Origin of the sequence: Citrobacter sp. CtB7.12, assembly GCF_001297795.1 — a bacterium.
In the GTDB taxonomy this organism is placed as follows: domain Bacteria; phylum Pseudomonadota; class Gammaproteobacteria; order Enterobacterales; family Enterobacteriaceae; genus Citrobacter_A; species Citrobacter_A amalonaticus.
Map to the genome: position 1 here is coordinate 57672 of NZ_LIFT01000011.1, position 98028 is coordinate 155699.

General features: G+C 53.5%; 95 protein-coding genes, 2 tRNA genes and 1 other RNA gene (1 of these 98 cut by a window edge). 48 read left to right on the top strand and 50 right to left on the bottom strand.

Features of this window, described 5'->3' with window-relative positions; genetic code table 11:
- Positions 1–139 carry the final stretch of an N-acetylneuraminate anomerase gene (gene nanQ, locus AOY24_RS14770; protein WP_054176889.1) on the top strand. It extends 329 nt beyond the left edge of the window, so the window shows 139 of its 468 coding nt (coding positions 330–468); the start codon falls outside the window, past its left edge; it ends in the stop codon at positions 137–139.
- 56 nt (positions 140–195) lie between these two features.
- On the opposite strand, the gene AOY24_RS14775 is transcribed toward nanQ, so the two are convergent.
- The 3 genes from AOY24_RS14775 to gltB form a co-directional block, all read right to left on the bottom strand.
- Positions 196–1293: a YhcG family protein gene (locus AOY24_RS14775; protein ID WP_104010272.1), complete on the bottom strand. Its 1098-nt coding sequence runs from the start codon at positions 1291–1293 to the stop codon at positions 196–198.
- 213 nt (positions 1294–1506) lie between these two features.
- The gene (gltD, locus tag AOY24_RS14780) at positions 1507–2925 is read right to left on the bottom strand and encodes a glutamate synthase subunit GltD (protein WP_042998313.1); all 1419 of its coding nucleotides are present in this window, start codon (positions 2923–2925) and stop codon (positions 1507–1509) included.
- A 12-nt stretch (positions 2926–2937) separates the two neighbouring features.
- On the bottom strand, positions 2938–7398 hold the full coding sequence (gltB, locus tag AOY24_RS14785) for a glutamate synthase large subunit (protein ID WP_061069287.1): 4461 nt from the start codon (positions 7396–7398) through the stop codon (positions 2938–2940).
- A gap of 686 nt (positions 7399–8084) precedes the next feature.
- Here gltB and AOY24_RS14790 point away from each other — a divergent pair.
- The 4 genes from AOY24_RS14790 (at position 8085) to mtgA (ending at position 13042) form a co-directional block, all read left to right on the top strand.
- Positions 8085–9014 carry a TIGR01212 family radical SAM protein gene (locus tag AOY24_RS14790; protein ID WP_044263697.1) on the top strand — a complete coding sequence of 310 codons (930 nt, stop codon included), beginning with the start codon at positions 8085–8087 and terminating at the stop codon, positions 9012–9014.
- A 93-nt stretch (positions 9015–9107) separates the two neighbouring features.
- Positions 9108–11444 (top strand): aerobic respiration two-component sensor histidine kinase ArcB, encoded by a 2337-nt coding sequence (gene arcB, locus AOY24_RS14795; RefSeq protein WP_042998311.1) that lies wholly within the window; start codon positions 9108–9110, stop codon positions 11442–11444.
- 228 nt (positions 11445–11672) lie between these two features.
- Positions 11673–12326, top strand: coding sequence for an isoprenoid biosynthesis glyoxalase ElbB (gene elbB / locus AOY24_RS14800; protein WP_042998310.1), 654 nt, complete (start codon positions 11673–11675; stop codon positions 12324–12326).
- Positions 12323–13042, top strand: a complete 720-nt coding sequence (mtgA, locus tag AOY24_RS14805) for a monofunctional biosynthetic peptidoglycan transglycosylase (RefSeq protein ID WP_054176893.1) — start codon at positions 12323–12325, stop codon at positions 13040–13042. Before elbB ends, mtgA begins: the two co-directional genes overlap by 4 nt.
- Before the next feature lie 7 nt (positions 13043–13049).
- On the opposite strand, the gene yrbL is transcribed toward mtgA, so the two are convergent.
- From yrbL to AOY24_RS14865, 12 genes are all read right to left on the bottom strand, one after another.
- A complete protein-coding gene (gene yrbL, locus AOY24_RS14810) occupies positions 13050–13682 on the bottom strand; it encodes a PhoP regulatory network protein YrbL (RefSeq protein ID WP_042998308.1) in 633 nt (210 codons plus the stop codon).
- A gap of 199 nt (positions 13683–13881) precedes the next feature.
- Entirely contained in the window at positions 13882–14154 is a 273-nt protein-coding gene (npr, locus tag AOY24_RS14815) for a PTS phosphocarrier protein NPr (protein ID WP_042998307.1), read from the bottom strand.
- Positions 14151–15005 carry an RNase adapter RapZ gene (gene rapZ / locus AOY24_RS14820; RefSeq protein ID WP_012908509.1) on the bottom strand — a complete coding sequence of 285 codons (855 nt, stop codon included), beginning with the start codon at positions 15003–15005 and terminating at the stop codon, positions 14151–14153. The genes npr and rapZ overlap by 4 nt, the downstream gene beginning before the upstream one ends.
- A 33-nt stretch (positions 15006–15038) precedes the next feature.
- A complete protein-coding gene (gene ptsN, locus AOY24_RS14825) occupies positions 15039–15530 on the bottom strand; it encodes a PTS IIA-like nitrogen regulatory protein PtsN (protein ID WP_042325036.1) in 492 nt (163 codons plus the stop codon).
- Between the two features lie 115 nt (positions 15531–15645).
- Positions 15646–15933 (bottom strand): ribosome hibernation promoting factor, encoded by a 288-nt coding sequence (hpf, locus tag AOY24_RS14830; protein ID WP_003025078.1) that lies wholly within the window; start codon positions 15931–15933, stop codon positions 15646–15648.
- A 22-nt stretch (positions 15934–15955) separates the two neighbouring features.
- Entirely contained in the window at positions 15956–17389 is a 1434-nt protein-coding gene (gene rpoN / locus AOY24_RS14835; RefSeq protein WP_054176894.1) for an RNA polymerase factor sigma-54, read from the bottom strand.
- 47 nt (positions 17390–17436) lie between these two features.
- Positions 17437–18162 carry an LPS export ABC transporter ATP-binding protein gene (gene lptB / locus AOY24_RS14840; protein ID WP_044263650.1) on the bottom strand — a complete coding sequence of 242 codons (726 nt, stop codon included), beginning with the start codon at positions 18160–18162 and terminating at the stop codon, positions 17437–17439.
- Between the two features lie 6 nt (positions 18163–18168).
- The gene (lptA, locus tag AOY24_RS14845) at positions 18169–18723 is read right to left on the bottom strand and encodes a lipopolysaccharide ABC transporter substrate-binding protein LptA (RefSeq protein ID WP_042325045.1); all 555 of its coding nucleotides are present in this window, start codon (positions 18721–18723) and stop codon (positions 18169–18171) included.
- Positions 18692–19267, bottom strand: a complete 576-nt coding sequence (gene lptC / locus AOY24_RS14850) for an LPS export ABC transporter periplasmic protein LptC (RefSeq protein WP_044255950.1) — start codon at positions 19265–19267, stop codon at positions 18692–18694. Before lptC ends, lptA begins: the two co-directional genes overlap by 32 nt.
- Complete coding sequence (gene kdsC / locus AOY24_RS14855; RefSeq protein ID WP_042998303.1) at positions 19264–19830, bottom strand: 3-deoxy-manno-octulosonate-8-phosphatase KdsC; 567 nt, start codon at positions 19828–19830, stop codon at positions 19264–19266. The genes lptC and kdsC overlap by 4 nt, the downstream gene beginning before the upstream one ends.
- Before the next feature lie 20 nt (positions 19831–19850).
- Complete coding sequence (gene kdsD / locus AOY24_RS14860; RefSeq protein WP_042998302.1) at positions 19851–20837, bottom strand: arabinose-5-phosphate isomerase KdsD; 987 nt, start codon at positions 20835–20837, stop codon at positions 19851–19853.
- Between the two features lie 14 nt (positions 20838–20851).
- Positions 20852–21829, bottom strand: a complete 978-nt coding sequence (locus AOY24_RS14865; protein ID WP_042998301.1) for a calcium/sodium antiporter — start codon at positions 21827–21829, stop codon at positions 20852–20854.
- A 208-nt stretch (positions 21830–22037) separates the two neighbouring features.
- On the opposite strand from AOY24_RS14865, the gene mlaF reads away from it, so the two are divergent.
- The 7 genes from mlaF (at position 22038) to murA (ending at position 26842) form a co-directional block, all read left to right on the top strand.
- Entirely contained in the window at positions 22038–22850 is an 813-nt protein-coding gene (gene mlaF, locus AOY24_RS14870) for a phospholipid ABC transporter ATP-binding protein MlaF (protein ID WP_042998300.1), read from the top strand.
- Positions 22851–22857: 7 nt separating this feature from the next.
- Entirely contained in the window at positions 22858–23640 is a 783-nt protein-coding gene (gene mlaE / locus AOY24_RS14875; protein WP_044255944.1) for a lipid asymmetry maintenance ABC transporter permease subunit MlaE, read from the top strand.
- Positions 23641–23644: 4 nt separating this feature from the next.
- Positions 23645–24202: an outer membrane lipid asymmetry maintenance protein MlaD gene (gene mlaD / locus AOY24_RS14880; RefSeq protein ID WP_043001758.1), complete on the top strand. Its 558-nt coding sequence runs from the start codon at positions 23645–23647 to the stop codon at positions 24200–24202.
- 18 nt (positions 24203–24220) lie between these two features.
- Positions 24221–24856: a phospholipid-binding protein MlaC gene (gene mlaC / locus AOY24_RS14885; RefSeq protein ID WP_042998298.1), complete on the top strand. Its 636-nt coding sequence runs from the start codon at positions 24221–24223 to the stop codon at positions 24854–24856.
- Positions 24856–25152, top strand: a complete 297-nt coding sequence (mlaB, locus tag AOY24_RS14890) for a lipid asymmetry maintenance protein MlaB (RefSeq protein WP_042998297.1) — start codon at positions 24856–24858, stop codon at positions 25150–25152. Before mlaC ends, mlaB begins: the two co-directional genes overlap by 1 nt.
- A gap of 123 nt (positions 25153–25275) precedes the next feature.
- Positions 25276–25530, top strand: coding sequence for a BolA family iron metabolism protein IbaG (ibaG, locus tag AOY24_RS14895; RefSeq protein WP_042325065.1), 255 nt, complete (start codon positions 25276–25278; stop codon positions 25528–25530).
- Between the two features lie 52 nt (positions 25531–25582).
- Positions 25583–26842 carry a UDP-N-acetylglucosamine 1-carboxyvinyltransferase gene (gene murA, locus AOY24_RS14900; RefSeq protein WP_044329009.1) on the top strand — a complete coding sequence of 420 codons (1260 nt, stop codon included), beginning with the start codon at positions 25583–25585 and terminating at the stop codon, positions 26840–26842.
- A 55-nt stretch (positions 26843–26897) separates the two neighbouring features.
- Here the strand turns inward: murA and sfsB are convergent, their stop codons facing one another.
- Together sfsB and ispB are read right to left on the bottom strand one after the other, a co-directional pair.
- On the bottom strand, positions 26898–27185 hold the full coding sequence (gene sfsB, locus AOY24_RS14905) for a DNA-binding transcriptional regulator SfsB (protein WP_042998295.1): 288 nt from the start codon (positions 27183–27185) through the stop codon (positions 26898–26900).
- A gap of 227 nt (positions 27186–27412) precedes the next feature.
- On the bottom strand, positions 27413–28384 hold the full coding sequence (ispB, locus tag AOY24_RS14910) for an octaprenyl diphosphate synthase (RefSeq protein ID WP_046401906.1): 972 nt from the start codon (positions 28382–28384) through the stop codon (positions 27413–27415).
- Positions 28385–28642: 258 nt separating this feature from the next.
- On the opposite strand from ispB, the gene rplU reads away from it, so the two are divergent.
- The 4 genes from rplU to cgtA all read left to right on the top strand — a co-directional run bounded on the left by rplU (position 28643) and on the right by cgtA (position 31513).
- Entirely contained in the window at positions 28643–28954 is a 312-nt protein-coding gene (gene rplU, locus AOY24_RS14915; protein ID WP_003025032.1) for a 50S ribosomal protein L21, read from the top strand.
- A 19-nt stretch (positions 28955–28973) separates the two neighbouring features.
- Entirely contained in the window at positions 28974–29231 is a 258-nt protein-coding gene (gene rpmA, locus AOY24_RS14920) for a 50S ribosomal protein L27 (protein WP_003861831.1), read from the top strand.
- A gap of 128 nt (positions 29232–29359) precedes the next feature.
- The gene (locus AOY24_RS14925) at positions 29360–30325 is read left to right on the top strand and encodes a DMT family transporter (RefSeq protein ID WP_042998293.1); all 966 of its coding nucleotides are present in this window, start codon (positions 29360–29362) and stop codon (positions 30323–30325) included.
- A 15-nt stretch (positions 30326–30340) separates the two neighbouring features.
- Complete coding sequence (gene cgtA, locus AOY24_RS14930) at positions 30341–31513, top strand: Obg family GTPase CgtA (RefSeq protein ID WP_042325080.1); 1173 nt, start codon at positions 30341–30343, stop codon at positions 31511–31513.
- A gap of 48 nt (positions 31514–31561) precedes the next feature.
- Here the strand turns inward: cgtA and dacB are convergent, their stop codons facing one another.
- The gene (gene dacB, locus AOY24_RS14935) at positions 31562–32995 is read right to left on the bottom strand and encodes a serine-type D-Ala-D-Ala carboxypeptidase (RefSeq protein WP_044263639.1); all 1434 of its coding nucleotides are present in this window, start codon (positions 32993–32995) and stop codon (positions 31562–31564) included.
- A gap of 246 nt (positions 32996–33241) precedes the next feature.
- Between dacB and greA the strand changes: the two genes are divergently transcribed.
- Complete coding sequence (gene greA, locus AOY24_RS14940) at positions 33242–33718, top strand: transcription elongation factor GreA (RefSeq protein WP_042998290.1); 477 nt, start codon at positions 33242–33244, stop codon at positions 33716–33718.
- Between the two features lie 145 nt (positions 33719–33863).
- On the opposite strand, the gene yhbY is transcribed toward greA, so the two are convergent.
- Positions 33864–34157, bottom strand: a complete 294-nt coding sequence (gene yhbY / locus AOY24_RS14945) for a ribosome assembly RNA-binding protein YhbY (RefSeq protein ID WP_041686369.1) — start codon at positions 34155–34157, stop codon at positions 33864–33866.
- 126 nt (positions 34158–34283) lie between these two features.
- Here yhbY and rlmE point away from each other — a divergent pair, with 126 nt between their 5' ends.
- The 6 genes from rlmE (at position 34284) to AOY24_RS14975 (ending at position 39868) form a co-directional block, all read left to right on the top strand.
- Entirely contained in the window at positions 34284–34913 is a 630-nt protein-coding gene (gene rlmE, locus AOY24_RS14950; RefSeq protein WP_042291855.1) for a 23S rRNA (uridine(2552)-2'-O)-methyltransferase RlmE, read from the top strand.
- Positions 34914–35012: 99 nt separating this feature from the next.
- Positions 35013–36944, top strand: a complete 1932-nt coding sequence (ftsH, locus tag AOY24_RS14955) for an ATP-dependent zinc metalloprotease FtsH (protein ID WP_044255934.1) — start codon at positions 35013–35015, stop codon at positions 36942–36944.
- A gap of 88 nt (positions 36945–37032) precedes the next feature.
- Positions 37033–37881 (top strand): dihydropteroate synthase, encoded by an 849-nt coding sequence (gene folP / locus AOY24_RS14960; protein WP_042998288.1) that lies wholly within the window; start codon positions 37033–37035, stop codon positions 37879–37881.
- Positions 37874–39211: a phosphoglucosamine mutase gene (gene glmM / locus AOY24_RS14965; RefSeq protein WP_042998287.1), complete on the top strand. Its 1338-nt coding sequence runs from the start codon at positions 37874–37876 to the stop codon at positions 39209–39211. The genes folP and glmM overlap by 8 nt, the downstream gene beginning before the upstream one ends.
- Positions 39212–39439: 228 nt before the next feature.
- Positions 39440–39772, top strand: coding sequence for a preprotein translocase subunit SecG (gene secG, locus AOY24_RS14970; RefSeq protein WP_042998286.1), 333 nt, complete (start codon positions 39440–39442; stop codon positions 39770–39772).
- Positions 39773–39781: 9 nt separating this feature from the next.
- Positions 39782–39868, top strand: a tRNA-Leu gene (locus AOY24_RS14975).
- Between the two features lie 310 nt (positions 39869–40178).
- Here AOY24_RS14975 and AOY24_RS14980 read toward each other — a convergent pair.
- Complete coding sequence (locus AOY24_RS14980) at positions 40179–43346, bottom strand: autotransporter outer membrane beta-barrel domain-containing protein (RefSeq protein WP_161804589.1); 3168 nt, start codon at positions 43344–43346, stop codon at positions 40179–40181.
- A gap of 385 nt (positions 43347–43731) precedes the next feature.
- On the bottom strand, positions 43732–45075 hold the full coding sequence (gene argG, locus AOY24_RS14985; RefSeq protein ID WP_044255923.1) for an argininosuccinate synthase: 1344 nt from the start codon (positions 45073–45075) through the stop codon (positions 43732–43734).
- A gap of 298 nt (positions 45076–45373) precedes the next feature.
- Between argG and AOY24_RS14990 the strand changes: the two genes are divergently transcribed.
- From AOY24_RS14990 to mtr, 12 genes are all read left to right on the top strand, one after another.
- Positions 45374–45450, top strand: a tRNA-Met gene (locus AOY24_RS14990).
- A 207-nt stretch (positions 45451–45657) separates the two neighbouring features.
- Positions 45658–46110, top strand: a complete 453-nt coding sequence (gene rimP, locus AOY24_RS14995) for a ribosome maturation factor RimP (RefSeq protein WP_043001756.1) — start codon at positions 45658–45660, stop codon at positions 46108–46110.
- 27 nt (positions 46111–46137) lie between these two features.
- On the top strand, positions 46138–47625 hold the full coding sequence (gene nusA, locus AOY24_RS15000) for a transcription termination factor NusA (protein ID WP_054176896.1): 1488 nt from the start codon (positions 46138–46140) through the stop codon (positions 47623–47625).
- 24 nt (positions 47626–47649) lie between these two features.
- Positions 47650–50340, top strand: a complete 2691-nt coding sequence (gene infB / locus AOY24_RS15005) for a translation initiation factor IF-2 (RefSeq protein WP_042998284.1) — start codon at positions 47650–47652, stop codon at positions 50338–50340.
- Between the two features lie 210 nt (positions 50341–50550).
- Positions 50551–50952: a 30S ribosome-binding factor RbfA gene (gene rbfA, locus AOY24_RS15010; RefSeq protein WP_042998283.1), complete on the top strand. Its 402-nt coding sequence runs from the start codon at positions 50551–50553 to the stop codon at positions 50950–50952.
- Positions 50952–51896 (top strand): tRNA pseudouridine(55) synthase TruB, encoded by a 945-nt coding sequence (gene truB / locus AOY24_RS15015; RefSeq protein ID WP_054176897.1) that lies wholly within the window; start codon positions 50952–50954, stop codon positions 51894–51896. The genes rbfA and truB overlap by 1 nt, the downstream gene beginning before the upstream one ends.
- Before the next feature lie 149 nt (positions 51897–52045).
- Positions 52046–52315: a 30S ribosomal protein S15 gene (gene rpsO, locus AOY24_RS15020; protein ID WP_000059465.1), complete on the top strand. Its 270-nt coding sequence runs from the start codon at positions 52046–52048 to the stop codon at positions 52313–52315.
- A 245-nt stretch (positions 52316–52560) separates the two neighbouring features.
- A complete protein-coding gene (pnp, locus tag AOY24_RS15025) occupies positions 52561–54696 on the top strand; it encodes a polyribonucleotide nucleotidyltransferase (RefSeq protein ID WP_042998281.1) in 2136 nt (711 codons plus the stop codon).
- A gap of 109 nt (positions 54697–54805) precedes the next feature.
- Complete coding sequence (gene nlpI / locus AOY24_RS15030) at positions 54806–55690, top strand: lipoprotein NlpI (RefSeq protein ID WP_042998280.1); 885 nt, start codon at positions 54806–54808, stop codon at positions 55688–55690.
- A 105-nt stretch (positions 55691–55795) separates the two neighbouring features.
- Positions 55796–55876: a protein YrbN gene (yrbN, locus tag AOY24_RS24980; protein WP_010723222.1), complete on the top strand. Its 81-nt coding sequence runs from the start codon at positions 55796–55798 to the stop codon at positions 55874–55876.
- Positions 55869–57749 carry an ATP-dependent RNA helicase DeaD gene (gene deaD / locus AOY24_RS15035; protein WP_054176898.1) on the top strand — a complete coding sequence of 627 codons (1881 nt, stop codon included), beginning with the start codon at positions 55869–55871 and terminating at the stop codon, positions 57747–57749. The genes yrbN and deaD overlap by 8 nt, the downstream gene beginning before the upstream one ends.
- 143 nt (positions 57750–57892) lie before the next feature.
- A complete protein-coding gene (gene mtr, locus AOY24_RS15040) occupies positions 57893–59137 on the top strand; it encodes a tryptophan permease (protein ID WP_042998278.1) in 1245 nt (414 codons plus the stop codon).
- Positions 59138–59222: 85 nt separating this feature from the next.
- On the opposite strand, the gene AOY24_RS15045 is transcribed toward mtr, so the two are convergent.
- The 3 genes from AOY24_RS15045 to AOY24_RS15055 form a co-directional block, all read right to left on the bottom strand.
- A complete protein-coding gene (locus AOY24_RS15045; protein WP_042998277.1) occupies positions 59223–60230 on the bottom strand; it encodes an LLM class flavin-dependent oxidoreductase in 1008 nt (335 codons plus the stop codon).
- Between the two features lie 80 nt (positions 60231–60310).
- Complete coding sequence (locus tag AOY24_RS15050; RefSeq protein ID WP_054176899.1) at positions 60311–61207, bottom strand: U32 family peptidase; 897 nt, start codon at positions 61205–61207, stop codon at positions 60311–60313.
- Complete coding sequence (locus tag AOY24_RS15055) at positions 61198–62193, bottom strand: peptidase U32 family protein (RefSeq protein WP_054176900.1); 996 nt, start codon at positions 62191–62193, stop codon at positions 61198–61200. Before AOY24_RS15055 ends, AOY24_RS15050 begins: the two co-directional genes overlap by 10 nt.
- A gap of 220 nt (positions 62194–62413) precedes the next feature.
- Between AOY24_RS15055 and AOY24_RS15060 the strand changes: the two genes are divergently transcribed.
- Together AOY24_RS15060 and AOY24_RS15065 are read left to right on the top strand one after the other, a co-directional pair.
- The gene (locus tag AOY24_RS15060) at positions 62414–62938 is read left to right on the top strand and encodes an SCP2 domain-containing protein (RefSeq protein ID WP_042998274.1); all 525 of its coding nucleotides are present in this window, start codon (positions 62414–62416) and stop codon (positions 62936–62938) included.
- Positions 62932–63435 (top strand): GNAT family N-acetyltransferase, encoded by a 504-nt coding sequence (locus AOY24_RS15065; protein ID WP_042998273.1) that lies wholly within the window; start codon positions 62932–62934, stop codon positions 63433–63435. Before AOY24_RS15060 ends, AOY24_RS15065 begins: the two co-directional genes overlap by 7 nt.
- On the opposite strand, the gene AOY24_RS15070 is transcribed toward AOY24_RS15065, so the two are convergent.
- Positions 63422–63724, bottom strand: coding sequence for a GIY-YIG nuclease family protein (locus AOY24_RS15070; protein ID WP_044263627.1), 303 nt, complete (start codon positions 63722–63724; stop codon positions 63422–63424). The genes AOY24_RS15065 and AOY24_RS15070 overlap by 14 nt on opposite strands.
- A 52-nt stretch (positions 63725–63776) precedes the next feature.
- Here AOY24_RS15070 and AOY24_RS15075 point away from each other — a divergent pair, with 52 nt between their 5' ends.
- Positions 63777–64220, top strand: a complete 444-nt coding sequence (locus AOY24_RS15075) for a YhbP family protein (RefSeq protein ID WP_054176901.1) — start codon at positions 63777–63779, stop codon at positions 64218–64220.
- Here the strand turns inward: AOY24_RS15075 and yhbO are convergent.
- Positions 64200–64718: a protein/nucleic acid deglycase gene (yhbO, locus tag AOY24_RS15080; protein ID WP_042325142.1), complete on the bottom strand. Its 519-nt coding sequence runs from the start codon at positions 64716–64718 to the stop codon at positions 64200–64202. The genes AOY24_RS15075 and yhbO overlap by 21 nt on opposite strands.
- A 128-nt stretch (positions 64719–64846) precedes the next feature.
- On the opposite strand from yhbO, the gene AOY24_RS15085 reads away from it, so the two are divergent.
- Positions 64847–65488, top strand: a complete 642-nt coding sequence (locus AOY24_RS15085) for an NAD(P)H-binding protein (RefSeq protein WP_044255906.1) — start codon at positions 64847–64849, stop codon at positions 65486–65488.
- Positions 65489–65557: 69 nt separating this feature from the next.
- Positions 65558–66595 carry a permease gene (locus AOY24_RS15090; protein WP_044263622.1) on the top strand — a complete coding sequence of 346 codons (1038 nt, stop codon included), beginning with the start codon at positions 65558–65560 and terminating at the stop codon, positions 66593–66595.
- A gap of 96 nt (positions 66596–66691) precedes the next feature.
- Here the strand turns inward: AOY24_RS15090 and dolP are convergent, their stop codons facing one another.
- The 4 genes from dolP to AOY24_RS15110 all read right to left on the bottom strand — a co-directional run bounded on the left by dolP (position 66692) and on the right by AOY24_RS15110 (position 70440).
- A complete protein-coding gene (dolP, locus tag AOY24_RS15095; protein ID WP_042998268.1) occupies positions 66692–67267 on the bottom strand; it encodes a division/outer membrane stress-associated lipid-binding lipoprotein in 576 nt (191 codons plus the stop codon).
- A 9-nt stretch (positions 67268–67276) separates the two neighbouring features.
- Positions 67277–67867, bottom strand: coding sequence for a DnaA initiator-associating protein DiaA (gene diaA, locus AOY24_RS15100; protein ID WP_023246631.1), 591 nt, complete (start codon positions 67865–67867; stop codon positions 67277–67279).
- A gap of 165 nt (positions 67868–68032) precedes the next feature.
- The gene (locus AOY24_RS15105; protein ID WP_044263617.1) at positions 68033–68428 is read right to left on the bottom strand and encodes a YraN family protein; all 396 of its coding nucleotides are present in this window, start codon (positions 68426–68428) and stop codon (positions 68033–68035) included.
- The gene (locus AOY24_RS15110; protein WP_054176902.1) at positions 68386–70440 is read right to left on the bottom strand and encodes a penicillin-binding protein activator; all 2055 of its coding nucleotides are present in this window, start codon (positions 70438–70440) and stop codon (positions 68386–68388) included. The genes AOY24_RS15105 and AOY24_RS15110 overlap by 43 nt, the downstream gene beginning before the upstream one ends.
- 64 nt (positions 70441–70504) lie before the next feature.
- Between AOY24_RS15110 and rsmI the strand changes: the two genes are divergently transcribed.
- Positions 70505–71368, top strand: a complete 864-nt coding sequence (rsmI, locus tag AOY24_RS15115) for a 16S rRNA (cytidine(1402)-2'-O)-methyltransferase (RefSeq protein WP_044263613.1) — start codon at positions 70505–70507, stop codon at positions 71366–71368.
- Positions 71369–71417: 49 nt separating this feature from the next.
- Here rsmI and AOY24_RS15120 read toward each other — a convergent pair whose 3' ends face one another.
- The 12 genes from AOY24_RS15120 to kbaZ form a co-directional block, all read right to left on the bottom strand.
- On the bottom strand, positions 71418–72137 hold the full coding sequence (locus AOY24_RS15120) for a galactosamine-6-phosphate isomerase (RefSeq protein ID WP_054176903.1): 720 nt from the start codon (positions 72135–72137) through the stop codon (positions 71418–71420).
- Between the two features lie 53 nt (positions 72138–72190).
- On the bottom strand, positions 72191–72982 hold the full coding sequence (agaD, locus tag AOY24_RS15125; RefSeq protein ID WP_042998263.1) for a PTS galactosamine transporter subunit IID: 792 nt from the start codon (positions 72980–72982) through the stop codon (positions 72191–72193).
- The gene (agaC, locus tag AOY24_RS15130; protein ID WP_054176904.1) at positions 72972–73778 is read right to left on the bottom strand and encodes a PTS galactosamine transporter subunit IIC; all 807 of its coding nucleotides are present in this window, start codon (positions 73776–73778) and stop codon (positions 72972–72974) included. The genes agaD and agaC overlap by 11 nt, the downstream gene beginning before the upstream one ends.
- A gap of 54 nt (positions 73779–73832) precedes the next feature.
- The gene (gene agaB, locus AOY24_RS15135; protein ID WP_042998261.1) at positions 73833–74309 is read right to left on the bottom strand and encodes a PTS galactosamine transporter subunit IIB; all 477 of its coding nucleotides are present in this window, start codon (positions 74307–74309) and stop codon (positions 73833–73835) included.
- Positions 74310–74497: 188 nt separating this feature from the next.
- A complete protein-coding gene (kbaY, locus tag AOY24_RS15140; protein WP_044267500.1) occupies positions 74498–75373 on the bottom strand; it encodes a tagatose-bisphosphate aldolase subunit KbaY in 876 nt (291 codons plus the stop codon).
- Positions 75374–75385: 12 nt separating this feature from the next.
- Positions 75386–76540, bottom strand: a complete 1155-nt coding sequence (locus AOY24_RS15145) for an AgaS family sugar isomerase (protein WP_054176905.1) — start codon at positions 76538–76540, stop codon at positions 75386–75388.
- 295 nt (positions 76541–76835) lie between these two features.
- Positions 76836–77969 (bottom strand): N-acetylglucosamine-6-phosphate deacetylase, encoded by a 1134-nt coding sequence (gene nagA, locus AOY24_RS15150; RefSeq protein WP_054176906.1) that lies wholly within the window; start codon positions 77967–77969, stop codon positions 76836–76838.
- Positions 77966–78400, bottom strand: a complete 435-nt coding sequence (gene agaF / locus AOY24_RS15155; RefSeq protein ID WP_042325173.1) for a PTS galactosamine/N-acetylgalactosamine transporter subunit IIA — start codon at positions 78398–78400, stop codon at positions 77966–77968. Before agaF ends, nagA begins: the two co-directional genes overlap by 4 nt.
- 16 nt (positions 78401–78416) lie before the next feature.
- Positions 78417–79295: a PTS N-acetylgalactosamine transporter subunit IID gene (agaE, locus tag AOY24_RS15160; protein ID WP_042998257.1), complete on the bottom strand. Its 879-nt coding sequence runs from the start codon at positions 79293–79295 to the stop codon at positions 78417–78419.
- Positions 79285–80064 carry a PTS N-acetylgalactosamine transporter subunit IIC gene (gene agaW / locus AOY24_RS15165; RefSeq protein WP_042998256.1) on the bottom strand — a complete coding sequence of 260 codons (780 nt, stop codon included), beginning with the start codon at positions 80062–80064 and terminating at the stop codon, positions 79285–79287. The genes agaE and agaW overlap by 11 nt, the downstream gene beginning before the upstream one ends.
- Before the next feature lie 10 nt (positions 80065–80074).
- Positions 80075–80548: a PTS N-acetylgalactosamine transporter subunit IIB gene (gene agaV, locus AOY24_RS15170; protein ID WP_042998255.1), complete on the bottom strand. Its 474-nt coding sequence runs from the start codon at positions 80546–80548 to the stop codon at positions 80075–80077.
- Positions 80549–80567: 19 nt separating this feature from the next.
- A complete protein-coding gene (gene kbaZ / locus AOY24_RS15175) occupies positions 80568–81893 on the bottom strand; it encodes a tagatose-bisphosphate aldolase subunit KbaZ (RefSeq protein ID WP_200906164.1) in 1326 nt (441 codons plus the stop codon).
- 221 nt (positions 81894–82114) lie between these two features.
- Here kbaZ and AOY24_RS15180 point away from each other — a divergent pair, with 221 nt between their 5' ends.
- Both AOY24_RS15180 and agaR read left to right on the top strand, forming a co-directional pair.
- Positions 82115–82930: a DeoR family transcriptional regulator gene (locus tag AOY24_RS15180; protein ID WP_042998254.1), complete on the top strand. Its 816-nt coding sequence runs from the start codon at positions 82115–82117 to the stop codon at positions 82928–82930.
- A gap of 311 nt (positions 82931–83241) precedes the next feature.
- Positions 83242–84012, top strand: coding sequence for a transcriptional repressor AgaR (agaR, locus tag AOY24_RS15185; RefSeq protein ID WP_042998253.1), 771 nt, complete (start codon positions 83242–83244; stop codon positions 84010–84012).
- Between the two features lie 39 nt (positions 84013–84051).
- On the opposite strand, the gene AOY24_RS15190 is transcribed toward agaR, so the two are convergent.
- From AOY24_RS15190 to garD, 7 genes are all read right to left on the bottom strand, one after another.
- Positions 84052–84972: an ROK family protein gene (locus AOY24_RS15190; protein WP_054176907.1), complete on the bottom strand. Its 921-nt coding sequence runs from the start codon at positions 84970–84972 to the stop codon at positions 84052–84054.
- 18 nt (positions 84973–84990) lie between these two features.
- Positions 84991–86247 (bottom strand): Gfo/Idh/MocA family protein, encoded by a 1257-nt coding sequence (locus tag AOY24_RS15195; RefSeq protein WP_054176908.1) that lies wholly within the window; start codon positions 86245–86247, stop codon positions 84991–84993.
- A 104-nt stretch (positions 86248–86351) separates the two neighbouring features.
- Positions 86352–87464 carry an ABC transporter ATP-binding protein gene (locus tag AOY24_RS15200; protein WP_054176909.1) on the bottom strand — a complete coding sequence of 371 codons (1113 nt, stop codon included), beginning with the start codon at positions 87462–87464 and terminating at the stop codon, positions 86352–86354.
- 11 nt (positions 87465–87475) lie between these two features.
- Positions 87476–88300, bottom strand: a complete 825-nt coding sequence (locus AOY24_RS15205) for a carbohydrate ABC transporter permease (protein ID WP_080343276.1) — start codon at positions 88298–88300, stop codon at positions 87476–87478.
- Positions 88301–88310: 10 nt separating this feature from the next.
- Positions 88311–89255 carry a carbohydrate ABC transporter permease gene (locus AOY24_RS15210; protein WP_044255861.1) on the bottom strand — a complete coding sequence of 315 codons (945 nt, stop codon included), beginning with the start codon at positions 89253–89255 and terminating at the stop codon, positions 88311–88313.
- Between the two features lie 80 nt (positions 89256–89335).
- Entirely contained in the window at positions 89336–90595 is a 1260-nt protein-coding gene (locus tag AOY24_RS15215; RefSeq protein ID WP_054176910.1) for a sugar ABC transporter substrate-binding protein, read from the bottom strand.
- 356 nt (positions 90596–90951) lie between these two features.
- A complete protein-coding gene (gene garD, locus AOY24_RS15220) occupies positions 90952–92523 on the bottom strand; it encodes a galactarate dehydratase (RefSeq protein WP_054176911.1) in 1572 nt (523 codons plus the stop codon).
- Positions 92524–92904: 381 nt separating this feature from the next.
- On the opposite strand from garD, the gene garP reads away from it, so the two are divergent.
- The 5 genes from garP (at position 92905) to rnpB (ending at position 97610) form a co-directional block, all read left to right on the top strand.
- Positions 92905–94239, top strand: a complete 1335-nt coding sequence (gene garP, locus AOY24_RS15225; RefSeq protein WP_044267514.1) for a galactarate/glucarate/glycerate transporter GarP — start codon at positions 92905–92907, stop codon at positions 94237–94239.
- A gap of 28 nt (positions 94240–94267) precedes the next feature.
- Positions 94268–95038: a 2-dehydro-3-deoxyglucarate aldolase gene (garL, locus tag AOY24_RS15230; RefSeq protein ID WP_042998245.1), complete on the top strand. Its 771-nt coding sequence runs from the start codon at positions 94268–94270 to the stop codon at positions 95036–95038.
- Positions 95039–95067: 29 nt separating this feature from the next.
- Positions 95068–95958: a 2-hydroxy-3-oxopropionate reductase gene (gene garR / locus AOY24_RS15235; RefSeq protein ID WP_054176912.1), complete on the top strand. Its 891-nt coding sequence runs from the start codon at positions 95068–95070 to the stop codon at positions 95956–95958.
- Positions 95959–96055: 97 nt separating this feature from the next.
- Positions 96056–97201, top strand: a complete 1146-nt coding sequence (gene garK, locus AOY24_RS15240) for a glycerate 2-kinase (protein ID WP_042998244.1) — start codon at positions 96056–96058, stop codon at positions 97199–97201.
- A 32-nt stretch (positions 97202–97233) separates the two neighbouring features.
- Positions 97234–97610, top strand: an RNA gene (gene rnpB / locus AOY24_RS15245) — RNase P RNA component class A.
- A gap of 220 nt (positions 97611–97830) precedes the next feature.
- Here rnpB and AOY24_RS25400 read toward each other — a convergent pair.
- On the bottom strand, positions 97831–98028 hold a 198-nt coding region (locus tag AOY24_RS25400; RefSeq protein ID WP_235507531.1), incomplete at its 5' end, for a hypothetical protein.

Genomic DNA, 98028 nt, shown 5'->3' on the forward strand with positions numbered 1-98028 from the left:
TCAGACCATTACCCTACAGCCAGGCATGTTCGCGGTATTTATGCCCGGAGAGCCGCACAAACCGGGGTGCAGCGTGGGAGAACCGAAAGAGATTAAGAAAGTTGTCGTCAAGGTTCGCGCCAGCCTGTTAGGCGCATGAAAATGCCGGATGGTTTTTACCATCCGGTCTTACGCTTTACACATCCATCCCGTTCATTATTTTGTCAATGATGTTTCTGAGGATACCGCTTGCTGCGCTGTCAGTGCCAATTGCGAACGAATGAGTTCATCTGCCAGTAATTTTTCGTCAGGCAATTGCACTTTATATTCACTTGCCATCACGGTATTCGGTAAACCGTTCAGCGCGTAGTGCGCTTCTCCAGCCCCTTTTCCCGCACACAGGATTAACCCTACTGGCGGATTTTCCCCCGGCATTGTCCAGTGCTCTTTGGCGTAGTTAAGGTACATGTTCATTTGTCGTGCATCGGCATAGCTGAATTTGCCCATTTTCAGGTCAACAACTAACAGACAACGCAAGCGGCGATGGAAGAAAAGCAGGTCGACGCGAAACCAGCTATCGTCAATGCGTAACCGGCGCTGTCGGCTGACAAACGCAAAATCGTCCCCGAGTTCAAGCATAAACTCCATCAGATGGTTAATCAGTGCTTCTTCCAGATCGGATTCAGAATACTCATCTTTCAGATCGAGGAATTCGAGAATAAAGGGATCGCGTATTGCGTGTTCTGGTAAGACTTCGGGCACGGTGGGCGCAGCCTGTTGCAGCAACGCGGGTTTATCATGAGACAGCAGCGTACGTTCGTAAAACTGAGACGCGATTTGCCGATCGAGTTGTCGTACTGACCAACCGTTGCGTAATGTTTCTTTCTCGTAAAAGGTGCGGGCATCGGGGTTTTTAACTGACAGGAGACGGACATAGGCTGACCAGGGCAGCGGGAATATCCTGGCGAGTTGTTTGAGATTTAAAGATTCGCCAGACAGTGTCTGGTGAATTTCAATATGCTGAAAATAAAGGTAAAAAGCTCTAATTTGCCGCAGGTTGCCGGTTGAGAAACCACGCTTATAGCGCCGGGTTAAATCTATGGACAGTTGCTCAATCAGTTGAGCACCATAAGCTGCCCGCGTTTCACCGCCCTGCTCAAACTGGACAATACGTCGACCTATTTCCCAGTACGTCGCCGTCATGATCGCGTTGATATTGCGGACGGTCTCTGTCCTGGCAGTATCCAGCAGATGGATTATGCCGTTGTGGATTTGCTGATAATCGCCGGCGGGCTGTGCCGATGTTGTTGCCATCATATTATCCCTGACATGATAGTTACGGATTGAAAATATCTCGCTATCAGTACATTTAAAGGGATATACGGTCAATTCTACTCAGCCCATTACATTCATTTACGGCGAAATTTGCGAGCCGCTTTCGAAGAATGAAGGTGGGATATAGCGAAAAGAAAGGGTGACTCCCCATCCCTGAGCGAGAACTCAGAGCAGGGGAGTCAGAAAGGTTTACTACACTTCCAGCCAGTTCATGATCCCGTCAGCCGCTTTGCGGCCTTCGGCAATGGCGGTCACCACCAGATCCGAACCACGCACAATGTCACCGCCGGCGAAGATTTTCGGATTGCTGGTCTGGAAGGCGTTATCGCTGCCTTCCGGCGCGATAATACGGCCCTGAGAATCCAGTTCGACGCTGTGTTTTGCCAGCCACTCCATGTTATGGGGGCGGAAGCCAAACGCCATCACAACGGCATCCGCCGGAACCACATGTTCGGAACCGGGGACGATTTCCGCACGACGGCGGCCTTTCGCATCCGGCGCACCCATTTCGGTACGTGCCATTTTCACGCCGCTGACTTTACCATTCGCATTGATTTCAATACCCAGCGGCTGCACGTTGAACTGGAACTCCACACCTTCTTCACGCGCGTTTTTCACTTCGCGTCGGGAACCCGGCATGTTTTCTTCGTCACGGCGATAGGCACAGGTGACATGCGTTGCGCCCTGACGAACGGAGGTCCGCACACAGTCCATGGCGGTATCGCCACCGCCCAGCACCACCACGCGTTTACCTTCCATATTGACGTACGGTTCGTCGGTGGTTTCACCAAAGCCCATGATCTGCTTCGTATTGGCGATCAGGAACGGCAGGGCATCGAATACGCCATCGGCGTCTTCGTTTTCCAGCCCGCCACGCATGGACTGATAGGTGCCGACGCCGAGGAATACCGCATCGTACTCTTGCAGCAGGTCGTCGAGCTGTACGTCACGTCCCACTTCCACATTCAGTTTGAACTCGATTCCCATGCCAGTGAAAATTTCACGGCGGCGAGTCATCACCTCTTTTTCCAGCTTGAAGGCCGGAATGCCAAAGGTCAGCAGGCCGCCAATCTCTGGATGACGGTCAAACACCACGGCCTTCACGCCATTGCGGGTCAACACGTCGGCACAAGCCAGCCCGGCTGGACCGGCACCGATGATCGCAACCCGCTTGTCAGTCTGGCGAACGCCGGTCATATCCGGACGCCAGCCCATTTCGAACGCTTTATCATTGATATAACGCTCGATGTTGCCGATGGTGACGGCACCGAACTCGTCGTTCAGGGTACAAGAACCTTCACACAAACGGTCCTGCGGGCACACGCGACCGCACACTTCCGGCAGCGTGTTGGTCTGGTGAGACAGTTCCGCAGCTTCAAAAATGCGTCCTTCATTGGCGAGCTTCAGCCAGTTCGGAATGTAGTTATGAACCGGGCATTTCCACTCACAGTACGGGTTACCGCAGGAAAGACAACGATCCGCCTGTGCTTTTGCCTGACCTTCTGAAAACGGTTCGTAGATTTCGATAAACTCGATTTTGCGGATCTTCAGCGGCTTCTTCGGCGGATCAACGCGCTGCAGGTCGATAAATTGGTATACGTTCTGACTCATTGCTGCTACCCCTTACTGCGCCTGCACACGCAGCTCTGCTGCGCTACGACTACGGTGACCCAACAGTGCTTTCACATCACTGGACTTCGGTTTAACCAGCGCGAATTTGTTAGCGAAGGCTGACCAGTTAGCCAGAATCTCTTCCCCGCGCTGAGAACCGGTATGCTGCACGTGTTCGGTGATCAGGCCACGCAGATGCTCTTCGTGGATAGCCAGTTCGTCAACGCCCAGCACTTCGACCAGTTCCGGGTTTACACGTTTACGGAACTCACCATCTTCATCCAGCACGTAGGCAAACCCGCCCGTCATACCCGCGCCGAAGTTCACTCCGGTTTTGCCGAGGATACAGACGATTCCGCCGGTCATGTATTCGCACCCGTTGTCGCCAATCCCTTCCACCACGGTGATCGCACCGGAGTTACGCACCCCGAAACGCTCACCCGCACGCCCTGCGGCATACAGACGACCCCCGGTCGCGCCATACAGGCAGGTGTTGCCAATGATGCTCGCTTCATGACTGCGGAAAGCGGAACCGACCGGAGGACGCACCGCCAGCAGACCACCCGCCATGCCTTTGCCGACATAGTCGTTAGCATCGCCGGTCAGGTACAGCTCCACGCCGCCCGCGTTCCAGACACCGAAGCTCTGGCCTGCGGTACCGCTGAAGTGCGCTTTAATTGGGTCAGAGGCCAGCCCCTGATCGCCATGGGTCTGAGCAATATATCCCGAGAGCGACGCGCCAACAGAACGATCGGTGTTACGAATATCGAACCAGAAGGTTTTGCTCTGGCGCTCATCAACATACGGTTTCGCCTGTTGCAGCAACTGTGCGTTCAGTACACCGTTATCAAACGGTGGGTTGTTCTCGGTGCAGTACAACGCTTTGCCGGGATGCGGCTCCGCGGTTTCCAGCAGCCGGGACAGCGCCAGTTTCTGCTGTTTGGCGGTAAACCCGTCCAGTTCTTTCAGCAGGTCGGTACGGCCAATCAGATCCACCAGACGCGTCACGCCAAGCTGCGCCATCAGTTCGCGCGTTTCGCGAGCGATAAACTCAAAGTAGTTGGTTACTTTGAACGGCAGACCGTGATAATGGTTCTTGCGCAGTTTGTCGTCCTGGGTTGCCACACCGGTTGCACAGTTGTTGAGATGGCAAATACGCAGGTATTTACAGCCCAGCGCCACCATCGGGCCGGTACCGAAGCCGAAGCTTTCTGCTCCGAGGATCGCCGCTTTGATGATATCCACGCCGGTTTTAAGACCGCCATCGACCTGCAAACGGATCTTATGACGCAGGCCGTTGGCGACCAGCGCCTGCTGGGTTTCCACCAGGCCCAGTTCCCACGGACAGCCTGCGTATTTTACTGAAGAGAGCGGGCTCGCGCCGGTGCCGCCGTCATAACCGGCGATGGTGATCAGGTCAGCGTAGGCTTTCGCCACGCCGGTCGCGATGGTACCGACGCCCGGTTCGGACACCAGCTTCACGGAGATCATCGCCTTCGGGTTCACCTGCTTCAGATCGAAAATCAGCTGCGCTAAATCCTCGATAGAGTAGATATCGTGGTGCGGCGGCGGGGAGATCAGCGTCACGCCCGGTACCGAGTAGCGCAGTTTGGCGATGTACGGGGTCACTTTATCACCCGGTAGCTGACCACCTTCTCCCGGTTTCGCACCCTGGGCGACTTTAATCTGAATCACGTCGGCGTTAACCAGGTACGCCGGGGTGACACCGAAGCGACCAGAGGCCACCTGCTTAATGCGTGACACTTTATTGGTGCCGTAGCGCGCCGGGTCTTCGCCGCCTTCGCCGGAGTTGGAATTACCGCCGATGCTGTTCATCGCTTCGGCCAGTGCTTCATGTGCCTCCGGGCTTAGTGCGCCGATCGACATTGCCGCGGTATCAAAACGTTTGAATAGTTCGCTCGCCGGTTCGACTTCCTCGATGCTGACCGCGTTGTCGCCAGGATTAATTGCCAGCAGATCGCGCAGTGTCGTCGCGGGACGCTCGTTGACCAGTTTTGCGTATTCCTGATAGTCGCTGTATTCCCCGCTCTGAACCGCCTGTTGCAGGGTTCGTACCACGTCCGGGTTGTAGGCGTGGTATTCGCCGCCATGCACATACTTCAGCAGGCCGCCCTGTGAAATAGGTTTACGTGCCAGCCAGGCGCGTTTGGACAGGTTCAGCAGATCCTGCTGGAAGTCTGCAAAGCCCGCGCCGCCGATGCGACTGACCACGCCCTGGAAGCAGAGATTCACGACATCATCATGCAGGCCCACCGCTTCAAACAGTTTGGAGCAGCGGTAGGAGGCGATGGTTGAGATGCCCATTTTGGACATTATTTTGTACAGCCCTTTGTTGATGCCGTTACGGTAGTTCAGCATCACGGTACGGTAGTTTTTGGCGATCGCCTGAGTGTCGATCAGACGGCCCAGCGTCTCATACGCGAGGTATGGGTAAATGGCCGTCGCGCCAAAGCCCAGCAGCACGGCGAAGTGATGCGGATCGCGAGCGCTTGCGGTTTCGACAATGATGTTGGCGTCGCAGCGCAGGTTCTGCTCAACCAGGCGCGTTTGTACTGCGCCGACGGCCATCGGCGCCGGTACCGGCAGGCGATTTTTGCCGATATTACGGTCTGTCAGTACCAACAGAACGGTGCCGCTGCGGACCATTTGCTCGGCGGTATCGCACAGCGCTTTGACTGTCTCTTCCAGCGTGGTTTGCGTCGCATCGAAGGTGATATCGAGCCGGTCGGCGCGATAATGTTCTTCTTTCATCGTAGTGAGCTGCTGGAAATCAGAGTACAGCAGAATTGGTGATTTAAAGCTCAGACGGTGCGCCTGGCCTTCCGCTTCGCAGAAGACGTTCATCTCGCGACCGATGCTGGTCGCCAGCGACATGACATGCGCTTCACGCAGCGGATCGATAGGTGGGTTCGTCACCTGGGCAAACTGCTGGCGGAAGTAGTCGTAAATGATGCGCGGCTGGCTGGAAAGCACGGCAAACGGGGTATCGTCACCCATTGAACCGACCGCTTCCTGACCGTTTTCGCCGAGCACGCGGAGAACGGAATCCAATTCTTCGGCGCTGTAATTAAACTGTTTCTGGTAGCTGGCGAGCGTATCGTCGTCCAGTTCACGCTGGCCCACCTGATCGTCTGCCAGATCTTCAAACGGCACCAGGCGGCGGACGTTTTTCTCCATCCACTCTTTATACGGATGGCGGCTTTTCAGGTCGTCGTCCGTTTCGGCGGAGTGCAGAATGCAACCGCTGCGGGTGTCGATAACCATCAGTTCGCCGGGGCCGACACGGCCCTTTTCGACCACTTCGTCAGGCTGGTAGTCCCAGATCCCGACTTCAGATGCGCAGGTGATCAGCTTGTCTTTGGTGATGACATAGCGCGCCGGACGCAGACCGTTACGGTCGAGGTTACAGGCGGCGAAACGCCCGTCGGACATGACGATACCGGCCGGGCCGTCCCACGGCTCCATATGCATGGAGTTAAAGTCAAAGAAGGCGCGCAGATCCGGATCCATATCCGGGTTGTTCTGCCAGGCTGGCGGCACCAGCAGACGCATGGCGCGGATGATGTCCATCCCGCCCGCCAGCAGCAGTTCCAGCATATTATCCATGGAACTGGAGTCGGAGCCGGTTTCGTTAACGAACGGCGCGGCGTCGTGCAGATCCGGTATCAGCGGGGTCTGGAATTTATAGGTACGGGCGCGAGCCCACTGGCGGTTACCGGTAATGGTGTTGATTTCGCCGTTGTGCGCCAGGTAGCGGAACGGCTGCGCCAGCGGCCAGCGCGGCACGGTGTTGGTGGAAAAACGCTGGTGGAACAGGCAAATGGCCGATTCCAGACGCAAGTCCGCGAGGTCCAGGTAGAAGCGCGGCAGATCCGCCGGCATACACAGACCTTTATAGATGTTGACCAGGTTTGACAGGCTACAGACGTAGAAGTCTTTGTCTTCCTGTAGTCGTTTTTCAATACGGCGACGGGCGATGAACAGACGACGTTCCATATCGCGCGGACGCCATCCCGCAGGGGCATTCACAAAAATTTGTTCAATACGCGGTAGGGAGGAGAGGGCGATTTCACCCAGTACACCTTCGTTGGTCGGCACATCACGCCAGCCAACAATCGACAGAGTTTCCTGCTGAAGCTCTTCTTCGACAATATGGCGAGAGGCGGCGGCCAGTTCAGGGTCTTTGTTCAGGAAGATCATGCCAACCGCGTAGTTTTTGGCTAAACGCCAGCCGTGCTCTTGCGCAACGATGCGGAAAAAGCGGTCAGGTTTTTGCAGCAGCAGACCACAACCATCGCCGGTTTTACCATCAGCGAGGATTGCGCCACGGTGCTGCATTCGGGCCAGTGCGTGTATGGCGGTACGCACTACCTTGTGGCTAGGTTCGCCTTCTATGTGGGCGATCAGGCCGAAACCACAGTTATCCTTCTCAAGGGATTTATCGTACAACATATCAGTGAACCTCCCCAGGCTCTGCGAGACCCCCTTCCGATACCGTTTGCGCACGGGCACACCAAGAGCATGGCGACGGGGTTTGCGTGTCATACGCGTACCTCGCATTCGCCCTCTTTATCCATTTCGCTTAGGTCAAACAAGTTTGAGGACTTGCTGTCAGAGGGAATCTCAATTACTGCATAAATATGATGAGCACACCGCTCATCCAGAAAGCTTCCAGCGGATTTCCACGTTATCGGGAATCCACACACAGGTCAAATGGCAATCTTATTTCTCTAATAATGTGCTATAGAGCATTTATCTTCATGAAAACATTGAAAATAATATCATTTTGACATTGAATTAACGTACTGGAAACGAGGCGAGGAGTGTGATCTGTCTCACTGTCATAACCGCTTGTTAGCTCATGTCTCCGCTTTATTCGTCGTCAGATGTAGTGTTTTATGCTGGTTTGTTGCGATATGGCATTTCATGATACTGTTTTTGCGCAATCGACGTCAGAAGATAAAAAAAATGACCGGAGATAAGGAAAAGTAATTGGCTGGGTTGTGAATGAAATATCGTTTATTTTGACTGGATATGCAATTGATAAAAGCCTGCCGGGGCGATTGATCCAGGTCATCGCCGACAAGGGCTAAAAATGGCAGGCTTTGGCCTCTTTTCAAGGCGCGGTCTATCAGATTATGCAGTTACAGAAATTAGTCAATATGTTTGGTGGGGATCTTTCTCGGCGTTATGGGCAAAAGGTTCATAAACTGACGCTCCACGGCGGATTTAGCTGTCCAAATCGCGATGGCACCATCGGACGCGGCGGCTGCACTTTCTGTAATGTTGCCTCTTTTGCGGATGAAGCGCAGCAGCATCATTCGATCGCCGAACAACTCGCGCACCAGGCGCATCTGGTTAATCGTGCGAAACGCTATCTGGCCTATTTCCAGGCCTATACCAGTACCTTTGCTGAAGTGCAGGTGTTGCGCTCGATGTATCAGCAGGCGGTCAGTCAGGCCAGTATTGTCGGGCTGTGCGTGGGAACGCGTCCCGACTGCGTACCGGAGGCGGTTCTCGATCTGCTCTGTGAGTATAAAGACCAGGGCTATGAAGTGTGGCTGGAGCTGGGGCTGCAGACCGCACATGACAAAACGCTGTACCGTATTAATCGTGGTCACGATTTTGCCTGTTATCAGCGCACGACCCGCCTTGCCCGTGAGCGCGGCCTGAAAGTTTGTTCGCACCTTATTGTCGGCCTGCCGGGAGAACGGCAAGCGGAATGCCTGCAAACGCTTGAGCGAGTAGTGGAGACGGGAGTGGATGGCATCAAACTGCATCCGCTGCACATCGTGAAGGGCAGCATTATGGCCAGAGCGTGGGAAGCAGGGCGTCTGAACGGGATTGAACTGGATGACTACACGCGAACCGCAGGCGAGATGATCCGTCATACCCCGCCGGAGGTGATTTATCATCGTATTTCCGCCAGCGCGCGCCGTCCCACGCTGCTGGCACCGTTGTGGTGCGAAAACCGCTGGACCGGGATGGTCGAGCTGGATCGTTATCTGAATACGCATGGCGTGCAGGGTTCAGCGATCGGACGGGCATGGGTTCCGCCTGACGCCTGAACTATGACGGGCATTCGCATTTCTTGCACATTCTTCAACGTCTTGCCCAGAATTGAGTATTATTGTGCCAGGTTGTCGTAAAGGAAATCCCTGATGAAGCAAATTCGTATGCTGGCGCAGTACTATGTGGACCTGATGATGAAATTGGGTCTGGTGCGCTTTTCGCTGTTGTTGGCGTTAGCGCTCGTTGTGCTGGCAATTGTGGTGCAGATGGCGGTCACCATGGTACTACATGGTCGGGTCGAACAGATCGATGTCATCCGCTCCATTTTCTTTGGTTTGTTAATCACCCCCTGGGCGGTCTATTTTTTGTCGGTGGTGGTGGAGCAACTGGAGGAATCCCGTCAGCGGTTATCCCGACTGGTGCAAAAGCTGGAAGAGATGCGTGAGCGCGACCTCAAGCTCAACGTCCAACTGAAAGATAATATTTCGCAGCTGAATCAGGAGATTGCTGACCGCGAAAAGGCAGAGGCGGAACGCCAGTCCACGTTTGAGCAGCTCAAAGTTGAGATCAAAGAGCGCGAAGAGGCGCAGATCCAACTTGAACAGCAATCCTCTTTTTTACGTTCTTTTCTGGATGCCTCGCCGGATTTGGTTTTTTATCGCAACGAAGATAAAGAGTTTTCCGGCTGTAACCGGGCGATGGAGTTGCTCACCGGCAAAAGCGAAAAACAACTGGTTCATTTAAAGCCTGCTGATGTGTACTCGCCGGAAGCCGCCGAAAAAGTCATTGAGACCGACGAAAAAGTTTTCCGCCATAATGTGTCGCTGACCTATGAGCAATGGCTTGATTATCCCGACGGGCGCAAAGCCTGTTTTGAAATCCGCAAAGTGCCTTATTACGATCGCGTTGGTAAACGTCATGGCCTGATGGGTTTTGGTCGCGATATTACCGAGCGCAAGCGCTATCAGGATGCGCTTGAGCGCGCCAGCCGCGATAAAACCACCTTTATTTCCACCATTAGCCACGAGCTGCGCACACCGCTGAACGGAATTGTCGGTCTGAGTCGTATTCTGCTGGACACTGAGCTGACGGCCGAACAGGAAAAATACCTGAAAACGATCCATGTCTCCGCCGTGACGTTGGGGAACATCTTCAACGATATCATTGATATGGATAAGATGGAGCGGCGTAAGGTTCAACTGGATAACCAGCCAGTGGATTTCACCAGCTTCATGGCCGATCTGGAGAACCTCTCCGGCCTGCAGGCGCAGCAGAAAGGGCTGCGTTTTGTGCTCGACCCGACCTTGCCGCTGCCGCATAAAGTGGTGACTGACGGCACGCGTCTGCGGCAGATCCTGTGGAACCTGATCAGCAACGCGGTGAAATTTACCCAGCAGGGCCAGGTGACCGTGCGCGTACGTTACGATGCCGGCAGTACTCTGCACTTTGAAGTGGAAGATTCCGGCATCGGCATTCCGCAGGATGAGCAGGACAAAATCTTCGCCATGTATTATCAGGTGAAAGACAGTCACGGCGGAAAACCAGCGACCGGTACAGGCATCGGTCTGGCGGTCTCGCGTCGTCTGGCGAAAAACATGGGTGGAGATATCACCGTGGCAAGTCAGCCAGGTAAAGGCTCAATCTTTACTCTGACCGTCCATGCGCCAGCGGTGGCAGAAGAAGTTGAAGATGCGTTTGAGGATGACGATTTGCCGCTGCCGGCGTTAAATGTCCTGCTGGTAGAAGATATCGAACTGAACGTCATTGTGGCGCGCTCGGTGCTGGAAAAACTCGGCAATAGCGTGGATGTCGCGATGACCGGGAAAGCGGCGCTGGAGATGTTCACGCCGGGCGAATACGACCTGGTGTTGCTGGATATTCAGTTGCCGGATATGACGGGCCTCGATATTTCACGCGAACTGACCCAGCGTTATGCGCGTGAAGATCTGCCGCCGCTGGTGGCGCTGACGGCAAACGTCCTGAAAGATAAAAAAGAGTATCTGGATGCCGGTATGGATGACGTGCTGAGCAAGCCGCTGTCGGTACCGGCGTTAACCGCCATGATTAAGAAGTACTGGGATACCCAAGATGAGGAGGAGTGCACGGTGAAATCTGAAGAGAGCAGTAAATCGCAAGCGCTATTAGATATTCCGATGCTGGAACAGTACATAGAGCTGGTGGGGCCGAAACTAATTACCGATGGCCTGGCGGTGTTCGAGAAGATGATGCCAGGTTATTTAAGCGTTCTGGAATCCAATCTGACCGCGCGTGACAAAAAAGGCGTGGTTGAAGAAGGGCATAAAATTAAAGGGGCGGCGGGTTCTGTTGGCCTTCGTCATCTGCAACAGCTGGGGCAGCAGATCCAGTCACCCGATCTTCCGGCATGGGAAGATAACGTGGGGGAATGGATTGAAGAGATGAAACAGGAGTGGCAACACGACGTTGCGGTATTAAAGGCCTGGGTGGCGAACGCTGGAAAAAAATGACCCCGGCTTGACCGGGGTGCGCGAATACTGCGCCAACACCAGGGAAATCATGGCTGCGCCGTAAGTTATAATTGTGATTTAAAAGGCGCAGCGCGTAAATTCGGGCCGCACGCAGTTAAGATAGCAAATCTTAAATGCTTTGTTACATGAATCAGTTAAATGTGTGAAGCGTAGCATTTTAATCACAATTATTAATGTGCTGCAGATAGTGGTGAAAAGGACATTTGAATGAAAAAAATTGGCGTAGTTCTCAGTGGATGCGGTGTGTATGACGGTGCTGAAATTCATGAAACCGTACTGACGTTGCTGTCCATTGCCCGCAGCGGCGCGCAGGCCGTCTGCTTTGCGCCCGACAAAGCGCAGGCCGATGTGATTAATCATCTGACGGGCGAACCGATGGCGGAAACCCGTAATGTACTGATTGAAGCGGCCCGTATTACACGCGGCAACATTCGTCCGCTTTCTCAGGCAGTCTCAGCCGATCTGGATGCGCTGATTGTTCCTGGTGGTTTTGGCGCGGCCAAAAATTTGAGCAACTTTGCCAGTCAGGGCAGTGAATGCCGGGTTGATCCGGATTTAGCCGGGCTCGCTCTGGCGATGCATCAGTCGGGCAAGCCGCTGGGTTTTATGTGCATCGCCCCGGCGATGCTGCCGAAAATCTTCGACTTTCCGCTACGTCTGACAATCGGGACCGATATTGATACAGCGGAAGTGCTGGAAGAGATGGGGGCGGAGCATGTGCCGTGCCCGGTCGATGATATCGTCGTTGATGAAGATAATAAAATCGTCACCACACCGGCCTACATGTTGGCGCAGGACATCGCTCAGGCGGCAATGGGGATCGAAAAACTGGTATCACGCGTGCTGGTCCTGGCGGAATGAAAAAAGGAGTTTTCGCCTTTCTGAGGCGAGTGATATTGCGCGTCGTGATTATCCTCGCCGTTTTCTGGGGCGGTGGCATTGCGCTGTTTAGCGTGGTGCCTGTGCCTTTTTCAGCGGTAATGGTTGAGCGGCAGATCGGTGCCTGGCTACAGGGTGACTTTGGCTATATTGCTCATTCCGACTGGGTGAGCATGGATGAAATCTCTCCGTGGATGGGACTCGCGGTGATTGCCGCAGAAGACCAGACCTTCCCGGACCACTGGGGTTTTGACGTTGCTGCCATCGAAAAAGCGCTGTCACATAACGAACGTAATGAAAACCGCATTCGCGGCGCGTCAACATTGTCACAGCAAACGGTTAAAAATCTCTTTCTCTGGGATGGGCGTAGCTGGTTGCGGAAAGGGCTGGAAGCCGGACTTACCGTCGGTGTAGAGACGGTCTGGAGCAAGAAGCGGATCCTGACGGTTTACCTGAATATCGCGGAATTTGGTGATGGCGTATTTGGCGTCGAAGCCGCCGCACAGCGCTATTTTGGCAAACCGGCCAGCCGATTGACTCAGTCAGAAGCGGCGCTGCTTGCCGCTGTATTACCCAATCCTCTGCGCTTTAAGGTCGCAGCACCTTCAGGCTATGTGCGTAGCCGTCAGGCGTGGATACTGCGTCAAATGCGTCAGTTGGGTGGGGAGTCGTTTATGACCCGCCACCACCTGCATTAAATCTGCATTACGCCTCGCGCGAAGAGAGTGACAATCCGCTGCGTTCTTTCGGGTGGACGTCTTTTTCCAGCGCGACGGCCAGTACCGGTTGGGCGATAAAACGCTGCCACAGTCTTTCCTGCTTACGATGGCAGAACCATTTTGACCAGGTCGCCAGCGGGATCAACGTCCCTTCGCCAATATTATCGCAAACCACCGGCACCACTTCCGATTCGCTGATACGGTGACAAAGAATGTTCTGTGGTTTCAGCGTCATGGTGACGATATGGTTGTCACGCAGGTAGCGTTTTAGCGTCTTCAGCAGCTGACGCAGCACGGCAAAGTCGTCTTCGTAACGACATTGTTTGGCAAATTCGGTGAGAGTGATGGACGGCTTGCCGTCGTAATCGGCAATCACATCGTAAACGTAACCCGTTCCGCAGTCGGTCTCGACCGTGCCGTAATAGCGAGGGATACCGCTCCAGTCTTTCAGGTAGCGAGAGAGGTGAGCATAGTACTTCAGTTCACGCTGTGTCTCTTTGTCGCCGCCGTGTCCACTGTTGTAAACGATCTTAATACAACGTTGGGCATCATCCGGATGCGCATAACACTTACGATGTCGTCCGGTGCCCAGGGGAGTCTCTGCTGATAAACGAATCATGAGTGATATCCTGGAAATATTTACTGACAATAATCCAGTATGAACACTCAGGTTAAATGAAACCTAAACGACTTGTCTTAAGGTTTTCTTAAGGTAATTCTTAAGTTAAAAAGCGCACGAATTGTACAGTTTAGGGGGCAAAAACGAAAAAAAACGCCTGGTGGCGTTTTCTGTGAAGGTATCCGCGGAACGAGAAAACTCAGTCTTCGTCGAATCCCGAATTGAAAAGAGCGATGACGGCCGCCAGCGCTTCAACCTCTTGCGGACCGGAGGCTTCAACTTCAATCTGTCGGCCTTTGGCGGAGTCCAGCATCAGTAATGCGATGACGCTGTTGGCTTCCGCTTCGGTGCCTTCATCATTTCGTAGCAGGACTTCCGCGTCAAATCCCTGCATTAATTCAAAGAGCTTCATTGCTGGCCGGGCATGCATGCCCAGCTTGTTCGTGATTTCAACAGTTTGCTTCACGGTCATGTTTTGCGTTTTTCCAGCGTACGATGGCGTGACTGTACGTTTTTACCGCGTGAGCGGAAGTAGTCTGCCAGCTGTTCTGCAATATACACCGAACGGTGTTTCCCGCCGGTACAACCGATAGCAACGGTCAGATAGCTACGGTTGTTGGTCTCCAGCATGGGTAACCATAGCTCAAGATAGCTGCGAGTCTGGTAGATAAAATTGTGTACTTCTGTGTGTCTGTCGAGGAAGGCGGCGACGGGCTTGTCGAGACCGGTCATTGGACGCAGTTTCGGATCCCAGTGCGGGTTTGGCAGAAAGCGGACGTCGAAAACGTAATCGGCATCGATGGGGATCCCGTGCTTAAAGCCGAAGGACTCAAACACCATCGTCAGTTCACGCTCACGTTTACCCAACAGGCGGGTCCGCAGCATTTCAGCCAGTTCATGCACCGACATTTCTGAGGTGTCGACGATCAGGTCGGCGCGAGAACGCAGCGGTTCCAGCAGGTCACTTTCCTGATCAATGGCGCTTTCCAGCGACAGGTTCTTGCTGGAGAGAGGGTGCAAACGACGCGTATCGCTGTAGCGACGAATCAACGTGTTGCGATCGGCATCGAGGAACAGCAACTGCGGCGAGAACGCCTCGGGCAGGTTGTTCATCGCCTGCTCAAAAATTTCCGGCGACTCTGGCATATTGCGTACGTCAATGCTGACGGCAGCCGAAATCTGGCGTTCGGCAAGCGTGCGAGCCAGATCGGGTAACAATACGACGGGAAGGTTATCCACGCAGTAAAAGCCCATATCTTCCAGCGCGCGCAGGGCGACAGATTTACCTGACCCTGAACGACCGCTGACGATCATCAGTACCATGTACTGTTTCTCCTCACCAGGGAAAAAGGGGAGTTACGCTTCATCCTGACCGCCTTCGGTGTCAGTGATGATTTGATACAACTCTTCATCGCTCTGTGCGGCGCGCAGTCGACGGCAGATGGTTTTATCCGCCAGACGCTTAGCCACCAGCGATAGTGTATGCAGGTGCGTTTTGGTTTGATCCGCAGGAACCAGCAGAGCAAAAAGCAGATCAACAGGTTGATTATCAATCGCATCGAAGGCGATGGGCGTTTCCAGTTGCACAAACACGCCGACGGCGCGCAGGGTATCTTCTTCCAGCTTACCGTGCGGGATGGCGATCCCATTGCCGATGCCGGTACTGCCCATTTTTTCGCGCGTCAGGATCGCTTCAAAAACGACCTGCGGCGGTAGACTGAGCTGTTTTGCAGCCAGTTCACTGATGATTTCCAGCGCGCGTTTTTTGCTCTGGCAGTGAACGGCACTGCGCGTACATTCCTGGTTAAGTACACTACTCAGTTGTAGAGTCGTATCGTTATTTATCATAATTTCACCTAAGAATCCGTCCCACAACAGCGGAACGGATTCGGAGCGCTAACTGTACAAATGGCCTGTTGTTCTGCACAACAGGCCGTCCTGCACCCGCTAACTGCCCGGACAATTAGTGTTGTTTCAATTTATCTTTATGTTTGGTGAGCTGTCTTGCCAGCTTGTCAATCAGGCCATCAATGGCCGCATACATATCCTGACCTTCCGCGCTGGCGTGAATTTCGCCACCGTTTACATGCAGTGTTGCATCCGAGATGTGGGTAACCTTTTCCACTTTCAACACAATATAGACCTGATTGATCCTGTCAAAATACTGTTCGAGTTTGGCGAACTTGGTATTCACAAAGTCTCGCAGGGCTTCTGTGATCTCGACGTTGTTTCCAGTGATGTTGAGCTGCATAGTGTCTTCCTTATCGGTTGGGTCAAACCAGTTGTTTGCGCTGGTTTGACGGCGGAATGGATAAAGACTCTCGGTACTTCGCAACGGTGCGGCGCGCCACCATGATGCCTTGTTCCGACAGCATCGATGTTAGCTTGCTGTCGCTCAAAGGCTTCGCGGGGTTTTCCGCCGCAATCAACTTCTTCACCAGTGCGCGGATCGCCGTGGAGGACGCTTCGCCACCCCCCTCGGTATTCACATGGCTGGAGAAAAAATACTTCAGTTCAAAAATGCCGCGTGGACTGTGCAGATACTTCTGCGTCGTCACACGAGAAATGGTCGATTCGTGCATCTCGACGGCCTGGGCGATGTCAGCCAGCACCATCGGTTTCATAAATTCTTCGCCTTGCTCAAAGAAGGCTTGCTGCTGCTCAACGATGCAACGGCTGACGCGCAGCAGGGTATCATTGCGGCTTTCCAGACTCTTAATCAACCACTTCGCATCCTGCAAATTACTGCGGATGTACTGGCTGTCGGCGTCATTACGCCCACCGTTGCACATGGCGGCGTAGTGCTGATTGATCTGCAAGCGGGGAATGCTGTCAACGTTGAGCTCAACCGTCCAGTGACCGTTATGCTTGCGTACCAGCACATCCGGGATCACGTATTCCGGTTCGCCGGTCTGGATCGACTGCCCGGGCCGGGGATCGAGTGACTGAATCAGATTGACCGCCTCTTTGAGCACCTCTTCTTTGAGACGAGTGACGCGCATCAGAGTGCGGAAGTCGTGGTTCGCCAGCAGATCGAGATGATCGCTGATGATCAACCGGGCTTCTTCAAGGAAGGGGGTCGATTTGTCGAATTGCGAGAGCTGGATCAGTAAGCAATCGCGCAGATCTTTTGCCGCCACGCCTACGGGATCAAACCGCTGAATACGTTTGAGTACGGCTTCGACTTCATCAAGGCCGACCTCTTCATTGCCCATGCTTTCGAGGATGTCGTCCAGCGAAACGGTGAGATAACCGGTATCGTCAACGGCATCTACAATCGACGTGGCGATTGCGCGGTCGGTATCGGAGAACGGGGTGAGTTCCACCTGCCACATCAGGTAATCCTGTAGGGTCTGCGTGGTTTCACCCTGGTAAACGGGGAGCTCATCGTCAATGTAGTCGCCGCTGGTGCCCGACGGCGTTCCGGCGGTGTAGATTTCATCCCAGCTGGCGTCAAGCGGCAACTCTTCCGGCATCTCTTTTTGTTCGAGCGCGTCGGCGGTATCCAGCGTTTCGCTGTCCTGAGTTTCGCGGGTATCAACTTCGTCGTGAAGATCGGTTTGTTCCAGCAACGGATTGCTTTCCAGCGCTTGCTGGAGTTCCTGCTGCAGTTCCAGCGTGGACAACTGCAACAGACGAATCGCCTGTTGTAGCTGCGGCGTCATCGCCAGTTGTTGGCTCAGCCTGAGTTGCAAACCTTGCTTCATGTTCAGAGTCGTTTTCTCCCGCTATGACGTCGCAAACTTCTACCCTATCAGAGTCTGAAGTCTTCCCCAAGGTATACGCGCTTCACGTGTTCGTCCTGCAGGATTTCTGTCGGCGTGCCGTGCGCGATCAGGTGTCCCTGGCTCACGATATAGGCGCGTTCACACACGGCCAGCGTTTCGCGGACGTTATGGTCGGTAATCAACACGCCGAGACCGCTGTCACGCAGATGCTCAATAATGCGTTTGATATCGATAACGGAGATGGGGTCAACGCCGGCAAAGGGTTCATCCAGCAGGATAAATTTCGGGTTGGCGGCGAGGGCGCGGGCGATTTCCACACGGCGACGTTCCCCGCCGGAGAGTGACTGACCCATGTTGTCGCGCAGATGCTCAATGTGGAACTCTTCCATCAGCTCGTTAGCGCGGTCTTCACGCTGTTCGCTGGTGAGATCGTCACGAATTTGTAGTACGGCCATCAGGTTATCGTACACGCTCAGGCGGCGAAAAATCGACGCTTCCTGCGGCAGATAGCCAATTCCGCGGCGCGCGCGGGCGTGCAACGGCAGCAGACTGATGTCTTCATCATCAATAATGATGTTACCGGCATCGCGCGGCACAATGCCGACGACCATGTAGAAGGTGGTGGTTTTACCCGCACCGTTCGGCCCAAGCAGACCGACAATCTCGCCCGAGTTGACGGTCAGGCTGACATCTTCCACGACGCGGCGGCCCTTGTAGGCCTTCGCCAGATTCTTTGCAGTTAATGTTGCCATAACGAATTAGTTACTCTTTTTCTGAGCCGGAGCCTGGTTTTTGTTTTTGTCCTGCAACTGCGACGGAACCAGAACGGTGGTCACACGCTTGCCTTTCTCACTGAAGGCCTGCATTTTCTGCTCTTTCACCAGATAGGTAATTTTGTCCCCGGTGATGTTGCTGTCGAGCTGTTCCAGATACGCATTGCCGGTGAGCACGACAAAATCTTTCGCCAGTTCATAATGCATTTTCGACGCATGGCCTTTTACCGGCTTACCGTTGTCCTGCATTTGATAGAACGTGGCCGGGTTGCCGAAGCCATCAATGACCTCTTTACCCTCTTCACCGCCAGGGCGGGTAACGACCACTTTATCGGCGTTAATTTTGATAGTGCCCTGGGTCACAATGACATTACCGGTGAAGGTCACGACGTTGCCCTGCATATCCAGAGACTGCTGGTCCGATTCGATGTGGATCGGCTGTTCGGTATCGCCCGTGACGGCGAACGCCGGAATGCTGGCGGCCAGAAGTGAGCTGGCAAGCACAAGATTAAGGCTGAGTTTGTTTGTTTTGAATTTCATAGGAGGTTCTAACCTTTTCAATCAGCTCGGCGTTCTTGTTGCGTAAGTTGCCGCGCATTTTCAGTCCGCTGGAGTTAAATGTTGTTCCGTATAACGTGACGAGGTCTTCAGAGGTAACATCCTGCGTCACCAGATTGATCTGCGCGTTATCGGTGGTAATTCTGCGAAGTTGAGCGTCAGGCACCAGCGCGTTGACTTCAACGTGACCATAAAGATACAGCATTCGATCCTCGGTTAGCTTGGCTTTATCAGCCTTGATTGACCACGTCGGGATCTTGTCCTTATCAAACGTCGTTAATACGGGTTGTGTGAACCACGAAACGGCCTGATCGGAATAATACTCAACATGTTGGGCGATCAAACGATAGCTCAGCGCACCTTCCGGACTGTAGACAACGGTATCCGTATGCTCGCTCTTATAGGTCGGATCGCTCGTATTCACCACCACCTGCGCCGTGTCGTCTTTATCGGCCAGGTTAATCCCAATCAGCACCAGCACGGCCAATGACAGTAGAATGATAACCCAACGTCTGGCTTTACTCATATCGATTGCCCTTTGGCCTCATCAAGCTTACCCTGCGCCAGTAATAATAAATCACAGACTTCTCGTACCGCGCCGCGTCCGCCCGCGATTTTCGTGACATAATCCGCGCGCGGAAGCAGTAACGGATGCGCATCCGCAACGGCAATGCTCAGGCCAATTTTTTCCATCACCGGCCAGTCAATCAGATCGTCACCGACGTAGGCCACATTTTCCGGCGCAATCGCCAGTTTTGCCAACAGATCGTGAAAGGCGACCAGCTTGTCCGACTGCCCCTGATACAGGTGCGTGATCCCCAGTGTGGCACACCGATCTTCTACTAGTTTAGCCTTTCGTCCGGTAATGATGGCGACGTCGATATCAGACGTCAGCGCACAACGGATCCCGTAACCGTCACGGACGTTGAAAGCCTTCAGCTCTTCACCGTTGTTGCCCATATAAATCAGGCCATCCGACAGCACGCCATCGACATCAAGAATCAGCAGACGGATATTCTCTGCTTTGGCGATGACGTCTGCGCTGACGGGTCCATAACAGGTCGCAAGCGACGCACCTGCTTTGCTCATTTCTTTTTATCCTTGAATTTCTACACAACGCCTGCACGCAGGAGATCATGCATATGTAACACACCGAGTAACTGGTCGCCATCGGCAACCATTACGGAGGTGATATGACGAGACTGCATTAAGTTCAGGGCATCGACCGCCAGTATTCCTGGACGCACGCGAATGCCCCCTGGCGTCATCACGTCGGCGATACCGAGCTGGCGCACATCAACGCCCATATCAAAGACGCGACGTAAATCACCGTCGGTGAAGATACCGTCGATCTTCATCGCATCATCGCAAATCACGGTCATCCCGAGGTTCTTGCGGGTTATCTCCAGCAGCGCATCGCGCAGGCTGGCTTCTTTGGTGACATGCGGGATTTCATCACCCGTATGCATAATATCGTTCACGCGCAACAGCAGTTTACGCCCTAGCGCACCGCCCGGATGCGACAGAGCAAAATCCTCAGCGGTAAAGCCGCGCGCCTTTAATAACGCCACCGCCAGCGCATCGCCCATCACTAATGTAGCGGTGGTGCTGCTTGTCGGGGCCAGTCCAAGCGGACAGGCTTCTTGCGGTACTTTAACACACAGATGGACATCCGCAGCACGCGCCATGCTGCTTTCTGGTCGCCCGGTGATGCAGATAAGCTGAACCTGCAGTCGCTTAAGAACTGGAATCAGGGCCGCGATCTCGCTGGATTCCCCGGAGTTGGAGATGGCAATCACTACATCCTGCGAGGTCACCATTCCCAGATCGCCGTGGGCGGCTTCGCCCGGATGAACGAAGAAGGAAGAGGTGCCGGTGCTGGCAAAGGTCGCGGCCATTTTGCGGCCAATATGCCCCGATTTCCCCATGCCCATCACCACCACTTTGCCGGTGCAGTTGAACATTTTCTCACAGGCGAGAGTGAAATCCTGGTTGATGTACTGATCGAGCTCCGCCAGGCCTTCACGTTCAATCGCCAGAACTTCTTTGCCGGCTTGCTGAAAGTCAAAACCCGGTTGTAACGCTAAGTGCGACATATGTCTGTTTCCAGTTATCCAACGAGAAGTGGCGATAGCCAATACAGCATCGCCAGCCATACGATAAAACCGCCGGTCAGCAGCACGCCCGCGCCGCGACCGGACTGGCGGGGACGCCGCCAGCAAAGTAATGCAAAGATGATGCTCACCAGCAGCATCACGCTGTAGTCACGGCTGAACGCCAGCGGATTGACGTCACCCGGCGTAATCAGAGCGGGAAGGCCGAGAACAATGGTGAGGTTAAAAATGTTCGCGCCGATGATATTGCCCACCGCGATATCGTTCTCACCTTTGCGCACGCCAGCGATAGCGGTTGCCAGTTCAGGCAGGCTGGTGCCAATTGCGATCACCGTCAGGCCAATCGTCAGTTCGCTCATCGCGAAGAAATTGGCAATCACAGTGGCGTTATCCACCACCATTCGGGTCGCCATCGGCATGATAATCAGCGCAATGCCCAGCCATAAAAACGCCACCGGTAATCCGCCTTCACGCGGCAACTCGGCAACCTGTTCGCGGGTGAGGCTGTCATTGCCCTGACGCTCAGCGAGACGGGCGATTTTAACAATGAACAGCAGCCATAACACGGCTAACAGTAAAAGAAAGATACCATCGCTGCGGCTGAGTTGTCCGTCATACAGTACGGATCCGGCCACTACGCTAACCAGCAACATTAGCGGTAATTCGCGACGCAGAACATCGGAATGCACGGTAAAAGGGTGGATCAGCGCGGCAAGCCCGAGGATCAACAAAATGTTAGTAATGTTAGAGCCGAGCGCGGTGCCGACGGCTAAATCTAACTGCCCGTGCAGAGAGGCGGCGACAGAAACAATAATTTCAGGCAGAGATGTGCCTATACTGACTACCGTCATACCGATAATCAGCGGCGGAATCCCAAAGGTTCGACATAAGATTGACGCGGCAAAAACCAGGCGGTCGGCGCCGTAGACGACCAATAATAAACCAATAATTAACAGCGCCGTTGCTAAAAGCATCTAAAGTCCTTTCTTCAGGTATACTCGCCGGTCCACCGGGATCGTCTGGAAACCGTAACGAAGTCTTAATTTTGACTTTATGCAGCTAAAAAGTAAAACAAATGCCAGCTTTAGCTAACCAGCACGGGTAATATTCTGTAAATATGTTGGGTTCATGGCTGAATTCCACGCCATGCTGAGATCAACAAGCAACACGAAGGATGAATCAATGGGGCAGTCTGTGGCGAATTTAGTCGATATGCGCGATGTCAGCTTTACGCGCGGCGACCGCTGCATTTTCGATAACATCTCTCTGACCGTACCGCGTGGCAAGGTAACCGCGATCATGGGGCCATCGGGCATCGGTAAAACGACGCTCTTGCGTCTGATCGGCGGACAAATTGTGCCAGACAAGGGGGAGATCTTGTTTGATGGCGAGAACATTCCTGAGATGTCTCGCTCGCGCCTCTACACGGTACGCAAACGGATGAGTATGCTGTTTCAGTCCGGGGCGCTGTTCACCGACATGAACGTGTTTGATAACGTGGCCTATCCGCTACGCGAACATACCACGCTTCCCCCGCCGTTACTGAAGAGCACGGTGATGATGAAACTGGAAGCTGTCGGTCTGCGCGGCGCGGCAAAACTGATGCCCTCTGAACTGTCCGGTGGGATGGCGCGCCGGGCGGCGTTAGCACGCGCCATTGCGCTGGAGCCGGATCTCATCATGTTTGACGAACCGTTTGTCGGACAGGATCCGATCACCATGGGCGTGCTGGTCAAACTGATTTCTGAATTAAACAATGCGCTGGGCGTGACCTGCGTCGTGGTCTCTCACGATGTGCCGGAAGTCCTGAGCATTGCCGATCACGCCTATATTATGGCGGACAAAAAGATTGTGGCCCACGGCAGCGCGCAGGCGTTGCAAGAGAATGACGACCCGCGTGTGCGTCAGTTCCTGGATGGCATTGCAGACGGGCCGGTCCCGTTCCGCTATCCTGCGGGCGATTATCACTCTGATTTACTCGGAACAGGGAGTTAAGCCACTCATGCTGTTAAATGCACTGGCGACGCTGGGACACAAGGGGATTAAAACTCTCAGAACGTTCGGGCGCGCCGGGTTAATGTTGTTCAATGCGCTGGTCGGCAAACCGGAATTTCGTAAGCACGCGCCGTTGCTGGTGCGCCAGCTTTATAATGTGGGCGTCCTGTCGATGCTGATCATTATTGTTTCTGGCGTGTTTATCGGCATGGTGCTGGGGCTGCAGGGCTATCTGGTACTTACCACCTATAGCGCGGAAACCAGTCTGGGGATGTTAGTGGCACTGTCGCTGCTGCGTGAACTCGGTCCGGTTGTCGCCGCGTTGTTATTTGCGGGGCGTGCGGGCTCTGCACTCACCGCTGAAATTGGCCTGATGCGCGCGACCGAGCAGCTTTCCAGTATGGAAATGATGGCTGTCGATCCCCTGCGCCGGGTGATCTCTCCGCGATTCTGGGCGGGCGTGATTTCGCTGCCGATGTTGACGATTTTGTTTGTGGCCGTCGGGATCTGGGGCGGTTCTCTGGTCGGCGTAAGCTGGAAGGGGATTGATGCTGGCTTCTTCTGGTCCGCGATGCAGAATGCCGTCGACTGGCGTCTGGATCTGGTCAACTGTTTGATTAAAAGCGTGGTGTTCGCCATTACGGTAACCTGGATTGCATTATTCAATGGGTATGATGCGATTCCGACCTCGGCGGGAATCAGCCGGGCAACCACACGCACCGTTGTGCACTCGTCGCTGGCCGTTCTGGGTCTGGACTTTGTACTGACCGCATTGATGTTTGGGAATTGAGTTCATGCAAACGAAAAAAAATGAAATTTGGGTGGGGATCTTCTTATTAGCCGCATTGCTGGCCGCACTGTTTATCTGCCTGAAGGCGGCTAATGTGACCTCTATGCGCACAGAACCGACCTACACGATTTACGCGACATTCGATAATATCGGCGGCCTGAAAGTGCGCTCGCCGGTGCGTATCGGTGGTGTGGTGGTGGGGCGCGTGGCGGATATCTCTCTGGATCCGAAGACCTATTTACCGCGCGTGACGCTGGACATCGAAGAGCGCTATAACCACATCCCTGATACCAGTTCGCTGAGCATCCGGACGTCCGGTCTGCTGGGGGAACAGTATCTGGCGCTGAACGTCGGTTTTGAAGATCCTGAGCTGGGAACGTCTATCCTCAAAGATGGCGGCACAATCCAGGACACCAAATCCGCGATGGTGCTGGAAGATATGATTGGTCAGTTCCTTTACAACAGCAACAGTAAAGGCGATGACAATAAGAATTCTGGCGATGCGTCGGCGCCGACCGAAGGCCATAATGAAGCCACTGGGCCTGCGGGCACAACGAATTAATCTCAGGAGAATCGAATTATGCTTAAGCGTTTAATGATGGTGGCTTTGCTGGTGATTGCACCGCTGAGCACCGCCATTGCAGCCGATCAGACCAACCCTTACAAGTTGATGAATGAAGCGGCGCAGAAAACCTTCGACCGCCTGAAAAACGAACAGCCGAAAATCCGTTCTAATCCGGACTATCTGCGTGACGTGGTTGACCAGGAACTGCTGCCGTATGTGCAGGTGAAATATGCTGGCGCGCTGGTGTTGGGGCGTTACTACAAAGAAGCCACTCCGGCTCAGCGTGAAGCCTACTTCGCCGCGTTTCGTGAATACCTGAAACAGGCCTACGGCCAGGCGCTGGCGATGTATCACGGTCAGACGTATCAGATTGCTCCGGAACAACCGTTGGGTGATGCGAGCATCGTTCCGATCCGTGTAACCATCCTCGATCCCAACGGCCGTCCTCCGGTGCGTCTGGACTTCCAGTGGCGTAAAAACACTCAGACGGGTCACTGGCAGGCCTATGACATGATCGCCGAAGGCGTCAGCATGATCACTACCAAACAGAACGAGTGGAGCGATCTGCTGCGTACTAAAGGGATCGATGGACTGACGGCGCAACTGAAATCTATCGCGCAGCAAAAAATCACGCTGGAAGAGAAGAAGTAATGACTCAGTCACTCAACTGGACGCGTGACGGTGACAAGCTGGCGCTGGTGGGAGAACTGGACCAGGATGTGCTTAATCCTTTGTGGGATGCGCGCATTGAAGCAATGACCGGTGTCACCTGCATCGACCTCAGTCAGGTTTCCCGAGTGGATACGGGGGGACTGGCGCTGCTGGTCCATCTCATCAGTCTGGCGAAACAGCAGGGCAACAACGTGTCGTTGTCGGGGGTGAATGACAAAGTCTTTACCCTGGCGGAACTCTATAATCTGCCTGCTGACGTGCTTCCGCGTCAGTAATATCAGTACGTTATTATCTACAGCCTCGCTGGATTGACCCGCGAGGCTTTTTGCTTATTTATGACAGCGCAACTTTGCTCTAAGATGTTGGGCTGTATTCACAATCTGACGAATGAAGAGCCCATGGAAAATAATGAAATTCAGAGCGTGCTGATGAACGCACTCTCCCTCCAGGAAGTCCACGTCTCTGGCGATGGCAGTCACTTTCAGGTTATTGCCGTGGGTGAGATGTTTGACGGCATGAGCCGGGTGAAGAAGCAGCAGTCGGTCTATGCGCCGCTGATGGAGTACATTGCGGACAATCGCATTCATGCCCTGTCGATCAAAGCGTATACCCCCGCAGAATGGGCGCGCGATCGCAAACTAAACGGTTTTTGAGTTACGGGTGTCACACCGGTAACGACGATGAATTTTAACTGAGAACAACATCATGGATAAATTTCGTGTACAAGGGCCAACCCGGCTCGAGGGCGAAGTCACAATTTCTGGCGCGAAAAACGCCGCTCTGCCGATCCTTTTCGCGGCGTTGCTGGCGGAAGAGCCGGTAGAGATCCAGAACGTCCCGAAACTGAAGGACGTTGATACCTCGATGAAACTGCTGAGTCAGCTTGGCGCCAAAGTGGAACGCAATGGCTCCGTGCACATCGATGCCCGCGACGTTAATGTTTTCTGCGCACCGTATGACCTGGTAAAAACCATGCGCGCATCAATTTGGGCGCTGGGACCGTTGGTGGCCCGTTTTGGTCAGGGCCAGGTTTCTTTGCCTGGCGGTTGCACGATCGGCGCACGTCCGGTTGACTTGCATATCACCGGTCTGGAGCAACTGGGTGCCACGATCACGCTGGAAGAAGGCTATGTGAAAGCCTCCGTGGATGGTCGTCTGAAAGGCGCGCATATCGTCATGGATAAAGTCAGCGTTGGCGCAACGGTCACCATCATGTGTGCTGCCACGCTGGCGGAAGGCACCACCATCATTGAAAACGCCGCACGTGAACCAGAAATTGTCGACACGGCCAACTTCCTGATTGCGCTGGGAGCGAAAATTTCCGGCCAGGGTACCGATCGTATCACCATCGAAGGCGTAGAACGTCTGGGCGGTGGTGTCTATCGCGTATTGCCGGACCGTATCGAAACCGGGACTTTCCTGGTCGCAGCGGCAATTTCTCGCGGCAAAATCCTCTGTCGTAACGCGCAGCCGGATACGCTGGACGCGGTACTGGCGAAACTGCGCGATGCCGGCGCGGATATCGAAGTGGGTGAAGACTGGATTAGCCTCGACATGCACGGTAAACGTCCGAAAGCTGTCAACGTGCGCACCGCACCGCACCCGGCATTCCCGACGGACATGCAGGCCCAGTTCACGCTGCTGAACCTGGTAGCGGAAGGGACCGGATTCATTACGGAAACCGTGTTTGAAAACCGCTTTATGCACGTGCCTGAGCTGAGCCGTATGGGCGCTCATGCCGAAATCGAAAGCAATACCGTGATTTGTCACGGTGTGGATAAGCTCTCCGGTGCGCAGGTGATGGCGACGGATCTGCGTGCGTCGGCTAGTCTGGTGCTGGCGGGATGTATTGCAGAAGGGACGACGGTCGTGGATCGTATTTATCATATCGATCGCGGATACGAGCGTATCGAAGATAAACTGCGCGCCCTGGGTGCCAATATCGAGCGCGTGAAAGCCGAATAAGCGTCAATGAAATCAGTAGCCCCATTGCCAATGGCTGGGGCTACTGCTTTGTGCCTTACTCTACATCCTGCTTGTCACGACGTGACGCCCGCATCATGCGCGTTCTGTCGATAAACGCATGAGTTTTTGCGTCATGGTATCGTGAAGGCCAGATCACCCAGGGATCCGTTCCGAGCGCTTTCGCAATGATCAGCTCGCCTTTCGGCCATGGTCGGGTTAAGGCGTTTGCCAGCGTGGAGGAACTTAATCCGTTTCTGCGTGACTCGGCAGCCATTGATGTCCCTCTTTTACGTAATCCAGCAATGATATCTGCCGGATGCCAGTCAATGAGTTTGCTCTCCATTTATCCCCTCGTTTATGGTCATTCATCGTTGATTTGCACCATCAATTTGCAGAAGACACTATACTCCCAGAGAATTGTTGTTCTAATATGTTCAAGTAAAGAGTTTGAATATTCAGAATTTATTAAGAGTTATTGCTTTGCTTGCAGCGGAATAGAGAGGTTTGGTGGGTTTTATTAGATCTTTTATGAATCATCCCGCGCAGAGTGGCGGGATGATTCCATCGTTATTAGCGATCGCGCTGGACGGCGATATGCGCCAGGCCGATCAACGCTTCGCGCCATTGGGAATCCGGCAGCACCTGCAGCGCGGCGATGGCTTTGTCAGCCTCTTCTTCCGCACGCTGACGTGTCCATTCCAGTGAGCCGCAGGCGTTCATCGCTTCCAGCACGGGCTCCAGGAGGTGTCGGCCATTGCCTTGCTCGATCGCATGGCGAATCATTTGTGCCTGCTCTGGCGTGCCGTTACGCATCGCATGTAGCAGCGGTAACGTCGGTTTGCCTTCGTTCAGGTCATCACCGACATTTTTACCGAGCTGTTCGCCGTCGGCGTTATAGTCCAGCAGATCGTCAATCAACTGGAATGCAGTGCCCAGATAGCGACCATAGTCCTGCAGTCCTTTTTCCTCGGCTTCACTACAGCCCGCGAGGAGACCGGAACACTGCGCTGCCGCTTCAAACAGACGCGCTGTTTTACTGTAGATCACCCGCATATAGCTGTCTTCCGTAATATCCGGGTCGTTAACGTTCATTAACTGCAGGACTTCACCTTCAGCAATGACGTTTACGGCTTCAGACATCACCCCCAGCACTTTCAGGGAGCCGAGGCTGGTCATCATCTGGAAAGCTCGGGTATAGATAAAATCGCCAACCAGCACGCTGGCGGCATTACCAAACGCAGCGTTCGCCGTGGCTTTACCCCGGCGCATATCGGATTCATCCACTACATCGTCATGAAGCAGGGTGGCGGTGTGGATAAATTCGATCAATGCCGCAATCGTGACATGGGCATTTCCCTGATAGCCAACGGCGCGCGCCGCGAGGACGGCAATCATCGGGCGAATGCGTTTACCGCCACCGCTCACAATGTAATAGCCTAACTGATTGATCAGTTGGACGTCGGAATTAAGCTGTTCAAGGATTGTCGCATTGACACCCGCCATATCTTGCGCGGTTAACTCGTTGATTTTTTCTAAATTCATCGCAAAAGCCGGGCTTTTCGCCCCGTTTACCTCATCATGCGGCAAGGTAACTTAGGGTTTAGGGTTAGAAATATATGCTGATTGTACTGAAAAAACGCCGCAGATAAACGTTACCGTACACGTTGTGTTTTTTTTCTTCATGTATTGACTGTAGCACTTGTCAAAGGCTCACGTTTTGCGTAATATTCGCGCCCTATTGTGAATATTTATAGCGCACTCTGAATCATTGAAAAGGTGTGCGCGGAAGCGGAGTTTTTTATGTACGCGGTTTTCCAAAGTGGTGGTAAACAACACCGAGTAAGCGAAGGTCAGACCGTTCGCCTGGAAAAGCTGGACATCGCAACTGGCGAATCTGTTGAATTCGCTGAAGTTCTGATGATCGCAAACGGTGAAGAAGTCAAAATCGGCGTTCCTTTCGTTGATGGCGGCGTTATCAAAGCTGAAGTTGTTGCTCACGGTCGTGGCGAGAAAGTTAAAATCGTTAAGTTTCGTCGTCGTAAACACTATCGTAAGCAGCAGGGCCATCGTCAGTGGTTCACTGATGTGAAAATTACTGGCATCAGCGCCTAAGACCTGAGGAGAGATTTAAATGGCACATAAAAAGGCTGGCGGCTCAACTCGTAACGGTCGCGATTCAGAAGCTAAACGCCTGGGCGTTAAGCGTTTCGGTGGCGAATCCGTTCTGGCGGGTAGCATCATCGTTCGTCAACGTGGTACCAAGTTCCACGCTGGCACTAACGTAGGTTGCGGTCGTGACCACACTCTGTTTGCTAAAGCAGACGGTAAAGTGAAATTTGAAGTTAAAGGCCCGAACAACCGTAAATACATCAGCATCGTTGCTGAGTAAGTTTTTCGTGGTCCGGTAACGGATAAAAGCCCCGCACCCTGTTGCGGGGCTTTTTACATTCGACGACCGGTAAATATGCTCGTGAAACCGCTTTGCACCGGATAACGAGCCCTTGCAGGGAAACGGGCATGAAGCAGCAGGCTGGCATTGGTATTCTTTTGGCGCTCACAACGGCGGTATGTTGGGGGGCTTTGCCAATTGCTATGAAGCAGGTGCTGGAGGTGATGGAGCCTCCTACCATCGTTTTTTACCGTTTTTTAATCGCCAGTATTGGCCTCGGGGCGATTCTGGCCGCGAAGCGTAAGCTTCCGCCGCTGCGAATTTTTCGCAAAGCGCGCTGGCTGGTTCTGCTGGCAATTGCTACCGGTGGGCTCTTTGGCAACTTCATCCTGTTCAGCTCTTCCCTGCAGTATTTAAGCCCAACGGCTTCGCAGGTGATCGGCCAACTGTCGCCAGTGGGCATGATGGTCGCGAGCGTATTTATCCTTAAAGAGAAAATGCGCGGTACGCAGATTGTCGGCGCGATAATGCTGTTGTGCGGACTGGTGATGTTCTTCAACACCAGTCTGATCGAAATTTTTACCAGGCTGACCGATTACACCTGGGGCGTCATTTTTGGCGTCGGTGCGGCTACGGTCTGGGTAAGTTATGGTGTTGCGCAAAAGGTGTTATTGCGGCGTCTGGCATCACCGCAGATTCTGTTTTTACTGTACACTTTATGTACGATAGCGCTATTGCCGCTGGCGAAGCCCGGTGTGATAGCCCAGCTCAGTGACTGGCAGCTTGCCTGTTTAATTTTCTGTGGGCTGAATACACTGGTAGGATATGGCGCCCTGGCGGAAGCGATGGCGCGTTGGCAGGCAGCGCAGGTGAGCGCATTAATCACGCTCACCCCGCTGTTTACGCTGTTATTTTCAGATCTTTTATCTATGGCCTGGCCCGATTTCTTCGCCAGACCGATGTTAAACCTTCTCGGTTATCTCGGTGCGTTTGTCGTGGTTGCGGGCGCGATGTACTCCGCCATTGGTCATCGTATTTGGGGCGGATTACGTAAGCATGAATCGGTGGTATCGCAGCCCCGCTCAGGCGAATGATTTACGGAGAGTAAAATGAAGTTTGTTGATGAAGCAACGATTCTGGTCGTTGCAGGCGATGGCGGCAATGGTTGCGTAAGCTTCCGCCGTGAGAAATACATCCCGAAAGGCGGCCCGGACGGTGGCGATGGCGGTGATGGTGGCGACGTCTGGATGGAAGCCGACGAAAACCTGAACACCCTGATCGATTACCGTTTTGAGAAATCTTTCCGCGCAGAACGAGGCCAGAATGGCGCCAGCCGTGACTGTACCGGTAAACGCGGGAAAGATGTCACGATTAAAGTGCCGGTAGGTACGCGTGTGATCGATCAGGGCACGGGCGAAACCATGGGCGACATGACTAAGCACGGTCAGCGTCTGATGGTCGCAAAAGGCGGCTGGCACGGTCTGGGTAACACCCGTTTCAAATCTTCCGTCAACCGTACGCCACGTCAGAAAACGATGGGGACGCCGGGTGACAAGCGTGATCTGCTGCTGGAGCTGATGCTGCTGGCGGATGTGGGCATGCTGGGGATGCCAAATGCCGGTAAATCGACCTTTATCCGTGCGGTCTCTGCGGCGAAGCCTAAAGTGGCGGATTATCCGTTTACCACGCTGGTGCCGAGCCTCGGTGTTGTCCGTATGGATAACGAGAAGAGCTTCGTGGTGGCGGACATTCCGGGGCTGATTGAAGGCGCTGCGGAAGGTGCCGGTCTGGGTATCCGCTTCCTGAAACACCTTGAGCGTTGCCGCGTACTGCTGCATCTCATTGACATCGATCCTATCGACGGTTCCGATCCGGTTGAGAATGCGCGCATCATCATCGGCGAGCTGGAAAAATACAGTCAGGATCTGGCAGCAAAACCGCGCTGGTTAGTGTTCAACAAGATCGATTTGCTGGACAAAGCCGAAGCGGAAGAGAAAGCCAAAGCTATCGCGCAGGCGCTGGGCTGGGAAGATAAATACTATCTGATCTCTGCCGCCAGCCAACTGGGCGTGAAAGATCTCTGCTGGGATGTGATGACCTTTATCATTGAGAACCCGATTACTCAGGCGGAAGAAGCGAAGCAGCCAGAGAAAGTCGAGTTCATGTGGGATGATTATCATCGCCAGCAAATCGCTGAAGTGGAAGAAGAAGCGGAAGACGACTGGGATGACGACTGGGACGAAGACGACGAAGAAGGCGTCGAGTTCATCTATAAGCGTTAATCTCAGGAAAACCCCGGACATGTTGCCGGGGTTTTTGTTTTTGCGGACTCAGTTATTCTGATAGATATCTTTGTACAATCGGCTTTCAAAGCGAACCAGAGGAATGCGGCGGTTACGTTGATCGGCAGGTTCTACCGCATAACCCGACAGATATTGTACAAACGCCATCCGTTGCCCGCTGGCGGTGGTAATAAAGCCCGCCAGGTTGTACACCCCTTGCAATGATCCCGTTTTCGCTGAGACCTTACCATCGACGCCCGCCTGATGCAGACCCGCACGGTACTGCAGAGAGCCGTCATAGCCCGCCAGCGGCAGCATTGAGATGAAATTCAGCTCGTTGTCATGCTGCGCGATGTATTGCAGAACCTGCATCATGGTGGCAGGGGCGATCAGGTTATGGCGCGACAGGCCGGAGCCATCGGCAATAATCGTGTTGCCAATATCGACTCCGGCTTGTTGACGCAGGATCTGCCGCACAGCATCGGAGCCCGCACGCCACGTTCCCGGTACATTAAACCGTGCGTGACCAATCATTCGGAAGACGGTGTCGGCAATCATGTTGTCCGACTTTTTCAGCATAATCTTAAGCAGATCGTGCAGCGGCGCAGACTGCTTACTGGCCACAATGGTGCCTGGCTCATTGACCTGTGTCTGGCGTAATAAGGTTCCGCTGTAGGTGATACCGGCCTGTTTGAGTTCATCTTTCAGGATCGCCCCGGCATAGCTGGCGCCGTCCTGAATGGCAAATGCCAGCGGCAGAGGGTCGGCACGCTGCGGCAGACACCCGGTCAATGTGAAGCGGTTTAAATCGCCCGGAACCACGTCCAGTTCACAATATTGCGCCTCCGCAGAGCCGCGTGGGAGTGTGCGAACCTGGCTGAACATGGTGACCGGGTAGTAAGATGCTACGCGAATATAGGCCAAATCGTTCGCTTTTTGCGCGCTGTAGAGCGAAATCGAGAAGCAGTTTCGATCGACAATGGCGGCCGCAGGCGGCGCGCTGAAGCACTGGGTCATGTCGTTCCAGGGCCATCCCGGTGCTTTATCGTGACTGGCAAAAACAGAGGTATCAATCAGGACGTTTCCGGTGATTTGCGTGACGCCTGCTTTTTTCAGGTTCGCCACCATATTCCGAATATCCTGCCTTTTTAGCGTCGGATCGGCACCAAATCGCGCCACTAAATCACCTTTGAGAACGCCCGCATCAACGCTGCCTTTGGTCTCCAGCGTGGTCGTAAAGCGGAAGTCAGGGCCAAGCTGAATTAAGGCCGCCAGCGCGGTAATCACTTTCTGCGTACTGGCAGGAAGTGCCATTTGCTGACTATGATAATCAATTGCGGGAGTCGGGGCGCCGACCTTCTGGACCATGAGGGCAAGGTTGGCTCCGGCAGGGAGCTGGTTGATGTACTCGTCAACGTTCGCGGCCTGGACGCTGAACGCTACACTGGTGGTCAATCCGATGATAAATCTGGAAAATCGCATAATCTCGCGCTAACAACCTGGAAACAAGCCGACATACTACGGCGCAATGCCCTGGAAAGTAAACGATGACCCATAGGGAACTCCAGGGTAAAATGAGTATCAAATTAAGAATTGTAGCTGACCTGGACCTTGCGTCCGGGTCGGTATTTTTTTGCTTCTGGTCCGGGTATGACGCCATACCGGGGCAGGCTTAACAGCCGGGGCACAGCAATCGCCCCCTACAGGAATGTTCAAGAGGTATAACAAATGCAAGCGATTCCGATGACCTTACGTGGTGCAGAAAAATTACGCGAAGAGCTGGATTTTCTGAAATCTGTGCGCCGCCCTGAAATTATCGCCTCTATTGCCGAAGCGCGTGAGCATGGCGATCTGAAAGAGAATGCGGAATATCATGCGGCGCGTGAACAGCAGGGGTTCTGTGAAGGTCGTATCAAAGACATCGAAGCGAAGTTGTCGAATGCTCAGGTCATCGATGTCACCAAAATGCCGAATAACGGTCGCGTTGTCTTTGGCGCGACGGTCACCGTTCTGAACCTTGATAATGACGAAGAGCAGACCTGGCGTATCGTGGGCGATGACGAAGCGGACTTCAAACAGAACCTGATTTCCGTCAATTCGCCGATTGCACGCGGCCTGATTGGCAAAGAACAGGATGACGTCGTGGTGATCAAAACGCCAGGCGGCGAAGTCGAATATGAAATCACTAAGGTAGAATACCTGTAAGTGCTCAAGATGTTGATGTATTGTAAAGAAAGGAAAAAGGCCGCATAGCGGCCTTTTATCAACGAAGAGAGCGTGGCATTTTGCTCTCCTGCTTGCGGGAAATCCCTCGTTTTACACAGGTTTTGTGTTCGACTTTAGGATATTCTTAGCGTGGCAGCGAGATTTTGCGTTCTTTACTCGGGCGATAAAGCACCAGCATTTTACCGATGACCTGTACATTACAGGCGCCGGTTTCGCGCACGATAGCGTCCACGATCAAGGTTTTTGTTTCGCGATCTTCAGACGCGACTTTCACCTTGATGAGTTCATGGTGCTCTAACGCTTGTTCAATCTCGGCCAGTACCCCTTCGGTCAAACCATTATTGCCAAGCATAACGACCGGCTTGAGCGGATGCGCCAGACCTTTCAGGTGCTGTTTTTGTTTAGTACTCAGATTCATCGTATATTTTTGCTTACGTTGGGATTGAAAACGGGTCATTCTACCGCCATCTCCCATATATCGCCAAATAGTGCGTGGAAATTTACGCCGTATGGCAACGATGTTCTGCCCCGATGGGAAAGTTAAATGACAGGTAAGAAGCGTTCTGCCAGCTCGAGTCGCTGGCTTCAGGAACACTTTAGCGATAAATATGTTCAAGAGGCACAGAAAAAGGGGTTGCGTTCCCGTGCCTGGTTTAAACTTGATGAAATACAGCAAAGTGACAAACTTTTTAAGCCGGGGATGACGGTAGTCGATCTCGGTGCTGCGCCAGGAGGCTGGTCACAGTATGTGGTCTCGCAGATTGGCGGCAAAGGCCGTATCATCGCTTGTGATCTTTTACCTATGGATCCTATCGTTGGTGTGGACTTTCTTCAGGGCGATTTTCGTGATGAACTTGTCATGAAAGCGCTGCTGGAACGCGTGGGTGACAGTAAAGTCCAGGTTGTCATGTCAGATATGGCACCAAACATGAGCGGAACACCAGCGGTGGATATCCCCCGTGCCATGTATCTGGTGGAACTGGCGTTAGAAATGTGTCGTGATGTGCTAGCGCCGGGTGGCAGTTTTGTAGTGAAGGTGTTCCAGGGCGAAGGTTTCGATGAGTACCTAAGGGAAATTCGCTCCCTGTTTACGAAGGTGAAAGTTCGTAAACCGGACTCTTCTCGCGCACGTTCGCGTGAAGTGTATATTGTAGCGACCGGGCGTAAACCATAACTGGTCGATTTCAGACGAAAGTTTGAAAGACGCTGGATATAGAGTATCCTGACGCTGTTTTTAACACAGTTGTAATAAGAGGTTAATCCCTTGAGTGACATGGCGAAAAACCTAATACTCTGGCTGGTCATTGCCGTTGTGCTGATGTCAGTATTCCAGAGCTTTGGGCCCAGCGAGTCTAATGGCCGTAAGGTGGATTACTCTACCTTCCTGCAAGAGGTCAACAATGACCAGGTTCGTGAAGCACGTATCAACGGACGTGAGATCAACGTTACCAAGAAAGATAGTAACCGTTACACGACCTACATTCCGGTAAGCGATCCGAAGCTGCTTGATAACCTGCTGACTAAGAACGTCAAGGTTGTGGGTGAACCACCAGAAGAACCGAGCCTGTTGGCTTCCATCTTCATTTCCTGGTTCCCAATGCTGCTGTTGATCGGCGTCTGGATCTTCTTTATGCGTCAGATGCAGGGCGGCGGTGGCAAAGGTGCCATGTCGTTCGGTAAGAGCAAAGCGCGCATGCTGACGGAAGATCAGATCAAAACCACGTTTGCCGACGTCGCAGGTTGTGACGAAGCGAAAGAAGAGGTAGCGGAACTGGTTGAATACCTGCGCGAGCCGAGCCGCTTCCAGAAACTGGGCGGTAAAATCCCGAAAGGCGTCCTGATGGTCGGTCCTCCGGGTACCGGTAAAACCTTGCTGGCGAAAGCCATTGCAGGTGAAGCGAAGGTTCCATTCTTTACGATTTCAGGTTCTGACTTCGTGGAAATGTTCGTCGGTGTTGGTGCATCTCGTGTGCGTGACATGTTCGAACAGGCCAAGAAAGCAGCACCGTGCATTATCTTCATCGATGAAATCGATGCCGTAGGTCGCCAGCGTGGCGCAGGTCTGGGTGGCGGTCACGATGAACGTGAACAGACTCTGAACCAGATGCTGGTTGAGATGGATGGTTTCGAAGGTAACGAAGGCATCATCGTTATTGCAGCCACTAACCGGCCGGACGTTCTTGACCCAGCACTGCTGCGTCCTGGCCGTTTCGACCGTCAGGTTGTGGTCGGCTTGCCGGATGTGCGTGGTCGTGAACAAATCCTGAAAGTACATATGCGTCGCGTACCGCTGGCGCCGGATATCGACGCGGCAATCATTGCCCGTGGTACGCCGGGCTTCTCCGGTGCGGACCTGGCGAACCTGGTGAACGAAGCGGCACTGTTTGCTGCTCGTGGCAACAAGCGCGTCGTGTCGATGGTTGAGTTCGAGAAAGCGAAAGACAAAATCATGATGGGTGCGGAACGTCGCTCCATGGTGATGACGGAAGCGCAGAAAGAATCAACCGCGTACCACGAAGCAGGCCATGCGATTATTGGTCGCCTGGTACCGGAACACGATCCGGTGCATAAAGTGACGATTATCCCGCGCGGTCGTGCGCTGGGTGTGACCTTCTTCCTGCCTGAAGGCGACGCGATCAGCGCCAGCCGCCAGAAGCTGGAAAGTCAGATTTCCACGCTGTACGGCGGTCGTCTGGCAGAAGAGATCATCTACGGTGTTGAACATGTTTCTACCGGTGCGTCGAACGACATTAAAGTGGCCACTAACCTGGCGCGTAACATGGTGACCCAGTGGGGCTTCTCCGACAAACTCGGTCCGCTGCTGTATGCGGAAGAAGAGGGCGAAGTATTCCTCGGTCGTAGCGTTGCAAAAGCGAAACATATGTCCGATGAAACCGCGCGTATCATCGACCAGGAAGTGAAAGCACTGATTGAGCGTAACTACAATCGTGCGCGCCAGCTCCTGAATGACAACATGGACATCCTGCACGCCATGAAAGATGCGCTCATGAAATATGAGACCATCGATGCGCCGCAGATTGATGACCTGATGGCTCGCCGCGATGTTCGCCCGCCAGCTGGCTGGGAAGAACCGGGCTCTAACAATTCTGACAACAATGGCACGCCTCGTGCGCCGCGCCCGGTTGATGAACCGCGCACGCCGAACCCAGGTAATACCATGTCAGAGCAGTTAGGCGACAAATAAGTTACCGTTGTTGATGACTGCGTTTAATTGAAAACCCTGGGGCTTGCTCCGGGGTTTTTTCTTATCAATTTATACCAGGGATAACACCATGAAACTCTATGCCCAGGGCACTTCACTGGATCTCAGCCATCCTCATGTGATGGGGATCCTTAACGTCACGCCAGACTCTTTCTCGGATGGTGGAACGCACAACACGCTGATTGAGGCAGTGAAACATGCCAATCTGATGATTAATGCCGGGGCGACTATCATTGATGTCGGCGGTGAGTCTACGCGCCCCGGTGCGGCGGATGTGAGTGTGGAAGAGGAACTGGCGCGTGTTATCCCGGTGGTTGAGGCGATTGCCCAACGTTTTGAAGTCTGGATTTCTGTTGATACCTCAAAGCCTGAAGTGATCCGCGAATCGGCAAGAGTCGGTGCTCACATCATTAACGATATTCGCTCGCTCTCTGAACCCGGCGCGCTGGAGGCGGCGGCAGAAACCGGTTTACCGGTTTGTCTGATGCATATGCAGGGACAGCCGAAGACCATGCAGGAAGCGCCCAAATATGAGGACGTGTTTGCGGAGGTAAATCGCTACTTTATTGAGCAAATAGCACGTTGTGAAAGGGCAGGCATCGCAAAAGAGAAATTGTTGCTCGACCCGGGATTCGGTTTCGGTAAAAATCTCTCCCATAACTATACATTACTGGCGCGACTGGCTGAATTTCACCATTTTAACCTGCCGCTGCTGGTGGGAATGTCACGTAAATCGATGGTGGGCCAACTGCTCAATGTGGGCCCATCAGAGCGTCTGAGCGGTAGCCTTGCCTGTGCGGTCATTGCTGCTATGCAGGGGGCGCAGATCATTCGTGTCCATGACGTCAAAGAAACCGTAGAAGCGATGCGTGTGGTGGAAGCCACATTGTCCGCAAAGGAAAACAAACGCTATGAGTAACCGTAAATATTTTGGCACTGATGGGATCCGGGGCCGTGTGGGCGATGCGCCGATTACGCCTGATTTTGTACTGAAGTTGGGCTGGGCGGCCGGTAAAGTCCTGGCGCGCCACGGCTCGCGTAAAATCATCATCGGCAAAGATACCCGTATTTCCGGTTACATGCTGGAGTCAGCACTTGAAGCGGGTCTGGCGGCAGCAGGGTTGTCCGCCTCGTTTACGGGCCCAATGCCGACGCCTGCAGTTGCTTACCTGACGCGTACTTTCCGCGCCGAAGCCGGGATTGTGATCTCCGCATCGCATAACCCGTTCTATGACAACGGTATTAAATTCTTCTCCATCGACGGTACCAAACTACCCGACGCCGTCGAAGAAGCCATTGAAGCGGAGATGGAAAAAGAGATCACCTGTGTGGACTCCGCTGAGCTCGGTAAAGCCAGCCGCATCGTTGATGCAGCAGGGCGCTACATTGAATTTTGCAAAGGCACCTTTCCGAACGAGTTAAGCCTGAACGAACTTAAAATTGTGGTGGATTGCGCTAACGGGGCAACCTACCACATTGCGCCTAACGTGCTGCGTGAACTGGGTGCGAAAGTGATTACCATTGGCTGTGAGCCCAATGGCGTGAATATTAACGAAGAAGTCGGTGCCACCGATGTGCGTGCCTTGCAGGCCCGCGTGCTCGCGGAAAAAGCCGATCTGGGTATCGCGCTGGATGGCGACGGTGACCGCGTGATCATGGTTGACCATGAAGGCAATAAAGTCGATGGCGATCAGATCATGTATATCATCGCCCGTGAAGCCCTGCGTCAGGGACAACTGCGCGGTGGCGCGGTCGGGACGCTGATGAGCAATATGGGGCTGGAACTGGCGCTCAAGCAACTCGGCATTCCGTTTACCCGTGCGAAAGTCGGTGACCGCTACGTGCTGGAAAAAATGCAGGAAAAAGGCTGGCGTATCGGGGCGGAAAACTCTGGTCACGTCATTCTGCTGGATAAAACCACCACCGGTGACGGCATTGTTGCCGGTTTGCAGGTAGTAGCGGCGATGGTGCGTAACCACATGAGCCTTCACGATCTCTGCAGCGGCATGAAAATGTTCCCGCAGATCCTGGTAAATGTGCGTTACACCGCCGGTAGCGGCGATCCGCTGGAAAATGATACGGTGAAAGCCGTGACTGCGGACGTAGAATCTGCGCTGGGAAGTCGTGGACGTGTATTGCTGCGTAAATCGGGCACTGAGCCGTTAATCCGCGTGATGGTTGAAGGCGAAGATGAAGCCCAGGTGACCGAGTTTGCCCATCGCATTGCGGATGCGGTTAAAGCGGTGTAATACAGACTTAACTGCATAAAAAGGCGGCATTTGCTGCCTTTTTATTAAAGGGAAACCCGGCTTTTGCTGTTTTTTTCCGCAGTTGATACAATGCACTAAAATTGCCCTTGCGAAGGTCATTCGCTTTGGTTAGTATTCACACCCGCTTCAGTGGGAAACAGTAAAATATCCCGCTTTATTGGTTAGAAGCAATTGGTATGCGGCAACTCCGCAAGGAACAGGTTGATTATGTACGAAGCTCTTTTGGTAGTTTTCCTTATTGTGGCAATTGCCCTTGTGGGCTTGATCATGCTGCAGCAAGGTAAAGGCGCTGATATGGGAGCCTCCTTCGGAGCAGGCGCTTCCGCTACGCTGTTTGGTTCAAGTGGTTCTGGTAACTTCATGACCCGTATGACGGCTGTGCTGGCGACGTTGTTCTTTATCATCAGTCTGGTGCTGGGCAATATCAACAGCAACAAAACCAATAAAGGAAGTGAGTGGGAAAATCTGAGCGCGCCGGCGAAAACTGAACAGCCTCAGCCAACTGCTCCGGCTAAGCCGACCAGCGATATCCCACAGTAAGATTTCTGTGCCGAGGTGGTGGAATTGGTAGACACGCTACCTTGAGGTGGTAGTGCCCAATAGGGCTTACGGGTTCAAGTCCCGTCCTCGGTACCAATATTCAAGCAATGGACGTCAATAGACGTCCATTGTCGTATCTGAAGCCTGCGTAATGCTGATGTCCTTCCTCATTTTTACCCGCTCCTTTGATAACCCAGAATGCATCCACGGCGATCTTACTGCTGGCTGGCGCATCAGGATGCGGATAAAAAGAACCCGGGACTAGCCCGGGCAGATATTGTCGATTAGGTTGGAGTTATTTGATAACCGTACCCTGAAAAGTCAGTCAGGAGAACATCGATACGGCTTCTCTGTGCGGACTGAGACTGTTTCCAGAATACGGTCGCTTCAGTGCGTTATCATCGACTCAAAAATGGTACTTAATACCGATATTTGCCGAGGTATCACTGTAGCTCTTCGTTCCAACCTGATGTGCAAGGTTTGTCCAGAGAGTGAGGGTGTCCGTCACCTGACCCTCAAGACCCAGTTTCACTTCCCCGACATTGCGACTTCCAGCTTGTTCAACCCTGACGTTGTCCAGCGTGGCATTGACATTCCGGGTGTTGTGCAGCCAATTGACCTCACCGTAAACGGTAAACTGCTTACCCCTGGTTTGCGCATTCAGCGTGTCGTACGAAAGATTCAGACCAAGACGTGTTTGGGTGCCGGCGCTACCGTCAACTCGCGTACCGTTCACTTCCTGATGAGGATCGGCTTTAATGCCACTCCAGATGACCTGTGCCTGCGGGGTGATGAAAAGCGAGCCATTAGCGCTCTGGTGCAGCGGTTGACGATAGCCACTCTCCAGTGAACCGCTCAGACCACTGATGTTATAACTTTCGCTCGCCACTCCATCGCCATTCACCGATGCGCGAAACGCACTGTATTGCAACCAGCTATCGATATACAGGCCGTTGCGGGACTCTGAATTTTGATACCAGGTGGCGTAAGTGCCCACGCTGTAGCCATGGAGGCTATTTTTGGCGTCATAATGTGTTTTTGTGGATTGCGTATTCCCGCGGCTGTAGCCATAACCCGCCATGATGCCTACACCGAGTCTATCCTGTTCGCTGAATTGACCACTCCACAGTTCACCGCCTCCCTGAATGACATAGCTGTTTCCGCGCATCTGCAACTGACCGCTGCCGTCTTGTGATTTACTACGGAACGCCTGTTGCCGTAACCATATACTGGAATCTTGTGCCCGACCTTCACGATCTTTCAGGGTATGGCTGAAAAGACGATTTGCCGCTGCCATGTTGGCGAGATAGGCCCCGGCTTCCGGGCGATAAATTTGCGGTTTCTGCTCGGTTTCCGCAGCGGGCGATGAAGGTGCAACTGGCGTGTCATTGCCCGGTATTTCTGGTGATTCTGGTTCTTCAGGATCGTTGACCGGTATTTCCGGTTCCACAGGGTCCTCTGGCTCTGGTTCTGGAGCCAGTGCAGAGCGCAAATACCAGTCACCCTCATCCTGATGCAGGAAATATTCGTATGCCCCGGCCAGAGCGCGATTTTCAAGCGTAAACAGGCCATCTGATTGCCCGCCCACGCTTATCACTTCTATACCATCTACCGTTGTGGTGCCGGACCCATGGAAATTGTTTACATACAGTCTGGTGGTTCCGGCAGTATCACCTGTCACGACCAGTTTGTCGGTTGCTGAGCTATCATCGCCCAGCGCAGTATTCATGATTAACGTACCGCCACCCAGATAATTTCCGACAGTAATGGTTTTGAAGACGCCGTTCTCCCCAGGTGGAGTAAATGCCACTGTGCCTGTATTCGTCAGGCTCGTAATGTCGGAATCCCCTGTCACATTCCAGCGGCTGGTCTCATCCAGCGCCATACTGTATCCGCGAACAATACGACCGGTCATTGTTGATGAACCATTCAGGGCGATATTCAGCGCCGTGGCATTAGCAGAACGCGAAACCGCATCACCAAAAATGTGCGAATTGTCGTTGGCAGCGACGTTCACCACACCGGAATGGTACGCGCCGTTGTCTTCGACACTGATCGCTGTACCAGCCTCTCCGCCGCTACGTCCCGTCAGCGTCGAGCGGGTTAAATCAAGATTAAGGTCGGTATTAATCGTTCGCACTGCGTAGCCATCCCGGGTTTCAATATGGCTATCAACCATCGGTAACGCGCTGCTGGAGCTTATTGTCTGGTAGCCGACCAGCAAACCATGACTATTATTACCTGTCATGTTTATGCTGTTCTGATTGAATCTGATATCCGGGCTTCCGCCGAGAAACATCCCCGTCGAGTTATTGCCTGAAACTTGTGCTGTCAGGCTGTCAATATGGGCTGTGGCCTCATAAATATACGCACCAACACTGACGGCCGTAGAGTTATCACCTCTAAGCGTGAGTCGAATATCATTCAGGTAGGTTTTAGACCGGGTATTTTCCACACCGATACTGTCTTTACCATTCATGGTAATATCGATGTCTGTGGCGGTCAGGATTGTTGTCTGGGGTAAACCACTCCCCCTCTGGGCAGCGATAATCCCGGTTGAGCGGTATCCGTGAGATGTGATATCGATGTTATCCAGTGTCAACTCTGTATTATCTATGACTTGCGCCCCTACGCCGGAGTAACCAAACGTCTCAATGGAAGAATTGGAGAGTGAAGAGGCAACATTTGCAGTTGCATCAATATAAAGTCCATGTGATCCCAGACCGCGTGTGACAATAGTGAGATTGTTCATCGCTGCGGAGACATTTCCGTGAGTGACAGTCACGGCATTTGACTGATAACCTCTTGTTTCAATCGAGAGGTTATTTAATGTGGCTCTGGTTGCAAGATCGCTCGGGGCCAGAGCATTCGAGACGGTAATGGCTGCCGGATTCGGCGGTAATGATGAGCTTGAATCATCCCCGTTATCCAGAACAGTAATCCGACTGTTCTCAATATTCAGCGTGGCGCCGCCGGTGACCTTAATTCCTGTATCATCTAAACCGTAGCTATCTCCACGAATGGTGATATCAGAATCATTGTTTATATCCAGGTGCGAGCCGGTGCCAGTAACCTTCACGCCTCGCCCAGTGGAGACTGTACTGTTGCTGATAACCGCAGATGCACCATTACTTACTTCGCCAAGATAGGCATAACTCCATAGTGATGTATTGGCAATATTTAATAGACTTCCAGCATCCTGAGCCAAAAAAAGCCGATCGTGATAAGAGCCTGACTGTGTGGTTGAAGTCAGACTGGCTGTCGAATTCGACAATCGAATTTCCCCACCTCCATATGCTCTCAAAAGCGTATATGTCGCACCATAAAGCGTACGGTCAGCATAAATCTCCACGTTGTTACCGCTGATGATACCTCCGGTGCGGTAAGCGTCCAGAACAACAGTGGAGGCGGTATTCGTATATTGTCCACCTGGCGTTAAGGTTATTGTCTGGTTCGCGCCAGCCATAACGGTACCATCGTTGACCGCGATAGCCTTCCACGGTGCTAACGCCATCATGATCGTTATAGTAAGCATTTTTATTTTCAGACAATTATTTTCATTATAACTATACATAAGCAACATCCTTTTGCTTCTTCATTAACAATTGATTCAGATAATTACCAAATTGGTTTAATCTTCATCGTTTATGAAAAGAATATCGAGGATGACTTTTTGAGTGCAAATATAAAAATCCGAAAATCAGCGTTGAAGAACAATTTTCATTAGTTACGAGGTGAATGAAATACAGGATAAATAAATAAAAATTCGCTCAATTGGGAATAGAATAATATTATTATCAATAATCCCAGGAGTGCTTTTTTGCTGTTACATTCTGATGTGTAGAAATCCTCTACTATATCCAGCAGATATCATTAATAAGTTATGCTCCATGGGATTGCACTTATCTGGCATAGATAAAAAAGGCCGCTTTCGCGGCCTTCATTTAATTATCAAATCGTTACTTCGCTTTGTTTTCCAGGTTTTCAACCTGGGGCAAACCAGTAGCCGAAGAGGCAGAAAGCAGCCCTGACTGTGCATAGCCGAACAGCTTCTCCCGGGTATCGGTGATGTCCAGGTTACGCATGGTCAACTGCCCAATACGATCGTCCGGTGAGAACACGGAGTCACCTTTCTCCATTGTCAGACGCTCTGGCTTGTAGGTCAGGTTGTCGGACACGGTATTGAGGATCGAATAGTCGTTGCCGCGACGCAGTTCCAGCGTCACTTCACCGGTAATCTGGCTGGCGACCCAACGCTGCAGACTATCACGCAACATCAGCGCCTGAGAGTCGAACCAACGACCCTGATAGAGCAGGCGACCTAACTGACGGCCGTGGGCGTGGTACTGCTCAATGGTGTCTTCGTTGTGGATACCAGTCAGCAGACGCTCATAGGCGATATGCAGCAGCGCCATCCCAGGGGCTTCGTAAATACCGCGGCTTTTGGCTTCAATAATACGGTTTTCAATCTGGTCACTCATTCCCAGTCCGTGACGCCCGCCGATGCGGTTCGCTTCCAGCATCATTTCCACATCGTCACTGAAGGTCTTACCATTCAGCGCGACCGGATGACCCTGTTCGAAGCGAATGGTGACTTCTTCCGCGGCGATCTTCACGTTCTCATCCCAGAACTTCACGCCCATGATTGGGTTGACGATCTTAACGCTTGAGTTCAGAAACTCGAGGTCTTTGGCTTCGTGCGTCGCGCCGAGCATGTTGGAGTCCGTGGAGTAGGCCTTTTCGACGGACATTTTGTAGTCGAAACCGCAGGCGATCATAAACTCAGACATCTCATGACGACCGCCCAGTTCATCGATAAAGTCCGTATCCAGCCACGGTTTGTAGATCTGTAGTTCAGCGTTGGTCAGCAGGCCATAGCGATAGAAACGCTCGATGTCGTTTCCTTTATAGGTACTGCCGTCGCCCCAGATATTGACGCCGTCTTCTTTCATCGCTGCAACCAGCATAGTGCCGGTGACAGCACGACCCAGCGGCGTAGTATTGAAATAGGTGAGCCCGCCAGTGGTGTTATGGAATGCCCCACACTGAATCGCGGCGATACCTTCAGCAACCAGTTGTTTACGGCAGTCGATCAGTCGAGCGTTCTCTGCACCGTATTCCATTGCACGACGAGGGATCTCATCATAGTCCTCCTCGTCTGGCTGACCCAGGTTCGCAGTATATGCATATGGGACAGCCCCTTTTTGTCGCATCCACAGTAGTGCCGCGCTGGTGTCCAGGCCGCCGGAAAAAGCGATACCAATACGTTGACCTACCGGAAGATGCTTGAGAATCGTCGTCATAAAATAAAACCCTGCTTGATAGACTGATGGTGAGATCGGCTTTCTGCTCTCAGTGCATGTTTATGCAAAATAAATGAGTTTTCATTTAATCATCTTTTTACGGAGACAGGAAGAGTTTCGTGTTTATTTCCGTAAATTACGCTGATGACGGCATGTCAGGTTATGTCGTTAACAAGGTTGACACAATGGGGGGGTAATCAATATAATACGCGCAGATTTTACGTCCCGTCCTCGGTACCAAATCCCAGCAGTATTTGCATCTTTTACCCAAAACGAGTAAAATTTGCCACGTTTCAGGCGCGGGGTGGAGCAGCCTGGTAGCTCGTCGGGCTCATAACCCGAAGGTCGTCGGTTCAAATCCGGCCCCCGCAACCACTTTCCCTTAGAGTTCTTTTTCAAATATACTGTGAAGACCATGGCCTTCGTAGCTGGATTTGAAAAAAATTCTTTCGGAAGGTTCTCCAGACCGCAGTTGCGGTTATAGGGTTCAGTTATCTAAAGCCCCGATTTATCGGGGTTTTTTGTTATCTGACTACAGAATAACTGGGCTTTAGGCCCTTTTTTTATGTCTTGGGGGTGGGCTTGTCCACATTAGAGCAAAAATTAACAGAGATGATTACAGCGCCAGTTGAGGCCTTAGGTTACGAACTGGTCGGCATCGAATTTATTCGCGGTCGCACATCCACACTGCGCATCTATATTGATAGTGAAGATGGCATCAATGTTGATGATTGTGCTGATGTGAGCCACCAGGTGAGCGCAGTTCTGGACGTTGAAGATCCTATTACTGTGGCTTACAACCTGGAAGTCTCCTCACCGGGTCTCGACCGCCCAATGTTCACTGCTGAACACTATGTGCGTTTCCTGGGTGAAGAAGTTTCGCTGGTACTCCGCATGGCGGTACAGAACCGCCGTAAATGGCAGGGCGTTATCAAAGCGGTAGATGGTGAAATGATCACCGTCACAGTCGAAGGAAAAGATGAAGTGTTCGCGCTGAGTAATATCCAGAAGGCGAACCTGGTTCCCCACTTTTAACAGTCTGGATGAGGTGAAAAGCCCGCGATGAACAAAGAAATTTTGGCTGTTGTTGAAGCCGTATCCAATGAAAAGGCGCTGCCACGCGAGAAAATTTTTGAAGCGTTGGAAAGTGCGCTGGCTACAGCGACAAAGAAAAAATATGAACAAGAGATTGACGTTCGCGTAGAAATCGATCGTAAAAGCGGTGATTTTGACACTTTCCGTCGTTGGGTGATTGTTGAAGAAGTGACCCAGCCGACGAAAGAAATCACGCTGGAAGCCGCACGTTTTGAAGACGAAAGCCTGAACCTGGGCGATTACGTTGAAGATCAGATTGAATCTGTGACCTTTGACCGTATCACTACCCAGACCGCAAAACAGGTTATCGTACAGAAGGTTCGTGAAGCTGAACGCGCGATGGTTGTTGATCAGTTCCGTGAACACGAAGGTGAAATCATCACCGGCGTGGTGAAGAAAGTGAACCGCGATAATATCTCTTTGGATCTGGGCAGCAATGCTGAAGCGGTGATCCTGCGCGAAGACATGCTGCCGCGTGAAAACTTCCGCCCTGGCGACCGTATTCGTGGCGTTCTTTACTCTGTTCGCCCGGAAGCACGCGGCGCGCAACTGTTCGTGACCCGTTCCAAGCCGGAAATGCTGATTGAACTGTTCCGCATTGAAGTGCCGGAAATTGGCGAAGAAGTGATTGAAATTAAGGCCGCAGCTCGCGATCCGGGTTCCCGTGCGAAAATCGCGGTGAAAACCAACGACAAGCGTATCGACCCGGTCGGCGCGTGTGTTGGTATGCGTGGCGCACGCGTTCAGGCGGTTTCGACCGAGCTGGGCGGCGAGCGCATCGATATCGTCCTGTGGGATGATAACCCGGCGCAGTTCGTGATTAACGCTATGGCACCGGCTGACGTTGCGTCTATCGTGGTGGATGAAGATAAACACACCATGGATATCGCCGTTGAAGCCGGTAACCTGGCGCAAGCAATTGGACGTAATGGTCAGAACGTCCGCCTGGCTTCGCAATTAAGCGGTTGGGAACTCAACGTGATGACCGTTGATGACCTCCAGGCTAAACATCAGGCTGAAGCACATGCCGCGATCGATACCTTCACCAAATATCTCGATATTGATGAAGAGTTCGCCACTGTTCTGGTTGAAGAAGGGTTTGCCACTCTGGAAGAACTGGCCTACGTGCCAATGAAAGAACTGCTGGAAATCGATGGCCTTGATGAGCCGACCGTTGAAGCACTGCGCGAGCGTGCTAAAAACGCACTGACCACTCTGGCACTGGCCCAGGAAGAAAGCCTCGGTGATAACAAGCCGGCTGACGATCTGCTGAATCTGGATGGATTAGATCGCGATATGGCCTTCAAACTGGCTGCCCGTGGTGTTTGTACGCTGGAAGATCTCGCCGAACAGGGCATTGATGATCTGGCTGATATCGAAGGGTTGACCGACGAAAAAGCCGGTGAGCTGATTATGGCTGCCCGTAATATTTGCTGGTTCGGCGACGAAGCGTAATAAACTGTAGCAGGAAGGAACAGCATGACAGATGTAACCGTAAAAACGCTGGCCGCAGAGATACAGACCTCCGTGGATCGCCTGGTACAGCAATTTGCTGATGCCGGTATCCCGAAGTCTGCTGATGACTCTGTGTCCGCACAAGAAAAACAGACTTTACTGGCGCACCTGAACCGTGAAAATGGTTCTGGCCCGGATAAGCTGACGCTGCAGCGTAAAACGCGTAGCACCCTGAACATTCCAGGTACCGGTGGAAAAAGCAAATCGGTACAAATCGAAGTCCGCAAGAAGCGCACCTTTGTGAAACGTGATCCGCAAGAGGCCGAACGCCTTGCCGCGGAAGAGCAAGCGCAGCGTGAAGCGGAAGAGCAGGCCCGTCGTGAGGCAGAAGAAATGGCCAAACGCGAGGCGCAACAAAAAGCTGACCGTGAGGCCGCAGAACAAGCTAAGCGTGACGCCGCTGATAAAGCGAAACGCGAAGCTGCGGAAAAAGACAAAGTGAGCAATCAACAGACTGACGATATGACCAAAACCGCCCAGGCCGAGAAAGCCCGCCGTGAGAATGAAGCTGCAGAGCTGAAGCGTAAAGCGGAAGAAGAAGCACGCCGCAAGCTTGAAGAAGAAGCGCGCCGCGTAGCGGAAGAAGCTCGCCGTATGGCGGAAGAGAATGCAGGCGTGTGGGCTGAGCAGGAAAAAGTGGAAGAAGATAAGAGCGATTATCATGTCACCACTTCTCAGCACGCTCGCCAGGCCGAAGACGAAAACGATCGTGAAGTGGAAGGCGGTCGTGGCCGTGGCCGCAACACGAAAGCGGCGCGTCCGGCGAAGAAAGGCAACAAACACGCTGAATCCAAAGCCGACCGTGAAGAAGCGCGTGCCGCGGTTCGCGGTGGTAAAGGCGGCAAACAGCGTAAAGGTTCCGCACTGCAGCAGGGCTTCCAGAAGCCAGCGCAGGCTGTTAACCGTGACGTTGTGATTGGCGAAACCATCACCGTTGGCGATCTGGCGAACAAGATGGCGGTTAAAGGCTCTCAGGTCATCAAAGCGATGATGAAGCTGGGTGCAATGGCGACCATCAACCAGGTGATCGACCAGGAAACCGCACAGCTGGTTGCCGAGGAAATGGGCCACAAAGTTATCCTGCGTCGTGAGAACGAGCTGGAAGAAGCCGTAATGAGCGACCGTGATACGGGTGCTGCGGCTGAACCGCGCGCACCGGTGGTGACCATCATGGGTCACGTTGACCACGGTAAAACGTCTCTGCTGGACTACATTCGTTCAACGAAAGTGGCCTCTGGCGAAGCGGGCGGTATTACCCAGCACATCGGTGCTTACCACGTTGAAACCGACAACGGTATGATCACCTTCCTGGACACCCCGGGCCACGCCGCGTTTACCTCCATGCGTGCTCGTGGTGCACAGGCAACGGATATCGTGGTTCTGGTTGTTGCAGCAGACGACGGCGTGATGCCGCAGACCATCGAAGCTATCCAGCACGCGAAAGCGGCGGGTGTGCCGGTTGTGGTTGCAGTAAACAAAATCGATAAGCCGGAAGCCGATCCGGATCGCGTTAAAAACGAACTGTCCCAGTATGGCATTCTGCCGGAAGAGTGGGGCGGTGAGAGCCAGTTCGTCCACGTTTCTGCAAAAGCAGGTACTGGTATCGACGAACTGCTGGATGCGATCCTGCTGCAGGCCGAAGTTCTCGAACTGAAAGCGGTCCGTAAAGGGATGGCGAGCGGTGCGGTTATCGAATCCTTCCTGGATAAAGGTCGTGGTCCGGTTGCTACCGTACTGGTGCGCGAAGGTACGCTGCATAAAGGCGATATCGTACTGTGCGGCTTCGAATACGGTCGCGTTCGTGCGATGCGTAACGAACTGGGTCAGGAAGTTCTGGAAGCAGGTCCGTCCATTCCGGTGGAAATCCTGGGTCTGTCCGGTGTTCCGGCAGCCGGTGACGAAGTGACCGTGGTACGTGACGAGAAGAAAGCACGTGAAGTTGCACTGTATCGTCAGGGCAAATTCCGTGAAGTGAAACTGGCACGTCAGCAGAAATCTAAACTCGAGAACATGTTCGCCAACATGACCGAAGGCGAAGTTCACGAAGTGAACATCGTGCTGAAGGCCGACGTTCAGGGTTCTGTGGAAGCGATCTCCGACTCCTTGCTGAAACTGTCTACCGACGAAGTGAAAGTGAAGATCATCGGTTCTGGTGTCGGTGGTATCACCGAAACCGACGCAACCCTGGCCGCAGCGTCCAACGCGATTCTGGTTGGCTTCAACGTTCGTGCGGATGCCTCTGCGCGTAAAGTGATTGAATCCGAAAGCCTGGATCTGCGCTACTACTCCGTCATCTATAACCTGATCGATGAAGTGAAAGCGGCGATGAGCGGTATGCTGTCTCCGGAACTGAAACAGCAGATCATCGGTCTGGCTGAAGTTCGTGATGTGTTCAAATCACCGAAATTTGGTGCCATCGCGGGCTGTATGGTTACCGAAGGGACGATCAAACGTCACAACCCAATCCGCGTCCTGCGTGACAACGTGGTTATCTACGAAGGCGAGCTGGAATCCCTGCGCCGCTTCAAAGATGACGTTAACGAAGTCCGTAACGGTATGGAATGTGGTATCGGCGTGAAGAACTACAACGACGTTCGCGTTGGCGATATGATCGAAGTGTTCGAGATCATCGAGATTCAACGTACCATCGCATAATCTTCGTCGTCTTTTGGGCCGCCACTGCGTTGGCTACGAGCGTTCACCCCGGTCACATAGTTATATGCTCCGGGGATTCACGCCCTTGTTGCCTTGTTGCAACCCAAAATACTTAGAAGATGGTTTTGCGTAGGCCGGGGAAGCGAAGCGCCACCCGGCAATAATTTTTAAAAGGGGCTTAGGGCCCCTTTTTTGTCTGGAGAATTTATTATGGCGAAAGAATTTGGTCGCCCGCAGCGCGTGGGACAGGAGATGCAAAAAGAGATCGCAATCATCCTGCAGCGCGAAATTAAAGACCCGCGTCTGGGCATGATGACCACCGTTTCCGGTGTCGAAATGTCTCGCGATCTGGCGTATGCCAAAGTGTATGTCACCTTCCTGAATGACAAAGATGAAGACGCTATCAAGGCAGGCATCAAAGCGTTACAGGAAGCGTCCGGCTTCATCCGTAGCCTACTGGGTAAAGCGATGCGACTGCGTATCGTGCCGGAACTGACCTTCTTCTACGATAATTCGCTGGTGGAAGGGATGCGCATGTCCAACCTGGTGACCAACGTGGTTAAACATGACGAAGAACGTCGTGTAAACCCGGACGACAGCAAGGAGGACTAATGAGTCGTCCTCGTCGTCGTGGTCGCGACATTCACGGTGTCCTGCTGCTGGATAAGCCGCAGGGCATGTCCAGCAATGACGTACTGCAAAAAGTTAAACGCATTTATAACGCCAATCGCGCCGGGCATACCGGGGCGCTGGATCCGTTAGCGACCGGCATGCTGCCGATTTGCCTCGGGGAAGCGACCAAGTTTTCGCAATATCTGCTGGATTCTGACAAGCGTTATCGGGTGATTGCCCGTCTGGGACAGCGTACAGACACGTCCGATGCCGATGGGCAAATCGTACAGGAGCGCCCGGTCGCCTTCACCCCCGAGCAACTGGCGGCCGCGCTGGACGCGTTCCGCGGTGATATCGAGCAGGTGCCATCGATGTATTCGGCGCTGAAGTATCAGGGTAAAAAACTGTACGAATACGCGCGTCAGGGCATTGAAGTGCCGCGTGAAGCCCGACCGATTACCGTTTACGAGCTGTTGTTTATCCGTCATGAAGGGGATGAACTGGAGCTGGAAGTGCACTGTTCGAAAGGCACTTATATTCGTACTATTATTGACGATCTGGGTGAGAAGCTGGGATGTGGCGCGCATGTGATCTTCCTGCGTCGTCTGACGGTCAGCAAATATCCGGTGGATCGTATGGTCACGCTGGAGCGTCTGCGTGAAATGGTCGAACAGGCGGAGCAACAGGGGATCCCGGCAGCACAGTTGCTTGATCCGCTGTTGATGCCGATGGACAGTCCGGCATCGGACTACCCTGTCGTTAATTTGCCGCTAACATCATCGGTTTACTTCAAAAACGGTAACCCGGTTCGCACGAACGGCGCCCCGCAGGAAGGGTTAGTCCGTGTCACGGAAGGTGATGACGGTAAATTTATCGGTATGGGCGAGATCGACGACGAAGGTCGCGTGGCGCCTCGCCGATTAGTGGTGGAGTATCCGGCGTAGCACGGGTTCGTCTTGCGATAAGAAGGCGCTACGAGTAGAATACTGCCGCTTAACGTCGCGTGAATTTTTTAACAGTTCACCTGGCGTACACTGGGAACGCTGAATTAGAGATCGGCGTCCTTTCATACTTAATACTTTGGAGTTTTAAAATGTCTCTAAGTACTGAAGCTACAGCTAAAATCGTTTCTGAGTTTGGTCGTGATGCAAACGACACCGGTTCTACCGATGTTCAGGTTGCACTGTTGACTGCACAGATTAACCACCTGCAGGGCCACTTTGCAGAGCACAAAAAAGATCACCACAGCCGTCGTGGTCTGCTGCGCATGGTTTCTCAGCGTCGTAAACTGCTCGACTACCTGAAACGTAAAGATGTTGCACGCTACACCGCGCTGATCGAGCGTCTGGGTCTGCGTCGCTAATTCTTGCGAGTTTCGTAAAAGGGGGCCTTCATGGCCCCTTTTTTCAAGCAGATGGCAGCAATTCACTGGAAACTATTGTATTGTTGCTATGAATGATCTTCCGTTGCAGAGGTTCGCGCGGCTAATGAGAGGCTTTACCCAATTTCGTATGGGTTAGGGTTGTCATTAGTCGCGAGGATGCGCAGAAGATCGGGTATTAACGGCGATTCAGTCTGTGTCGCCAAAAAATTGGAAAGGATATTATTTTGCTTAATCCGATCGTTCGTAAATTCCAGTACGGTCAGCATACCGTTACGCTGGAAACCGGCATGATGGCCCGTCAGGCCACTGCCGCTGTTATGGTTAGCATGGATGACACGGCGGTATTCGTGACCGTTGTCGGCCAGAAAAAAGCGAAGCCGGGCCAGGACTTCTTCCCGCTGACCGTTAACTATCAGGAGCGTACCTACGCTGCTGGCCGCATCCCAGGTAGCTTCTTCCGTCGTGAAGGCCGTCCAAGCGAAGGCGAAACCCTGATCGCGCGTCTGATTGACCGCCCGGTTCGTCCGCTGTTCCCGGAAGGTTTCGTGAACGAAGTTCAGGTTATCGCAACCGTCGTTTCCGTTAACCCGCAGGTTAACCCGGATATCGTCGCGATGATCGGTGCCTCTGCTGCACTGTCTCTGTCTGGTATTCCGTTCAACGGCCCAATCGGTGCGGCACGTGTGGGTTATATCAATGACCAGTACGTACTGAACCCGACTCAGGACGAGCTGAAAGAGAGCAAACTGGATCTGGTCGTTGCCGGTACGGAAGCCGCCGTACTGATGGTTGAATCCGAAGCAGAACTGCTGAGCGAAGACCAGATGCTGGGTGCTGTCGTGTTTGGTCACGAACAGCAGCAGGTGGTTATCAAAGAAATCAACGAACTGGTGAAAGAAGCCGGTAAACCACGTTGGGACTGGCAGCCGGAAGCGGTGAACGAAGCGCTGAACGCGCGCGTTGCAGCCCTGGCAGAATCTCGCCTGAGCGACGCTTACCGTATCACCGACAAACAAGAGCGTTATGCTCAGGTTGACGTGATCAAGTCAGAAACCATCGCAACGCTGGTTGCAGAAGATGAGTCCCTGGACGCTAACGAACTGGGTGAAATCCTGCACGCAATCGAGAAAAACGTGGTGCGTAGCCGTGTACTGGCCGGCGAACCGCGTATTGATGGCCGCGAAAAAGACATGATCCGTGGTCTGGACGTGCGTACTGGCGTACTGCCACGTACCCACGGTTCCGCATTGTTCACCCGTGGCGAAACTCAGGCGCTGGTTACCGCAACCCTGGGTACCACCCGTGATGCGCAGAGCCTCGACGAACTGATGGGCGAGCGTACTGACAACTTCCTGTTCCACTACAACTTCCCTCCGTACTGCGTCGGCGAAACCGGCATGGTCGGTTCTCCGAAGCGTCGTGAAATTGGTCACGGTCGTCTGGCGAAGCGCGGCGTGCTGGCAGTGATGCCGGATCTGGATAAATTCCCGTACACCGTGCGTGTGGTTTCTGAAATCACCGAATCCAACGGTTCTTCTTCCATGGCTTCCGTGTGTGGTGCCTCTCTGGCGCTGATGGACGCAGGCGTGCCGATCAAAGCGGCCGTTGCGGGTATCGCGATGGGTCTGGTGAAAGAAGGCGACAACTACGTTGTTCTGTCTGACATCCTGGGCGACGAAGATCACCTGGGCGATATGGACTTCAAAGTTGCGGGCTCCCGCGACGGTATCTCTGCGCTGCAGATGGATATCAAAATTGAAGGTATCACCAAAGAGATCATGCAGGTTGCTCTGAACCAGGCTAAAGGTGCGCGTCTGCATATCCTGGGCGTGATGGAACAGGCGATTAACGCGCCACGCGGCGACATTTCTCAGTTTGCACCGCGTATCCACACCATTAAGATCAGCCCGGACAAAATCAAAGATGTGATCGGTAAAGGCGGTTCTGTGATCCGTGCGCTGACCGAAGAGACTGGCACCACCATCGAAATCGAAGATGACGGTACCGTGAAAATCGCAGCAACCGACGGTGAAAAAGCGAAATACGCAATTCGCCGTATCGAAGAGATCACCGCAGAAATCGAAGTGGGCCGTATCTACAACGGTAAAGTGACCCGTATCGTTGACTTTGGTGCGTTCGTTGCCATCGGCGGCGGTAAAGAAGGCCTGGTACACATCTCGCAGATCGCAGATAAGCGCGTTGAGAAAGTGACCGATTACCTGCAGATGGGCCAGGAAGTACCGGTTAAAGTTCTGGAAGTTGACCGCCAGGGCCGTGTACGTCTGAGCATTAAAGAAGCAACTGAACAATCTCAGCCTGCCGCCGCACCGGAAGCTCCGGTAAGCGAACAGGGCGAGTAAGGTTGCCATTTGCCCTCCGCCGTTGCGGAGGGCTTTTAACCTGGCAGGACGCCTTGTTAGCAACCGGGGAACAGGACGTTCAATTAATCGTTGTCTTCGGGAGTGGGAAATGAAGCCTTTTTTGCGCTGGTGTTTCGTGGCAACAGCACTCACGCTGGCTGGATGCAGTAACTCCACCTGGCGTAAGAGTGAAGTCCTCGCAGTACCATTGCAACCGACTTTGCAGCAGGAAGTGATTCTGGCACGCATGGAACAAATTCTTGCCAGTCGGGCTTTAACCGATGACGAACGCGCACAGCTTTTATATGAGCGCGGAGTGTTGTATGATAGTCTCGGTCTGAGGGCATTGGCGCGAAATGATTTTTCACAAGCGCTGGCAATCCGACCTGATATGCCTGAAGTATTCAATTACTTAGGCATTTATTTAACGCAGGCAGGCAATTTTGATGCTGCCTATGAAGCGTTTGATTCTGTACTTGAGCTTGATCCAACTTACAACTACGCGCACTTAAATCGCGGTATCGCATTGTATTACGGCGGTCGCGACAAGTTAGCGCAAGATGATCTGCTGGCGTTTTATCAAGACGATCCCAATGATCCTTTCCGCAGCCTGTGGCTTTATCTCGCCGAGCAGAAGCTCGATGAGAAGCAGGCAAAAGTCGCGCTGAAACAGCGCTTCGAGAAATCGGATAAAGAACAATGGGGATGGAACATTGTCGAGTTCTACCTGGGCAACATTAGCGAAGCAACGCTGATGGATAGGCTCAAGGCGGACGCAACGGATAACACCTCGCTCGCTGAGCATCTCAGTGAAACCAACTTCTATTTAGGTAAGTACTACCTAAGTCTGGGGGATTTGGACAACGCTACGGCATTGTTCAAACTGGCGGTGGCTAACAACGTTCATAACTTTGTTGAGCACCGATATGCATTGTTGGAATTATCGCTCCTGGGCCAGGACCAAGATGACCTGGCAGAATCGGACCAGCAATAGCTGACGTACACATCAGCCCGTAATCTTTTTGATTGCCATCACCTTCGCGGGTGAGGGCGTTGTTGTTCGTTAATACACCTACTTTGAGCCGGTTCACACTTTTCAATGAAAATTGCAGATCAATTTCATGATGAGTTATGTAGACTGGCCGCCATTAATTTTGAGGCACACGTACTACATGGCTGAATTCGAAACCACTTTTGCAGATCTGGGCCTGAAGGCTCCTATCCTTGAAGCCCTTAACGATCTGGGTTACGAAAAACCATCTCCAATCCAGGCAGAGTGCATTCCGCATCTGCTGGGCGGTCGCGATGTTCTGGGTATGGCCCAGACCGGTAGCGGCAAAACGGCAGCGTTCTCTTTACCGCTGCTCAACAATCTTGATCCTGAGCTGAAGGCACCTCAGATTCTGGTGCTGGCACCGACCCGCGAACTGGCGGTTCAGGTAGCCGAAGCGATGACGGATTTCTCTAAACACATGCGCGGCGTGAACGTGGTTGCCCTGTACGGCGGCCAGCGTTATGACGTGCAGTTACGCGCCCTGCGTCAAGGGCCGCAGATCGTCGTCGGTACGCCGGGTCGTCTGCTTGATCACTTAAAACGCGGTACCCTGGATCTGTCTCGTCTGAGCGGTCTGGTACTGGACGAAGCCGATGAAATGCTGCGTATGGGCTTCATCGAAGACGTTGAAACCATCATGGCGCAGATCCCGGAAGGTCATCAGACCGCTCTGTTCTCTGCCACCATGCCGGAAGCGATTCGTCGCATTACCCGCCGCTTCATGAAAGAGCCGCAGGAAGTGCGCATTCAGTCCAGCGTCACTACCCGTCCGGACATCAGCCAGAGTTACTGGACTGTCTGGGGCATGCGTAAAAACGAAGCGCTGGTGCGTTTCCTGGAAGCGGAAGATTTTGATGCGGCGATTATCTTCGTTCGTACCAAAAACGCGACTCTGGAAGTGGCTGAAGCGCTGGAGCGTAGCGGCTATAACAGCGCCGCGCTGAACGGCGACATGAACCAGGCGCTGCGTGAGCAGACCCTGGAACGTCTGAAAGACGGTCGTCTGGATATCCTGATTGCAACCGACGTTGCGGCCCGTGGCCTGGACGTTGAGCGTATCAGCCTGGTCGTAAACTACGATATCCCAATGGATTCCGAGTCTTACGTTCACCGTATCGGTCGTACCGGTCGTGCGGGCCGTGCAGGCCGTGCGCTGCTGTTCGTTGAGAACCGCGAGCGTCGTCTGCTGCGTAACATTGAACGCACGATGAAGCTGACCATTCCGGAAGTTGAACTGCCGAACGCTGAACTGTTGGGCAAACGTCGTCTGGAAAAATTTGCGGCTAAAGTACAGCAGCAGCTGGAAAGCAGCGATCTGGATCAGTACCGTGCGCTGCTGGCGAAACTGCAGCCGACGGCGGAAGACGAAGAGCTGGATATCGAAACTCTGGCTGCCGCTCTGCTTAAGATGGCGCAGGGCGAACGTCCGCTGATTCTGCCGCCAGATGCGCCGATGCGTCCGAAGCGTGAGTTCCGCGACCGTGACGATCGTGGTCCGCGTGACCGTAACGATCGTGGCCCGCGTGGCGACCGTGAAGACCGTCCGCGTCGTGAACGTCGTGACGTTGGCGATATGCAGCTGTACCGCATTGAAGTGGGCCGTGATGATGGCGTTGAAGTTCGTCATATCGTTGGCGCGATTGCAAACGAAGGCGACATCAGCAGCCGTTACATTGGTAACATCAAGCTGTTCGCTTCGCACTCCACCATCGAACTGCCGAAAGGTATGCCGGGTGAAGTCCTGCAGCACTTTACGCGCACTCGCATCCTGAACAAGCCGATGAACATGCAGCTGCTGGGCGATGCACAGCCGCACACTGAACGTCGTGGCGGTGGTCGTAGCTGCTTTGGTGGCGAGCGTCGTGAAGGTGGTCGTGGCTTCGGCGGTGAGCGTCGTGAAGGTGGTCGTGGTGATGGGCGTCGTTTCAGCGGCGAACGTCGCGAAGGTAGCCGTGCACCACGTCGTGAAGAAGGCTCCAGCCGTCGTCGTGACGCGTAAACATCTTGCTTACTGACGTAAAGTAATAGATACAGCCCCGGTAAAACTATCGGGGCTTTTTTTATTTCATTTGTACTATTGTACTGGTACAGTGCAACACATTAAAATGCCGTCACAACATTATTCGCTGGAGAAATCGCTAAATGGCAACACTAACCACCACCCAGACATCACCTTCGCTGCTCGGCGGCGTGGTGATCATCGGCGGCACCATTATCGGCGCAGGGATGTTCTCTCTGCCGGTGGTTATGTCCGGGGCGTGGTTTTTCTGGTCAATGGCGGCGCTTGTCTTTACCTGGTTCTGCATGCTGCATTCCGGTTTGATGATCCTCGAAGCCAACCTCAACTATCGTATCGGTTCAAGCTTCGACACCATCACCAAAGATCTGCTGGGCAAAGGCTGGAACGTCGTCAACGGTATTTCTATTGCCTTCGTGCTCTATATCCTGACCTACGCCTATATTTCGGCGAGCGGTTCGATTTTGCACCATACCTTCAGCGAAATGTCGCTGAATGTGCCTGCGCGTGCGGCAGGGTTTGGCTTTGCCCTGTTGGTGGCGTTTGTGGTGTGGTTGAGCACCAAAGCGGTGAGTCGCATGACGGCGATCGTGCTGGGTGCGAAAGTCATTACTTTCTTCCTGACCTTCGGCAGTCTGCTCGGGCACGTCACGCCGACCACGTTGTTTAACGTCTCGGAAAGTCACGCCTCTTATACGCCGTACCTGTTGATGACGCTGCCATTCTGTCTGGCGTCCTTTGGTTACCACGGTAACGTCCCGAGCCTGATGAAATACTACGGCAAAGATCCGCGCACTATTGTGAAGTGCCTGGTCTACGGTACGCTGCTGGCGCTGGTGCTCTACTCCGTCTGGTTGCTGGGAACGATGGGAAACATTCCGCGTCCAGAGTTTATCGGTATCGCGCAGAAGGGCGGCAATATTGATGTGTTGGTTCAGGCGCTAAGCGGCGTGCTGAACAGTCGCAGTCTGGACCTGTTGCTGGTGGTGTTCTCCAACTTTGCGGTGGCGAGTTCATTCCTCGGCGTGACGCTGGGACTGTTTGACTATCTGGCGGATCTGTTTGGTTTCGATGATTCGGCGCTGGGGCGCTTCAAAACGGCGCTGCTTACCTTTGTGCCGCCAATCGCCGGTGGGTTGCTGTGGCCGAACGGTTTCCTGTATGCCATTGGTTATGCAGGACTGGCGGCGACCATCTGGGCCGCGATTGTACCGGCGTTGCTGGCACGTAAATCGCGTCAGCGCTTTGGTAGCCCGAAATTCCGTGTCTGGGGTGGTAAGCCGATGATTGTCCTGATTCTGGTTTTTGGTGTCGGTAACGCGCTGGTACATATCCTGTCGAGCTTTAATTTATTGCCTGTGTACCAGTAAGTTTTTTGTGCCGGATGGCGGCTACACCTTATCCGGCCTACGCGATCTCGTAGGCCAGGTAAGTGGAAGCGCCACCGGGCAAAAACTACCCCACCAACTCTTCTTTCACATCCATCGCCAGATCAAACGAGTGCAGACGCGCCTGATGGTCAAAAATCTGCCCGTTAACCATGATCTCGTCCGCCTGGGTTTCACGCAGAATAGACTCCAGTCCGTGGCGTACTTTCGTTTTATCACCCACCAGCGACATGCTCAGCGCCTGTTGCACACCATACTGTTCTGACGGCGACCAGAACTGATCCATATTTTGAATCGGCGCCGGGAGTTGGCCCGTTTCGCCACGCCGCAACTTGACGAAAGCCTGCTGCATCGAGGTGAAAAGATACTCTGCATCACGGTTACTGTCGGCGGCAATGATGTTGATGCACACCATTGCATACGGTTTTTCCAGCCGCGCGGATGGCCGGAACTGCGTGCGGTACAGATGCAGCGCCTGGAACAGCATATCCGGTGCGAAGTGGGAGGCAAAAGCGAACGGCAGGCCAAGCTGTGCGGCTAACTGCGCGCTATAGAGGCTGGAACCTAACAGCCAGACCGGGATCTTCTCGCCGTAGCCAGGCACCGGGCGCACCTGCGGATTTGGATCGCGTGCGTCAAACCAGTCCACCAGCTCAGCGACGTCGCGAGGGAAGTTATCGATATCGCCGCCCATATGGCGACGCAGGGCTCGCATTGTCGGCTGGTCGCTGCCCGGCGCGCGGCCCAGGCCGAGATCAATGCGTCCCGGATAGAGCGTATTCAACGTACCGAACTGCTCGGCAATGACCAGCGGTGAGTGATTGGGAAGCATGACGCCGCCGGAACCGAGGTGCAAAGTCCGGGTGTTGGCGGCCAGATAGCCAATCAGTACCGACGTTGCTGCACTGGCGATACCGATCATGTTGTGGTGTTCCGCCAGCCAGTAGCGGTGGTAGCCTCGTTTTTCCGCGAGGCGGGCGAGATCCAGCGAGTGCGAGAACGCCTCTTTTGCTGAAGATCCGTCAGGAATCGGTGCCAGATCCAGCACCGAGAAAGGAATGGTTTTGTCAGTCATAACGGCTCACTTTGTTACCAGTTAATCTTTTCATACTGCATTAAAGATTAGTTAATGTTGTTAACAAAGTGAGCTATTTATCAGGGCTGCAGTTCGAGACCCGCCAGCCGTTTCCAGTAGCCATTGCAATCGCTGTGCGCGGTAAGCGGCAACGGCGCGTGCCCCGTTTCGTTGGCGCGGAAGGCGTCAAGCATCGCGAATGTCTCGGTTCCCAGCGGTGACAGACGCACAATATCCACCAGTCCCTGCATTGACGTCAATTCGTTCCCCAGATTGTAGATATAGCCGCTCATGGTCTGAATGCCATTGAGGACGAACACCTGTTGATTCTCCTGGGAGAGCACGTCGCGGCCATTCGGGTACTTGATGCAGCAGGTTTCGCATTCATCTTTCGGCCGGTCTTCCGAACGAGCGGTAAAACAGCGAGCGGAGTAAGCCAGCGGCAGATGCCCGTAGCTCAGGACTTCCACTTCAAACTGCTGGCGAATCCCCAGTTCATCACACTGATTGAGCAGGTTCACCAGCCAGTCGCGGGACAGTTCTACCGGCATGCACCAGCGCACCATTCCGTGTTTGAGCAGCAGGCGCAGCGTGACCGCGTTGTAGCAGTTCAGCGCGTGTCCGGCGACAAACGGGAGTTTGCGGTCGGCGCACATATTCACCACGCCAAGATCGCTGGCCTCCAGCAAAAAGTCGCCGTTTTCGACATAACGCTTCAGCTCATTCAGCTCAGAAGAGGCTTGTACCAGCGCCAGCGTTGAAAGTACCACCTGCTTACCGCTACCGGCGAGCGACTTCGCCATATCCAGCCAGTCGCCGACTTTCGTGGCGCGGCGTTTGCTGCACACCGCTTCACCGAGATAGATAACATCCGCGCTGCTGGCAGCGGCCTGCTGATAAAAGTCTTCCAGCGTCTCTTTCGGCCAGTAGTAAAGCACCGGCCCTAAGGAATATTTCATTGCTTTTCTCACTGCCATTTACGGTGATACGCGCCAAGCGTCGTCTGAGTGCCTTCGGACATCGCGCCGAGCGTCTCCATCCAGGCTGCTTGCGGCGTATAGTTTTGCGGGTCGGCCACACAGCGGTCGATCGCCTGACGCCACACTTTCGCGACCTGGCTGACATAGGCCGGGCTGCGCTGACGGCCTTCGATTTTCACCGAGGCAATATTCGCCGCCAGTAGTTCCGGCAGCAGTTCCAGCGTGTTCAGGCTGGTTGGTTCTTCCAGTGCGTGGTAACGCTCACCGTCAACCAGGTAACGCCCTTTACACAGCGTCGGATAACCGGCGTTTTCCCCATCCTGATAGCGGTCGATCAACACTTCATTCAGACGAGATTCCAGCCCCTGTGGCGTCTGCTGCCAGCGTACAAAGCGGGCAGGGGAACAGGCGCCTACCGTATTAGGAGATTCACCGGTTAACCAGGACGAGAGATAACAGCGACCTTCCGCCATAATGCATAGACTGCCGAAAGCAAAAACTTCCAGCGGCACCGGCGTCACGCGGGCAAGCTGTTTCACCTGATGAATCGAGAGCACGCGTGGCAGGACGACGCGGGCAACATCAAAATTGCGATGATAAAAGTTGATCGCTTCTTCATTTGTTGCCGAAGCCTGAACAGAGACATGGCGCTCAATATGCGGATAACGAACTGCGGCATACTCAAGCATCGCGAGATCGGCAAGGATCAGCGCATCCGCACCCAGTTGCGCGGCCATATCCACCGCGCGCTGCCAGCGGGCATAACCATCTGGATGCGCAAAGGTGTTAATGGCGATGTGCAATTTGCGGCGGTGTTGATGGGCAAAACTCACCGCTTCCTGCAATTTCTTCTCGGTAAAGTTAAGGCCGGCGAAGTGGCGGGCGTTGGTATCATCTTTAAGCCCGATATAAACAGCATCAGCGCCGTTTTCGATGGCCGCCTTAAGCGCCGGGAGATTTCCGGCAGGGCAGAGCAGCTCCATAATTTATCCTGAAGATTGCGCCGCCTGGGACGCATAATTGTTAACGAACAAGGATTTTAGTTAACCTTGCTGCGACAATTTTTGATTTAAGGCAGTTAAAGTCGTATTGATATCAGTAATAAAGAGGTAGAGATTTCGTACGCAATTGTTGATTTACGCCGCTATGTCGTTTATCTGATATGGCAAAATAGCAGGATAATTGAAACAGGGAGTAAAGCTCGTGTTAGATAAGCTGCGTTCACGCTTAGTACATTTCGGTCCGTCTCTGATGAGTGTGCCAGTTAAACTGACGCCCTTTGCACTGCAACGCCAGGTTCTGCAACAGGTCCTGAGCTGGCAGTTTCGCCAGGCCCTGGCAGACGGTGAACTGGAATTCCTGGAAGGCCGTTGGTTAAGCATTACGGTTCGCGATATCGGCCTGAAGTGGTATACCTCGGTCGAGAATGACAAACTGATCGTCTGCGAGGATGCGCAAGCCGACGTGAGTTTTAGCGCTGATGCCAGCGATCTGTTGATGATCGCCGCACGTAAGCAGGATCCGGATACGCTCTTCTTCCAACGCCGTCTGGTGATCGAAGGGGATACGGAGTTAGGGTTGTATGTGAAAAACCTGATGGATGCCATTGACCTGGAGCAGATGCCCAAAGCGTTGCGCGTTATGCTGCTGCAACTGGCGGATTTTGTTGAGGCGGGCATGAAATACTCGCCAGAAACCAAACAAACATCGGTAGGTGAACCATGCTGATTCGAGTAGAAATTCCCATTGACGCCCCCGGCATTGATGCCCTGCTGCGTCGTTCATTCGAAAGCGATGCGGAAGCGAAACTGGTTCACGACCTACGTGAAGATGGTTTTCTGACGCTCGGTCTGGTCGCCACCGACGATGAAGGTCAGGTGGTGGGTTATGTGGCATTCAGCCCCGTCGACGTGCAGGGCGAAGATCTGCAGTGGGTTGGTATGGCACCGCTGGCGGTAGACGAAAACTATCGTGGACAAGGTCTGGCCCGCCAACTGGTTTATGAAGGACTGGATTCACTCAATGAATTTGGCTATGCCGCCGTGGTCACCCTGGGCGATCCGGCACTGTACAGCCGTTTTGGTTTCGAACTGGCCGCCCACCACGATCTGCATTGCCGCTGGCCAGGCACGGAAAGTGCGTTCCAGGTGCATCGCTTAGCGGATGATGCACTAAGCGGCGTCACGGGACTGGTCGAGTATCACGATCACTTTAATCGTTTTTAAGCGTCGGGGTTTGCAGGTCATTCAGTAATGCTGCAAACCCTTCGCCTTCTGCGACAAGTCGCTCTTTCTGCCGCTTGGTGAGGCGTTTGACCCGGTATTCTGCGCGTAGCGCCAGTGAACGGTCGCCAACCGGCGCGGAAAATGCCAGCGTCAGTTCCCCTTTCCCCCGTAGCGCTTTCGCGCCTTTACCACATTGATGCTGCTGGTAGCGGCGTGCCACGTCGGTCGTGATCCCGGTATACAGGGCATTGTCGGCGGTGCGGATCAGATAAAGATACCAGGGTGTCATCGTGGCCTTCGGCGTGTTACGTTTCTGGCATTCAGTATAAAAGAGAACCGAGATGGAAACACTCACTGCGATCAGTCGTTGGCTGGCGAAACAACACGTTGTGACCTGGTGCGTGCATCGCGACGGGGAATTGTGGTGCGCGAATGCGTTTTATATTTATGACGTAAAAAAGGTCGCTTTTTATCTGCTGACGGAGGAGAAAACGCGTCATGTGCAGATGTCTGGTTCGCGAGCGCCCGTTGCCGGAACGGTAAATGGCCAACCGAAAACGGTCGCATTGATTCGCGGCGTGCAGTTTAAAGGCGAGATTCGCCAACTGGTTGGGGAAGAAAGCGACGCGGCACGACAGGCCTATCTTCGCCGCTTCCCGGTTGCCAGAATGCTGTCCGCGCCGGTATGGGAAATCCGCGTGGATGAACTCAAGTTCACCGACAACACCCTGGGTTTTGGCAAAAAATTAGTGTGGTTACGTCAGTCAGGCACCGAGAATGCGTAAGGCTTCGCGATTGAACGCCGGCAGATCGTCAGGGGTTCGACTGGTCACCAGTTGGTCTTTATCAACCACCACTTCCTGATCGTAAAATTCTGCACCGGCGTTTTTCACGTCGATAATGATCGGTTTAACGGCGGTCAGTTTACGCCCGCGAATCACATCGGCGCTGATCAGCAACTGTGGTCCGTGACAGATGGCGAAGACCGGTTTACCCGTGTTCACGAAATCGCGCGTAAAGGTGACGAAACGGTCATCACCGCGAAGGTAATCCGGTGAATGGCCGCCAGGTAACAGCAACGCATCGAAATCGGCCGGACGCACTTCATCAATCGCTTTATCAATCGTGACGCTGGCTTCGCCTTTTTTCCCTTTTACGGTTTTACCTGCCTGTTTTTCAATCGTAATAACCTCATGCCCGGCCTGACGAAACTCTGCTGCGGGTGAGGTGAATTCTGAGTCCTCAAACTCGTCAGTGATTAAAACGGCAATCTTCTTACTCATGCTTCCTCCGCTGGATCTGCATTGGATAAGGCAATTTTTCCCTGATGATGGATAATTACCTTGTGAACTACTAAGCCTGGTCGATAGGGCTGAGGGTGCAAGGCGGACAATTCTGGAAAGGAGCGAGGATGAGTCAGGTACTGATTACCGGGGCGACCGGGTTGGTTGGCGGACATTTACTGCGGATGTTGCTTAATGAACCGAAGATCCATTCCATTGCCGCGCCAACGCGACGTCCGCTGGCGGATATGCCTGGCGTCTATAATCCCCACGATCCGCAACTGACCGATGCGCTGGCGCAGGTCACCGATCCTGTCGATATTGTTTTTTGCTGCCTGGGCACGACCCGCCGTGAAGCGGGCAGTAAAGAGGCGTTTATCCATGCCGACTATACGCTGGTGGTCGACACCGCGTTGACCGGTCTCCGCCTGGGGGCGCAGCATATGCTGGTGGTGAGTTCGATGGGGGCCAATGCCCATTCGCCGTTTTTCTATAACCGCGTAAAAGGGGAAATGGAGGAGGCGCTGATTGCGCAAGATTGGCCAACGCTGACGATTGCGCGTCCGTCGATGCTGCTCGGCGATCGGTCAAAGCAGCGGATGAACGAAACCCTGTTTGCACCGTTGTTCCGGTTGCTGCCGGGCAACTGGAAATCGATTGAGGCGCGGGACGTGGCGCGCGCGATGCTGGCGGAAGCGCTTGCGCCTGAACATGACGGGGTAACAATCCTGACATCGTCTCAACTGCGGGAAAAGGCGGCGTCAATATAGCATTTCCAAACATTTCCCAAAGGCGTAGTATTCACCGGCAAAATTATCTAACACTCCCTGGGGAATGCTATGGCTGGTCAGTCTTCGTCTCAGGCGGCAACACCGTTTCAATGGTGGAAACCCGCTCTTTTCTTTCTCGTCGTCATTGTTGGTCTCTGGTATGTGAAATGGCAACCTTACTACGGTAAAGCCTTCACCGCCGCAGAAACACACAGTATCGGAAAATCTATTCTGGCGCAGGCCGATGCGAACCCCTGGCAGGCAGCCTGGGATTATGCGATGGTCTATTTCATTGCGGTCTGGAAGGCAGCGGTATTGGGGGTGATCCTCGGCTCGCTGATTCAGGTTCTGATCCCGCGTGACTGGCTGTTACGCACGCTTGGACAGGCACGTTTTCGCGGCACGCTGTTCGGTACGCTTTTCTCTCTGCCCGGCATGATGTGTACCTGTTGTGCTGCACCGGTGGCGGCGGGGATGCGTCGCCAGCAGGTTTCGATGGGCGGTGCGCTGGCATTCTGGATGGGGAATCCACTGTTAAACCCGGCGACGCTGGTGTTTATGGGCTTTGTCCTTGGCTGGCATTTCGCGGCGATCCGTCTGGTCGCTGGACTGGCGATGGTGCTGGTAGTGGCGACGCTGGTACAAAAATGGGTGAAAGAGCCTCCGCAGACTGAATTGCCGGTGGAAATCACGCAGCCGGACGAGCAGGGCGGGTTCTTTGTTCGCTGGGGTAAAGCGCTATGGATGCTGTTCTGGAGCACCATCCCGGTCTATATTCTGGCAGTGTGGGTACTGGGTGCGGCGCGCGTCTGGCTGTTCCCTCATGCCGATGGCGCTATTGATAACAGCCTGCTGTGGGTGATTGCGCTGGCGGTAGCCGGTTGTCTGTTTGTGATCCCAACTGCCGCAGAAATCCCGATTGTGCAGACCATGATGCTGGCAGGAATGGGAACTGCGCCTGCGCTGGCACTGCTGATGACATTACCCGCCGTCAGCCTGCCGTCGCTGATTATGCTACGTAAAGCGTTTCCGGCAAAAGCGCTGTGGATGACCGGTGCGCTGGTGGCGATTTCGGGTGTGATGGTGGGAAGTATTGCGTTGATATAAAACAGCAATGCCGGGGGCGCTTCGCTTGCCCGGCCTACGGTCGTACATTCTGTAGGCCGGATAAGGCGCTTACGCCGTCATCCGGCACACAACGACTTACTTGATAAACGTAAACGCCGTGGTGACGCGCTTCACGCCGCTGACCCGGCTGGCGATATCCGCCGCGGCTTTGGCTTCACGTTCGGTCACCAGGCCTAACAGGAACACTTCACCGTTTTCGGTTGTCACCTTCACGTTGGAAGATTTAACCTGGTCGCTGGTCAATAACTGAGAGCGTACTTTGGTGGTGATCCAGGTGTCGTTTGAGGCGGTGCCCATACCAATCGGCTCACCCTGACGGATCTCGTTATAGACTTCGGTGGTACCATCGACGCCCATTGCAATCTGTTTGGCGCGTGAGGAGAGCTCGCTATTCGGCGACTGGCCGACCAGCAACACTTTACCTTGATAAGCCGTCACGTTAATTCGCGTTTCTTTCTTGATCTGTGCATCTTTCGACAGCGCACTGTTGACGCGCAGTTCCAGGGTTCCATCGTCCACCTGAGTGCCTACGCTACGTGGATCTGTTGCTGCTTTGGTACCAACGGCGGCGGTTCCGACAACAGCGGCGGCCACACAACCTTGCAACAGCAGAGCAGAAATAAGGACTGCGATTGGCGATAAAGCCTTCATGTGTACTCCTTAATCATCCTGGTGGGGGAAAAGCGTGTTATCGATCAGATCGCACAGGCAGTTTACCGTCAGCATATGCATTTCCTGAATGCGTGCGCTGTGATGCGAAGGGATGCGGATCTCAACATCCTGCGGCCCTAACAGTCCAGCCAGTTCACCCCCGTCATATCCGGTCAATGCCACAATCGTCATGTCTCGCGTGACCGCTGCTTCCACGGCCTTCACGATATCGCGGCTGTTACCGCGCGTCGAGATGGCCAGTAAGACATCACCCGCATGACCCAACGCCCGAACCTGTTTTGCATACACTTCGTCATGCAGGCGGTCGTTGGCAATCGCTGTTAAGACCACATTATCCGTATTTAGTGCAATCGCAGGTAAACTAGGACGTTCTGTTTCAAAACGGTTGATCATGCTGGCAGCAAAATGCTGTGCGTTGGCAGCGGATGTCCCATTACCACAACAGAGAATTTTGTTGCCATTGAGCAGTGAATGAACCAGCGTCATGGCGGCACGAGAGATAGCATCCGGGAGGGCTTCTGCCGCGGCAATTTGCGTTTGAATGCTTTCGGTAAAGCAGACTTTGATTCTGTCTAACACGCTAATCCTTAAGAGCTAATCCATCAGGCTATTTTATTTGCCATTTGGACCTGGGCGGTGCTCCCACTCTTCACGTACGACATGTACGCGCCGGTGGTTCCGCGCTGTCCGTGTCCAAACTGGCTGCAACAATATATGCCCAATGGGTCTGCTCTGAATCTTCAATTATGAGCAGTCGGTAAAGGCATTTCTCAACCACTCAACGTCATTTCCGGTGAAGGCTAACACATCGAACCGGCAATCCACAGTATCAAAACTCCCATTGTGGCGCGCGAGCCACAAACGGGCGGCCTGTAATACTTTGCGTTGCTTGCTGTGCGTCACACTGGCAGCGGCGCCACCGAATGCCGCAGAGCGTCGGTAGCGGACCTCAATAAAGACGGTTGTCTTGCCATCACGCATAATCAGATCAATTTCGCCGCCGCGTTCACGCACGTTGGCGGCGATGAAATGCAGTCCCTTGCGCTCAAGCCAGCGACGCGCGGTGGTTTCCCACGCGTCACCAGTCTGCTTGCTCGTTAACTGGCGGGGACGATCTGCCCTTGCTGGTACTGGAGCCATGATAACTTCCTGTTAATCACACAGTCCTGACTGGCGGTCAGCGCGCCGGTATTCCCGTTAATTTCAAAGCCCTGCACCTGACGCATCTGGGAGAAATGGTTGGCCAGCGACCAGGCATCGACGCCCATTGCATACATGCGCGCCAGCGAATAGTCGTTATGCACGGCACCGAGTGCCTGCTGCATCAGCGACGGGTTCGCGCCTGCCAGCATTGGGATCTCGCTGTACTGCAGGCCATCCATTTCCAGACGGAAGTCTGGGCCGGCATTCCCTTGCGCGCTACGTGAGCTGGCGTACAGCGTTGCACCGCTCTGGCTACCGTTGCGCATGGCGATCATCGGCTTGATGAAGGCTATCTCATTCGGGGTTGCCAGAATATAGACGGCGTCCACGCGACCTCCGTTACCGCTGATTTGCGCATCCGTTGGTGGGGCCGGGATGGTTAAATTGCCAATAGTGACGCCAGGTTGAGACGGCGTGCTCGCGGCAACAGGGCTACCGGTTAAGGCAATGCCGGAACCGCCGTTAACGCCCATACGCAGCTCCGCCGTTGAGCCAAATTTCTGCTGCAGCACCGTACCGCCTCCCAGATTTTGCCACTCCTGGGCAAAGGCGTTAGCAACACGATCGCCAAGCGCGCTACGCGGGATAAGTAGCAGCGGTGACTGTCTACCCTGTTCATGAATATGGCGCGCGGCATCACGCGCTTCATCTTCCGGTGAGAGAGCGAAGTAACAGATGTTTGCCCGACTCTGTACCGATTCCGGCTGGTTAAGCGCCAGTACGTTCAGCGGGGTGTTGCTTTTGACCAGTTCGTCGACATTGTTTTTCAGCAGCGGACCGACCACGATGCTCGCGCCATCCTGCTGAACCTGCGCCAGGATCTGATCGAGCGGTTGGGCGCTGGTATCATAAATTTTCAGTTCTGCGGAAGGATTTGCCGCCGCGCTTGCGGTGGCTGGCTGCGCTGGTGTAGCCTGCGGCGCGCTGACCGGAGCAGGCTGATCGGCCTGCTGTTCGTCGGTCAAATCACTCACTGACGCCTGAGAAGGGCTGGCGACGCCATCTGTCAGCTGCGGCTGCGGGTCTGCTGGCGTTGTGGCCGCAACCGGAGTCGGTTGCGCGGTGGGCTGCGTATCGACCGGTTGCGTGCCGAGATTTTTGGCGGCTTCAAAGCCTTGTTGAATGGTGCGACCAAACACCGCAGCCTGACCATTTAGCGGCAGCAACAGGGCGATTTTGCTGGTGGACGCGGGCTTAAAGCTCTGTACGTTAACCAGTTGGGTTGGCAGCATTTTTGCGCCTGGATTCTGCGGATAGCGTTTTTGCCAGTCGGCAATACCTGCTTTCATCATGTCCGGATCGCTGCGGTTATCAAACCAGACGCGTTGCAGATCCAGCCAGCCCTGCAATACGTTTTCATTGGCATTGATCACCAGAGCCTGGGCCTGCTCTGGCGTCATTGACGACAGCGCCTGCCAGGTGGCGTCGATGTTTTTCTGCTTATCCTTCTCGCTAAGCAGCGGTTCCTGAGCAATCAAGGCGCGCAGCAGTGAGAGTGACGGACGGCCCTGGCTGGCGTCAATCTGCGCCTGCCAGTAACGAGCCTGTTGATTTTGCTCAAAATCAGACGGGGTAAGCTTTTCCAGCAGCGACTGCGCGCCGGTAAAATCTTTCTGTGCCAGTTTGATTTCAACGGCTAACAGCGACTGTTCCCGGCGCTGGGAATCATTCAGATCCTGCGGCAACTGATTAAACAGTTCGATAGCCTGCTGGCTTTTGCCTTCTTTCAGCAGTGCACGAATGGCGAGTAATTGCCAGTTGGTCTTGCTATCATTTGCGCTTTGCTGCATCTGTTGCAGATAAAAGCCGGAATCAGCTTGCGCTGTGCCCTGCATATGGGCAGTGCTCTGATCGGGCGCCTGGGTGCCACAGCCGACGAAAATCAGGGCTGCCAGAACGATGGGCAGACAGCGCGCGGCTTTTAAACGAGAGAATGTTAAGGGTACCATACTGTATCCAGTGATATTTTTTATACGCAATGCTCAATATTAAATCGGCAATACGGACGACACAATGACACAACACGAATCGGCGGAGAATTCTCGCGGCCAACTCTTTATTGTACCTACTCCAATTGGGAATTTGTCTGATATTACCCAGCGTGCGCTCGAAGTGTTACAAGCCGTTGATTTAATTGCCGCGGAAGATACTCGTCATACCGGATTATTATTGCAGCATTTTGCGATTAATGCCCGACTGTTCGCCCTTCACGATCATAACGAACAGCAAAAAGCAGAAACGCTGGTAGCGAAGTTGAAAGAGGGGCAAAACATCGCGCTGGTTTCTGATGCCGGGACGCCGCTGATCAACGATCCGGGTTATCACCTGGTGCGTACCTGTCGTGAGCAAGGCATCCGTGTGGTGCCGTTGCCGGGTCCCTGTGCGGCGATTGCCGCGTTAAGCGCGGCGGGGTTGCCGTCCGACCGCTTCTGCTATGAAGGTTTTTTACCAGCGAAATCAAAGGGACGCCGTGACGCGCTGAAAGCTATTGAAACCGAACCGCGTACGCTGATTTTCTATGAATCCACCCATCGCCTGTTAGACAGTCTGGAAGATATGGTCGCAGTCTGGGGCGAATCCCGTTATGTGGTGCTGGCGCGCGAGCTGACCAAAACCTGGGAGACGATCCACGGCGCACCGGTAGGTGAACTGCTGGCGTGGGTGAAAGAAGATGAGAACCGGCGCAAAGGCGAGATGGTGCTGATTGTGGAGGGGCACAAGGCGCAGGAAGATGACCTGCCCGCCGATGCTTTGCGCACTCTCGCACTCTTACAGGCCGAGCTGCCACTAAAAAAAGCGGCAGCGCTGACGGCAGAAATCCACGGCGTGAAGAAGAACGCGCTGTATAAGTACGCGCTGGAGCAGCAGGGGGAGTAAATTCAGCAGACACGCTGCAAAGTTGTAGCGTGTCTGCTGAGATGAGTGGCTACCGATCAGAATAACGCGAGCCATCCAGTAAGCATGTCGTATTGTCATGCAGCCACAAAAACGAGGCCGGAACAGCCGTCGTCACGGTAGCGGTCAGGTATTTTTCGACAGCGGCCTGCTTGCCATCCCCGGCAATCAGCAGCAAAATTTCTTTTGCATTGAGGATCTCCTTCAGTCCCAGCGTGATACCGTGTGTCACCGGACGACCGGCCGTTTTCAGCATGTCATGATGGCGCGTTTGGTCATCAAGCCTGCTGATATGGCAACACGGCTCCAGCGCGGTTCCCGGCTCGTTCAGCCCCAGATGACCATTTTTGCCGATACCCAGTACGCATAAATCAAGGCCACCCCGATGGGCAATCAAATCCGTCACGCGTTCGCACTCTTTCTCATCGATATTTTCCGACTGAAAGCCGATCAACTGTTCCGGGCGCAGGCCAAGCGGTTGCACGATGTGCTGTTGCAGGAACGATTCACAGGTACCCGGTGTGTGTAAGGGAATCCCCACCCATTCATCGAGCTTCACGAAGGTCACGTTTCGGATATCAACTTGATTCTTTTGTATTTTCTCGACAAAGAAACGATAGGTCAGTTCAGGTGTGGCACCGGTCGCCAGGCAAATCGTCGCGTCAGGTTTGTCCTGTATAACCTGAATCAATCGTTCGCTGGCGCGATCGCTGAGCGCATCGTAGTGGTCGCAGTACTGTATGCATTGCATTGGTCAGTCATCCTTTTGACGAGGGGCGCACGTACTGTCGCGCCCCGTTCAGTTTACAAAATGCCGAGTGCGGAAGAGACGATAGAAAGCACGAAGGTGACACCGATTAGCAATACCGGATGTGCTTTTTTCACCCGCAGCAGGTAGTACATCAACAGCGTGTAGCCCATGGGTAAAATGTTCGGGAAGACCTTATCAAAGAAGTCCTTTTGTAGTGCCACATTGTGCGTGCTGTCGATGGCAAAAGAGGTCACGACATTAATATGGACGTAAGACGCGATCAGACCGCCAATCACCGTGATCCCGAGGATGGTCGCCGAGCGGGCGATCATCTGCGAGTTTTCCCTCACCTTATCAATGGCTTTTACCCCAACCGAATAGCCGACGTGAGTCCAGCCGACGCGCAGGAAAAAGATCATCAGATAAACGGCGAAGAACAGAATCGGCCCCAGCAAATTGCCCTGGCTGGCGAAAGAGGAGCAGATCCCCGCCATGATCGGCAGCAAAGTGAACCAGAAAATGGCATCACCAATCCCGGCAATAGGGCCAAACAGCGCCACTTTCAGGCCTTTAATGGTGTCGCGGTTTTCTCCTTTCTCTTCCATGGAGATAAGCAGCCCCATCAGAAAACCGACGAGGTTTGGGTGGGTATTGATAAATTCCAGATGATCTTTCATGGCCGCACTCAGGCCCGGCTTATCATCTTTATAGATTTTTTTCAGAATCGGCAGCATCGCCCAGGTAAAGCCGCCCGCCTGCATCCTTTCATAGTTAAAGCTCGCCTGCAGAAGCGAAGAGCGGAAGCCAAGACGGGTAATGTCTTTTTTACTGATTTCAGATCCCATTGCTGTAATCCTCTTCATCATCATTTTTATGGGCGGCAGGCTGGGGTTGCGCCTGCTGTTTAGCTTTGGCATTGAAAAACTCGTACACGGCGAAGCCCGCGCCGAGGACTGCGACCGGGAGAAGGTTGTTGACCTGGATGTAGCAGACAAAAAGGAAGCCGGCGATCAGATAAGGAATGTACTGTGCTTTGAACATCACGCGCAGCAGCAGACCAAAACCAACGGCAGGCAGAATACCGCCCGCGACTTCAAAACCATGAGTAAGCCAGGCGGGCATGGCTTTCACCAGCGCCTGCATGGCACCCTGCGCCAGATAGGTACACAGAAACGCGATAATCGCGTAAGAGCAGGCGACAATCAGCGTCGTTAGCCAGTTTAGACGGGCAAATGCGCGGGTGTTGGCTTCTTTTGCGCAGTTGTCGGCTCTGGACATAAACAGGGAAAAAGCGGAATAGAAGAACAGAATCACATATTGCATCAGCAGACTGAACGGCAGGCCAAGGCCGATGGCGGTTTTGGCATCCACGCCGGTAGACCAGGCGATCACCGTGGTCATCAATCCTGCCATGATGGGGTTTGGCGGTTGTACGCCGCCGGCGGGCGTCAAACCAGCAAAAGCCAGTTCGGTCAGACCGCCGGTGATCAAACCAATATGAATGTCGCCAAGAATGGCGCCAGTGAGCGTACAGACAATAATTGGTCTGAATAAAAACAAGGCTTCCAGCCAAAAATCGATTCCCAGAAAGAAGACTAGTGCCGCGAGGGATATCCCTTGTAAAAGCGTTATTTCATTCATTGTAAACACCTCATATAAATAAGTCCCTTTACTATGAAAACGTTGGCTTGTTATTTACTCCGGGATCGCTTCTTTTTGATCGCCAGGGACATCCTGAATAAAAATGTTTACGCCATGTTTCTTAATGAACTGCAGATCATTAAGGTCCTGCTCATTGACATAAACTTTACTGCTGATCTGCTTTTTGCCTTCTGAGAAGTGCATATTGCCGACATTCACGTCGTTAAGCGTGATACCGCCTTCGAGCAGCTTTCTGACTGTTTGCGGGGTGCGGCAAATCAGGAAGATCTTCTGATGCGGCGCTGCTTTACCGATGACATTGATAGTTTTTTCTATAGAGAAGAAGCGGATACCGAAACCGTAGGTTTCTGCGGTGATGCTCATTAATTTCTGCTGAATCTCATCCTGAGCGACATCATCATCCACGACGACCAGCAGATTGGCACCGATCGTTGATGTCCAGGTGACACCCACCTGACCATGCACCAGTCGGTTATCAATACGCGTTAACAGGATATTTGGACTGCTCATACTTAAATCCTCACCATAAAATAATTGAATGACTGAACTTGTTGAAATATATTATTCTTACCGTATCGCATTCATTAATTAATTCAGCGTGATGTAATCTCGTTATTCTCCTCCGCTATTTGGCCAGAAAGCGCTACCTGATATTAATCAGATAGCGCTTTTGTGTAGTGATGATAAAGCCGACTCGCTTACGATAACTCGTGGTCGACTAAAAGTTTATTGGCCGATCCACAGACATTGATTTTACTTCTCACGACTTCTTTCATTGCATCCATACCGACGCGCATGTAGTAGCGCGGATCGTTGCCCTGTGGGTTGTCGGCAAACCACGCTTTCACGGCATCGGCAAAGGCAATTTTCAGTTCAGTGGCGACGTTAACCTTACAGACGCCCAGTTCTATCGTGCGGCGCACGTACTCGTCAGGCACATCGCTCGCGCCATGTAGCACCAGCGGAATGTCCACCACTTCACGAATTTCAGCCAGACGCTGGAAATCGATTTTCGGCTTTTTGGTGTACAGGCCGTGCGCGGTACCGATGGCGACGGCAAGGCTGTCGACGCCGGTCAGCTCAACAAAGCGTTTGGCCTCCTGCGGATCGGTCAGAAAGGCGCTTTCTGCGTCAACGCTCATGTCATCTTCGACGCCACCCAGTCGCCCCAGCTCCGCTTCGACGCTGCAATCGCGGGCGTGGCAGAAATCCACCACCGATTTCACCAGCTTCACGTTTTCTTCAAACGGAAAATGGCTACCGTCGATCATGGCGCTGCGCACTCCGGCGTTCACTTTATGGCGAATGTCGTCCAGCGATTCATGATGATCGAGATGCAGCGCGAGCGGCATGCCGTAGGTGGTGGAGTAGGCGGTGCACAGCGCGTAAAGCTCTTCCAGCGCGATATGTTTAAAGGTGCCAGGCGTACCGGCGAGGATCACCGGTGATTGCATTTCGCTACACACTTCGAGGATCGCCTGGATCGTCTCGGCATTATGGATGTTGAAGGCCGGAACGGCGTAGCCTTTTGCCTGGGCATCCTGCAAGAGATACTTCGTGGAAATGATACTCATGATCGGATCCTCTTAAGCCTGCCACGGGTGAATAACGACGCCCTGCACCACGCGGTTGACCGTACCGCTGCGGGAAGGGGTATCCGGCGTATTACCGACTGCAATGGACTGGGTGAGCGCAAAGACCTGGGCATACATCAGGTAGCAGAACGCCAGTTCGGTATCGATGAAATGACGCGCAGACGGCAGCAAAATGTGCGGGCCGGCTTCGATAATGGAATCGCTTTCGGCTGCAATGGCAACAACGCGCATGGCCTGATCATCGCGACGCAGCTCTGCCAGCAGATCGAGATCGTACTGCCGGGTGTAAGGGTGGCTGGAGATATACACCACGATCAGCGTTTCGTTATCCACCAGTGATTTCGGTCCATGACGGAAACCGGTTGGAGAATCGTAAAATGCCGCCAGCTTACCGGCGGTCAGTTCCAGGACTTTCAGGGCCGATTCACGCGCGGCACCCTGCAATCCGCCGCTGCCGAGGTAGACGATCCGTTTCCAGTTTTCATTGCCAAACACGCCGTGGCTGAAATCACCTAGTGAGGACAGGATCGTCTGGCAGCGATCCGCGACGTCGCAGAAGGTCTGGCTGTTGATGAGTTTCGGTGCGAACACCGCCAGGCAACTGGCCATCATGGTGGTAATACTGCTGGTCATCGCAAAACCGCGATCGTGTGTTTCTGCCGGCATCAGCAGAGCAAAAGCGTTATCGCTTGCCACCGCGTTCTGGTACAGGCTGCCCGCTTCATTGCAGGTGATCGAAAGGTGATAGCACTCAGGGACGAACTGGTTTGCCAGTTCCACTGCGGCGACGCTTTCCGGGCTATTGCCGGAACGGGCAAACGAGACCAGCAGCAGCGGATGCGCCGGATTCAGATAATCCATCGGATTGGTGACCAGATCGGTGGTCGGAACGGCGCTGATGTTTTGCCCCGTGTGGCTGGCAAGCCAGGGAGAGATGATCTCGCCAATGAATGCCGAGGTACCTGCCCCGGTCAGCACGATCCGCAGATCGTCTTTACGCAGTAGTGGCGCAAGAAAGTTGTCGATCGTGGTACGTATCGCGTCAATGTTCGTCAGCGATCGGATCCAACTGGCAGGCTGCTGGCGGATCTCTTCTTCAGTCCAGGTTCCGGTGGTTGCCGCTGCAGGGGTATAGGTTTCTGGCATATCGTAAGTCCTTAGTCTTGTGAATTCCACATCAGACGCTGGCAAAATGTCGCTATCTTTCGTTTCGTTTCACTTGTTCACATGATCGATTGATTAAAATCTATAGGAAAGAAATCGAAAGTTCAATGATGCGAAATGAAATAAAACGAAAAGTGTGATCGATTGTACGGAGAGCGTTTTTATCTTATTGATCTGTAATAATTCTCTCTGAAGGTTCTGAGGTGAGGGTTTTCTTAAGCGAAAGGAAAAGAAAGGCCTTACGATTCATGATCGAAGGCCCTGGAGAAAAAAAGGGTCAAAGGGGGAGGCGCTGACCCTGAATCCAGATCTGTTGTAAATGCAGTCCGCCATTGAGAGCGATCATGTTGGCACGTTTGCCCACGGCTAACGATCCTAAGTGGCTGTCGATCCCCAGCAGTTGCGCTGGATGGAGCGAGGCCATATGGATCGCCTCCTCAGGGGCGATTCCTGTCAGTTCAACCATATTGCGCACTGCCGCATCTACCGACAACGTACTGCCTGCCAGGCTACCCGATGCGGTTCGCACGATTCCGCCGTGCATGTCGACCTTTTCACCGCACAGCGTGTAGTTTCCGTCGGGCATACCGGCGGCCTGCATCGCATCGGTGATCAGCACCAGCCTCTCTTTGGCACAGCAGCAACAGAGCTTCATGGCGGCCGGATGGACGTGGTGCCCGTCGGCGATGAGCTCCAGCCACGCGCGTGGATCGGTGAGTCCTGCGCCAACCATTCCTGGTTCACGGTGATGGAGTCCGGTCATACCGTTGTAGCAGTGCACAAGTCCGCTCGCGCCTGCGTCAAAGGCGGCCTGGGTTTGCGCCCAACTTGCCGCGCTATGCCCCAGCATCACCCGTATACCCTGTTGCCTGAGATGGTGAATCGCCTGCAAGGCGCCCGGTTTTTCCGGTGCCAGCGCCACCACCCGCAGGGTCTGTCGTGACATGGCGACCAGCTCATCAAGTTCCGTGAGGTCCAGCTCGCGAAACAGCTCCGGGGGATGAGCACCTTTATTCTGCGGCGTGAAGTAGGGCCCTTCCAGATAACTTCCGAGCACCTGGGCGCCAGGCCCGCCGGAATAACAGCGTTGAGCGATGCGCTCCAGCGCTCGGTGAATCGTCTTCAGCGGCGCGGTGACGGTGGTGGGGAGCCAACTGGCAACCCCTTCACGCGCTTTGTGCATCGCCAGCTTGTCGAGTGCGTCCGGTTCATCGTCCATTACATCGACCCCCGCGCCACCGTGGACGTGGGTGTCAATATAAGCGGGACACAGTAGCTCGGCGTCGCGTACGGTGATGCCCGCAGCAATCGGCTCGATGGCCGTGATGATGCCTTCTTCAACGCGCAGCTGGTGATCGTCCAGCCAGCCCTGCTCGGTGAGCAGACGTCTGGCGCGCAAAACCTGCGTCATATTCCTTCCTCGATGGGGTGCTCCTCGCGACAACGCCCCAGCTCATCGACCAGGCTGGTCAGGCCGCGATGCCCGCACTCCAGCGCCTGCACACGAAATGCTTCGCTGCTGAGTCCTTCGCGATCCAGCACCATCTCCAGCAGCAATTGCAGGTTGGTGCCAGTGATCACTTCCCGGCCTGGTTTCAGCATCGCCAGCGTAGAGGCGACGCGAAACGGCGTGCCGCCAAGCAGGTCGGTCAGGAAAACGATATCTTCCTCGCCGTCCAGTTGTTCAATCGCCTGCTCAAGCTGCGAGGTGAGCAGCGCAGTGGTGGAGGTTTCCGGAAAGTCGATGGCGATAAACTGCGACTGCTCGCCGAGGATCTGTTTCATCGCTTTTTCCATACCGCTGGCAAACCCACCGTGCCCCGTCAAAATAATACCTAACATCGAAGACCTCTTTGCTTTACAGGAAGTGACAGAACTTGCCGACGACGCCCAGTATCACGGTGATACCGATGAGGCGCAGCGGACTCCAGCCACGACGGACTAACCAGAACATCGTCAGGGTATAGACCAGCGGTAAAAAAGCGGGCATCAGTTTGTCGATCACGTCTGCCTGGAGCTTAACGACCGCATCACCCGCCTTGATTTCGAGCGTGGTATTCAGACGCACATAGGTCGCCACGAGTGCGCCAATGACCGTCATCCCGACGATAGACGCCGCGTGGCCCACTTTCTTCGTATTGGCCTTGATGAGCGGAATGGCGGCGACCCCCATACGATAAGCATAGTGCGCCAGGCCAAAACGCAGACCCAGATGCACCACGTTAAATAACACAATAAAGACCACTGCGCCGAGGATGGAGCCCTGCAAGGCCAGACTGGCCCCAATGCCGCCGCAAATAGGCAACAGCGTCAGCCAGAACATCGCATCGCCAATCCCACCGAGCGGTGCGCCAACGGCAATTTTGGTGCTCTGAATGCTGTTAACGTCCTGTTTTGAGCGCTCCATCGCCAGAATGATGCCAATGACAAACGTCACCAGGAAGGGGTGGGTATTGAAGAAACCCATGTGGCCTTTCATGGCGCGCGCCAGATCGCGTTTATTGGTGTGGATCTTTTTCAGCGCAGGCAGCAGCCCGTACAGCCACCCGGAAGCCTGCATACGTTCGTAGTTAAACGACGCCTGCAACAGCATGGAACGCCAGGCCACCCGGTTGATATCTTTTTTGGTCAGCTCTGCGCCAATACTCTGATCTTCATAGATGTTTTCGTTTACGCCGGAAAGTAGCGTTTCGTCGCTGTCGGAAACAGTCGGAAGCGTTTGTTGATTAGATGCCATCTTCGAATTCCTCTTTCTGGGCCGCAGATTGCGTCGGTTCTGGAGATTTACGCAGCAGGTCGATCAGCGCCATGGCCAGTGCCGCAGCGGCGATCGCCAGTACCGGCAGTTTGAGCCAGGCGGCTCCCACGAAGCCGATGATAAAGTAAGGGATATAGACGTTTTTCATCATGATTTTCAGCAGTACGGCAAAGCCGATGGCTGGCATGATGCCGCCTGCGACGCCGAGACCGTCAATCAGCCGTTCCGGCAGAACATCAATGGCCGTTTTCGCGTGCTCTGCACCGAAGTAAATCGGCAGAAACGCACACAGAAAATAGAAAATCCCCAGTGCCAGTAACGCCAGATAGTTGACCCGTTCAATACCGGCGGTGTCGGCATTCGCCGCCATGCGATCGCAGCGGGACATCACCCCGGACATCACGGAGAACAGGAACGTAATCCCCATCTGCACCGCCACGGCAAACGGCACGGCGACGCCCACGGCGACATCCGGTTTCACCCCAGTTGTAATGGCGAACGTCGTACCCACGATAGTGCCGATAATGACGTTTGGCGGTTGCGCGCCTGCCAGCGGTGCGAGTCCCATCCACACCAGTTCTAGCGTACCGCCGGTTAAAATACCGGTATGCAGATCGCCCAGAATCAGGCCGACCAGCGGCCCAAGCACCACCGGGCGGTGCATGTGTGTTAATCCGTTGAACATATCCAGGCCGGCAATAAAGGCGAGGATACCTAATGCAAAAGCCTGTAACAGACTAATTTCCATGGTGAAGGCCTCAGATGAGTTTAAAGAGATCCTGCGCAGGTTCTGTCGGAACGCCCTGAACAAAGCATTCCACCCCGGCGGCTTTCAGGCCGTTAAACGCCGCAATATCGGTCGAGTCGACAGAGACCGTTTTGGCAATCTGTTGTTTGCCATTGGCGTAGTGCATATTGCCGACGTTGATGCGTGTAACAGGCACCCCACCTTCGACCAGTTTGAGGAAATCGGTGGGGGATTTACAGACCAGCAAAATCTTCTGCCGGTCGGCGGCGCGGTGAATGTTGTCGATCACTTTTTGCAGCGACCAGAAGCGCACGGCGATCCCTTCTGCCAGCACCATCTCCATCAGGTTCTGTTGCACAGTGTCTTCTGCCACCTCATCGTTGGCGACCAGGACCAGATTTGCCCCCGCAAATCCGACCCACTGCACCCCGACCTGACCATGAATGAGTCTTTCGTCGATACGGCTGAGTACAATATTTGGCATAGCGTGTTCCTCTTTTTTGTTATCCGTTTTGGGACGTTACGCCCTGGCAGGCGGCATGGTACTGCTGCAGTATGTCCTGAATATGGTTGATGATGAGTTCTCGCGGTGTGGCATTGAGATCTCCCTCGCGCACTTTCACGTACTGCAAAGGTAAATACTGGCTAATGAGTGGCAGGGGAATCGGCTCATCCGCCAGATTGCGCACCAGTCGTTCAAACGCCTCATCAATCTGGCTGTCTGGCCAGTAGTAACGAACACGATCGGAATAGCTGTAGCCCCGCGCCAGACGGCGGGTATTGCCATCGCCGTGGTAGTGGCTCTGCCAGTATTCCGGACGATCGAGCATGACGCTCTCAAGGACATGACGCAGGTCGGAACAGGCTTTTGCCGGGAGTAACTCTTCTTCAATGGCGGCCAGCGAGAACAGCGCTTCGCGCAGGGCGAAGGTCAGAGCCGGGCCGACTTTCAGGATGGCAAAGTGATCTTTCACTAACTGGCGCAGCGACTGCGGCGTCTGGTAATCCGTGGAGTGCGCCTCAAAAACCAGCGTGTCATACGCTTCCACCATCTTGCTTAACGCGACGGCTTTTTGTGGTTGATAATCAATGATGTGGGTATGGTCGAACTCAACGCCGGGTTGTACCACCAGCGCGATGATACGGGGCCAGATGGTATTGAGTCCCTGCTTTTCAAAGGCGTGACGATGGGCTTCCAGTGTCGCTCGTGCGGCCTCAGGCGTGGTGACAGCCAGTTCGGTGAGCGTCTCATGGGCTCCGCCCGGTACCGGCACTTCAGTGCCAATCACATAAACCAGATCAGACTCGCCAAAATGAGCAATGCAGGTCTCTTCGGCAATCTTCGCCAGGCGCGCGGCACGTTCCGCGACGATGGCATCGGTCAATGGCACGGGATCGCCCTGGCAGGACATGCTGCAATCAAGGTGGATTTTTTTGAATCCGGCGGCGACATAGCTTCTGATCAGTTCGTCGGCATTGGTCATTGCCGGTTCTGCGGCCAGGTTTTGCCAACGATTAGGGCCGAGGTGGTCGCCCCCCAGAATCAGTTGCTCCTGAGGGAAATTAAGTGAGTCGGCCAATTGGCAGACAAAATGGCGAAAATCGGCTGGGGTCATGCCCGTGTAACCGCCAAACTGGTCAACCTGATTTGAGGTTGCTTCAATCAGCAGCGGCGAGTGATTTGCCTGTGCGTAACGTATTGCGGATTCCAGCACCAACGGATGCGCGGAACAAACGGCGTAAATTCCGTTTGTCTTACCTCGTTTATGCTGTTCCACCATATCAGTCAGATGTTTCACTTTCCTCTCCAGGTCAGATAACTGCGACATACAATCTTTCGTTTTGTTTCACTTGATACTGCATCATGGTCTTATAAAAATAAAACGAAAGATAATAGTTTTCCGATCTGTTTCACAAAAGAAACATAATGAAAGCATTCAGCGGGGTTTTTTGCCCTTCAGGTCGACTTTTTTCGGCTTGCATTCCGATAAAAGAAAGGCGTTAATAGGCGAAACGAAATGAAACGAAAGAATTAGCCAAAGGATTTCTTATGAGCAATACCGATGCTTCTGGAGACAAGCGGGTGTCAGGCACCAGCGAAAGGCGTGAGCAAATTATCCAGCGGTTGCGGCAGCAAGGAAGCGTACAGGTGAACGATCTTTCGGGATTGTTTGGCGTTTCCACGGTGACGATCCGCAACGATCTGGCGTTCCTGGAAAAGCAGGGGATCGCCGTTCGCGCCTATGGCGGCGCATTGATTTGCGACAGTAATACGCCTGGTGCGGAGCCTTCCGTCGAAGATAAAAGCTCACTGAACACGGCAGTGAAACGCAGTATCGCCAAAGCGGCCGTGGAGTTGATCAAACCGGGTCACCGCGTGATCCTGGACTCCGGTACCACGACCTATGAGATTGCGCGCCTGATGCGTCAGCATAGCGACGTGATTGCAATGACCAACGGGATGAACGTCGCCAATGCCTTACTGGAAGCAGACGGCGTGGAATTGTTGATGACCGGTGGTCATCTGCGCCGTCAGTCGCAGTCGTTTTATGGCGACCAGGCCGAGCAGTCGTTGCAGAATTATCACTTCGATATGCTGTTTCTGGGCGTCGACGCCATTGATTTAGAGCGAGGCGTCAGTACTCATAACGAAGACGAAGCCCGGCTAAATCGCCGGATGTGTGAAGTGGCGGAACGGATTATCGTGGTCACTGACTCCAGTAAATTTAACCGCTCGAGCCTGCATAAAATTATTGATACCCAACGTATTCACACCATCATCGTCGATGAAGGCATCCCGGAAGAGAGCCTGAAGGAGTTTCATCGCAGTGGCGTTGAGGTCATTATCGTCCAGGCGGCGTCGTGAAAATCACAAAAATGTGATGTCCTTCAATTAAGCAAAAAGAAAAATGTCAGCGGGTTTTTGCCGAACCCGCTTTCGTTTTTTCACTGATTTTTCGTCTCCTTCTACCGCTCACCTGTCCTGCACGCTTTTCGATCTTTCGCATTTTTCATTTTCGGTTTAGATAAAACGAAAGAAAAACAGGCTTTTTTTGCCAAAATCCGCGCTGCGGACGTGTTCACAAATTCGCCTTAAGTCTTCTGATTTAATATATTAAAAAGAAAACGAAAGCGATAAATCGCTAAAACATAACAATATGCAATGGAGCAAAAGCAATGCTGGATAACTTAAGACGTCGCGAGCAAATCATCGATCTGTTATGCGATCAAGGTAGTGTTCGTGTCGAACCCCTGAGCGTGCATTTCGGCGTCTCAAGCGTCACTATCCGCAATGACTTACGTTATCTCGAGCAGAAAGGCTGCGTCATGCGTTCTTATGGCGGCGCCGTATTAAATCAACACTTTGCCCTCGATCGCCCCTTACAGGATAAAGACCGGCTGAACCGCGATGTGAAATCGCGGATTGCCGAAAAAGCGGCCAGTTTTGTCAAAGATGGCGACACGTTGATTCTCGATTCTGGCTCGACCACCACGCTTATTCCTCCGTTGCTTAAAAGTCGTCGCGATCTGGTGGTGATGACCAATGCGCTGAACATTGCCTGGGAACTCGCCAATTTTGAACGGGTGGATGTCATGATATTAGGGGGAAATGTCAGGCAAAGCGTTTACTCGCTGTATGGTCCTTCAGCGGAACATCAGCTCAGACAGTATCGGTTTGATAAGCTCTTTTTGGGCGTTGATGGATTTTGTCTGGAAGCCGGGATCACCACGCCGCATCCAGGGGAAGCGCACCTTAACCAGGTGATGTGTCAGGTAGCGCAGGAGGTTACGGTCGTCGCGGATTCCAGCAAGTTCGGCCGCAAAAGTTTTTGCATGATCAGTGAAATCAGCGGTATTGACCGGGTGATTACCGACAGTGGTATTCCGGAGCATTATCATCAGGCGCTCAGCCAGATGGGGGTGGATGTCGTTATCGTGGATGAATAAGAGAGAACGCCGGCAAAAGCGTGTTTTGCCGGCGATCGCTTAGTGCATCAGTGCATCCTGTTCGACCAGCAGCAGGGCGGCACCGCGTACGCCGCTGGATGCGCCATGCACGGCCGGGAAGACATTCGCGGGGGCGAGCCCCGGGAAGAGATAGCGCGACATGGCGCCGGGCAGTAAGGTGTAAATTTCCACAATGTTAGAGACGCCGCCGCCCAGAACAAAGGCGTCGACATCCAGAATGAGCTGCAACTGCGCCAGCGTACAGCCCAGCATATCAATCCACGCCTCAACCGTGGCGACGGCGCTGGCGTTGCCATGACGGTAATTTTCCAGCAGCGTCTCCATTTTGAGCTGTTCCCCGCTAAAGTGCTTATGCAGCCAGAGTAAACCGGGGCCGGACTGGTAGCGCTCCAGACAGCCCTGTAAGCCGCAGCCGCACGTGATCTCCGGCAGGTTATAACGGCGCATAAAGGTGGCGGGCAGCGGTAAATGCCCAAACTCGCTGGCCATCCGGTTGCGCCCACGATAGAGCTGCCCGTCGATCACCAGTCCTCCGCCCATGCCGGTGCCAATAATGGCGCCAAAGATTCGCGAGAACTGACGGGCCTGCTGGGTATGCGCCTCCGACAGCGCGAAGCAGCAGCAGTCATTGTCCAGGGCCACCGAGCGGTTGAGTCGGTGCGCCAGATCGTCCATCACCTGCCGTCCGGTCAGACAGGGGACGTTCGACGACAGCAGCTTTCCGGTATGTCTGTCCATCAATCCAGGCATGCCAATGCCGATTTTGCCCTGCATTCCCGTAGCCCAGTCGGCGGTATCGATGAGCGAGGTAAAGGTCGAGAGAAAGAGTTCGTAATCCTGAACCGGCGTGGCTACGCGCTTGCGCCAGCAAACCTGCATTTCCTTATCAAAGGCGACAATTTCAGTTTTTGTGCCGCCAATATCAACACCGTAAAACATGCCACATCTCCTCGAATTTCACAGTGTAACCAGACAGTTTTCCTTGCGAGCGCGCTCTGCGGCAAAGACCATTAAGTGACTTTCCAGCGATTCATCCGGGCCGGAGAGAATCATACTTTGATCGCCCGCCATCACGGCGTGAATAAAGCGATCCATCAGATAGTAATCCCCGCCGCCGTGGCCTCCCATTTGGGTCTGCGTGCCTGCGGCGATCTCGTCGATCGTGTAGAGCGTCTCGCTGTCCGTCAGAAAATCAAACACCCGGATCTGCTCGCCATTGCCCTCGAGATAGCCTTTCGTACCGAAAAGACGCGTCTTTCGATCTTCCATACGGGTAAAGGCGGTCATGGTGAACGTCACGGTTTGCTGATGCGCGAAACGCAAGTTGACCACCTGATGATCCACTACGTCGTTATCACAGCGATAAACGCAGCGGCCATACGGACCTTCGCGCAGCGCCTGACGGACATTTTCCTCGGTGGGATCCGCCGTCAGCACGCGACGGAAATGTGGCGTGCATTTGTGATCCTCGCCGAGATAAATTTTGCAGGCTGACCAGGGGCAGCTCGCCTCAACCTGGCAATCCAGGCAGCGGTCGGCGGCACCCTCCGGCTGGTTCTCCTTTACGAAATGACTCAGGTTGCCAAATGAGGTCACAGCCTGACAGCGATCGCCCATGATGTAGCGGATCCAGTCCATATCGTGGCAGGATTTCTGTAACAGCATAAACGACGATTCCGCTTCGTTACGCCAGTTGCCGCGAACGAAAGAGTGCGCCTGGTGCCAGTAACCCACCGGCTCAAGATGCTGCATGCTGACGATATCGCCAATCACCCCGCTGTCGAGCAGGGACTTGAGTTTTTGCGTATAGCGGGTGTAGCGCAGAACGTGGGCGACACCCAATAAGACGTTGTTGCGCTTCACCGCAGCGATGATGGTGCGGCACTCTTCCGGCGTGGGAGCGATCGGTTTTTCCAGCAAAATATGATAGCCGAGGTCGGCAAACGCGACGGCAGGCTCTTTGTGCATCGTATCCTGAGTACAAATCAGTACGACATCTGCCATTCGTGGGCGGGCCGCCGCCTCTTTCCAGTCGCGAAAGATGTTTTCCTGCTCAATTTGATGCTGAGCGACAAACTGTTGGCGATACGCCTCTCTGGGTTCCGCCACGCCGACCACCTGCATGCGGTCCGGATGCTCAAGCGCGTAGCGAGAATAGATTTCGCCACGCGCGCCTGCGCCCACCACTAACACGGTCACTTTCTTTGCACACATATAAACCTCTCATTTTGCCCTTGCCTGCGTTCGCGTTGTTCTGCGCGGTGGGGCATTAAAAAAACAAACTGGATTGCTTGCACCTGATGATGACGTTCGCGACTTCAGGCACTGGCTAAATTTTCTTCATTCTGCTTATCGAATAAAAAGGCGGCTTCAAGATTGAATTTCACCCTGATCGATTCGCCGGGCAGCGGACTCCAGTCCGGTGACGAATTGACTCGCAGGATCATTTGCTGTGCACCGATATCGAAATGCAGGAGATCTTCATTGCCCATTCTTTCCACGTTGGTGATCCGGGCGTCGAAAGCCGCAGGATCGTTGTGCTGCGCCAACTGAATCGCCTCCGGACGAATGCCAAACCAGACGCTGTCGTGCGGATAATCCGTCAGTTGGGAGATCAGTCGTGCGGTTAAGGGCAAGGTCAGCGCGTCATTCAGACGCAGTCCGTGCGTGTGCGGGTCGAGCACCAGAAGATGGATATTCATTGCCGGGTTACCAATGAAACCCGCCACGAATTTATTCTTTGGCTGATGGTAGATATTGCCCGGCGTGTCGACCTGCATGATCCGTCCACCGTTGAGTACGCAAATGCGGTCACCCATGGTCATCGCTTCAATCTGATCGTGTGTGACATACACCATTGTCGCGTTCACGCCTTCGTGACGCAGTTGGCGGTGAAGTTCCGTCAGGCGCACGCGCATTGACACGCGCAGTTTGGCGTCGAGATTGGACAACGGCTCATCAAACAAAAACACCTCAGGCTTACGCACAATGGCTCTGCCGACGGCAACGCGCTGGCACTGACCCCCTGAAAGTTGACCCGGTTTTTTGTCGAGTAGCGTTTCGATTTCCAGTTTGCGCGCGGCTTCCCGCACGCGAACATCTATCTCCTGCTTGTCCATTTTGCCCTGCAGGCTGAAGGCCATATTTTTGTAGATCGTCATGTGGGGATAGAGGGCGTAGTTTTGAAAAACCATCGCCACGCCACGTTCTTTTGGCAGCAAGTCGTTAACGCACCGTTCGCCAATGGAAATATGACCATGAGTAATCTCTTCCAGACCGGCGATCATGCGCAGTAACGTTGATTTGGCGCAGCCGGATGGCCCGACAAAAACCATAAATTCGCCATCGTGAATTTCAAGGTCAACGCCATGAATCGCCTGAAAGCCATTCGGATAGATTTTGCCTACTGACTGTAATTGAATGCCTGACATAATAATGCCCCTTATCCTTTAATTCCGGCACCGGCGATGCCACGAATGAAATAGCGCTGGAAGAAGATATAAAGTAACAACATGGGGATAATCGCGAGCAACGCTCCCGCCATGAGCATGGGATACTCCACCCCGGCGCGACCGGAGAGCGAGGCCAGACCCACCGGCAGCGTCATTTTATCCATTGAGGTATTGACGATGAGCGGCCACATTAAGTTATTCCAGCTCCACAACCCGTTAATAATGACGCAGGCGATAAGTCCCGGTTTAATCAGCGGCAGCATGATTTTGAAAAAGATCGTTAAATGGTTATAACCATCCATAATGGCCGCTTCTTCCAGCTCTTTCGGTACGGAAAGAAAAAACTGGCGCAATAAAAAGGCGCTATAAATACTGAATAATCCCGGCAGCACCAGGCCTGGAATGGAGTTCAGCAGACCTATTTTCTCGATCGTTAAAAACTGCGGGATCAAAAAGATCTGTCCGGGAACCATCAGAATCGAAATGCAGAGCATAAAGAGGAGATCGCGCCCTTTAAAACGCAGGCGGGAGAAACCATACGCCGCCATCGCGGCAATCAGCGTCTGTAAGATGACGATAACCAGCGTGGAAACGATCGAGTTAAAATAAAAGCTACCAAACGGCATCTCATGCAAGATTTTATCGTACGCCTGAAACCCCGGATTGGCGGGCAGCAGGATCGGCGGAAAGGCAATACTTTCCGCCTGGGTTTTAAACGAGGTGATGATCATCCAGAGAAAGGGAACCACCGTGACCAGCGTCGCCAGGATCATCAGGCCATAAATCAGCCATTTTTCACGTTTTGTCATGAACATAGTGGTTGCCTTACTGTGCTTTAAGCCGTTTGCCTATCCATATCTGCAGCAGGGTCAGTACCATCGTGATAACGAAAATCACCACGGCAATCGCGGAGGCGTACCCTTTTTCATGGTAGATAAAGGCGTATTTATAAAAGAGATAAGCGATGGTCATGGTCTGATCGTCCACCATGGAAGAACTGCCAAACAGCAGATACACCACATCGAATATTTGCAGCGTTTCGATAAACGAGATCACCAGAACGAAGAACAGCGTCGGGATCATTAGCGGCAGGGTAATTGACCAGAAGCCGCGCAGTTTACTGATGCCATCCAGAGACATGGCTTCATAAATCTGCTTCGGGATCCCCTGCAAGCCGGCGAGCAGAATGATCATCTTCAGAGCGATAGCCGACCAGATAATAACCAGTGAGGCGCTCAGACGGACAATATCCGGATCGGATAACCAACCAATGGCGGGAATATCGAAATAAGCCAGGATCTGATTGAGTAAACCGAAATTACGGTTCATCAACCACTGCCAGACCATCGCAATGGCGGCAGGCATCGTAACGGCCGGAAGAAATAACAGCGTACGGAACAGCCACTGACCGCGAATCGCCTGGTTTAAACCAATCGCCAGCAGTAAAGACAGGACCGTGATCACCGGCACACAAATAAAAACATAGGCCAGCGTATTCACTATCGCCGAACGGAATTCATCATCGCTGAATAAATTAATGTAATTATCCAGACTGATTGTCGTCCAGATCTGAAACTCGCCCAGATCGGTAAAACTGTAAAATACGTTCTGGAAGAACGGCGTAAAGTAAAAAATAACTAATCCTGCCAACAGCGGCAGAATCATTATCCACCCCCAGAAACGTTCTTCTTTTTCCAGTCGGGTCAGGGAATTTTTATTGGGTTCCCTGGCCGATAACGGCGGGGATGCCGCTTCATCTGAATAGCTCATACAGACTCCGGGATGCTCACTTTACAAACAATAAATGGGTTAACGCAGGAGAGGTGAGAGGGAGCAAGGCTCCCTCACGATTATTTCTGCATTTCACGCTCAACGCGTTTGGCGACACCCGGCATAACCTGTTGCGGATCATTTCCCATCCAGACTTTTTTCAGCCCGTCGTTGAGAATGCTATTCCATTTCGCGGTATTTGAACCGGCGGTGGGATATTTATGAGAAAACGCCAGTGAATCGATATAGGCGGAAACATCAACATCCTTAAAGCCTTCCGCCCATGCTTTGGCGACTTTCTGATTGGCCGGAATCACCACTTTGCCCGCTGCCAGCGTTTGCTGCGCATGTTCTGAGCTCATGAATTCAATGAATTTCCAGGCGGCCTCTTTATGCTGGCTTTTGGCAGACATGGCGAATGCCAGGCTATGAGAGACGCCAGCCTGTTCTGCCATTTTGGGCATCGGAACGACGCCGACATGATCGTTAATCAGTTCGTTCTGCGAGAACGGCAGCGCCCACCACGAGCCCGCGTAGATCATCGCCACCCGATTGGACTGGAAGACATCGGCGGCTTTCATTTCGCCTGGCGGCTGGAGCAATCCTGCCTTCAGCATTCCCTGAACGTCGCGATACATGGCAATCGCGTTGTCGCTGGCAACGTCCGTTTTACCCTCAGGCAGGACAATCTGAGTGCCGGCCTGCAGCAGCAGGTTAAAGTAGCTGTCCTGACCGCTGCCGAGATCCATCGCCAACGGATAAGAATGCTGATCCAGCTTTTTACGTAACTGTTCTGATTTCTGTTTTAAATCGTCCCACGTCCAGTTTTTATCGGGATAGGTTACGCCAGCCTGATCAAACATTTTTTTGTTATACCACACGGCAATCGCGTCGATATCCCGTGGAATAGCGTATTGTTGAGACTGGTACTGATAAGCATCGACAGAGCTTTTCACGAAATCATCAAGATGTGGTGATGATGTGTCTTTTAAATAAGGAGTCAGTGGTTCCAGCATGCCGTTTTTAACGTACTGCTGAAAATTCGGCATATTCATCCAGAATACATCTGGCGCCACATTTCCCCCGACCGCTGAACTGAGTTTTATGAAATATTGGTCATAGGGCGTTAGTTCAATTTCAACTTTTACACCGGGGTTATTTTTTTCAAATTCATTAACCAGTTGCTGTTCGCCGGGAAGTTGATTTCGATCCCATAGCGTGTAGCGTAATTTAACGGGTTTTTCTGTCGTCTGGCCTTCAGCACTGGCGGCAACCGGTGCGGCCAGTAAACAGGAAAAAAGGCATGCCAGGGCGACATTATTTTTATTCAAGGTATACATAACTTCCCTCTTTATTCGGGTCAGAATGTCGGTGAGGTAAATTACAGAAGCCATTGAATCTTGTGTTTAACAAAGGGGAAAGTCAAAGGGGGAAAAATGAGCGAATTATCGCATTAAAACACCCCGGCTTTTCGGTAGGTTTCTCTTTTATCAAAACGAAAAGAGAGCGAAAAGGGAGGCCTCAGGCATTGTTCTTTCTTTCAACGGGTTAGGATTTTTCTACCGACGAAAAGCGAAAAAGGGCGGGTGAAAAATTAACCTTCAAAACTGCGAGCATTATCACCTTATCTTTCACGGACAGGAAAGAAAAACGGGGATTATTCCCCGTTTTCTCGGTTGCTTTCGTTTCGAAAATATCAGGTCACTGGTGCCGGGTTAAAGACGGCCAACTGATTGTGCAATCCCCATTGATCGGAGAAGGTTTTCTTACGGCCACTGGCGACATCAAGAATAAATTCGAACAGCTTCTGACCAACTTCCTCAATGGTCTCTTCACCCGTGGCGATGGTGCCTGCATTGATATCCATCAAATCGTACCAACGCTTTGCCAGTTCGGTACGGGTCGCCATCTTAATCACCGGCACGGCCATCAGGCCATAGGGGGTACCGCGACCCGTGGTGAACACCTGGACGGTGATCCCGGACGCGACCTGCTGCGTGCCGCAGACAAAATCGCTGGCGGGCGTTGCGGCATAAATCAGACCGCGTTTGGTCGGGCGCTGGCCTGGGGAGAGCACTTCGACAATCGCGCTTTTACCGGATTTCGCAATGGAGCCCAGCGCTTTTTCCACCACATTCGCCAGCCCCCCTTTTTTGTTACCCGGAGAGGGGTTAGCGCTGCGATCGGTTTTCCCCATATCGAGATAGTTGTCGTACCAGGCCATCTCTTCCAGCAGACGTTTGCCCACCGCTTCGTTGATGGTGCGCGGCGTTAACAGATGGATCGCATCACGCACTTCGGTGACTTCGGAAAACATTACCGTAGCGCCGCAGCGTACCAGCAGGTCAGAGGCGTAGCCCACTGCCGGGTTTGCCGTCACGCCGGAAAACGCATCGCTGCCGCCGCATTGCATGCCGACAACCAGTTCAGAGGCCGGGCAGGTTTCGCGCTGGCGCAGATTCAGTTTAACCAGATGGCGCTCAGCGACCTGCAGGATATCATCGACCATGGAACGGAAGCCCACATGCTTTTCGTCCTGAAGGCTGACGATGCTGGCGCTGTCGACCGGAATACTTTGCACATCGTCAGTACCTTCCAGTAAACGTTCCGGCTGCAGTTTTTCACAGCCCAGGCCAATGACCATCACTTCGCCGCCAAAGTTTGGGTTCAGCGAGATGTTATGGATGGTGCGGATCGGCACCACAGCTGCCGGCGCGTTAATTGCCACGCCGCAACCGTACAGGTGGTTAAGTCCGACCACACCATCGACGTTCGGGTATTTAGGCAGCAGATCGCGCTCAATGATTTTGACGACATAATCCACCACACCCGCCACACAGTGCACGCTGGTGGTGATGCCGAGCAGATTCTTGGTGCCTACGCTACCATCAGCGTTGCGGTAGCCTTCAAAGGTATAGCCTTCCAGCGGCGGCAGCGGTTCCGGAACTTTGGTCGCCAGTGGCAGCGTGTTCAACGGCGGCGCTGTCGGTAGCTCAACCATGGATTCATCAATCCAGCTTCCGCGCGGAATGTCGCGCACGGCGTAGCCGATCACTTCACCGTAACGTATGATTTCACCATGAACCGGAATATCCACCAGCGCGACTTTATGTCCCTGTGGAATATGTTCAATCAGCTCCAGTCCATCCGGGAATCGCGTCCCGGTTTTCAAACCATTGTCATTAACAATGATCGCCACATTATCTGTTTCGTGGACCTTTATATAAAATGCGCTCGGCGATTCTTGTCTGATTTCGATGTTGGCCATTGTCCAGTATTCTCCAGCCGGGGTGATATTAATATAGAGAGTTCTGCTAATCTGATTATTAAAATAAGGAAGACCTGTCGTGAAATAAGGATGTCAGGAGTTCAAAAATAAGAATGTGATCCAGATCACTCGTTATGGTGAAAGCCCGGCTATCAGGGGCGGTAAAGCGTAAATATGTGCATCAGCGCCCAGCGTTATGTGCATTTGCTCAAGATATTATTTGTAATTAGCATCGTTAATGAGCATCTGCACAATGCGTAATGCTCTCTGCCTGATTATACTGAATCACGAAATGAGTATCTGTATTTATTAATAAGCGATAGCGTCTGTCATCAATAAATAATAATAAATGTGTCTGCTTAAGTGCCTGAGGTAAATAAAATGATCCTGGATACCGTTGTAGAAAAAAAGAAAGGTACGCATACCCGCTATTTAATTCTGCTGATAATTTTTATTGTTACAGCGGTTAACTACGCGGACCGGGCGACGCTATCCATTGCCGGTACCGAAGTCGCCAAAGAGTTGCAGCTGAGTGCTGTGTCAATGGGCTACATCTTCTCTGCCTTTGGCTGGGCATACCTGCTGATGCAAATTCCCGGCGGCTGGCTGCTCGATAAGTTTGGTTCGAAAAAAGTGTACACCTGGAGCCTGTTTTTCTGGTCGCTGTTCACCTTCCTGCAAGGCTTCGTGGATATGTTCCCGCTGGCCTGGGCCGGGGTTTCCATGTTCTTTATGCGCTTTATGTTGGGTTTCTCGGAAGCGCCTTCGTTCCCGGCAAACGCCCGTATTGTTGCGGCCTGGTTCCCGACCAAAGAGCGTGGAACCGCGTCGGCAATCTTTAACTCTGCTCAGTATTTTTCACTGGCACTGTTCTCGCCGCTGTTGGGCTGGTTGACCTTTGCCTGGGGCTGGGAGCACGTCTTCACTGTGATGGGCGTGATTGGATTTGTCCTGACGGCGCTGTGGGTCAAACTGATTCATAACCCCACCGATCACCCGCGGATGTCCGCAGAAGAGTTGAAGTTCATCTCTGAAAACGGTGCGGTCGTGGATATGGACCACAAAAAACCGGGCAGCGCCGTGGCAAGTGGTCCAAAACTGCATTACATCAAGCAGTTATTGACCAACCGCATGATGCTTGGCGTGTTCTTTGGACAGTATTTCATCAACACGATCACCTGGTTCTTCCTGACCTGGTTCCCGATTTATCTGGTTCAGGAAAAAGGAATGTCGATCCTGAAAGTGGGTCTGGTGGCTTCGATTCCGGCGCTATGTGGTTTCGCTGGCGGCGTACTGGGCGGCGTGTTCTCGGACTATCTGATTAAGCGCGGTTTTTCTATCACCGTTGCGCGTAAGCTGCCAATTGTGCTGGGAATGCTGCTGGCTTCCACCATCATTTTGTGCAACTACACCGACAACACCGCGCTGGTGGTGACGCTGATGGCGCTGGCCTTCTTTGGTAAAGGATTTGGCGCACTGGGCTGGCCGGTGATTTCGGACACCGCGCCGAAAGAGATTGTGGGCTTGTGTGGCGGGGTATTTAACGTCTTTGGCAACGTGGCATCTATCGTAACGCCACTGGTTATCGGTTACCTGGTAAGTGAACTGCATTCCTTCAACGCCGCGCTGGTATTCGTTGGCTGTTCCGCGCTGATGGCAATGGTGTGTTACCTGTTTATTGTCGGTGACATTAAACGTATGGAACTGCAGAAATAATTAACGGTTAAGTGACAAGGTAAAAGTGATGAATAACGACATCTTCCCGAACAAGTTCAAAGCAGCGCTGGCTGCGCATCAGATTCAGATTGGTTGCTGGTCAGCGCTGGCAAGCCCCATCAGTACCGAAGTCTTAGGACTGGCGGGCTTCGACTGGCTGGTGTTGGATGGCGAGCATGCGCCAAATGATGTCTCCACCTTTATTCCACAACTGATGGCGTTGAAAGGCAGTTCCAGCGCGCCAGTGGTGCGTGTACCGACCAATGAGCCGGTGATTATTAAACGTCTGCTGGATATCGGTTTTTACAACTTTCTGATTCCGTTTGTTGAAACAGAAGAAGAGGCAGTGAACGCCGTTGCGTCGACGCGCTATCCGCCTGAAGGGATCCGTGGCGTGTCCGTATCGCATCGCGCCAACATGTTTGGCACCGTCCCGGATTACTTCGCGCAGTCCAACAAAAACATCACCATCATTGTGCAGATTGAGAGCCAGCAGGGCGTGGATAACGTCGATGCTATCGCCGCCACCGAAGGTGTCGACGGTATTTTCGTTGGTCCAAGCGATCTGGCTGCGGCGTTAGGCCACCTCGGCAATGCGTCTCATCCTGAGGTGCAGAAAGCCATTCAGCACATCTTTGCCCGGGCGAAAGCGCACGGCAAACCGAGCGGCATTCTGGCACCGGTTGATGCCGACGCCCGTCGCTATCTGGAATGGGGGGCCACGTTTGTTGCTGTCGGCAGCGACCTGGGCGTGTTCCGTTCCGCCACGCAGAAACTGGCTGATTCCTTTAAGAAATAACCACCACCGAAACAAGAGAGATAATTGATATGACGATGAAAGTTGGTTTTATTGGCCTGGGTATTATGGGTAAACCAATGAGTAAAAACCTCCTGAAAGCAGGTTACTCGCTGGTGGTTTCTGACCGTAATCCTGAAGCGATCGCTGACGTTATCGCGGCAGGTGCAGAAACCGCGTCTAACGCCAAAGCGATTGCTGAGCAGTGTGATGTGATCATCACCATGCTGCCAAACTCTCCGCATGTGAAAGAGGTTGCGCTGGGCGAAGGCGGCATTATCGAAGGGGCGAAACCGGGGACGGTGCTGATCGATATGAGCTCCATCGCGCCGCTGGCGAGCCGTGAGATCAGCGACGCGCTGAAAGCTAAGGGCATCGATATGCTGGACGCGCCGGTGAGCGGCGGTGAGCCGAAGGCGATCGACGGCACGTTGTCGGTGATGGTTGGCGGCGACAAAGCGATTTTCGATAAATACTACGATCTGCTGAAAGCGATGGCGGGGTCTGTTGTTCATACCGGTGATATCGGGGCGGGGAACGTCACCAAACTGGCGAACCAGGTGATTGTGGCGCTGAACATTGCCGCGATGTCTGAAGCGCTGACCCTGGCAACCAAAGCCGGCGTAAACCCGGATCTGGTTTATCAGGCGATCCGTGGTGGTCTGGCAGGCAGCACCGTCCTGGATGCGAAAGCGCCGATGGTGATGGATCGTAACTTCAAGCCGGGTTTCCGTATCGATCTGCACATTAAAGATCTGGCAAACGCGCTGGATACGTCTCACGGTGTTGGTGCTCAGCTTCCGCTGACCGCGGCTGTTATGGAGATGATGCAGGTGCTGCGTGCTGATGGCCTGGGAACCGCCGACCACAGTGCTCTGGCATGCTATTACGAAAAACTGGCGAAAGTGGAAGTCACTCGCTAATGACCTTGCGCCCGGATGGCGTATCGCGATCCGGGCCTGGATTGTAGGCCGGATAAGTAAAGCGCCATCCGGCGTTGTGCAGTAACAGGCGATCATCATGAAAATCGTAATTGCCCCAGACTCTTATAAAGAAAGCCTTTCTGCTACTGAGGTAGCGCAGGCGATAGAAAAAGGATTTCGGGAAATTTTCCCCGATGCGCAGTATGTTTCCGTTCCGGTCGCCGATGGGGGTGAGGGGACGGTTGAAGCCATGATTGCCGCCACACACGGTTCTGCACATTCCGCTCTGGTGACCGGACCGCTGGGTGAAAAAGTGAATGCCAACTGGGGCATGTCAGGCGATGGAAAGACCGCGTTTATTGAAATGGCGGCCGCCAGCGGACTGGCGCTGGTCCCCCCCGAAAAACGTAACCCCCTGATTACCACTTCGCGCGGCACCGGGGAGCTTATTTTGCAGGCGCTGGACAGTGGGGCGAGCAATATTATTATCGGCATTGGCGGGAGCGCGACCAATGACGGCGGTGCCGGGATGGTTCAGGCGCTGGGCGCGAAGCTGTGTGATGCCAACGGAACTGAAATTGGCTACGGCGGCGGTAGTCTGAACACTCTCAATACCATTGATGTGTCTGGTCTGGATCCGCGCATTAAACATTGTGCTATTCGCGTTGCTTGTGATGTGACCAATCCGCTGGTGGGCGAACAGGGAGCTTCTCGGATCTTTGGCCCGCAAAAAGGGGCGACGGAACCGCTGATCCTCGAACTGGACCGCAATCTGGCTCACTACGCGGATATTATTAAAAAATCACTGGGTGTGGATGTGAAAAACGTCCCAGGCGCAGGTGCGGCGGGCGGCATGGGGGCAGCGCTGATGGCATTCCTCGGCGCGGAGTTGAAAAGCGGGATTGAGATCGTCACCCAGGCGCTTAATCTGGAAGAGCATATTCACGACTGTACGCTGGTTGTTACCGGTGAAGGGCGCATCGACAGCCAGAGCATTCACGGCAAAGTGCCGGTGGGCGTGGCTAACGTGGCGAAGAAATACCACAAGCCGGTGATTGGCATTGCGGGCAGTCTGACGCGGGATGTCGGCGTTGTGCATCAATATGGTATCGATGCTGTATTCAGCGTATTGACCAGTATTGGCACGCTGGAAGAGGCCTTTCGCGGCGCATTTGACAACATTTACCGGGCGTCGCGAAACATTGCGGCGACGCTGGCGGTGGGAATGCGCAGTGCAGGGTGACAAGGGCGTGCAAACCCTCTATACTGCGCGCCGAAGCTGACCAGACAGTCGCCGCTTCGTCGTCGTCCCTTTCGGGGGAGACAGGCGGAGGGGAGGAAAGTCCGGGCTCCATAGGGCAGGGTGCCAGGTAACGCCTGGGGGGGAAACCCACGACCAGTGCAACAGAGAGCAAACCGCCGATGGCCCACGCAAGTGGGATCAGGTAAGGGTGAAAGGGTGCGGTAAGAGCGCACCGCGCGGCTGGTAACAGTCCGTGGCACGGTAAACTCCACCCGGAGCAAGGCCAAATAGGGGTTCATAAGGTACGGCCCGTACTGAACCCGGGTAGGCTGCTTGAGCCAGTGAGCGATTGCTGGCCTAGATGAATGACTGTCCACGACAGAACCCGGCTTATCGGTCAGCTTCACCACTTTAAGAACCCCGCCACCAGGCGGGGTTTTGCTTTGTAGATAATGTAGATGAATGACTGTCCACGACGCTACACCTGAAAGAAAGCGGCTTATCGGTCAGCTTCACCACTTTAAGAACCCCGCCACCAGGCGGGGTTTTGCTTTGTAGATAATGTAGATGAATGACTGTCCACGACGCTACACCTGAAAGAAAGCGGCTTATCGGTCAGCTTCACCACTTTAAGAACCCCGCCACCAGGCGGGGTTTTGCTTTGTAGATAATGTAGATGAATGACTGTCCACGACGCTACACCTGAAAGAAAGCGGCTTACCGGTCAGCTTCACCACTTTAAGAACCCCGCCACCAGGCGGGTTTTTGCTTTGCAGATGATGTAGATGAATGACTGTCCACGACGCTACACCTGAAAGAAAGCGGCT

Excerpts from the sequence above, each read along its gene's own strand:
- AOY24_RS14775 (WP_104010272.1), bottom strand. The coding sequence starts at position 1,293 with ATGGCAACAACATCGGCACAGCCCGCCGGCGATTATCAGCAAATCCAC.
- gltD (WP_042998313.1), bottom strand. The coding sequence starts at position 2,925 with ATGAGTCAGAACGTATACCAATTTATCGACCTGCAGCGCGTTGATCCG.
- gltB (WP_061069287.1), bottom strand. The coding sequence starts at position 7,398 with ATGTTGTACGATAAATCCCTTGAGAAGGATAACTGTGGTTTCGGCCTG.
- AOY24_RS14790 (WP_044263697.1), top strand. The coding sequence starts at position 8,085 with ATGCAGTTACAGAAATTAGTCAATATGTTTGGTGGGGATCTTTCTCGG.
- arcB (WP_042998311.1), top strand. The coding sequence starts at position 9,108 with ATGAAGCAAATTCGTATGCTGGCGCAGTACTATGTGGACCTGATGATG.
- elbB (WP_042998310.1), top strand. The coding sequence starts at position 11,673 with ATGAAAAAAATTGGCGTAGTTCTCAGTGGATGCGGTGTGTATGACGGT.
- mtgA (WP_054176893.1), top strand. The coding sequence starts at position 12,323 with ATGAAAAAAGGAGTTTTCGCCTTTCTGAGGCGAGTGATATTGCGCGTC.
- yrbL (WP_042998308.1), bottom strand. The coding sequence starts at position 13,682 with ATGATTCGTTTATCAGCAGAGACTCCCCTGGGCACCGGACGACATCGT.
- npr (WP_042998307.1), bottom strand. The coding sequence starts at position 14,154 with ATGACCGTGAAGCAAACTGTTGAAATCACGAACAAGCTGGGCATGCAT.
- rapZ (WP_012908509.1), bottom strand. The coding sequence starts at position 15,005 with ATGGTACTGATGATCGTCAGCGGTCGTTCAGGGTCAGGTAAATCTGTC.
- ptsN (WP_042325036.1), bottom strand. The coding sequence starts at position 15,530 with ATGATAAATAACGATACGACTCTACAACTGAGTAGTGTACTTAACCAG.
- hpf (WP_003025078.1), bottom strand. The coding sequence starts at position 15,933 with ATGCAGCTCAACATCACTGGAAACAACGTCGAGATCACAGAAGCCCTG.
- rpoN (WP_054176894.1), bottom strand. The coding sequence starts at position 17,389 with ATGAAGCAAGGTTTGCAACTCAGGCTGAGCCAACAACTGGCGATGACG.
- lptB (WP_044263650.1), bottom strand. The coding sequence starts at position 18,162 with ATGGCAACATTAACTGCAAAGAATCTGGCGAAGGCCTACAAGGGCCGC.
- lptA (WP_042325045.1), bottom strand. The coding sequence starts at position 18,723 with ATGAAATTCAAAACAAACAAACTCAGCCTTAATCTTGTGCTTGCCAGC.
- lptC (WP_044255950.1), bottom strand. The coding sequence starts at position 19,267 with ATGAGTAAAGCCAGACGTTGGGTTATCATTCTACTGTCATTGGCCGTG.
- kdsC (WP_042998303.1), bottom strand. The coding sequence starts at position 19,830 with ATGAGCAAAGCAGGTGCGTCGCTTGCGACCTGTTATGGACCCGTCAGC.
- kdsD (WP_042998302.1), bottom strand. The coding sequence starts at position 20,837 with ATGTCGCACTTAGCGTTACAACCGGGTTTTGACTTTCAGCAAGCCGGC.
- AOY24_RS14865 (WP_042998301.1), bottom strand. The coding sequence starts at position 21,829 with ATGCTTTTAGCAACGGCGCTGTTAATTATTGGTTTATTATTGGTCGTC.
- mlaF (WP_042998300.1), top strand. The coding sequence starts at position 22,038 with ATGGGGCAGTCTGTGGCGAATTTAGTCGATATGCGCGATGTCAGCTTT.
- mlaE (WP_044255944.1), top strand. The coding sequence starts at position 22,858 with ATGCTGTTAAATGCACTGGCGACGCTGGGACACAAGGGGATTAAAACT.
- mlaD (WP_043001758.1), top strand. The coding sequence starts at position 23,645 with ATGCAAACGAAAAAAAATGAAATTTGGGTGGGGATCTTCTTATTAGCC.
- mlaC (WP_042998298.1), top strand. The coding sequence starts at position 24,221 with ATGCTTAAGCGTTTAATGATGGTGGCTTTGCTGGTGATTGCACCGCTG.
- mlaB (WP_042998297.1), top strand. The coding sequence starts at position 24,856 with ATGACTCAGTCACTCAACTGGACGCGTGACGGTGACAAGCTGGCGCTG.
- ibaG (WP_042325065.1), top strand. The coding sequence starts at position 25,276 with ATGGAAAATAATGAAATTCAGAGCGTGCTGATGAACGCACTCTCCCTC.
- murA (WP_044329009.1), top strand. The coding sequence starts at position 25,583 with ATGGATAAATTTCGTGTACAAGGGCCAACCCGGCTCGAGGGCGAAGTC.
- sfsB (WP_042998295.1), bottom strand. The coding sequence starts at position 27,185 with ATGGAGAGCAAACTCATTGACTGGCATCCGGCAGATATCATTGCTGGA.
- ispB (WP_046401906.1), bottom strand. The coding sequence starts at position 28,384 with ATGAATTTAGAAAAAATCAACGAGTTAACCGCGCAAGATATGGCGGGT.
- rplU (WP_003025032.1), top strand. The coding sequence starts at position 28,643 with ATGTACGCGGTTTTCCAAAGTGGTGGTAAACAACACCGAGTAAGCGAA.
- rpmA (WP_003861831.1), top strand. The coding sequence starts at position 28,974 with ATGGCACATAAAAAGGCTGGCGGCTCAACTCGTAACGGTCGCGATTCA.
- AOY24_RS14925 (WP_042998293.1), top strand. The coding sequence starts at position 29,360 with ATGAAGCAGCAGGCTGGCATTGGTATTCTTTTGGCGCTCACAACGGCG.
- cgtA (WP_042325080.1), top strand. The coding sequence starts at position 30,341 with ATGAAGTTTGTTGATGAAGCAACGATTCTGGTCGTTGCAGGCGATGGC.
- dacB (WP_044263639.1), bottom strand. The coding sequence starts at position 32,995 with ATGCGATTTTCCAGATTTATCATCGGATTGACCACCAGTGTAGCGTTC.
- greA (WP_042998290.1), top strand. The coding sequence starts at position 33,242 with ATGCAAGCGATTCCGATGACCTTACGTGGTGCAGAAAAATTACGCGAA.
- yhbY (WP_041686369.1), bottom strand. The coding sequence starts at position 34,157 with ATGAATCTGAGTACTAAACAAAAACAGCACCTGAAAGGTCTGGCGCAT.
- rlmE (WP_042291855.1), top strand. The coding sequence starts at position 34,284 with ATGACAGGTAAGAAGCGTTCTGCCAGCTCGAGTCGCTGGCTTCAGGAA.
- ftsH (WP_044255934.1), top strand. The coding sequence starts at position 35,013 with ATGGCGAAAAACCTAATACTCTGGCTGGTCATTGCCGTTGTGCTGATG.
- folP (WP_042998288.1), top strand. The coding sequence starts at position 37,033 with ATGAAACTCTATGCCCAGGGCACTTCACTGGATCTCAGCCATCCTCAT.
- glmM (WP_042998287.1), top strand. The coding sequence starts at position 37,874 with ATGAGTAACCGTAAATATTTTGGCACTGATGGGATCCGGGGCCGTGTG.
- secG (WP_042998286.1), top strand. The coding sequence starts at position 39,440 with ATGTACGAAGCTCTTTTGGTAGTTTTCCTTATTGTGGCAATTGCCCTT.
- AOY24_RS14980 (WP_161804589.1), bottom strand. The coding sequence starts at position 43,346 with ATGTATAGTTATAATGAAAATAATTGTCTGAAAATAAAAATGCTTACT.
- argG (WP_044255923.1), bottom strand. The coding sequence starts at position 45,075 with ATGACGACGATTCTCAAGCATCTTCCGGTAGGTCAACGTATTGGTATC.
- nusA (WP_054176896.1), top strand. The coding sequence starts at position 46,138 with ATGAACAAAGAAATTTTGGCTGTTGTTGAAGCCGTATCCAATGAAAAG.
- infB (WP_042998284.1), top strand. The coding sequence starts at position 47,650 with ATGACAGATGTAACCGTAAAAACGCTGGCCGCAGAGATACAGACCTCC.
- rbfA (WP_042998283.1), top strand. The coding sequence starts at position 50,551 with ATGGCGAAAGAATTTGGTCGCCCGCAGCGCGTGGGACAGGAGATGCAA.
- truB (WP_054176897.1), top strand. The coding sequence starts at position 50,952 with ATGAGTCGTCCTCGTCGTCGTGGTCGCGACATTCACGGTGTCCTGCTG.
- rpsO (WP_000059465.1), top strand. The coding sequence starts at position 52,046 with ATGTCTCTAAGTACTGAAGCTACAGCTAAAATCGTTTCTGAGTTTGGT.
- nlpI (WP_042998280.1), top strand. The coding sequence starts at position 54,806 with ATGAAGCCTTTTTTGCGCTGGTGTTTCGTGGCAACAGCACTCACGCTG.
- yrbN (WP_010723222.1), top strand. The coding sequence starts at position 55,796 with ATGAAAATTGCAGATCAATTTCATGATGAGTTATGTAGACTGGCCGCC.
- deaD (WP_054176898.1), top strand. The coding sequence starts at position 55,869 with ATGGCTGAATTCGAAACCACTTTTGCAGATCTGGGCCTGAAGGCTCCT.
- mtr (WP_042998278.1), top strand. The coding sequence starts at position 57,893 with ATGGCAACACTAACCACCACCCAGACATCACCTTCGCTGCTCGGCGGC.
- AOY24_RS15045 (WP_042998277.1), bottom strand. The coding sequence starts at position 60,230 with ATGACTGACAAAACCATTCCTTTCTCGGTGCTGGATCTGGCACCGATT.
- AOY24_RS15050 (WP_054176899.1), bottom strand. The coding sequence starts at position 61,207 with ATGGCAGTGAGAAAAGCAATGAAATATTCCTTAGGGCCGGTGCTTTAC.
- AOY24_RS15055 (WP_054176900.1), bottom strand. The coding sequence starts at position 62,193 with ATGGAGCTGCTCTGCCCTGCCGGAAATCTCCCGGCGCTTAAGGCGGCC.
- AOY24_RS15065 (WP_042998273.1), top strand. The coding sequence starts at position 62,932 with ATGCTGATTCGAGTAGAAATTCCCATTGACGCCCCCGGCATTGATGCC.
- AOY24_RS15070 (WP_044263627.1), bottom strand. The coding sequence starts at position 63,724 with ATGACACCCTGGTATCTTTATCTGATCCGCACCGCCGACAATGCCCTG.
- AOY24_RS15075 (WP_054176901.1), top strand. The coding sequence starts at position 63,777 with ATGGAAACACTCACTGCGATCAGTCGTTGGCTGGCGAAACAACACGTT.
- yhbO (WP_042325142.1), bottom strand. The coding sequence starts at position 64,718 with ATGAGTAAGAAGATTGCCGTTTTAATCACTGACGAGTTTGAGGACTCA.
- AOY24_RS15085 (WP_044255906.1), top strand. The coding sequence starts at position 64,847 with ATGAGTCAGGTACTGATTACCGGGGCGACCGGGTTGGTTGGCGGACAT.
- AOY24_RS15090 (WP_044263622.1), top strand. The coding sequence starts at position 65,558 with ATGGCTGGTCAGTCTTCGTCTCAGGCGGCAACACCGTTTCAATGGTGG.
- dolP (WP_042998268.1), bottom strand. The coding sequence starts at position 67,267 with ATGAAGGCTTTATCGCCAATCGCAGTCCTTATTTCTGCTCTGCTGTTG.
- AOY24_RS15105 (WP_044263617.1), bottom strand. The coding sequence starts at position 68,428 with ATGGCTCCAGTACCAGCAAGGGCAGATCGTCCCCGCCAGTTAACGAGC.
- AOY24_RS15110 (WP_054176902.1), bottom strand. The coding sequence starts at position 70,440 with ATGGTACCCTTAACATTCTCTCGTTTAAAAGCCGCGCGCTGTCTGCCC.
- rsmI (WP_044263613.1), top strand. The coding sequence starts at position 70,505 with ATGACACAACACGAATCGGCGGAGAATTCTCGCGGCCAACTCTTTATT.
- AOY24_RS15120 (WP_054176903.1), bottom strand. The coding sequence starts at position 72,137 with ATGCAATGCATACAGTACTGCGACCACTACGATGCGCTCAGCGATCGC.
- agaD (WP_042998263.1), bottom strand. The coding sequence starts at position 72,982 with ATGGGATCTGAAATCAGTAAAAAAGACATTACCCGTCTTGGCTTCCGC.
- agaC (WP_054176904.1), bottom strand. The coding sequence starts at position 73,778 with ATGAATGAAATAACGCTTTTACAAGGGATATCCCTCGCGGCACTAGTC.
- agaB (WP_042998261.1), bottom strand. The coding sequence starts at position 74,309 with ATGAGCAGTCCAAATATCCTGTTAACGCGTATTGATAACCGACTGGTG.
- kbaY (WP_044267500.1), bottom strand. The coding sequence starts at position 75,373 with ATGAGTATCATTTCCACGAAGTATCTCTTGCAGGATGCCCAGGCAAAA.
- AOY24_RS15145 (WP_054176905.1), bottom strand. The coding sequence starts at position 76,540 with ATGCCAGAAACCTATACCCCTGCAGCGGCAACCACCGGAACCTGGACT.
- nagA (WP_054176906.1), bottom strand. The coding sequence starts at position 77,969 with ATGACGCAGGTTTTGCGCGCCAGACGTCTGCTCACCGAGCAGGGCTGG.
- agaF (WP_042325173.1), bottom strand. The coding sequence starts at position 78,400 with ATGTTAGGTATTATTTTGACGGGGCACGGTGGGTTTGCCAGCGGTATG.
- agaE (WP_042998257.1), bottom strand. The coding sequence starts at position 79,295 with ATGGCATCTAATCAACAAACGCTTCCGACTGTTTCCGACAGCGACGAA.
- agaW (WP_042998256.1), bottom strand. The coding sequence starts at position 80,064 with ATGGAAATTAGTCTGTTACAGGCTTTTGCATTAGGTATCCTCGCCTTT.
- agaV (WP_042998255.1), bottom strand. The coding sequence starts at position 80,548 with ATGCCAAATATTGTACTCAGCCGTATCGACGAAAGACTCATTCATGGT.
- kbaZ (WP_200906164.1), bottom strand. The coding sequence starts at position 81,893 with ATGTCGCAGTTATCTGACCTGGAGAGGAAAGTGAAACATCTGACTGAT.
- AOY24_RS15180 (WP_042998254.1), top strand. The coding sequence starts at position 82,115 with ATGAGCAATACCGATGCTTCTGGAGACAAGCGGGTGTCAGGCACCAGC.
- agaR (WP_042998253.1), top strand. The coding sequence starts at position 83,242 with ATGCTGGATAACTTAAGACGTCGCGAGCAAATCATCGATCTGTTATGC.
- AOY24_RS15190 (WP_054176907.1), bottom strand. The coding sequence starts at position 84,972 with ATGTTTTACGGTGTTGATATTGGCGGCACAAAAACTGAAATTGTCGCC.
- AOY24_RS15195 (WP_054176908.1), bottom strand. The coding sequence starts at position 86,247 with ATGTGTGCAAAGAAAGTGACCGTGTTAGTGGTGGGCGCAGGCGCGCGT.
- AOY24_RS15200 (WP_054176909.1), bottom strand. The coding sequence starts at position 87,464 with ATGTCAGGCATTCAATTACAGTCAGTAGGCAAAATCTATCCGAATGGC.
- AOY24_RS15205 (WP_080343276.1), bottom strand. The coding sequence starts at position 88,300 with ATGTTCATGACAAAACGTGAAAAATGGCTGATTTATGGCCTGATGATC.
- AOY24_RS15210 (WP_044255861.1), bottom strand. The coding sequence starts at position 89,255 with ATGAGCTATTCAGATGAAGCGGCATCCCCGCCGTTATCGGCCAGGGAA.
- AOY24_RS15215 (WP_054176910.1), bottom strand. The coding sequence starts at position 90,595 with ATGTATACCTTGAATAAAAATAATGTCGCCCTGGCATGCCTTTTTTCC.
- garD (WP_054176911.1), bottom strand. The coding sequence starts at position 92,523 with ATGGCCAACATCGAAATCAGACAAGAATCGCCGAGCGCATTTTATATA.
- garP (WP_044267514.1), top strand. The coding sequence starts at position 92,905 with ATGATCCTGGATACCGTTGTAGAAAAAAAGAAAGGTACGCATACCCGC.
- garL (WP_042998245.1), top strand. The coding sequence starts at position 94,268 with ATGAATAACGACATCTTCCCGAACAAGTTCAAAGCAGCGCTGGCTGCG.
- garR (WP_054176912.1), top strand. The coding sequence starts at position 95,068 with ATGACGATGAAAGTTGGTTTTATTGGCCTGGGTATTATGGGTAAACCA.
- garK (WP_042998244.1), top strand. The coding sequence starts at position 96,056 with ATGAAAATCGTAATTGCCCCAGACTCTTATAAAGAAAGCCTTTCTGCT.